The sequence below is a fragment of the Flavobacterium sp. DW-iso2 genome (assembly GCF_058725285.1).
Genome location: NZ_JBZXDY010000011.1, coordinates 1 through 103,985 on the forward strand (window position 1 = coordinate 1; position 103,985 = coordinate 103,985).

General features: G+C 34.5%; 84 protein-coding genes and 1 other RNA gene. 58 read left to right on the plus strand and 27 right to left on the minus strand.

Features of this window, described 5'->3' with window-relative positions:
* From AC4PRO_RS09370 to AC4PRO_RS09380, 3 genes are all read left to right on the plus strand, one after another.
* On the plus strand, positions 1-5,487 hold a 5,487-nt coding region (locus AC4PRO_RS09370), incomplete at its 5' end, for a PKD-like domain-containing protein (RefSeq protein ID WP_492117170.1).
* Between the two features lie 13 nt (positions 5,488-5,500).
* A complete protein-coding gene (locus AC4PRO_RS09375; RefSeq protein WP_492117171.1) occupies positions 5,501-6,577 on the plus strand; it encodes a PorP/SprF family type IX secretion system membrane protein in 1,077 nt (358 codons plus the stop codon).
* A gap of 1,622 nt (positions 6,578-8,199) precedes the next feature.
* Positions 8,200-8,619, plus strand: coding sequence for a DUF6943 family protein (locus tag AC4PRO_RS09380; protein ID WP_492117172.1), 420 nt, complete (start codon positions 8,200-8,202; stop codon positions 8,617-8,619).
* A gap of 113 nt (positions 8,620-8,732) precedes the next feature.
* On the opposite strand, the gene AC4PRO_RS09385 is transcribed toward AC4PRO_RS09380, so the two are convergent.
* The 4 genes from AC4PRO_RS09385 to AC4PRO_RS09400 are packed head-to-tail and all read right to left on the minus strand — an operon-like array spanning position 8,733 to position 10,357.
* Positions 8,733-8,906, minus strand: a complete 174-nt coding sequence (locus tag AC4PRO_RS09385) for a hypothetical protein (protein WP_016991037.1) — start codon at positions 8,904-8,906, stop codon at positions 8,733-8,735.
* Positions 8,896-9,156 carry a hypothetical protein gene (locus AC4PRO_RS09390; protein WP_492117173.1) on the minus strand — a complete coding sequence of 87 codons (261 nt, stop codon included), beginning with the start codon at positions 9,154-9,156 and terminating at the stop codon, positions 8,896-8,898. The genes AC4PRO_RS09385 and AC4PRO_RS09390 overlap by 11 nt, the downstream gene beginning before the upstream one ends.
* A 3-nt stretch (positions 9,157-9,159) precedes the next feature.
* Complete coding sequence (locus AC4PRO_RS09395; RefSeq protein ID WP_492117174.1) at positions 9,160-9,600, minus strand: DUF5675 family protein; 441 nt, start codon at positions 9,598-9,600, stop codon at positions 9,160-9,162.
* 1 nt (position 9,601) lies between these two features.
* The gene (locus AC4PRO_RS09400; RefSeq protein ID WP_492117175.1) at positions 9,602-10,357 is read right to left on the minus strand and encodes a hypothetical protein; all 756 of its coding nucleotides are present in this window, start codon (positions 10,355-10,357) and stop codon (positions 9,602-9,604) included.
* 304 nt (positions 10,358-10,661) lie between these two features.
* Between AC4PRO_RS09400 and AC4PRO_RS09405 the strand changes: the two genes are divergently transcribed.
* From AC4PRO_RS09405 to AC4PRO_RS09425, 5 genes are all read left to right on the plus strand, one after another.
* Entirely contained in the window at positions 10,662-10,886 is a 225-nt protein-coding gene (locus AC4PRO_RS09405; RefSeq protein ID WP_016991033.1) for a helix-turn-helix domain-containing protein, read from the plus strand.
* A complete protein-coding gene (locus AC4PRO_RS09410) occupies positions 10,886-11,218 on the plus strand; it encodes a HipA N-terminal domain-containing protein (protein ID WP_016991032.1) in 333 nt (110 codons plus the stop codon). Before AC4PRO_RS09405 ends, AC4PRO_RS09410 begins: the two co-directional genes overlap by 1 nt.
* Positions 11,211-12,167 (plus strand): HipA domain-containing protein, encoded by a 957-nt coding sequence (locus AC4PRO_RS09415; protein ID WP_492117176.1) that lies wholly within the window; start codon positions 11,211-11,213, stop codon positions 12,165-12,167. The genes AC4PRO_RS09410 and AC4PRO_RS09415 overlap by 8 nt, the downstream gene beginning before the upstream one ends.
* Positions 12,168-12,549: 382 nt before the next feature.
* Positions 12,550-12,813, plus strand: a complete 264-nt coding sequence (locus tag AC4PRO_RS09420; RefSeq protein ID WP_091090135.1) for a helix-turn-helix domain-containing protein — start codon at positions 12,550-12,552, stop codon at positions 12,811-12,813.
* A 2-nt stretch (positions 12,814-12,815) separates the two neighbouring features.
* Positions 12,816-14,081 carry a type II toxin-antitoxin system HipA family toxin gene (locus AC4PRO_RS09425; RefSeq protein WP_492117177.1) on the plus strand — a complete coding sequence of 422 codons (1,266 nt, stop codon included), beginning with the start codon at positions 12,816-12,818 and terminating at the stop codon, positions 14,079-14,081.
* Between the two features lie 553 nt (positions 14,082-14,634).
* Here the strand turns inward: AC4PRO_RS09425 and AC4PRO_RS09430 are convergent.
* The 4 genes from AC4PRO_RS09430 to AC4PRO_RS09445 are packed head-to-tail and all read right to left on the minus strand — an operon-like array spanning position 14,635 to position 19,635.
* The gene (locus tag AC4PRO_RS09430; protein ID WP_074724142.1) at positions 14,635-15,066 is read right to left on the minus strand and encodes an acyl-CoA thioesterase; all 432 of its coding nucleotides are present in this window, start codon (positions 15,064-15,066) and stop codon (positions 14,635-14,637) included.
* Positions 15,063-16,238, minus strand: a complete 1,176-nt coding sequence (locus AC4PRO_RS09435) for an acyl-CoA dehydrogenase family protein (RefSeq protein WP_492117178.1) — start codon at positions 16,236-16,238, stop codon at positions 15,063-15,065. The genes AC4PRO_RS09430 and AC4PRO_RS09435 overlap by 4 nt, the downstream gene beginning before the upstream one ends.
* A 28-nt stretch (positions 16,239-16,266) precedes the next feature.
* Positions 16,267-18,414: a 3-hydroxyacyl-CoA dehydrogenase NAD-binding domain-containing protein gene (locus AC4PRO_RS09440; RefSeq protein WP_492117179.1), complete on the minus strand. Its 2,148-nt coding sequence runs from the start codon at positions 18,412-18,414 to the stop codon at positions 16,267-16,269.
* Between the two features lie 21 nt (positions 18,415-18,435).
* On the minus strand, positions 18,436-19,635 hold the full coding sequence (locus AC4PRO_RS09445; protein WP_139174254.1) for an acetyl-CoA C-acetyltransferase: 1,200 nt from the start codon (positions 19,633-19,635) through the stop codon (positions 18,436-18,438).
* A gap of 154 nt (positions 19,636-19,789) precedes the next feature.
* Between AC4PRO_RS09445 and AC4PRO_RS09450 the strand changes: the two genes are divergently transcribed.
* The 5 genes from AC4PRO_RS09450 to AC4PRO_RS09470 all read left to right on the plus strand — a co-directional run bounded on the left by AC4PRO_RS09450 (position 19,790) and on the right by AC4PRO_RS09470 (position 24,281).
* Complete coding sequence (locus AC4PRO_RS09450) at positions 19,790-20,446, plus strand: transglutaminase-like domain-containing protein (protein WP_492117180.1); 657 nt, start codon at positions 19,790-19,792, stop codon at positions 20,444-20,446.
* Complete coding sequence (locus tag AC4PRO_RS09455) at positions 20,447-21,016, plus strand: TetR/AcrR family transcriptional regulator (protein ID WP_074724137.1); 570 nt, start codon at positions 20,447-20,449, stop codon at positions 21,014-21,016. It begins immediately after the preceding gene.
* Between the two features lie 419 nt (positions 21,017-21,435).
* Complete coding sequence (locus AC4PRO_RS09460; RefSeq protein ID WP_492117181.1) at positions 21,436-22,155, plus strand: DUF4339 domain-containing protein; 720 nt, start codon at positions 21,436-21,438, stop codon at positions 22,153-22,155.
* A 547-nt stretch (positions 22,156-22,702) separates the two neighbouring features.
* Positions 22,703-23,041, plus strand: coding sequence for a P-II family nitrogen regulator (locus AC4PRO_RS09465; RefSeq protein ID WP_074724135.1), 339 nt, complete (start codon positions 22,703-22,705; stop codon positions 23,039-23,041).
* A 37-nt stretch (positions 23,042-23,078) separates the two neighbouring features.
* Positions 23,079-24,281 (plus strand): ammonium transporter, encoded by a 1,203-nt coding sequence (locus AC4PRO_RS09470; RefSeq protein WP_074724134.1) that lies wholly within the window; start codon positions 23,079-23,081, stop codon positions 24,279-24,281.
* Positions 24,282-24,479: 198 nt separating this feature from the next.
* On the opposite strand, the gene AC4PRO_RS09475 is transcribed toward AC4PRO_RS09470, so the two are convergent.
* Positions 24,480-25,034: a DNA polymerase ligase N-terminal domain-containing protein gene (locus AC4PRO_RS09475; RefSeq protein WP_492117182.1), complete on the minus strand. Its 555-nt coding sequence runs from the start codon at positions 25,032-25,034 to the stop codon at positions 24,480-24,482.
* A gap of 253 nt (positions 25,035-25,287) precedes the next feature.
* Between AC4PRO_RS09475 and AC4PRO_RS09480 the strand changes: the two genes are divergently transcribed.
* Positions 25,288-26,391, plus strand: coding sequence for a DUF3667 domain-containing protein (locus tag AC4PRO_RS09480; protein ID WP_492117183.1), 1,104 nt, complete (start codon positions 25,288-25,290; stop codon positions 26,389-26,391).
* Between the two features lie 89 nt (positions 26,392-26,480).
* Here the strand turns inward: AC4PRO_RS09480 and AC4PRO_RS09485 are convergent, their stop codons facing one another.
* Positions 26,481-26,837, minus strand: coding sequence for a hypothetical protein (locus AC4PRO_RS09485; protein WP_492117184.1), 357 nt, complete (start codon positions 26,835-26,837; stop codon positions 26,481-26,483).
* Positions 26,838-27,140: 303 nt separating this feature from the next.
* Here AC4PRO_RS09485 and AC4PRO_RS09490 point away from each other — a divergent pair, with 303 nt between their 5' ends.
* From AC4PRO_RS09490 to AC4PRO_RS09515, 6 genes are all read left to right on the plus strand, one after another.
* On the plus strand, positions 27,141-27,401 hold the full coding sequence (locus AC4PRO_RS09490; protein WP_492117185.1) for a heavy-metal-associated domain-containing protein: 261 nt from the start codon (positions 27,141-27,143) through the stop codon (positions 27,399-27,401).
* 143 nt (positions 27,402-27,544) lie between these two features.
* The gene (locus tag AC4PRO_RS09495) at positions 27,545-27,877 is read left to right on the plus strand and encodes an ArsR/SmtB family transcription factor (RefSeq protein WP_492117186.1); all 333 of its coding nucleotides are present in this window, start codon (positions 27,545-27,547) and stop codon (positions 27,875-27,877) included.
* An 18-nt stretch (positions 27,878-27,895) separates the two neighbouring features.
* A complete protein-coding gene (locus AC4PRO_RS09500) occupies positions 27,896-28,366 on the plus strand; it encodes a DUF6428 family protein (RefSeq protein ID WP_492117187.1) in 471 nt (156 codons plus the stop codon).
* An 18-nt stretch (positions 28,367-28,384) separates the two neighbouring features.
* Positions 28,385-29,017, plus strand: a complete 633-nt coding sequence (locus AC4PRO_RS09505) for an arsenate-mycothiol transferase ArsC (RefSeq protein ID WP_492117188.1) — start codon at positions 28,385-28,387, stop codon at positions 29,015-29,017.
* 1 nt (position 29,018) lies between these two features.
* Positions 29,019-30,089, plus strand: a complete 1,071-nt coding sequence (gene arsB / locus AC4PRO_RS09510; RefSeq protein WP_074724126.1) for an ACR3 family arsenite efflux transporter — start codon at positions 29,019-29,021, stop codon at positions 30,087-30,089.
* Between the two features lie 251 nt (positions 30,090-30,340).
* A complete protein-coding gene (locus tag AC4PRO_RS09515; protein WP_492117189.1) occupies positions 30,341-30,775 on the plus strand; it encodes a cytochrome c oxidase assembly factor Coa1 family protein in 435 nt (144 codons plus the stop codon).
* Between the two features lie 22 nt (positions 30,776-30,797).
* Here AC4PRO_RS09515 and AC4PRO_RS09520 read toward each other — a convergent pair whose 3' ends face one another.
* Entirely contained in the window at positions 30,798-31,172 is a 375-nt protein-coding gene (locus AC4PRO_RS09520) for a hypothetical protein (RefSeq protein ID WP_492117190.1), read from the minus strand.
* Positions 31,173-31,397: 225 nt separating this feature from the next.
* On the opposite strand from AC4PRO_RS09520, the gene AC4PRO_RS09525 reads away from it, so the two are divergent.
* A complete protein-coding gene (locus AC4PRO_RS09525; RefSeq protein ID WP_492117191.1) occupies positions 31,398-32,447 on the plus strand; it encodes a glycosyltransferase family 9 protein in 1,050 nt (349 codons plus the stop codon).
* 81 nt (positions 32,448-32,528) lie between these two features.
* On the opposite strand, the gene AC4PRO_RS09530 is transcribed toward AC4PRO_RS09525, so the two are convergent.
* Entirely contained in the window at positions 32,529-33,275 is a 747-nt protein-coding gene (locus AC4PRO_RS09530; RefSeq protein WP_492117192.1) for an NUDIX hydrolase, read from the minus strand.
* Between the two features lie 159 nt (positions 33,276-33,434).
* Between AC4PRO_RS09530 and AC4PRO_RS09535 the strand changes: the two genes are divergently transcribed.
* The 11 genes from AC4PRO_RS09535 to AC4PRO_RS09585 all read left to right on the plus strand — a co-directional run bounded on the left by AC4PRO_RS09535 (position 33,435) and on the right by AC4PRO_RS09585 (position 49,462).
* Positions 33,435-35,903 (plus strand): glycoside hydrolase family 3 C-terminal domain-containing protein, encoded by a 2,469-nt coding sequence (locus AC4PRO_RS09535; protein WP_492117193.1) that lies wholly within the window; start codon positions 33,435-33,437, stop codon positions 35,901-35,903.
* Between the two features lie 107 nt (positions 35,904-36,010).
* Complete coding sequence (gene panB, locus AC4PRO_RS09540) at positions 36,011-36,829, plus strand: 3-methyl-2-oxobutanoate hydroxymethyltransferase (protein ID WP_074724121.1); 819 nt, start codon at positions 36,011-36,013, stop codon at positions 36,827-36,829.
* 65 nt (positions 36,830-36,894) lie between these two features.
* Positions 36,895-37,656 carry a glycosyltransferase gene (locus AC4PRO_RS09545; RefSeq protein WP_492117194.1) on the plus strand — a complete coding sequence of 254 codons (762 nt, stop codon included), beginning with the start codon at positions 36,895-36,897 and terminating at the stop codon, positions 37,654-37,656.
* A gap of 12 nt (positions 37,657-37,668) precedes the next feature.
* The gene (locus AC4PRO_RS09550; RefSeq protein WP_492117195.1) at positions 37,669-39,090 is read left to right on the plus strand and encodes an ArnT family glycosyltransferase; all 1,422 of its coding nucleotides are present in this window, start codon (positions 37,669-37,671) and stop codon (positions 39,088-39,090) included.
* Positions 39,091-39,107: 17 nt separating this feature from the next.
* Entirely contained in the window at positions 39,108-39,797 is a 690-nt protein-coding gene (locus tag AC4PRO_RS09555; protein WP_492117196.1) for an RluA family pseudouridine synthase, read from the plus strand.
* A gap of 73 nt (positions 39,798-39,870) precedes the next feature.
* The gene (locus tag AC4PRO_RS09560; protein ID WP_492117197.1) at positions 39,871-41,199 is read left to right on the plus strand and encodes an aldehyde dehydrogenase; all 1,329 of its coding nucleotides are present in this window, start codon (positions 39,871-39,873) and stop codon (positions 41,197-41,199) included.
* Positions 41,190-41,927 carry a nitroreductase family protein gene (locus tag AC4PRO_RS09565; protein ID WP_074724116.1) on the plus strand — a complete coding sequence of 246 codons (738 nt, stop codon included), beginning with the start codon at positions 41,190-41,192 and terminating at the stop codon, positions 41,925-41,927. The genes AC4PRO_RS09560 and AC4PRO_RS09565 overlap by 10 nt, the downstream gene beginning before the upstream one ends.
* A 42-nt stretch (positions 41,928-41,969) precedes the next feature.
* A complete protein-coding gene (locus AC4PRO_RS09570) occupies positions 41,970-42,752 on the plus strand; it encodes a hypothetical protein (protein WP_492117198.1) in 783 nt (260 codons plus the stop codon).
* Between the two features lie 132 nt (positions 42,753-42,884).
* On the plus strand, positions 42,885-46,940 hold the full coding sequence (locus AC4PRO_RS09575; RefSeq protein WP_492117199.1) for a PAS domain S-box protein: 4,056 nt from the start codon (positions 42,885-42,887) through the stop codon (positions 46,938-46,940).
* A gap of 86 nt (positions 46,941-47,026) precedes the next feature.
* Complete coding sequence (ypfJ, locus tag AC4PRO_RS09580; RefSeq protein WP_074724113.1) at positions 47,027-47,887, plus strand: KPN_02809 family neutral zinc metallopeptidase; 861 nt, start codon at positions 47,027-47,029, stop codon at positions 47,885-47,887.
* A gap of 288 nt (positions 47,888-48,175) precedes the next feature.
* Positions 48,176-49,462, plus strand: a complete 1,287-nt coding sequence (locus AC4PRO_RS09585) for a DEAD/DEAH box helicase (RefSeq protein ID WP_492117200.1) — start codon at positions 48,176-48,178, stop codon at positions 49,460-49,462.
* Between the two features lie 668 nt (positions 49,463-50,130).
* On the opposite strand, the gene AC4PRO_RS09590 is transcribed toward AC4PRO_RS09585, so the two are convergent.
* Positions 50,131-51,666: a YifB family Mg chelatase-like AAA ATPase gene (locus tag AC4PRO_RS09590; RefSeq protein WP_492117201.1), complete on the minus strand. Its 1,536-nt coding sequence runs from the start codon at positions 51,664-51,666 to the stop codon at positions 50,131-50,133.
* A 551-nt stretch (positions 51,667-52,217) separates the two neighbouring features.
* Here AC4PRO_RS09590 and AC4PRO_RS09595 point away from each other — a divergent pair.
* From AC4PRO_RS09595 to AC4PRO_RS09630, 8 genes are all read left to right on the plus strand, one after another.
* Entirely contained in the window at positions 52,218-53,690 is a 1,473-nt protein-coding gene (locus AC4PRO_RS09595; protein ID WP_074724110.1) for a sodium:solute symporter family protein, read from the plus strand.
* Positions 53,671-54,105, plus strand: a complete 435-nt coding sequence (locus tag AC4PRO_RS09600; RefSeq protein WP_492117202.1) for a GNAT family N-acetyltransferase — start codon at positions 53,671-53,673, stop codon at positions 54,103-54,105. The genes AC4PRO_RS09595 and AC4PRO_RS09600 overlap by 20 nt, the downstream gene beginning before the upstream one ends.
* Before the next feature lie 6 nt (positions 54,106-54,111).
* The gene (locus AC4PRO_RS09605) at positions 54,112-55,266 is read left to right on the plus strand and encodes an amidohydrolase (RefSeq protein WP_492117203.1); all 1,155 of its coding nucleotides are present in this window, start codon (positions 54,112-54,114) and stop codon (positions 55,264-55,266) included.
* A complete protein-coding gene (alr, locus tag AC4PRO_RS09610; protein WP_074724107.1) occupies positions 55,256-56,407 on the plus strand; it encodes an alanine racemase in 1,152 nt (383 codons plus the stop codon). Before AC4PRO_RS09605 ends, alr begins: the two co-directional genes overlap by 11 nt.
* Positions 56,407-57,480, plus strand: a complete 1,074-nt coding sequence (locus AC4PRO_RS09615) for an alanine/ornithine racemase family PLP-dependent enzyme (protein WP_074724106.1) — start codon at positions 56,407-56,409, stop codon at positions 57,478-57,480. The genes alr and AC4PRO_RS09615 overlap by 1 nt, the downstream gene beginning before the upstream one ends.
* A 152-nt stretch (positions 57,481-57,632) precedes the next feature.
* Positions 57,633-60,626: an amidohydrolase family protein gene (locus tag AC4PRO_RS09620; RefSeq protein ID WP_492117204.1), complete on the plus strand. Its 2,994-nt coding sequence runs from the start codon at positions 57,633-57,635 to the stop codon at positions 60,624-60,626.
* Positions 60,627-60,670: 44 nt separating this feature from the next.
* Positions 60,671-61,975, plus strand: coding sequence for an amidohydrolase family protein (locus AC4PRO_RS09625; RefSeq protein WP_074724104.1), 1,305 nt, complete (start codon positions 60,671-60,673; stop codon positions 61,973-61,975).
* Between the two features lie 278 nt (positions 61,976-62,253).
* The gene (locus tag AC4PRO_RS09630; RefSeq protein ID WP_492117205.1) at positions 62,254-63,567 is read left to right on the plus strand and encodes an ammonium transporter; all 1,314 of its coding nucleotides are present in this window, start codon (positions 62,254-62,256) and stop codon (positions 63,565-63,567) included.
* A 188-nt stretch (positions 63,568-63,755) separates the two neighbouring features.
* On the opposite strand, the gene AC4PRO_RS09635 is transcribed toward AC4PRO_RS09630, so the two are convergent.
* Genes AC4PRO_RS09635 through AC4PRO_RS09645 form a run of 3 tightly spaced genes read right to left on the minus strand, consistent with a single transcriptional unit; the run spans position 63,756 to position 68,433 of the window.
* On the minus strand, positions 63,756-65,789 hold the full coding sequence (locus AC4PRO_RS09635) for a protein-disulfide reductase DsbD family protein (RefSeq protein WP_492117206.1): 2,034 nt from the start codon (positions 65,787-65,789) through the stop codon (positions 63,756-63,758).
* Positions 65,786-67,099 (minus strand): tRNA lysidine(34) synthetase TilS, encoded by a 1,314-nt coding sequence (tilS, locus tag AC4PRO_RS09640; RefSeq protein WP_492117207.1) that lies wholly within the window; start codon positions 67,097-67,099, stop codon positions 65,786-65,788. Before tilS ends, AC4PRO_RS09635 begins: the two co-directional genes overlap by 4 nt.
* Positions 67,100-67,146: 47 nt before the next feature.
* Positions 67,147-68,433 carry an anthranilate synthase component I family protein gene (locus AC4PRO_RS09645; protein ID WP_492117208.1) on the minus strand — a complete coding sequence of 429 codons (1,287 nt, stop codon included), beginning with the start codon at positions 68,431-68,433 and terminating at the stop codon, positions 67,147-67,149.
* A 242-nt stretch (positions 68,434-68,675) separates the two neighbouring features.
* On the opposite strand from AC4PRO_RS09645, the gene AC4PRO_RS09650 reads away from it, so the two are divergent.
* Positions 68,676-69,053: a DoxX family membrane protein gene (locus AC4PRO_RS09650; RefSeq protein ID WP_074724099.1), complete on the plus strand. Its 378-nt coding sequence runs from the start codon at positions 68,676-68,678 to the stop codon at positions 69,051-69,053.
* Between the two features lie 69 nt (positions 69,054-69,122).
* Here AC4PRO_RS09650 and AC4PRO_RS09655 read toward each other — a convergent pair whose 3' ends face one another.
* The 3 genes from AC4PRO_RS09655 to AC4PRO_RS09665 form a co-directional block, all read right to left on the minus strand.
* A complete protein-coding gene (locus AC4PRO_RS09655; RefSeq protein WP_492117209.1) occupies positions 69,123-69,662 on the minus strand; it encodes a lipocalin family protein in 540 nt (179 codons plus the stop codon).
* Positions 69,663-69,805: 143 nt separating this feature from the next.
* The gene (gene lpdA, locus AC4PRO_RS09660) at positions 69,806-71,209 is read right to left on the minus strand and encodes a dihydrolipoyl dehydrogenase (RefSeq protein WP_492117210.1); all 1,404 of its coding nucleotides are present in this window, start codon (positions 71,207-71,209) and stop codon (positions 69,806-69,808) included.
* 155 nt (positions 71,210-71,364) lie between these two features.
* Positions 71,365-71,823, minus strand: a complete 459-nt coding sequence (locus tag AC4PRO_RS09665; RefSeq protein ID WP_074724096.1) for an Lrp/AsnC family transcriptional regulator — start codon at positions 71,821-71,823, stop codon at positions 71,365-71,367.
* A gap of 157 nt (positions 71,824-71,980) precedes the next feature.
* Here AC4PRO_RS09665 and AC4PRO_RS09670 point away from each other — a divergent pair, with 157 nt between their 5' ends.
* Positions 71,981-72,613 (plus strand): MarC family protein, encoded by a 633-nt coding sequence (locus AC4PRO_RS09670; RefSeq protein ID WP_074724095.1) that lies wholly within the window; start codon positions 71,981-71,983, stop codon positions 72,611-72,613.
* Between the two features lie 16 nt (positions 72,614-72,629).
* Complete coding sequence (locus tag AC4PRO_RS09675) at positions 72,630-73,832, plus strand: aminotransferase class I/II-fold pyridoxal phosphate-dependent enzyme (protein ID WP_492117230.1); 1,203 nt, start codon at positions 72,630-72,632, stop codon at positions 73,830-73,832.
* 267 nt (positions 73,833-74,099) lie between these two features.
* On the opposite strand, the gene capA is transcribed toward AC4PRO_RS09675, so the two are convergent.
* Together capA and AC4PRO_RS09685 are read right to left on the minus strand one after the other, a co-directional pair.
* Positions 74,100-75,140, minus strand: a complete 1,041-nt coding sequence (gene capA, locus AC4PRO_RS09680; RefSeq protein WP_492117211.1) for a cysteate synthase — start codon at positions 75,138-75,140, stop codon at positions 74,100-74,102.
* Positions 75,141-75,210: 70 nt separating this feature from the next.
* A complete protein-coding gene (locus AC4PRO_RS09685; protein WP_492117212.1) occupies positions 75,211-77,271 on the minus strand; it encodes a S9 family peptidase in 2,061 nt (686 codons plus the stop codon).
* A gap of 141 nt (positions 77,272-77,412) precedes the next feature.
* Here AC4PRO_RS09685 and AC4PRO_RS09690 point away from each other — a divergent pair, with 141 nt between their 5' ends.
* On the plus strand, positions 77,413-77,733 hold the full coding sequence (locus tag AC4PRO_RS09690) for a YbaB/EbfC family nucleoid-associated protein (protein WP_492117213.1): 321 nt from the start codon (positions 77,413-77,415) through the stop codon (positions 77,731-77,733).
* 72 nt (positions 77,734-77,805) lie between these two features.
* Here the strand turns inward: AC4PRO_RS09690 and AC4PRO_RS09695 are convergent, their stop codons facing one another.
* Positions 77,806-78,825 carry a threonine aldolase family protein gene (locus tag AC4PRO_RS09695; RefSeq protein ID WP_074724091.1) on the minus strand — a complete coding sequence of 340 codons (1,020 nt, stop codon included), beginning with the start codon at positions 78,823-78,825 and terminating at the stop codon, positions 77,806-77,808.
* Positions 78,826-78,914: 89 nt separating this feature from the next.
* On the opposite strand from AC4PRO_RS09695, the gene prfB reads away from it, so the two are divergent.
* A protein-coding gene (gene prfB / locus AC4PRO_RS09700) for a peptide chain release factor 2 (RefSeq protein ID WP_492117214.1) occupies positions 78,915-80,016 on the plus strand; the annotation gives its coding sequence in 2 pieces (ribosomal slippage) (positions 78,915-78,977 and positions 78,979-80,016; 1,101 coding nt in all).
* A gap of 96 nt (positions 80,017-80,112) precedes the next feature.
* A complete protein-coding gene (locus AC4PRO_RS09705; protein ID WP_492117215.1) occupies positions 80,113-80,811 on the plus strand; it encodes an energy transducer TonB in 699 nt (232 codons plus the stop codon).
* A gap of 73 nt (positions 80,812-80,884) precedes the next feature.
* Here the strand turns inward: AC4PRO_RS09705 and AC4PRO_RS09710 are convergent, their stop codons facing one another.
* The gene (locus AC4PRO_RS09710) at positions 80,885-81,796 is read right to left on the minus strand and encodes a phospholipase A (RefSeq protein WP_492117216.1); all 912 of its coding nucleotides are present in this window, start codon (positions 81,794-81,796) and stop codon (positions 80,885-80,887) included.
* Between the two features lie 185 nt (positions 81,797-81,981).
* Here AC4PRO_RS09710 and lpxD point away from each other — a divergent pair, with 185 nt between their 5' ends.
* The 6 genes from lpxD (at position 81,982) to AC4PRO_RS09740 (ending at position 89,597) form a co-directional block, all read left to right on the plus strand.
* Positions 81,982-82,980 carry a UDP-3-O-(3-hydroxymyristoyl)glucosamine N-acyltransferase gene (gene lpxD / locus AC4PRO_RS09715; RefSeq protein ID WP_492117217.1) on the plus strand — a complete coding sequence of 333 codons (999 nt, stop codon included), beginning with the start codon at positions 81,982-81,984 and terminating at the stop codon, positions 82,978-82,980.
* Positions 82,981-83,133: 153 nt separating this feature from the next.
* Positions 83,134-84,762 carry an acyl-CoA carboxylase subunit beta gene (locus AC4PRO_RS09720; protein ID WP_492117218.1) on the plus strand — a complete coding sequence of 543 codons (1,629 nt, stop codon included), beginning with the start codon at positions 83,134-83,136 and terminating at the stop codon, positions 84,760-84,762.
* Positions 84,763-85,116: 354 nt separating this feature from the next.
* Positions 85,117-86,388 (plus strand): hypothetical protein, encoded by a 1,272-nt coding sequence (locus tag AC4PRO_RS09725; RefSeq protein ID WP_492117219.1) that lies wholly within the window; start codon positions 85,117-85,119, stop codon positions 86,386-86,388.
* Positions 86,389-86,546: 158 nt separating this feature from the next.
* On the plus strand, positions 86,547-87,059 hold the full coding sequence (locus AC4PRO_RS09730; protein ID WP_492117220.1) for a GNAT family N-acetyltransferase: 513 nt from the start codon (positions 86,547-86,549) through the stop codon (positions 87,057-87,059).
* 57 nt (positions 87,060-87,116) lie between these two features.
* Positions 87,117-88,685 (plus strand): S41 family peptidase, encoded by a 1,569-nt coding sequence (locus AC4PRO_RS09735; RefSeq protein WP_492117221.1) that lies wholly within the window; start codon positions 87,117-87,119, stop codon positions 88,683-88,685.
* Between the two features lie 285 nt (positions 88,686-88,970).
* The gene (locus AC4PRO_RS09740) at positions 88,971-89,597 is read left to right on the plus strand and encodes a hypothetical protein (protein WP_492117222.1); all 627 of its coding nucleotides are present in this window, start codon (positions 88,971-88,973) and stop codon (positions 89,595-89,597) included.
* Between the two features lie 90 nt (positions 89,598-89,687).
* Here AC4PRO_RS09740 and AC4PRO_RS09745 read toward each other — a convergent pair whose 3' ends face one another.
* Positions 89,688-90,734 carry an AMP-binding protein gene (locus AC4PRO_RS09745; RefSeq protein ID WP_492117223.1) on the minus strand — a complete coding sequence of 349 codons (1,047 nt, stop codon included), beginning with the start codon at positions 90,732-90,734 and terminating at the stop codon, positions 89,688-89,690.
* Between the two features lie 10 nt (positions 90,735-90,744).
* Positions 90,745-91,686, minus strand: a complete 942-nt coding sequence (locus AC4PRO_RS09750; protein WP_492117224.1) for a CPBP family intramembrane glutamic endopeptidase — start codon at positions 91,684-91,686, stop codon at positions 90,745-90,747.
* A 111-nt stretch (positions 91,687-91,797) separates the two neighbouring features.
* On the opposite strand from AC4PRO_RS09750, the gene arsC reads away from it, so the two are divergent.
* From arsC to fumC, 3 genes are all read left to right on the plus strand, one after another.
* Complete coding sequence (arsC, locus tag AC4PRO_RS09755; RefSeq protein WP_492117225.1) at positions 91,798-92,139, plus strand: arsenate reductase (glutaredoxin); 342 nt, start codon at positions 91,798-91,800, stop codon at positions 92,137-92,139.
* A gap of 94 nt (positions 92,140-92,233) precedes the next feature.
* Positions 92,234-94,705, plus strand: coding sequence for a TonB-dependent receptor (locus AC4PRO_RS09760; protein ID WP_492117226.1), 2,472 nt, complete (start codon positions 92,234-92,236; stop codon positions 94,703-94,705).
* Positions 94,706-95,275: 570 nt separating this feature from the next.
* Positions 95,276-96,673 (plus strand): class II fumarate hydratase, encoded by a 1,398-nt coding sequence (gene fumC / locus AC4PRO_RS09765; protein ID WP_074724078.1) that lies wholly within the window; start codon positions 95,276-95,278, stop codon positions 96,671-96,673.
* An 80-nt stretch (positions 96,674-96,753) separates the two neighbouring features.
* Here fumC and AC4PRO_RS09770 read toward each other — a convergent pair whose 3' ends face one another.
* Both AC4PRO_RS09770 and AC4PRO_RS09775 read right to left on the minus strand, forming a co-directional pair.
* A complete protein-coding gene (locus tag AC4PRO_RS09770) occupies positions 96,754-97,815 on the minus strand; it encodes a tetratricopeptide repeat protein (protein WP_492117227.1) in 1,062 nt (353 codons plus the stop codon).
* 483 nt (positions 97,816-98,298) lie between these two features.
* Positions 98,299-99,501: an NAD(P)-dependent oxidoreductase gene (locus tag AC4PRO_RS09775; protein WP_492117228.1), complete on the minus strand. Its 1,203-nt coding sequence runs from the start codon at positions 99,499-99,501 to the stop codon at positions 98,299-98,301.
* 248 nt (positions 99,502-99,749) lie between these two features.
* Here AC4PRO_RS09775 and AC4PRO_RS09780 point away from each other — a divergent pair, with 248 nt between their 5' ends.
* The 3 genes from AC4PRO_RS09780 to AC4PRO_RS09790 all read left to right on the plus strand — a co-directional run bounded on the left by AC4PRO_RS09780 (position 99,750) and on the right by AC4PRO_RS09790 (position 103,522).
* Complete coding sequence (locus tag AC4PRO_RS09780) at positions 99,750-100,946, plus strand: serine hydrolase domain-containing protein (RefSeq protein ID WP_074724075.1); 1,197 nt, start codon at positions 99,750-99,752, stop codon at positions 100,944-100,946.
* A 94-nt stretch (positions 100,947-101,040) separates the two neighbouring features.
* Positions 101,041-101,436, plus strand: a transfer-messenger RNA (tmRNA) gene (gene ssrA, locus AC4PRO_RS09785).
* Positions 101,437-102,019: 583 nt separating this feature from the next.
* Complete coding sequence (locus AC4PRO_RS09790) at positions 102,020-103,522, plus strand: Fic family protein (protein WP_492117229.1); 1,503 nt, start codon at positions 102,020-102,022, stop codon at positions 103,520-103,522.
* The last annotated feature ends 463 nt before the right edge of the window (positions 103,523-103,985 follow it).

Here is a 103,985-nt window from a genome sequence, read left to right on the forward strand (position 1 = left end):
ACAACGCCTTGGGTTTCTTCAGATACAACCGTTGCAACTATAGATTCTAATGGTTTGGTTACTACCCTAACAGTTGGCTCAACAATAATTACTTATACCAATTCTAATGGTTGTCAAAAAACAGCAACGGTAACTATCGATGAATTACCAACAGTTTCAAATCAAACAGGCACTATTTGCAGTGATTCCCCTTTTGGAATTGCATTAAATTCAAGCACTAGTGTTCCGGCAGCAACCTATAATATAACAGCCATTAATCTAAATGGATTAACAACATCGGCAGGGAATCCAGTAATAGGAACAGGATTTTTAGCTAATGAAATTGCTAATGATGCATGGACAAATACTACACCAACAGCAGTAGATGTGGTTTACACCGTAGTTCCTGTAAGTGCAGCAGGGTGTTTAGGCAATCTATTTACGGTAACAATTACTATAAACCCAGAACCCGTTGTGGTTAATCAGACAGCTACTAGTTGTAGTGATATTGCAAATAATATGCTATTAGGAAATGATATTGACACTCCATCAGTGTCGACCTACAATATCATTACTATTAATTCCAATGGATTAACAGCTTCAGCGGGTGGCCCGCTTATCGGCACAGGTTTTAGCGCCAATGAAATATCTAATGATTCTTGGACAAATACAACACCAGCCGCAGTAAATGTGGTATATACCGTTGTTCCTGTAAGTGCATCTGGCTGTACAGGTAATCCGTTTACAGTAACCATAACAGTAGAATCTACTCTTGGAGTTGGTCCACAAACGGTAACTACTTGTAGCGATGTTGCCCATGGATTCATTTTAGGTACTGCAGTCAATACTACTTATACCATTACTAATATTAATACCAATGGGCTGACTGCTGTTGGTGGCAATCCTGTTACGGGAACTGCTCTTGGAGCGAGTGAGATCGCAGATGACGTTTGGAACAATATCACTACTTCTCCTGTTAATGTTATTTATACCATTGAGCCTGTTAGTGCCAATGGATGTTCCGGTCAACCATTTACAGTAACCGTTACTGTTAACCCGGAACCGGTTGTAGCTAATCAAACAAGCACTATTTGTAGTGATTCCCCTTTTGGAATTTCATTAAATTCCAGTACTAGCATTCCGGCAACAACCTATAATATAACGGCTATCAATTCGAATGGATTAACTGCATCAGCAGGAAATCCGGCAATAGGAATAGGATTATTATCCAATGTTATAACAGACGATGCATGGACTAATACAACACCAGCCGCAGTTGATGTCGTTTACACGGTGGTACCAAAAAGCGCATCGGGTTGTTTAGGTAATCCATTTACGGTAACAATTACTATAAACCCAGAACCCGTTGTGGCTAATCAGTTGGGTACTATTTGCAGTGATCTAGCTATTGGAATAACTTTAGAAAATGATATTGACACTCCATCAGTGTCGACCTACAATATCACTACTATTAATTCCAATGGATTAACAGCTTCAGCGGGTGGTCCGCTTATCGGCACAGGTTTTAGCGCCAATGAAATATCTAATGATTCTTGGACAAATACAACACCAGCCGCAGTAAATGTGGTATATACCGTTGTTCCTGTAAGTGCAGCTGGCTGTACAGGTAATCCGTTTACAGTAACCATAACAGTAGAATCTACTCTTGGAGTTGGTCCACAAACGGTAACTACTTGTAGCGATGTTGCCCATGGATTCATTTTAGGTACTGCAGTCAATACTACTTATACCATTACTAATATTAATACCAATGGGCTGACTGCTGTAGGTGGCAATCCTGTTACAGGAACTGCTCTTGGAGCGAGTGAGATCGCAGATGACGTTTGGAACAATATCACTACTTCTCCTGTTAATGTTATTTATACCATTGAGCCTGTTAGTGCCAATGGCTGTTCCGGTCAACCATTTACAGTAACCGTTACTGTTAACCCGGAACCGGTTGTAGCTAATCAAACAAGCACTATTTGTAGTGATTCCCCTTTTGGAATTTCATTAAATTCCAGTACTAGCATTCCGGCAACAACCTATAATATAACGGCTATCAATTCAAATGGATTAACTGCATCAGCAGGAAATCCGGCAATAGGAACAGGATTTTTAGCTAATGAAATTGTTAATGACGCATGGACAAATACTACACCAACAGCTATAGATGTAATTTACACCGTAGTTCCTGCAAGTGCAACAGGGTGTTTAGGTAATCCATTTACGGTAACCATCACTGTAAACCCTGAACCCGTTGTGGTTAATCAGATAGCTACTATTTGCAGTGATATTGCTAATAATATGCTATTAGGGAATGATATTGACACTCCATCAGTGTCAACTTATAATATCACTGCTATCAATTCGAATGGATTAAATCAATTTGGAGGAAATCCAATAACAGGTGCAGGATTTTCAAATAATGAAATAGCAGATGATGCATGGACTAACACAACACTATCGGCTGTCAATGTAGTATATACCGTTGTTCCTGTAAGTGCATCTGGCTGTACAGGTAATCCGTTTACAGTAACCATAACAGTAGAATCTACTCTTGGAGTTGGTCCACAAATGGTAACTACTTGTAGCGATGTTGCCCATGGATTCAATTTAGGTACTGCAGTCAATACTACTTATACCATTACTAATATTAACACCAATGGGCTGAATGCTGTAGGTGGCAATCCTGTTACAGGAACTGCTCTTGGAGCGAGTGAGATCGCAGATGACGTTTGGAACAATATCACTACTTCTCCTGTTAATGTTATTTATACCATTGAGCCTGTTAGTGCCAATGGATGTTCCGGTCAACCATTTACAGTAACCGTTACTATTAACCCGGAACCGGTTGTAGCTAATCAAACAAGCACTATTTGTAGTGATTCCCCTTTTGGAATTTCATTAAATTCCAGTACTAGCATTCCGGCAACAACCTATAATATAACGGCTATCAATTCGAATGGATTAACTGCATCAGCAGGAAATCCGGCAATAGGAACAGGATTATTATCTAATGTTATAACAGACGATGCATGGACTAATACAACACCAACCGCAGTTGATGTCGTTTACACGGTGGTACCAAAAAGCGCATCGGGTTGTTTAGGTAATCCATTTACGGTAACAATTACTATAAACCCAGAACCCGTTGTGGCTAATCAGTTGGGCACTATTTGCAGTGATCTAGCTATTGGAATTACTTTAGGAAATGATATTGACACTCCATCAGTGTCGACCTACAATATCATAACTATCAATTCTAATGGATTAACAGCGTCAGCGGGTAGTCCGCTTATCGGTACAGGTTTTAGCGCCAATGAAATATCTAATGATTCTTGGACAAATACAACACCAGCAGCAGTAAATGTGGTATATACCGTTGTTCCTGTAAGTGCAGCTGGTTGTGAAGGCAATCCTTTTATGGCGACTGTTACGATTGAATCTGAATTAGCAATTGCCAGCCAGTCGACCACAGTGTGCAGTGATGCAGTTAATGGCATTATACTGGGTACAGAGCCAACAGCAACTTATACTGTTACCTCTATTGTTTCAAATGGATTAACCGCTTCAGCAGGGAATCCACAATTAGGAACTGGCTTTTTAGCAAATGAAATTGGAAATGATATGTGGACAAACTTAGGAACTGTAGCTGTGGATATAGTGTATAGTATTATTCCCCAAAGTAGTTCAGGCTGTTTGGGAAATCCATTTACGATTACGTTGACGATAAATCCAGAGCCAATCGTTGCCAACCAAATAATTACGCTTTGTAGTGATGAACAATCAAATGTTATCTTAGGTGATGATGTTGATGGGCCTTCAGCTGCGACTTATACAATTACGAATATTAATTCAAATGGTTTATTTTCATTTTTAGGAAATCCACAATTGGGTAATGGATTTTTAGCAAATGAAATTGCAAATGATGGGTGGAAGAATACTACCTTATTGACAGTTCCTGTGATTTATAAAATAACTCCTGTTTCTGCTGACGGTTGTCAGGGAAATCCATTTACTGTTTCAATTAATGTAAATCCACATATAAATATTGCTGTTGTAACTACTCCAATAATCTGTTACGGCTATAACGATGCATCAATTACTGTAACCGTGACTGGAGGTACTTCTCCTTACGCAATTGTATGGAGTAATCTGGGAAGCGGCACGTTTCAGGATAATCTATCCGCTGGTGATTATCTTATTACAGTTACTGATGCCTTAAATTGCGTAAAAACACTGAATGTAAATATTCCTGAGGCGCCTATTTTCACAATCAATCCGGTAGTTAAAAATATTTCTTGTTTTGGTACCCACGATGGTAGCATCAATCTAAATATTATTGGAGGGATTGCTCCTGTGAAATTAGTTTGGGATGATAGTGCGGTAGCTGGAAATGTCAGGAATAATTTGGGACCAGGCTCTTACACGGTAACAATTGTTGACAGTAAGCCTTGTACAATTAAAAAGACTTTTATTATATTGGAACCTCAACCTCTAATTTTATCGGCCAATGTTACCAATGCCTTTGATTGTGATAATGCAAACAGTGGCGCAATAAATCTTCTCGTTGCTGGAGGCACACCACCTTTCACTTATGCTTGGTCAAACGGATCTACAACAGAAGATTTAGTGAATATTCCTGCAGGGAATTATTTGGTTACCGTAATTGATAGCAGGGGCTGTTCAAAACAGGCACAATACAGTATCAACAGACCGCCGCCTATAGTAATTGGAGTAGCTACTAAAACAGAATTTGACTGTGAAACGAAGTTCGTAAAACAAACATTTGTAGCACAAGTTTCGGGTGGGGTTCCACCCTACCAATTGGCCTGGTCCAGCGGAACGGTAAGCGGTTCGAATAATGAAATGATGAATACCAGTCAAAACGGAACAGCAATATTATACGTGACGGATGCTTTGGATTGTAAAGCAAATTACTCGTTCAATGTTAAATTGCAGTCCGTTGGAACACCTTCATTTAATACAACCTCATATTCTTTTGTAACATATGGCACTTATTCTATAATCGATCCAATACAGTTTACAAATACCGCTACTGGTGATTTCATAAGTATGGTTTGGGATTTTGGCGATGGTAGCTTTTCAACCGAGCTGAACCCAGTGCATACATTCCTAAATCCAAAAGAGTACGTGCTGACACAAACTGTTACGTATCCTTTTGGATGTGTCTATGTGCAAAAAATCACTCTTAATGTTGAAAAAGGATATTTATTTGTCGTTCCCACTGCCTTCACACCTAACAATGATACTATGAATGATACATTCAGACCCGTGACTAAGGCATTAAAAAATGTTCGATTGGATATTTATGATACTTGGGGTTCACTAATCTATTCAGAAACCGGAGACACTTTAAAGGGATGGGATGGTAAAATAAAAGGACAGAATGCGGAAAACGGTAATTATTATTGTAAAGTGAGCGCAGAAACCTTTTATGGAACTATTGTCAATGAAAATCACCCTTTTGTATTAATAAAATAAGCACCCAAAGAGAATGAAACTAAAATTTATTATATATGTACTGTTAACTTCCATATCGATTGTAGAAGTTAAAGCGCAAGACCCTGTTTTCACGCAGTATTATTTTGTTCCTGAAACGCAGAACGGTGCTTTTACAGGAACCGTAAATACTTTAAACACAGGAATTCTACACAGAACGCAATGGCCTGATGGAGCCAGAAGACTGGATACTGATTATGCATTTATCAACGGCTCAATCGGAAACTTATCAGAAGATTCACGTCCAAGCGATTCCAATCTTCAAAATATTGGAATGGGGATGACGGTCTTAAATCAGCATGAGGTTTTTACAGATTATAATTATACGCAAATCAATGGTGTATTTTCTCTAAATCTTGACCTTGATAATTTTTATTCGGGTTCAAGAATGATTTTAGGATTAGAAGGAGGTTATGGAACTAAAAATTTTAATTTCAAAAGTCTTTTGTTTGAAGATCAAATCAATACTAACGATGGCAGCATTGGCGGTGGCAGTTTAGATCCAAGTCTCTTAAATCTCAAGAGCAAAATAGATTTCTTTGATATTTCTTCGGGATTTTTGCTTTATAACGATGATTTTTGGCTCGGAGCTTCAGTGAAACATCTTAACACTCCTAATATTGCATTTGACTCCCAAGGTAAACTGCCATTAGATATGAATTTCACGTTTCAAAGTGGATATTCATTTAATCTGGACAGCAATCCTGGTTTTTCGTTCTTACCGGATAATTCCAAATTAGTGCTCACATCAAACTTCATGAAACAAGGGCAATATAACCGATTAGACTTTGGTAGTATAGTCCATTTTAATCCATTTATTATAGGAGTCATTGCTGCAACAAATCCAATGATGAAAAGTACCGACAGCCATCTTCTGACTTCAGTAAATCTGATTGGTTCCATTAAAATATACAACTTTACTTTTGGTTATTCGTATGACGTAAGTACTTCGAAAATAGAAAATACCCAGGGAGTTCATGAATTTTCGTTGACTTGGCAGATAGGCAGGGAATGTCATAGTTGTAATAATTATTTAGCAAAAAGACCTTGGGGCAGGAATTATGATGATTAAAATTTCAAAAGAAATTTTCTTAATCTTCAACATAAAAGAAAAAAATAATAAAAACGAATGTTTTTTTACTACCAATTATGGAGACATACTCAATCTAACAGATTATATTTCGCAAAAGCTTTAGATTTTAAACCTTTTATTTTTGCATTTCTACAGCCACTAATCGAGAAGAAAAAAGCGATAAAAGCTACTTTTTAACCTCTGGAAATCCCTTTAGATCGTTTAATTTATATGGCTTGAACTACCCAGAAATTAAGATTGATTTCAGACAAATGGCTACTCAAAGGAAATGTATAAATACCTGTTTTTTAGCGACAAAACATTAGTCAAATCTATTTTCTGTTTTATTAAGTATTTTAAAATTTCTTAAATACCTTTTAAGTTGTTTTCTACAATGCAATGATTAGTTACATTGGCTGATTCATCTTTTAAAATAACTACATCTAATTTTGATTTTGAAATGTCAATACCTACGTAAAATAAATAGTTTTTTACAACTTTTAATTTAGGATAAACAAAAATGTTGAACTTCTTTACAGCCTTTATTAGACCTTGATGTCTATCATTCTATTTAAAGCAATCAAGCGGTCTCCCTACGGTCGTTCCCTTTGTTCCGCTCGGCAGTTTCAGTCGGTCAACCATATAGTTGAATAACATCTTTTAAGGTACTATAAGTATACTTTTTCCATAAGAAACAGTATTAGTTTCCCTCCATTCCACAGACACTACACCGCACAAAAAAATATAGCAGCTTAAAAATAAGCAGCTATTTTTTTTGCGCCGTTCCGTTCCTCATCTCCACACGGTCACTTCCTGCGTTCGTCGGGGCTATTACAGCCACAATACAGCTTCATTCCGTTCCGCTTCGTAAACTACGCTGCTCTGCAATCAGCAGTATTATGTCTGTCGCCCCTTATTTTTTCAGCGGTGGCGCTCTTCGCACAGCCATCGGGCTTGGCTCCGTTCGGTGAAAAACCTCACTTTGCCCTAAATCAAGGTTTCCCTCCAAAAAAGTCGGGAGTGTTTTATTTTTTCCCCGCCGTTTCACGCTCCTATCCGCTACGTTTCGCTCCCTTTATGTAGCACAAATACGTTAGTATTTAGCCCTCAACTTTTGTCATCCTGAGCGAAGTCGAAGGACGCTTAACTCTCGCGTCTAGGGTGGCTATTCGATTGCCGCAACCCCGCCACTGCGCTCCTCATCCGCATAAAAAAGTTCCTTCTCGTCTAAAAAGACGAGACCACTTTTTTATGCTCCTTGCGGTGCTTGGGGGTGTTTAATTGCCGCTTCTAGAAGAACGACTCCAAAAGAAGAACAGTAACGAGAATGTTTTGTGATACAAGAAAATAAAAAAAAGAAAGTAAAGGTAAGCTCCGGTTTCAAAAAGTAAAGTTCAAGCCCTCCGGGTTTTTGAAAATATCTCCACCCTTACATTTCCACTTCATAATTTGATAAACCGATGAGGTTTCGATTTCCACAGAAGAGTTGGGTAGTATTTTTTCAAAAAAAGTGGACTCCTTTTGAAACCTCCTCTTCTTAGACGACTTTCTTTTTTTTCTTTTTCTTTTAAAAATAGTAGGGTGCCGAGCGCAGCGAGGCACACAATCTAAAACCAGAAATCATGCCAAACTTCATCATCAAAACCCATCAGAAAGAAACCATTTACAAGGGAAACCAAATCTTTATTCTCAACAAAGGAATGAACAGTGGAAAGCCCCAGAAAGAGCCTTTTACCAATAGTTATGTCATCATTTTTTCATCCGACGAAGACGCCGAAATGATTTACTGGCTAGCATACAGCCTATGGCAAATGAAATTTTGGCATCAGCACCTTATTGGGTCCGTTATTCCATTTATCAGAATTAAAAACTTCAAAACCGAATTTGACCAAAAAGTAAATCAATTACTTTACGACTTCGAGCAGCATCAGAAAGATATTGATGCAATCAAAGCGCTAGAACTACAAAAAGAACATCTGGAGAAAAATCTAAAACTGATTAATGAACTAAAAAAATGTATTTTGTCTAGGTACTGTCGGTAAACAAAAAAAAAGCCTAATCTTGCGATTTAGGCTTTCTTATAAAATTCAGTAAAGGTTACCACACAAAAACTGAATTTATTCTGAACTTGTTTCAGAATCTAATGAAACTGAATTTATTTTTTATTTTTGGTCAACCGCTTTAAAAGAAGTGAAACCAGAAAACTAACTATCGCTCCAACAACGGCTAAGATAATAGTTTTTAGAATATCTTCAGAAAGGATATTGGGTGCAATACTCAACAAAGTTCCTAAAATGGTGCCTGATTTTAAAGTAAGATTAGTCTCCATCGCTTCTAGATTTTGGAATTATTTCTTGTTCTGCCTTCAACAGGGCTGCTTCATCAACTGTAACCTGACTGATAGCAGAAATAACCCCTCCAGCAACAGCGATATATCCTGCAATACTTACCACAGCAACAGGCAAAACAACCGGCGCCGCAATCACACTTCCGCTTATGGCCAACAAAGCCAATCCAATGGCTCTCAAAATCCTAAAAAATTTAGGAGTGGGCGCTTTCGCGCGTTCAACTACATTCATAATTTATCTACTTTTTTTCAGCCTTGTCGTCCTGAGCGGAGTCGAAGGATTAGATTGAACACTTATTTTCACTACTTCATTACGATCTAAAGCGGCGTAAACCAAAGATTTCAGCTTTTCCAACGCTTTTCGCGAGGAACAGCCCTTTCCTACTCCACTATGTTGCGTTACAGGAGCAATACAGCCCAACAATTCTTTTTTGGCGTCATTGGCGGGATGGATTAATATTAAATCTCTTTCCGGAACATTTCTCAAATGCAAATGCCATTTAAATTTTGGGCTAAACCGCTTCTGCAAAACATATTCTCCTTCCGGAATACAAGAGATACGCCTTTGGTTTCCCAACCAAGGCAATTCGATGGTATAACAAACTAGTGTGCCGTTCCATTCTAGCATCCCTTGCGTTCCTTCAGGAAAATAGATTCTGGTTAATACCAAAACCATCTTACAATCCGCTTACACTAACCAAAGCTAACGGGTTGTAGGATCCATTTTTCAAGGGATACATCTGACCATTTACTTGTTGGTAAAACTCAACACCTAAAGCCAAAAACAACGGTTTTGTGCTGTTTGGCGTGACCGGGTTTACATGACTAATCGCCGCTGTTGCTGTCATATCCCATGGAAGAATAGCAGTTTCAGAATTCGTTGATACGAAAGTCTCTGCCTCAAAATCAATTTCAGCACCAGCTGAAATAATTTTGAAATGTGTCGTTCCTCCTGGAGCTGCAATCATATTAGCGGGAATAAACGAATCCAAATCAACGCTGATATCTCCAGATACTCTGTCGATTATCCCTACATAGGGAGCAAACAAACTAGTTCCCAGTTTCCCTCTGATGTTGAACTCAAAACCAATAAGCAATTCCGCCTCACCATCAATTACATTTCGCAACCCACGCTCGCTAATCGTATCGGCTTGAATAACTTTCACCATCGCTTGTGTCAATCGACTCACCACTCTACCGTCTGCAGAATTTAGAAGTAAGACTCTCAGAGCCGTTCTTAAAGTTTTTCCGGCCTTCCCTGCTCTACCAAACTCGGAACCATTTTCACGCGTTCTTTGAAACGCAGGATCATTTTTGATTCTGCTTGCATCGATGCCTCCTTTTTCACGAGCCAAATGGCCGTCTTGGGTTTTGTAAAAAGTAATATCTCCAATAGTACCTTTCAACTTAATTATACCTTTCTGTCTTGCCATAATTCCTAAAATTTAAGTTTATAATTTGTTTTAAAATCGTTTCAATTTTCAACCGGTTGCAACACTTTTCAATTGATTTGAATACAAATTTTAGCTAATTAAATCACATTAAAAAGGCCTCGACGACCAGATGGCAGGATCAGACACAGATGGCATAAATCGACATAAATGACACTTGTGAGTTCGTTACGAGTTATAAATTTCTATATGCAATTACATATAGATTGTGTTTCAGCAAGTAAATTATATGCTTTTACATATAATTTACTATATTTGTTCTAATTCGATGTAAATGCATATAATTATGATAACACTAGCAGACTTTGTAAAAGAAAAAAGAAATGAAGTAAACCTCACCCAAGAAGCATTTGCAGAACGTGCTGGAGTAGCACTTACCGTTATTCGAAAAATAGAACAAGGCAAAGAAAATCTAAATCTCGAGAAGGTAAACCAGGTACTCCGAATGTTCGGGCATACCCTCGCACCGGTTAACGCACGAGAATTATCCAAAAATGAAAAGAAAGAATAATGAGAAAGGCTGCAATATATTATAAAGACGTCTTAGCGGGAATACTCACCGAAACAGATGAAGGAGACTATATCTTTCAGTATGAAGAACAATACATAAAGAAACATCCCAAGCAGTTCATTACGTTTACGATGCCAGTAAGTCCTAAAACATATACCGACAAACGATTATTCCCCTTTTTTGAAGGACTAATTCCTGAAGGCTGGCTCCTGGATATCGCATCCAAAAACTGGAAAATCAATCCCAATGACCGCATGGGATTACTCTTGGCCTGCTGCCAAAATTGTATCGGAGCCGTCAGTGTTCAACCAATACCAAATGAAAATGAGTAAGAAATGCGTATATTGTTATCAGATAGTAGAGGATACAATTGGAGGTGATTTTCACGAGCAATGTAGCTTAGCGTTTTTTGGAACAAAACACCAACCTGCATTTGAACATACCCTACAACAAATGACCGCCTTAGCGCTAAATGTCGTGGAGCGAAGCGTGGCAGTACCTGGGGTACAACCCAAATTATCACTATCAATAGTAAATGACACGATTCAGGACGGGAATAAAGGACGTCTTACCGTGGTAGGTGCTTTGGGCGGTAATTATATTTTCAAACCGCCATCCGAACAATTCCCTGAAATGCCCGCAAATGAACATGTAACGATGCGCATTGCAGAAGCTTTTGGAATTAACACTGTAAAATCAAGCTTGATCCGACTACAATCTGGCGAGCTTTCCTATATTACCAAACGCATTGATAGGACAGCTACTGGAGAAAAAATCCACATGCTCGACATGTTCCAAATCACGGAAGCTTTTGACAAATACAAAAGCTCGATGGAAAAAATAGGCAAAGCCATCAACGAATTCTCAGACAACACCTTACTGGACAAACTATACTTTTTGGAATTAGGAGTTTTCAGCTACCTGACCGGAAACAACGACATGCACCTGAAGAACTTCTCGATGATCAATACAGGGGATAGTTGGACATTGGCTCCAGCCTATGATCTGTTGAACGTGGCCATAGTAAACCCGGAAGACACCGAAGAACTAGCCTTAACTCTCGATGGAAAAAAGAAAAAACTAAAATGGGAGCATTTCCAAACACTAGGAACAAATCTTGGTCTCAACGAAAAACAGCTAAAAGGAATAGTAAAACGATTCCAAAAAAACAAACCAATTGCCATGCAGTGGATCGACAATTCATTCCTGTCTGAAGCATTCAAAGAAAAATACAAACTACTATTAGAGGAAAGATACAGCAGTTTATTTCAGCCTAAGTAAACAAGCACTTTTTTGTTTAATTTTACTTAGAAGTTTGGATAATAGAATTTTAAAGTAAGCCAAAGCCCAATCAAAGCTATAGATAGAGTATGAAAGCAGCAACCACGAGATTGTGTATCTACCCTAAAGACATACAACGTATTACCGGCAAGAGTTATCGCCAAAGCATTAGACTGTTGCAAAACATCAGAAAGGAGCTTAACAAGCTCCCTACGGAGTTTGTATCCGTGCAAGAGTTCTGCCAATACACTAGCCTGAAACAAGAGCAGGTAGAATTACATATTATAGGTTAAACTCCCCACAACCCTTTAAAAATATTTTACCATTATAATAGTTATATATAATATATTTAACTAATTTTGATTAATATAATGGTTATTTTATGCTAGATCCAATCACAATAAAATCGGTTAAACTCAAAATCGGAGCGTTTTGTAAAAACAAAAGGAAGGAATACGGTTTATCCCGAGATGAACTTGCCAAAGAGCTTGATATCTCCCGCACCACGATTCAGAATATTGAGAATGGCAAAAATGCCACATTAGATAATCTACTGAAAGTAGCCAATCATTTTAATGTCCTGGAAACCATTTTTCTTGCTATCGATACCCTAGATCAAACCGATAATAACATCTCATTGTACTAATTATGGCAGCAGATAAAAGCATATCAATCATCGCTTTCGATACCGAGATAGGAAAATTAGGATACGATTTCAACCAACGTAAATGCTATTTCCAATACAGTCCTGAATTTTTAGATTCGGGCAAGTATTCCAATATGTTTCCTTTCCTGTTTAAGAGAATAAAACCAGTACAGGTATTCACCCAATTTGAAGGAGAAACGTTTAAAGGTCTTCCTCCTATGATTGCCGATTCCCTGCCGGATATGTTTGGGAACATCATTTTCCAGGAATGGTTCAACGCTAAGGAAAAAGGATTTAAAATTACACCTTTAGAACAATTAACTTATGTCGCCGACCGTGGTATGGGTGCGCTGGAATACCGTCCCGTCAAAGACCTACCTATGACCTCCAAAATTGATATTGAAGAAATGGTGAAGGTTCTTGAACGTGTCTTACATCTAAAAGACGAAACCACTTCAAACAACCTAAGTGATTTATCGCTTTTAAACATATTTAAAATTGGTACTTCCGCAGGAGGTGTCAGACCTAAAATAGTAGTTTCAGAAAACAAGGAAACCGGTGCCATCGTCGCGGGAGACCGAATATTCTCTGAAGAGTTTAACCATTACATTGTGAAACTGCATTTGGAAGAACCACAGGGTTATAATAAAGAAAAGGTAGAATACGGCTATTATTTAATGGCTCTGGAGGCTGGTATTGACATGATGCCTTCAAAATTAATCGATGACACCCATTTTGCCACCTCACGATACGACAGACAAAAAGGACAAAAGCAACACGTACTTACCGCATCGGGTCTTACAGGCTGGGATTTTAAAAAACCTGATAATTCATCCTATGAAAATCTGTTTAAACTTTCCATCAGTTTAGATGTTCCACACAAAGACATCCACCAACTCTTTAGAAGAATGATATTTAATGTAGTCTTCAAAAACGTAGACGACCATTTAAAGAACCACAGCTTCATCTACGATAAAGAAAAAAATAGCTGGAATCTTTCCCCAGCGTATGATATAACGTATGCCTTAAACCCATTGCTTACTTTTACAAGTATTTCAAGAGCATTATCGATTAATGGCAAACGACAGGATATAAACTGGAATGATGTCCTATCTATTGCAGAGGAATTTGCTGTTAAAAACCCTAAAGGAATTATTGATGAGGTTCATAACACAGCAGTATTCTGGAAAAAAACGGCCACTGAATTAAATATCCCAGAAAATATAATCAATACAATTGAAAACGATTTTTATTTTATAAAGAACTAATCGTTGATAAACGGAATCTATTTCTAAAAAATTGGATGCAAAAATCAGAACAAAACTTTAATACCTAGGTCAATTTTTGTTACTGTACAAGCTTAAAAATTGAACAGCTTAAACATATAATTATTTGGTAAAATAGTACTTATCCATACCATATTTTGAACCAATCAATGGTGCAAATTCCAATAAAATTGATTAAATTTGAGTCATCAATACGAGTACTAAATTGAGTGAAATTTAAAGGTGCACAATTCGGTGCACTCATTTTGAAAAACAAACGCTAAGTCAATAAAATTAGGACTTGACAGAGGTTGACAAGTCCCTCTTTCTCCGCTAAAAGCACCTCAAAAGGGTGCTTTTTACATTTCAATACTTTCCAACTTTCGATAAATTGGAAAACAAGTTCAAAAGTTGTTTGTTACAAACTATCGACCATTTTCAATAATTACTCAAACCATTCGCGCACAATAATATTAGGCTAAAATCCAAAATTTTTATTCCTTCTAACGGCAGAATTTCTTGAATATGGAGCGGTTTACTGTTTCAGTTTAAAAAATTAAATGCTTTCTAAATTATTTATTTGAAGTACTAATTCTTTTGGAACTAGAATTTTACTTTGGGTTTTGAAATCAAATAAAATGACCTCATGTGTTTTTATCGCCATCAATTTCTGGCTTTTTTCACTGTAATAGAAAGATTTCAGGATGATTCTGTCATCCCTGATTTCTTCCGTTTTTGTACCAATATGGATGGTGTCGGGATAGGTTACCGGAGCAATATATTTAACCGACTGGAATCCTAAAATAATACCTGTTTTCATTTTATCCCCTTCAGATGAGAAGAATCCAAGCGCTCTAAAATAATCAATCCTAGCTGTTTCTCCCCATCGAACATAGACCACATTATTAACATGTTGCAATGCATCCATTTCTCCCCACTGCACTTCAATAGTCGAAATAACAGGATACTGTTTTAAAATATCTTTCATTTTTTCAATAGGTCTTTAAACAATCCGCGGGCGATCACTATTTTCATAATTTCATTGGTTCCTGCATAAATACGGGCAACACGATTGTCAGCATACATGCGAGCAATGGGGTAATCCCACATATATCCATAGCCTCCAAATAATTGTAAACATTCATCCACTACATTGCCGCACATATCCGTTGCCGAATATTTAATCATCGAAGCGGTTTCAGTCGTTAATTTATGATCCACCAATAATTCAATGCAGCGATCTAAAAAGGCCTGATGTATTTGCATTTGCGTGGTACATTCAGCTAGTTTAAATTGGGAATTTTGAAAACCGGCTATCTGAGTTTTAAAAGCCTCTCTTTCTGTCGTATAGGCAATTGTGCTTTCAATAGCTCCTTCGGCTGTTGCTACTGCAAAAATCCCTACTGTCAATCTTTCACGAGCCAATTCTTCCATCATAATTTTGAAACCCATTCTCTCCTCTCCCAGTCTATTTTCTTTTGGTACTTTTACATTATCAAAAAATAACTCACAGGTGTCTTGAGATTTCATTCCTATTTTCTTAAAAGGGATTCCTTTACTGAAACCCTCCATAGATGATTCCATTATAAGCAAAGTCACTCCTTCCTGATCTGTATTGACATTTGTTTTTACTGCTACAATGGCCATATCACACATAAAACCATTGGTGATAAACGTTTTTTGTCCATTTACTACATAATGGTCTCCTTTATCTTCGGCGGTGGTTCGAAGTGCTTTCAAATCACTCCCGCAATTCGGCTCAGTCATACCTATGGCGGTAATCATTTCGCCTTTGGCCATTTGTGGCAAATACTTCTGCTTTTGATCCTCAGTTCCATATTTCAACAAATAAGGCGCTACAATGTCAGAGTGCAATGAAAAACCTGGACCGCTAATTCCTTTTTTTGCAAATTCTTCGATGAATAAAGCGTTAAATGAAAAATCAAGTCCTCCGCCTCCGTAAATTTCTGGCATATCGATACACAATAACCCCAGTTCCCCGGCTCGTTTCCATATTTCGCGGCCTACCATGCCTTCTTTTTCCCAGTCATCCAGCTTATCCATTATTTCATTCGAAATAAATTCCTGAATCATTCCTTGCATCATTTTATGTTCTTCGGACGCGTATATCTTTCGTTCAATTAATATATTCTTTAACATATCTTTTAGTTTTTTAGTTAGTCTATTTTTAGTTCTCGTAGAAAACCCGGCCGGTTCCTGCGCTTTTAATTCGTTCTTGTAAACTTTCGGGTATCTTAAATCGCTCCCCATATTTCGTTTCTAATTTGGCACTATACAAGGCAAATTCCTTTGCTCCGACATAATCAATGTACGACATCACTCCTCCAGTGTGTAGTGGAAATCCTAATCCTAAAATCGAACCTACATCAGCATCTTTGGGTTCTTGAAGTACTCCGGAGTCTAAACATTTGTAAGCATCGATAACCATAGCGAATAACAATCTTCTGCCCACTTCTTCTTCATCATAACTGGCTTGAGGAGGATAGATTTTTGACCATTCTTTCCAAATTAATTTCTTTTCATTTATTGGATAATCATAAAAGCCTTTCCCCTCTTTTTTACCCGTTCGCCCATGCATTTCAGTAATCGTGACCAAAGTCTGCCGTAAATTAATCTCATGAGGCGTTAAATTGGGGTCTTCACTCATTATTGCCAGCATTAAGTTCAAATTAATCTCATCTGAAATCACCAAAGGACCTACTGGCATACCTATCTTTTTAGCCACATTTTCAATTACAGCAGGCGGTACCCCTTCGGTAAGCATTGTAACTCCTTCATTTATAAATTTACCAAAAACTCTTGAAGTAAAGAAACCCCAACCGTCATTTACGATAATGGGGACTTTCCCAATGGCAGTTACATAATCTATGGCTGCTGCCAAAGTTCCTTCGCTTGTTTCTTTACCAACAATTACTTCTACTAATTGCATCTTTTCTACAGGCGAAAAGAAGTGCAATCCAATAAACTTATCCGGTCTGACAGAGGCTTTCGCGAGTTGGCTTATAGGTATTGTTGAAGTATTCGAAGCATAAATTACTGCCGTATCAATCACTTTTTCGGTTTCAATAGTAATCGTATTTTTTAATTTTTCATTTTCGAAAACGGCTTCAATAATCAAATCACAAGACGCTAAATCAGCATCTGAATCTGAAGCTTTTATTTTTTGTAATAGCGCTTCTATTTTGGCTTCAGTTGTATATCCGTTTTCTAATTTTTTTTGCTCCTGTATCTTTATGTAGTCTTTTCCATTTTCTGCTTTTGCTATGCTCACGTCTTTCAGTAAAACATCAATTCCGGCCTTTGCATTTACATAAGCAATTCCCGCACCCATCATTCCGGCACCTATCACGCCTACTTTTTTGAAAGAAACTCGATCATAGCCTTTGGGTTTTGATTTTCCTCTGGCGGCATCGTTTATAAAAATAAAGGAGGCCCTAATAATGTTTTTTGTTTCTTTACTAAATAAGGTATCGACAAAATAACGTGCTTCAATCTCTAATGCTTTATCAATGTGACAGGCTGCGCCATAATAAATCGCACTGAGTACATTTTTGATATGCGGTAAATTCCCATGGGTTGTTTTATAAGCCATCGCATTCGAAACACTGAAAAATTCAGTAACTCCAGACGTTTGCCCAACACCCAATGGAGTTCCGGGGACTTTAAATCTTTTGTTGTCCCAAGGTTGCTCGCTTGTTCCTTTAGTTATAATCCAGTTTTTAGCCAGCATTACGATATCATCTTCAGGACTGCATATTAAATCGACAAGTCCTTCTTTCCCCGCTTGTGCTGCAGTTAGTTTTTTAGATTTCGTAATGTATTCGATGGTTTTCTGCGACCCCAACATTCTCAAAAAGCGTTGCGTACCTCCTGCCCCAGGAAATAAACCCACAGAACATTCGACTAATCCTATATAACTTTTTGGATGACTACTCATAATCCGGTGATGACAGGCTAGTGCAATTTCGCATCCACCGCCAAGAGCAAGTCCGTTTATGGCAGCCACAACCGGTTTGCCACAAGTCTCCATTTTCCGTAAATAGATATTGGTTTGCATGAGCATATCAAAACATTCTTCTTTTGATTTGTCATAATTTAAAAACCATTTTAAGTCACCGCCGGCTATAAAATCTTTTTTGGCGGAAGCAATAACAATTCCTTTTACGGCATCATCCGTTATGGCTTGGTTTATAGTTAAAAAGAACTCGGCCATGGTAACTTCATTCATTATGTTTACCGGAGAATCCGCCACATCCCAAGTAACAATTGCAATACCATCATTATCAACACTGTATTTTATATGTTTATTATTCATAATCTAAAGGATAATTGGTTTTTAAATACGTTCAATAATGGTTGCTATTCCCATTCCCCCACCAACACATAAAGTTGCCAAAGCGGTACTTTTATTTTGACGTTCTAATTCGTCTAGGGCAGTTCCAAGAATCATACAGCCTGTTGCGCCTAAAGGATGCCCCATAGCTATCGCTCCGCCGTTGACATTTACAATCGAATGATCGATATTAAAATGATCCATCAAACGCATTGGAACCACTGCAAACGCTTCATTAACCTCAAAAATATCAATGTTACTCGCATTCATTTTGGCATTTCGCAATGCTTTTTTAGTTGCTGGAATAGGACCTTCAAGCATAATCAATGGCTCACTTCCCAATACGGCCCCCATTCTGATTATTGCTCTTGGTTTTAATCCGAGTTTCTCCCCTATTTCTTTCGAACCAATTAACATTAATGAAGCTCCATCAACAAGGCCAGAGGAATTACCAGCATGATGGATGTGATTTATTTTTTCGATTTCTAAGTATCTATCTATGGCGGTTTGATCAAACAATTGCTCGCCCATTTTTTCAAATGCTGGCGATAATTTAGATAGTATTTCTAAAGTGGTATTTGCTCGAATGTATTCATCCTTTGCCAAATGAACCAAGCCATTTATATCAGTCACTGGAATTATGGATCTATCAAAAAAGCCATTTTGTTGTGCAAACGCTGCTCGTTTTTGAGAATTTACAGCAAAGTGATCTACGTCGTTTCGGGAATATCCATATTTCGTTGCTATTAAATCGGCCGATATTCCTTGAGGAACAAAGTGTCCAAAAGCAGCATCGGGCTCCATTAGCCAAGCAGAACCGTCAAGCCCCATAGGCACTCTTGACATGGATTCTACTCCACCGGCAATAATCAACTCAGACCATCCTGATTTAATCATAGCTGCTGCTTGATTAATAGCCTCCAGTCCGGAAGCACAATAGCGGTTTAGAGAAACGGCAGAGAGGTGATCCCCATAATTAGAACACTGCGCAGCGACCTTAGCAACATTCCCTCCTTGTTCCCCAACCTGAGTCACACAGCCAACTATCAAATCTTCTACTAAACTAGTGTCTAAATCGTTTCTTTCTTTTAAGGCGGTCAACAAAGTAGTTAATAATTGAACCGGACTAACTGGGGCTAAAGAACCGTTGCCTTTTCCAATTCCCCTGGGTGTTCGAACTGAATCGTAGATATATGCTTCCATTTTCATTAATTAAGTTACCAATCGGTAACATGTATTGAAAAAATGTTACCATATGGTAACAAATATAGTTTTATTTATTTAAATTTGAAATTTATTTTAAAAAATTAAAGTCATAATATTGCAGAAAACCATCAGCTTACATAATTTATTAACTATGGAACAATACACTCAAGAAACCTATCATTTCGATTTATCCAACGATAAAATACAAACTGTTCATGCCTTTCTCAATAAAGACGGGGCAAGCACAGCTAAAGAATTTTCCATCAAAGCCTATGAATACGTTCGCGATAACTGGCCGTATTACCCCTACCGCTTTAGTTTAATAAATGAAGACTGGCGCGCATCAGAGTTAACAACGCATAAAAGTGGCCATTGTATTGATAAAGTAATTATTTTGATTGCAATTTTACGAGCACAGAAAATTCCGGCTAGACTGGGATTGGCAAAAGTAAAAAATCACATAGCGGTAGATCAGATTGTTGAAAAATTTGGCTCAGATGTACTCGTGCCACATGGTTATATCGAAATCTACATAGATAATAAATGGATCAAAGCCACACCCGCTTTCAACAAAGAACTCTGTCAGCTCCTCAATGTAAAGGTTTTAGAGTTTGATGGAGAAAATGATTCTATATTTCAAGAATTTGACCAAACCGGTAAAAAGGCTTTTATGGAATACCTTGAAGATTACGGAACTTTTAATGAAGTACCTTTACCTTATATGTTTCAATTATTACAACAACATTATCCCCGAATAATTGAATCAGGAATAACTTTAGGCGGTGTATTACAACTATCCAAATTATAAATGAAAAAAGACAGAGCAGCTACCGAAGAAAAGATCTACAAAGCCTTTTTGGATATATTAAAAGAAAAAGGCCCCCAAGGAGTTGGGATAAATGCCATTGCCAAGGAAGCAGGAGTTTCTAAATCATTAATCTACCGTTATTTTGGCGGTATGAAAGGTCTACTGTTACGTTTTGCTCAAAAAGGAGACTTCTTTAAATCCCTTTCAGTCATTGATGAAAAAAAGGATAATTTAGAAAACTTAAAAGACTTCATTAAAGAAGGAACCAAAGAACTGCGCAAAAACACTTTAACCCAAGAAATTTTGCGCTGGCAGTTGATCGAAAATAATGAGAACACGAAAAGTCTTTTTAAGTACTTCAATGCCCAAGTAGGCAAAACATTTACTACGAATACAAAAGACGAATCCCTTAATGCCGCTTTTCAGTTAATGTTAGGTGGCTATGTTTACTTTACCTTATTATCTAAATTTAATAAAACATTTATAGCAACCGATTTGACATCAGAAACTACTTGGGAAAATTTTGATGAGGCTATTGCCAAAACAATAGAACTGTTCAGTAAAACCTAACTGGAATCTAAAATCACCCACTCTTACTACAACCAAAAGCTGTTTCGACTAAAGTCCTATCAATACACTCTCTTTCTGAAAAGCACAATTATAAAGCTTTACAAAGCTACCAAATCAATCAAATGATGACTGAAAAGCTTAAATATGCAGCGCAAATTCAGTCACACAACCGAAACTTAAATAGAAATAATGTCATTTTAACAACACACAAATAGGAATTTCAAAAATAGTTACATAATTACTATGTAGTATTACAAAAGGCATGTTGTTTGCTTTATAACAAAATGGGGTTCTGCTTTTGACTCAGAACTATATTTTTTTTCACTAATGTGTTTAAAATAAAGAATATAGTAAGAACAAAAATGAAGAATTATCGCAGAATCAAATTAAAATTAATAGCATCAATTAAAATAACGCCTATGAATACCTATTACTTACATGACGGGACAATACTTAGCGGTCCTTTTGATTTTGCCGAATTAAAAGCAAAAAAAATAACGAAAACCACTTCCGTATGGTGCGAAGGAATGGAAGATTGGAAACAAGCAGGAGAAGTGGAGGAATTAAAAAAATCATTATTTTCCATACCCCCACCAATTAAGTCTTTCGTTGTCCCTCCAACACCTTCAAAAAACGAATATGAAAATGAAATTAAGAAGTTTGCACGTGTAAATAAAAAACCCTTACTTCTGGTTGCTGGAATGTTACTTTTAACTATTGGAACCTTAATTTTTAATATTATACTAAAGAGGAGAACTTTAAAACTAGAGGAGAGAAACAATCAAACTGAATACAACAACCATCAGTATAAAATACAGGAAAAAGAAATTGAAGATCAGAAGAACTTTATTACTGAACAAGAGAAAATAGAATCGGAAAGGATTGGAAAAGAAAGAAAACTGGCCATCAATAATCGACTTTCATCCATTAAAAATTTACTTACCGTCACACATTCCAATTTAAACAATTCCAAAAACGAATTAAATGATGCCCGAAAATTTCATTTTTTAAGAACAAATGGCGAACGGGAGGATGAAATTAACTCTATAGCAAATAACATTGTTTTTTGGCGGAATGAAATTGAAAAACTTGAAAAGGAAATGAGTATGCGATATCTGGAACTTGAAAAAATTCACTAATCTGCTTCTCAACATTTAGCAACTTCCTACACTGCTATTTTTAAATCACAATCAAGGAACAGCTTTTAGTCCAATCAGGATTAAAAGCTGTTTTTTTATGCCTTATAATGCGACACGATCTTAGCAATAATAAAAGGGGTTACGATAATTTATTTTTACATAAAAAATTAAAAACACATCCTTTCAATCTTATTTAGATTAAAAAAAATAAAAAAAACTTCTTTATTTATACTAAAAAAATAATACTACCCTAAACAAATAGGGGGTGTCGTTAAAAATATTAATTATGAATATTTCGATATTTTAGCATTATAATACCGAATAACTAAAATTTGGAAGTCATTTTTTGTAATTGATAATTCTTTCCAAATTAGATCAAAAACATTAATTATTCTTTCTTCTCTTAAAGAAAAGTTAATAAATTCGTCAAAATCAGCGGCTGAAAATCGCATCAAAACCGAATTTATTTAACCTATTTCAAAATTTAAATGAAGAGTAAAATAATAACCAAAACCAATTAATCAATACTAACTAAATTTTTTATCTAATGAAAAAAATCGAAGCTGTTATTCGAAAATCAAAATTTGATGAAGTTAAAGAAGCTTTACACAAAATCGAAGTCAATTTTTTCACCTATTGGGACGTTACCGGAGTTGGTAATGAACAACAAGGACATGTTTACAGGGGAATAACCTATAGCACCACAGACATCCAACGAAGATATATTTCCGTGGTCGTTTCCGATCCTTTTTTAGAAAAGACGGTTGACACTATTTTAGAAGCGGCCTCTACAGGAATGGTAGGAGACGGAAAAATATTTGTTTCTGACATTCAAGAAACATACAGAATCAGAACTAAAGAAAAAGGAACGGATGCCATCAACTAACCAACTTTCTATAAACTAACTAATAACAAAATAAATTATGGATACGAATGCTGTATTAGACTTAATGTGGGTGTTAATCTGCGGAATTTTAGTGTTTTTTATGCAAGCAGGTTTTACGCTTGTAGAAACTGGATTTACCAGATCGAAGAACACAGGGAACATAATAATGAAAAATTTAATGGACTTCTGTATTGGAAGTGTCGCATTCTGGGCAATAGGATACTCGTTAATGTATGGAGCTTCAATAGGTTCTGTTATAGGAACTCCAAGTTGGTTTTTTGATAGCGCTGCCGATATGCACAGTTTGTTCTTTCAAACTGTATTTGCTGCAACAGCTGCAACAATTGTTTCTGGTGCTATTGCCGAAAGAACAAAATTCACTACTTATTTGATCTTCTCGTTATTAATGACTTTACTTATTTATCCAATTTCTGGTAGCTGGGTTTGGAATGCAGGAGGATGGCTTGCAAAAATGGGATTTACTGATTTTGCTGGTTCCAGTGTAGTACACTCTGTTGGTGGTTGGGCATCATTAGTGGCTGCTGCTTTGGTAGGACCTAGAATTGGAAAATATAATACGGATGGAACATCAAATGCAATACCTGGACACAGTTTAATGTTAGGTGCATTAGGGGTGTTTATTTTATGGTTTGGATGGTTTGGATTTAATCCGGGTTCTCAATTAGCAATTTCTGGGGACAATGCTTTCAAAGTAGCGGCTATTTTTATCACAACAAATCTTGCTGGAGCTTCTGGAGCATTGGCTGCTATGTTCTTGACTTGGGCCGTTTATAAAAAACCAGATATTTCTATGACATTAAATGGCGTATTAGCTGGCCTTGTAGGTGTTACTGCGGGTTGTGCTGCTGTAAGTCCAATGGGAGCATTCTTTATCGGACTAATTTGCGGTGTAGCAGTCGTGTTTTCAATCGAATTTATAGACAAAAAACTAAAAATTGACGATCCTGTTGGAGCTATTTCTGTACACGGAGTTTGTGGTGCCTTAGGTACTTTACTAGTAGGTGTTTTTGCTACTGATGGTGGTTTACTTTACGGCGGAGGATTTGAAAAGCTAGGAGTTCAAGCTATTGGAGTATTTTCAATTGCAGCATGGGCAATGGGCGCTTCGTTTGTAGTACTTTTTATCCTAAAGAAAACTATGGGATTAAGAGTTACTAAAGAAGAAGAAATTGATGGTTTAGATATTCATGAACATGGAACCAATGTTTATAATGATTAACACTTAAAAAAGTTAAACTAAAACGGATCAAATATAATTAAAGCGAGATATCGTAGCTTATAAATAAAGTCTCAAACAAAAAATAGTTTTGTTTGAGGCTTTATGCTTTAAGAATCCACATTAATCACTACTTTAGAATAATCCTCGATTCTTTTTAAAATCTCTACAGGCTAAATAAATACATCGCTTCCTCCATTTTTATAAATCTTCTAAAGTAATATGCGAAACTACCGACTTGTCTTGCAGCAAAACATCATCATAACTTCCGTCGTCGTCATTTTTTTTTATCAGAAGCCAAGCGTTTTCCTGTTTTCCGTTTAGTCTCACTAATGTAAATTCCCCCTTCAGTTTATGCCCTTTTAGAATAATTCCCAGCTTCCCTTTTTCTAAATCCGATTTAATATCGCCTTCCTCTTTAGTATCTGCAAGCGTATACGTTCCATTATCCCATACAATCACTTTACCAGCTCCGTAATTTCCCTCGGGAATAATACCCTCAAAATCCTTATAATCGTATGGATGATCTTCCACCATAATCGCCAATCTTTTATCAGCTGGTTTCATCGAAGGCCCCTTGGGTATAGCCCAACTTTTCAGTACGCCATCCATTTCCAAACGAAAATCATAATGCAGATGAGATGCAGCATGTTTTTGCACCACAAAAACCAACTTGTTTTTCGGCTTTACAACATCTCCTTTTGGCTCTGTTGTGGAATTAAAATTGCGTTTTTCGCTGTATTTTTTTAAAGACATACCACATGAATTTTAGATTGAAACCTTGCTAAAAGTTGCTCTTTTTAATTTATTTATGGATTAAAATCCATGATTATACATGGTATCCTATTCAAAAAAAATACCGCCAGAGAAGCATTTTTATAATTAATACGCCATAAACCCGCTAGATTATTTTTAAAACTGCAGTATGTTAAATCTTATGAAAATAATAAAAATACGGACTTAAAGTTTAATAAGTTTACAATCTAAAATTGATTCCTACTAAATGCCCATGTCAAAAGAAAAAATACGTCTAGATAAAACCTGTCTCAATTGTAACCATATTGTAGCCGAACGGTATTGTCCAAATTGTGGACAGGAAAACACGTTGAGCCGCCTCTCTTTTCACCATATCTTTATTCATTTCTCTAAAGATTTAACTCATTACGACAATGCTTTTTGGAAGTCAATATTTTACTTATTTTTTAAACCTGCCGCTTTAACTAAAGCATACATGGCAGGAAAGCGTTTGTCTTATTTGAATCCTATCAGACTTTATATTTTCATCAGTTTTGTGACTTTTTTAATGATCTCTTTATTTCCTAATAATCCGGAAAAAGGAATGAAGACCCCTTCAGCAAAACACGAACAAGTAATCATTCCTACCATAGATTCTTTACATATTGAAGAGAAAAGCGTAGATGGTTTAACAAAAGTCGGTCTGTTATCGCAGCAGAATAATGACACAATAAAAAAAATACTAGAACAAACAGATAAAATTGACAAAGTAAAAGATACCCAAACAACTGATTCGACTCCCAATAAAGAAGTTGCTGATTTTGGATATAAATCCATCACCGAATTAGACTCTATTCAAAAATACGGCGGTAAAAAAACACAAGTAACCGATACAGAATATTGGTTACTTAAAAAATGGCTAACCGTAAAAGAAGAAAACACAAACGAACAAATTGTCGACAAGTTCACTGAATCATTTGCACATAATTTATCAAAGTTATTATTCATGTACATGCCGGTCTTCGCCTTCGTTTTATGGCTTTTTCATGATAAGAAAAAATGGTACTATTATGATAGCGGCATCTTTACTTTGCATTATTTTTCCTTTTTACTACTACTGGTTCTAACCCTGTTCTTTATCGATAAAATCTTTCCGTTATTTGGAAATAATCCTGTTACGGAGTGGGTTCATTTTAGTTTAAAAACCCTGGGGATATTTTGGATGATTTATTATTTCTTTCCGGCACACCGTCGTTTTTACGGAGAAAAAATTATGGTCTCCTTATTCAAAAGTAGTGTTATCTTTATCATTAACTTAGTTGTAATCACCTTATTATTAGTGCTTTTCGCATTGTACACGTATAATAATATTCACTAAAAAATCATTATTAATCCGTTTGAAACTTTGCTTACTGGCTTGATAATAAGTCCCTATTAATACAAAAGCTATTTTATCGAAGGCGTTAGTTACCCATTATCTTCTTCCAAATCATTGTGGTTATCACCGCCAATACTATAATGATTATTTTCTTCATCCTCACTCCCTATTTCCTCTTGTGCATCGTCTAACTCTGATCCAGGAATATCTAAATCACCACCTGACATATCTTCCTCAAAATTTTTTTCATTTAGTTCCCTTTTGTTATTTATTTCAACTGGAATTTTCTTTTTAGTGATATCAGCAGGATTAATATTGCCCTCCTTGTGTCCCTTAATGTAGATATCTTCACTTGGCGGATAATTTATAGCATCAAGAACTTTTTCTTGATCTATCTCTTCCGTTTTTAAAGCTTTTGGACTCGGTTTATTATCTTTCTTTTCCATTTTTACTAAGGTTTTAACTTATTGATATTTAATAAACTAAGTTAATCATTTTTTTACAAAAACAGGAGTTCTATTTTTGTTTAAATACAGCTGAACAATCAATCCATTTCTATAACAGTGTACTTACCAAGTTTTTAATACTTTCTACTTATTCGAAATTTTTAATTTACACAATAGCTGACATGAAAACTAAAATAGCATCATTTATTTTACATTTTATACCTAATAAATGACTAATTTTAAACTGACAAAAAAGATCGCTTTCCATATTTTTTTTTATACTAATTTTAAAACAATACAAATATGAGCTTACTATCAGAAAATATTATTCCAGGAAATCACGGTAAAATCTTTGGAACAAACGCGATGGAAGAAAACGATTTAACAGCAATTAAAAATAGCCTGTTAGAATTAGACGGAATTATTGATGTTATCCTGAACACTGAAATTTTCCCACGAGAATTTACGGTACATACTGACCAAATCGTTTCCTTATCAGATATTGAAAACAAGGTAAAAACAGTTGGATTCCACGCTATTCCTAAAGGCACATTTAAATTATAGTAAATACGGAGATTTACAAAGACCTAACTTTTTCATTAAAAGACAGTACTTCCTGAGTACTTTTGATTTTTTTATGAAATAGCTATTTTAATATTTGTTTTTCAATTCTATATATCGTAATATTGCAATATAAATATATAGCAATGGGAATTACTAAAACAGAACATTTTTCAGAAGAGCAAAATGAGTTGGCAATCTTAGCGAAAGCAATTGGCCATCCAGCACGTATCGCCATAATTCAGCATCTAATAAAAGTAAACAGCTGTATTTGCGGAGACATCGTAAACGAATTACCTCTGGCACAACCTACCGTTTCTCAACACTTAAAGGAATTAAAAAATGCCGGACTCATCAAAGGAAGTTTTGAAGGAAACGCTATTTGTTATTGTCTAGACGAAAAAGGCTTCCATAAAATTCGTGGCTTTTTCAACCAAGTAAATACCTATTTAGAAAACAAAAAAAATCAATGTTGTTAATTTTTAAAATATAAAACCATGAAGTTATCAGAAATTAAAAAACAGTTAAGCACATTAGAAAATGTAACTTTCCAATTGCCAAATGGCACTTATGTTCCAGAACATTTTCACGTTACTGAAGTAGGTTTAATTACCAAAAATTTCATTGACTGCGGAGGAAAAGTGAGAAACGAAACCGTGGTAAACTTCCAGTTGTGGGATGCCAATGACTTTGAACACCGCCTAAAACCAAAGAAACTCTTGGATATTATTACACTATCTGAAAAAGTTTTAGGAATTGAAGACAACGAAATAGAGGTCGAATACCAAGCAGAAACTATTGGTAAATACGACTTAGGATTCAACGGAAAGGATTTTACACTATTAAACAAACAAACCGCTTGCCTAGCAGAGGATGCATGTGGAATTCCGCAAGAAAAGCAAAACATAAAATTATCTGAAATTCCAAGTCAAACGAACAGCTGTACTCCAGGCGGAGGTTGTTGTTAACTAAAAACCTTTTTAAAAATGATTCAATCAAATACTGCCGTATTCACAGCGATAGAAAATGAAATTAGCTCCTTTCAATTCGGAACTATTTCTTTGGAGCGAAAAGCAATACTGCTACCACTTATTGATTTTATTCAAGAGAAAGTTAGCAAGAATCAAGAAGTCCGACTCAACTTTATTTGTACCCACAATTCAAGAAGGAGTCATTTATCGCAAGTTTGGGCACAAACAGCAGCAGCACATTTTAATGTGAAAAATGTATTTTGCTATTCCGGCGGAACAGAAGCTACCGCATTATTCCCAATGGTTGCGAAAACATTAGAACAAGCAGGATTCCAAATGCAACCCCTTTCTGAAGGTACGAATCCGGCTTACAGCATTAAATATAGTGAGAATGAACATCCTATTATTGGGTTTTCTAAAACCTATGACGACAGTTTTAATCCGCAATCTGCCTTTGCCGCGATATTGACTTGCTCAAGTGCTGATAACGGCTGCCCTTTTATTGCCGGTGCTGAAAAACGCATTCCTATCACTTTTGAAGACCCAAAAGCATTTGATAATACACCCCAAAAAGAAGCAAAATACAAAGAAAGAAGCGTCCAAATTGCTACGGAGCTTTTCTATGTATTCTCACAAATAAAAAAATAATATGTCTGCAACTAATTGCACTCCTGCATTGAACCGAAAAAAATTGGGGTTTCTCGATAGTTATTTAACCCTTTGGATATTCCTTGCCATGGCAATAGGCGTTGCCATTGGGAACTTCTTCCCCTCTAGCGGAGACTTTATCAATTCCTTTTCCAGTGGAACCACTAATATTCCGCTGGCAATTGGACTTATCCTAATGATGTATCCGCCATTGGCAAAAGTAAAATACGAACAAATGGGCGAAGTCTTTAAAAATACTAAAGTACTAGGTGCTTCCCTATTCCTGAATTGGGTTTTAGGCCCAATCTTAATGTTTGCCTTGGCGCTCATTTTCCTCAATGGTTATCCTGAATACATGATCGGCGTGATCCTTATTGGACTCGCACGTTGTATTGCTATGGTTGTCGTCTGGAATGACCTTGCAGATGGAGATAGAGAATATGCAGCCGGATTAATCGCCTTAAACAGTATTTTCCAGGTATTGCTTTATAGTGTCTATGCGTATATTTTCATCACCGTACTTCCTCCCTATTTTGGCTACACCGGTTTTGAAGTCAACATCAGTATTGGACAAATTGCCGAGAGTGTTGGTATTTATTTAGGAATTCCTTTTGCATTGGGAATCATCAGTCGATATGCTTTAATTCATTTAAAAGGCGAAGACTGGTTCCAGAATAAATACGTCCCTTTTATCTCCCCAATTACCCTGATCGCCTTATTATTCACGATTGTAATCATGTTTAGCCTAAAAGGAGAATTGATTGTTCAGATACCGATGGATGTCGTTCGAATCGCCATTCCTCTTGTTATCTACTTCACTTTGATGTTTGTATTGAGCTTCATGGTCGGGAAATACTTTGGCGCCGACTATTCTAAAAGTACTGCTATTGCGTTTACGGCTACGGGAAACAATTTCGAATTGGCCATTGCAGTCGCTATTGGTGTGTTTGGCATCAACAGCGGACAAGCTTTTGCTGGTGTTATAGGCCCGTTAGTCGAAGTTCCGGCATTGATCGCCTTGGTGAATGTCGCTTTTTGGTTTCGAAAAAAATACTATCCCATTACGGCATAAAAATCAAATTATCATAAAATATAACAACCATCCTTTTATTTCAAAATAAGAGGGTGGTTTATTTTTTAGGAGCTATTTCCTGCTATCCACTGTATCTTTATACCTGCCAAAAACGGCAGCTATAAAGGATGCCGCTTCTATCAGGGCTAGGGCATTTCGTTGTAAAATGAAGGTCTAAATCTTAAATGCAATAAAACAGCTATATTAGCCTATAAGAACCGGTTTACTCCAATAAAACAAATTTACAAATAATGGACAACGAATTAATTGCTACAACAAGTTGGTGGAAAACTAATTGGAAATGGTTTGTACCCACTTGTATCGTGCTATTTACAATTGTCGCAACTTTGCTAGCGACAACTAGCTTTGATGGCACCGCTATTAATTTTGCGCAAGCTTATTCCGAGGATTCTCTATATACTAAAGCAATTGAAAAAGTAAATGCAAACCACAGAGCAAAAACAATCCTTGGAGAAATAGAGCCCATTGGCAAATTAGCCATTCTAGAAGGAGATGCAAAGTACACAAATGATAATAAGTCTGTCGAAATAACGGTTAGAATAGAAGGCAACAAAACAAATGGCAAAATGGATATTTCGGCTTACAAAAACGGAACAGAATGGGAATACAAAAAAATAACGATTCGAATAAAACAACCCAAAGAAGAAATTGCAATTATTGATTAATGTTATCGAATTAAAAAAGCAATTACAGTTTAGTTGATTTACCCACCGTCAAATAAATGTGATTGTTGGGATATAGGAATTCCATCTTAGTATTTTGTTTGTTAATTTTCATATCAACAGTACCTTTCTCATTTTCCAAGGAATAAAGTATGTAATTAGGATCGGGAGCATACACCACAGACTTCATAATTTTATATTTCAATTTCATATTAGTAAAAAAGAATACTACATCATTCTTTTTTCTGTCGAGGAACACAAACGAATATTCATTTCCTGAAATATCGCATTCTCCAATCTTAAAAGGAGCTTCGTCAACACAATAACGCTGCACATTAAACACTTGTTCTTGAGAATACATAGCACCCGACAACAATAATAGAGCGATAAAATACTTCATGGTTTTTGATTTTCTTAAATTGTACTAGAGCAATACAATCCGTTGCATTAATACAAAACACATGCCATTTAAAAAACAACTGATAAAATAGCACTCATCTTTTTTGCTTAAAGCATCACTTTCCTTCTTTAGGATATAAAAAAAAATCGTTCCTTTGAAAACTATTTTACAATAGCTAAGGAAATAAGAATTAGAGCTTATATCAAAATAAATTTTACATCAATCATGGATTTAAAAACAGACATTAACGCATTAAGACGAAAACTAATGCGTCGACTTACCAAGAACGTCGGGGCTTCACAATTTGATCAAAATATCGATTTGACAAAAGTGGAGTTTAAAAAAATTCTAATTTGTAGACCCAATCCTAGATTAGGAAATCAATTGTTAATCACTCCACTAGTGCAGGATGTCATTGCAACTTTCCCAGACTGTGAAATAGATTTATTTGTCAATGGTGGTTTAGCGCCTATTATTTTTCAAAATTACACCAACATAAATCGAATAATTCGTCTCCCAAGAAAACCTTTTAAGGAGATTACAAAATACGTTAAAGGATGGCTTTCCTTAAAAAAATACAGTTATGACATTGTGATAAATGTAGTAGAGAACTCTTCGTCTGGAAGATTATCTGCGCAATTTGTAAATTCAAAATATAAGTTTTTTGGAGATGATGTTGATGATATTCAATTGAAGTACAACGATTATGAGCATATTGCTAAATACCCCGTGTACAACTTTAGACATTACTTAACTAAACTTGGATTTAAAGAAAACAATAGCCCTGTTCCTAATTTAGACTTAAAGCTAAGTCCTTCAGAACTTGCGGAAGCAAAGAAGACACTACATACTATTGTACAAAACGACAAGAAAACCATTTGCATCTTTACTTTTGCTACAGCGGACAAATGCTATCCAGAATCCTGGTGGGCACCTTTCTACGACCGATTAAAAGCGGAGTATTCAGACTACAATATCATCGAAGTATTACCCGTAGAAAACGTTTCGCAAATAGGTTTCAAAGCACCAACATTTTACAGTAAAGATGTTCGCAAAATAGGCGCGCTTATGGCAAATACAGAAGTTTTTATAGGAGGCGATAGCGGAATTATGCATTTGGCCAGCGCTTCGAAAGTGCCTACTGTCGGTCTTTTTTCTCGTGATAATATAAAGATGTATCAACCTTATGGAAACGATAGTATAGCCATAAATACCAATACTGATTCTATTGATGATTACATTAAAGTATTGGACAAAATTCTAAAGAAAAATTAATTTTACAAATTCAATTGCATCGAATACAGTTTACATCAAGCATAAAAAAAGAAGCAAAGTTGCTTCTTTTTTTATTACTTATTACCAACCGTTGTCCAGTCCCTCTTTCAAGGCTACTTCATATTTTTCTAGATCAAACTGATACAAATCTGGAGCCTTATGCGCACCGCCTTTTCTACTCTCGTCTAATTTAAAGAGAATATCATACCGCAACATTTTTCGATAAAAATTACCTCTATTTAATTTTTTACCTAAAATGATTTCATACAATTTTTGAAGTTCAGGCATAGTGAATTTTTCCGGTAGTAGATTATAGCCTATCGGTTTATCATTTAACTGCTTTCGCAACGTTCGTAATGCGCTGTCAAAAATGGCTCGATGATCCATCATAAATTCTGGTAGTTCTTCAATGGATTTCCATTCGCAGGCATCAGAAAAATTGTCTATAATTAAATTTACTTTAGAATAATCAACTAATGCATAAAATCCAATAGAAACAAATCGCTGCTTATTCCATACCGTATCAGCATACTCCTCAAAAAATCCTTCTGAACGATCTAAATCGCCAAAAGCTTTAAATTGATTTAGGTAAATATTTTCTGCACCTGTACGTTTTTTAAGAATTCTACTAGCGGCCTCGCTTAAATTTTCGAGCTTGTTAACATAGCCTCCCGGCAATCCCCAAAGGTTTTTGTCTTTCATTTTCAAAACCAAAACTTTCAGTGTTGCATCATGAAAACCAAATACAACGCAGTCAATAGAGATACTTGGCAAATAAATTTCCCATGACTCCTGCGATTTTTCTTCTATAATTTTTTTTAACTCCATTGCTGATAATTCGTTGCAAAAATACCATTTTGAATCCAATACTTACTAATAAAATAGGAAATCACAATTATATTGATTCTTTTTTTGCAAATATTAAAAAAAAATATTAATATTGCTTCATAATGAAGCAATGAAAATTAAAAAACTAAAAATTGACTTATGAAAAATTATCGAATCAAGAGATTAGCTGCAACCATGCTTCTTTCTGCTGTGGTGTTTTTATCAATTTCCTGGACTAAAAGCCAACAAATCTTAAAGCCCAATAACGACCCAACTATTACAATAAATGGATTCACTTTTACAGACTATAATAAAAACGGCAAACTAGATAAATATGAAGATTACCGCCTTCCTATTCAAGATCGCATTCAAGATTTAATCACTAAAATGACTGATGAAGAAAAAGCAAGTATGCTAATAGGAACAGGAATGCCAGGTTTTGATCAACTTACTTTTACCCCTATTACTGGTGCTTTTCAAGGGAAAGTTCCTGGCGCTGCAGGGGGAACTTATGAAATAAAAAGATTAGGAATTCCTGCTATTGTTGTCTCTGATGGACCTGCAGGAGTTCGCATTAAACCCGTACGAGAAAATGACACGAATACTTATTACGCTACAGCATTTCCAGTGGGAACCGCTTTAGCTTCCACTTGGAATGAAGCACTTATTTATACTGTTGGAACCTCTATGGGAAATGAAGTTAAAGAGTATGGAATTGATGTATTGTTAGGACCAGGAATGAACATTCACAGAAACCCACTTTGTGGCAGAAATTTTGAATATTATTCAGAAGACCCACTTTTATCTGGAAAAATAGCTGCCGCAATGGTAAATGGAGTGCAATCTAATGGTGTTGGAACTTCAATCAAACATTTTGCAGCTAACAATCAAGAACGAAACCGCATGGGAGTAAATGCGCATATTAGTGAAAGAGCGATGCGAGAAATCTATTTAAGAGGTTTTGAAATTACTGTTAAAGAAGCGCAACCGTGGACAGTAATGTCTTCTTATAATTTAATTAATGGTACTTATACATCAGCTAGAAAGGATTTATTAACGACAATTCTTCGCAAAGAATGGGGTTTTAAAGGTTTAGTTATGTCGGACTGGTTTGGTGGATACGATAGTTTCAAGGCTTCATTTAAAAAAGATGCTGTTAGCGATGTTATAAAACAAATCTCGGCGGGGAATGATTTATTAATGCCAGGCCTTCACAATCAACAACAAGCTGTTTTGAAAAATATTAAAAACGGTACTCTATCGAAAGAAGTACTTGACATTGGATTAAGACGAGCATTGGAATTAGTATTGAGATCACCAGCTATGAATAATTACAAGTATTCTAATAAACCAAACTTAAAAGAAAATGCAGAAGTCACAAGACAAGCTGCCGCGGAGGGAACTATCCTACTTAAAAATGACAATAATATTTTGCCGTTTACTTCAAAATCATCTCCTTTAGCCGTTTTTGGAAATACATCTTATGATTTTATTTCGGGTGGAACTGGAAGTGGTGATGTAAATGAGGCTTACTCTATTTCACTAATTGACGGAATGACTAATTCAGGATTTTCAATTGATAAAGAACTAGAAGCGCTATATAAACCATTTGTAGCTGAACAAAAAGTAAAAGAAATGGCACGTCGAGAGAAAGAAGGTGGATTATTGGCAACGCCAAAAAGAATTGAAGAATTTGAATTAACTAAAGAAATTATTGCTAACAAGGCTAATTCATCTGAACTTGCTGTACTTACAATTGGAAGAAATGCAGGAGAGGCAGACGATAGAAATGCTGCTAATGATTTTAATTTAGCACATGACGAGATTAATTTGATTGACAACGTTTCTGCAGCATTTCATGCGCAAGGAAAAAAAGTAGTTGTAATTTTAAACATAGGAGGTGTAATTGAGACCGCTAGCTGGAAAGACAAAGTAGATGCTATTCTTCTACCTTGGCAACCGGGTCAAGAAGGCGGAAATTCAGTAGCTGATGTTTTTACAGGAAAAGTAACACCCTCAGGAAAACTAACCATGACTTTCCCTATTAAATATGAAGACACTCCTTCATTTAAAAACTGGATCGGAATACCTGCCGAAAACCCAACTAGTGTTACCTATGAAGATGGAATTTATGTTGGTTACCGCTACTATAACACATTTAATGTAAAACCATCTTATGAATTTGGTTACGGATTATCTTATACTGCATTTGAATATTCAGATCTTACTCTAGGTTCGAAAACATTCAAAGACAAAATGAGCGTTGCAGTTACCATAAAAAACATAGGGAAAACTGCAGGAAAAGAAGTAGTTGAGTTGTATCTTTCTGCTCCATCAAAATCAATAGATAAACCAAAAGAAGAATTAAAGGCTTTTGGAAAAACCAATTTATTACAGCCTGGTGAAAGTCAAACCATCACTTTAGAAATAAGCGTTAAAGATCTAGCTTCATTTGTTCCAATAAAAAATGCTTGGGTTGCTGACTCTGGTGACTATAAAGTAAGTGTTGGTGCTTCTTCTATAGACATTAAAAAAACAGCTGTATTTTCATTGACCGATGAAAAAGTAGTAGAAAAAACAAATCCGGCATTTGCTCCTGATTTAAAATTTACTGATTTGAAACACTAATTCTCTAAAAGGGTACTTTATAAAAATGGATTCGATGAAAGTCGAATCCATTTTTTTGCTTCAGAATCATTTGTTTTACTACTTTTACAACTCATAAAAACATAACTATGTCTGTCGCTAAAAAAGATTACAAAAGAATTACCACTAAATCATTGATTGAAATGAAAGCAAATGGAGAAAAAATCTCTATGCTGACCGCTTATGATTACACCATGGCTAAAATTGTGGATACAGCCGGTATTGATGTTATTCTTGTGGGTGATTCTGCTTCAAATGTGATGGCTGGACATGAAACAACTTTACCAATTACTTTAGACCAAATGATATACCATGCCTCTTCAGTTGTTAGAGCAATTGAAAGAGCCTTAGTTGTGGTAGATTTACCTTTTGGAAGTTACCAATCAGATCCTAAGGAAGCTTTGCGTTCATCAATTAGAATTATGAAAGAAAGCGGAGGACATGCAGTAAAACTAGAAGGTGGAAAAGAAATTAAAGAATCAATTAAAAAAATATTAAATGCAGGTATTCCAGTAATGGGACATTTGGGTTTAACACCTCAATCCATCTATAAATTTGGAACCTATACCGTTCGTGCCAAGGAAGAAGAAGAAGCAGAAAAATTAGTTGAAGATGCTCAATTGTTAGAAAGACTAGGTTGTTTTGCTTTGGTTTTAGAAAAAATTCCAGCTCATTTAGCTGAAAAAGTGGCCAAAAGCATTTCGATTCCAGTAATAGGAATTGGTGCTGGAGGTGGCGTTGACGGACAAGTACTTGTTATTCATGATATGTTAGGGATGAACAATGAATTTAGTCCCCGTTTCCTGAGAAGATACATGAATCTATATGATGATATGACAATCGCCATTGGTCAATATGTTGCTGATGTAAAATCGAGTGACTTCCCAAATGACAAGGAGCAGTATTAACCATTTATTAAAGTTACTTTAAGAAGTAAGGTTATATATTTGTCTTAAAATAAATACGACCTATTATGCGTGAAATACCTTGTACTTGTATAGTTATTCCCTGTTATAATGAAGAAAAAGGCCTACCGTTAAACGAATATTTAACATTTCTTGACACGACTCCCGAAGCGATTATTTGTTTTGTAAATGACGGTTCAACTGATAAAACGCTGCAGGTGCTTACTCTCGTGCAGCAAAAGTGTTCTGAGAAGGTTCATATTGTTTCGTTGCTGAAAAATTCAGGAAAAGCAGAAGCGGTCAGAATAGGTATCAATTATTGCAACCAAAACTTCCACCACCAATTCATCGGGTATCTGGATGCCGATTTAGCAACATCACTTGAAGAATTCATGGACCTTACTGCCTACTTGAAAGAGGATGTCGTGTTTTGTTTTGGTTCTCGCATTAGAAAAATCGGATCTGAAATAGTTCGTGAAAATAGTCGCTTTTTATTAGGCAGAGTCATAGCTACTTTTATTTCACAAGTATTGGGTTTAAAAGTGTATGATACTCAATGTGGTAGCAAGGTTTTTACCAAAGTGGTTTCGGAACTTTTATTCAAAGAAGAGTTCCTTTCAAAATGGCTTTTTGATGTTGAATTATTCTTTAGAATGATGGTTCTTTTCGGAAAAGAAAAAGCAATCCGAAAAATGCATGAGGCTCCTTTAAATTCTTGGGTTGAAAAAGGAAATTCTAAAGTAAAACCAACTTATTTTTTTAAACTTTGGACTGATTTGTACCAAATAAATAAGAAATATAAAAATTTATTACAAAATTCATCTATCTAAAACTTGAAGACTATGATTGCAGATAAATTTAAAAACAACTCCTATATTCTTTATATTTCTGTAATTATTATTATCCTGTTCCGGTTGTTATTGACCTACTCTATTCCTTTACTAGATAAAACGGAAGCACGATATGCTGAAATAGCAAGAATCATGTGGGACACTAACGAATGGATTGTACCGCAAATAGATTATGGAGTTCCTTTTATGGCAAAACCACCGCTATCCACTTGGCTCTCGGCTGTGAGTTATATCATTTTCGGCATCAATGAATTTGCTTCGAGACTGCCTTCTTTGTTATTGAATGTCTTAATTCTGGTCATCACAGGGAAAATTGCCAAAAAAACAGGAATGTCTTTTTATCTTCCAGGCTTTATTTTATTAACCATGCCTGAATTTCTGATTCACACTGGTGTTGTTTCTACTGATACCGCTTTTTCATTTTGCACCACAATGGTAATGATTGCATTTTGGAAAACCATGAATTCTCCACATAAAACCTATTGGAATTACCTTTTCTTTGTTTTTCTTGGGTTAGGTTTATTGGCAAAAGGCCCGCTGGTATTGATGCTAACTCTCCCTCCCATTTTTTTATGGTGCGTACTCGATCCTAAAAGATTTAAAGAATTATTTTCAGAATTTTCAATAATTATTGGAACCCTTATTGTTGCCGTGATTGCCGTTCCTTGGTATTATTTAGCAGAACAAAAAGCCCCTGGTTTTCTTGACTATTTTATCATTGGAGAGCATTACAAACGGTTTGTGGAATCTGGATGGAAAGGAGATTTATATGGCAGACCCAAATCCCAGCCCTTAGGCATGATTTGGTTGTTCATGATCGCCTTTGGTTTCCCTTGGGTACAAATTGTTTTTTATAAACTTTGGAAAAACAGAAAAACAATTTTAAAAAACAGTTGGGTCGCCTTCTTGGTTTTATGGTTATTTTGGACTCCAATATTTTTTACCCTTTCGAGAAATATACTGCACACCTATATGCTTCCCATCACAGTACCAATTATGTTTCTAATGATTTACTATTGGGAGGACTTTAAAAGTAAAAAACAAATTTTTCGTGTTGCTTTAGCATTTCCTTTGATTGTATTTATCGCTTATTTTGCCGTTTTTGCCACCGGAAAATTAAACAACTATATGAACACCGATAAATATATGTTAGAAAATTTAAAAGTGAACAGTGAAAACAAACAAATTCCGTTGTTCTATTGGAAAGAGAAAAGTTATTCAGGGCAGTTTTATTCTAACGGGAAAGCCCAACTAATAAAAAATGAAACTCAGTTTGACTCGATATTCAAAATTCACAAGAAGATATTCTTGGTCACATTGAAAAAAAAGGAACATGAAATTCCGAAAAAAGTTACCGATCAAATGGTTTTAACGGAAAGCAATTATAAAACTTCTATTTTTGTATCCAAATAAAGGAACAGCATTACCTAATGAAAGAAATATCAAACAAGAATAACTTACAAGTCCTTCATGAAGACAACCATATTATTGTGGTGAATAAGCGTGTTGGAGATATAGTCCAAGGAGACAAAACAGGAGACAAACCATTATCTGAAGTCGTAAAGGAATATGTCAAAGAAAAATACAACAAACCAGGAGAAGTTTTCCTTGGTGTAGTGCACCGTTTAGACAGACCCACGACTGGAATTGTAGTTTTTGCTAGAACCAGTAAAGCATTAACGCGATTAAATGAGTTATTCAAAAACAGGGAAACGCAAAAAACATATTGGGCAATTGTAAAAAACAAACCTGCTAAACCAGAAGACAGCTTAGTTCATTTCATTAAAAGAAACGAAAAAAATAATACCTCAAAGGCACACATAAAAGAAGTTCCTGACAGTAAATTAGCGAGCTTAGATTATACCGTTTTTAAGGAGTTGAACAATTACTTTGCGTTGGAAATCAATCTGCATACGGGAAGACACCATCAAATCAGAGCACAACTATCTGCGATAGGCTCTCCTATTAAAGGAGATTTAAAATATGGTTTTGACCGAAGCAATCCTGACGGCGGCATCCATTTGCACGCACGAAAATTAGTTTTTGTTCATCCGGTATCTAAAGAAGTAGTATCCATAATTGCCCCAGTACCGAATGAAGTAATCTGGAATGCACTATAATTTTAGTTGAATAAAAAATCATTTTTAAAATTTAAGAATTAACTTGCATAGAAATTATTTATCCAAATTTATAATGAGCTACAAAACTAATATAGAATATAGAAAAGAGACTTTAATAAAACTTCTTGACAATATTATAATTCATGAAGATGAGATCATTAAAGCTTTATATGATGATTTCAAAAAGCCTGCTTTTGAAGCGGTCCTAACTGAGACAAGTTATGTCATTTCTGAATTAAAAGATACAATTAAGAACTTGAGTACATGGGCGAAGCCAAAAAGGGTTTTCCCATCACTACTTAATTTTCCCTCAACAGATTATATTTACAAAGATCCTTATGGAAAAGTGTTAATCATTGCTCCATGGAATTACCCCTTTCAATTGGCTCTTTGTCCTCTAGTTTCGGCAGTTGCTGCCGGAAATCAAGTCGTACTAAAACCATCGGAATTAACGCTTAATACTTCTGCTATTATTGCAAAAATAATAGCAAAAACGTTCCATGTGAATCACGTGGAAGTCATTCAGGGTGGTGTGGATGTCTCTAAAAATTTACTATCGCAACGCTGGGATTATATTTTTTTTACTGGAAGCGTTCCTGTTGGAAAAATAGTAGCGAAGGCAGCAGCAGAACACCTGACTCCGATAACATTAGAACTTGGCGGAAAAAATCCGTGTATTATTGATGAAACTGCTAATTTAAAATTGGCGGCAAAAAGAATTGTTTGGGGAAAATTCATAAATGCGGGACAAACCTGTATTGCTCCAGATTATATCTTGATTCAAAAAAATATGAAACTTAAGTTCATTGACTATTTGAAAGAGGAGATAACTACAGCTTACGGAAATAAACCTGAAGAATCCCCTGATTTTGCCAGAATTGTCAATGTTAAAAATTGGACTCGATTAACTGAGATGATTGACAACGACAAAGTCATTTTTGGTGGTCAATCTGATGAATCTGACTGTTATATAGCGCCAACGCTTATTGATGAATCTGATCTTGACAGTCTTATCATGAAGGACGAAATATTTGGGCCTTTATTACCTATCCTTGAATATTCTAGTGATGCTGATATACACGCCGTGATTTCAAAATATGAAAAGCCATTGTCTTTGTATGTTTTTACGGAGAATAAAACATTTGCAAAACAAATTATTCAAAACTACTCTTTTGGAGGAGGTTGTATAAATGATACTGTAGTTCATTTTTCAAATAAACGATTGCCTTTTGGAGGTGTAGGACATAGTGGCATTGGTGCCTATCACGGGTCTTTGAGTTTTGATGTTTTTTCGCATAAAAAAGGAATAGTAAAAAAAGCAAATTGGTTGGATTTACCGATGCGCTACGCTCCGTATAACGACAAATTAACAACAATCAAGAAACTATTGAAATGGATTTAATTAAAGAGAAATCAGTAAGCGAAGCCATACAATACAGACGTTCTGTACGGGTCTTTAAAAACGAAGCCCTTGATAATGAAAAAGTAAAAGAATGTATTCGATTAGCTACACTAGCTCCTACAAGTAGTAATATGCAACTCTGGGAATTCTACCAAATTACCACACCCGAAGTTTTAGAAAAGCTCACACAGGCAAGCTTTAATCAAAATGCGGCAAAAACTGCCCGTCAAATGGTTGTCGTGGTGGCTAGAAAAGATCTCTGGAGAAAAAGAGTACAGTCAAATGTTTCTTTTTTAAAATCACAGTATGGTGAAAAACCACCGGCAGACTATTCGAAAAGAGAAAAATTTGCCCTGAACTATTATCAAAAAATTGTTCCCACGCTCTACTTTGATTTCATTGGAATTTTGGGTGCTCTAAAGTTTCTTGTTTTTCAAATCATCGGAATATTCAAGCCTATTTACAGACAAGCCCGAAGAAGCGATATGCGAATAGTAGCCCAAAAAAGTGCTGCACTAGCCGCGCAAAACTTTATGATTAGTATGGCTGCCATAAATTATGACACTTGCCCAATGGAAGGTTTTGATTCTCTACGAGTAAAAAAAATATTAAATTTACCATCTGCAGCTGAAATAAATATGATTATCGGCTGCGGAATAAGGGAGGAATCTGGCGTTTATGGAGAACGATTCAGAGTTCCCTTTGAAGAAGTCTATTTTAAATTATAATCCCACTTTACTATTTTAAACCAATACAAAACCAAATAAAAAATGAAGTTGAAACAAGACCGAATAGAAGAAGTACTACGAAATGGATATCAGTTAGATTTTGCTGATGTTTTCAACAAAGCATTTGAAAATTATAAAAAAATAGCCCTCTACGCAGGACTTATGATATTTGTGTTTATGGTTATCTTGATGATAATTATAGCAAGTATGGGTATAAGCTTTTTAGGACTAGCAGCGCTATCACAGGAATCCATGAAAGAGCTAACGCTAAATATGGAAAAACTTAGCGGAACCAATCTTATTATCTATATGGCAGTCTCGATTTTGTTTTCTTCTTTACTTAGTCCGTTGCAAGCCGGATTAATAAAAATGGCTTATTGTGCCGAAAGAGATGAGGAATTTCATGTTTCAACCGTTTTTAGTTACTATTCAACAAAGTATTTTATACAAATTTTTATTGCAACATTTTTAATCTTGGTGTTAGGTAATGGAATATCTATCGGATTAAATTATAGCGGAATTATTCTCATTGGACCTATGGTCTCTCTTGCCCTATCTTTTTTCACGATACTGACAATTCCACTTATCATTTTTAGTGATAGCAACGCTATAGATGCAATAAAATATAGTTTTTCAATTGTTTCAAAACAGCCCCTAATCCTACTTGCCCTAATCGTTGTAGCAGTTATTGGATCAATGGTTGGATTTATTGGGTGTTGCGTTGGAGTATTTTTCACATTGCCTTTTATTTATTCGATGTATTACGCGATATATAGTGAAATTATCGGGTTTGACCATGAGGGAGAATTGTCAATAAACACATAGTCCCTATTTTATCTAAAATAATATAAAACGTGAGTTAATTTTAATATGATTAAATCACGTTTTATATTATAAATATTCATTAAATTACTGACTTATTACTGTTAATATTGTCAATTCAAATAAATATTTTCTATGGTACATTACTATAGTCTTTTTAATCCAATAGTTTCATACCTTGGTTCCTTTGGTTGGCTTTCGCCACCAAAAGCTATACTGTCTTCAATAGGCTTAAGTGTTATGAGTATTTCAATTAAGACCCCTTTACTATGGGGGACTTTATTGGTTTTATTTGCTTTGTTTTTTTTTACTCTTTACAAAACAAAAAATAGTTTAAAGAGTATATTAATCGCAAAAAATAACGACGAATATATACATAATAAGGAATACCAGCTTTATCTTCTCTTCTTTGCAATTACAACGATTATTGTTGAAATCAATTATGAAATTTTTAGTGTACGACCAATAAGCTTACTCCTTATGAATGTTAGTACAGGTGTTTTTTGTTTAATTATTTACGTAATTAGTACAATCTCGACTCTGATTTTTAAGAATATACAAAAGATTTTCATTATATTTTACATAATCTACTTTGGTATAATATGTAGAAATTTACTTTTCACACCAACCGATATCATACCAGTTATTGCTTTTACTGTCGTTTTTTATTTTGCTCACACCGTTTTTAGACCTATAAAATTATATTGGTTTTTTGCAGCGACTGCTTTTTCATACATTATGATTGCTACTTATTTTGAAATGTTACCTCTCAAAACAACGATAGCACTATTTAATTTTTCTTTAATTATTTTTACAATAAATTTCATTCAGCATATCATAGCTCTAAATATTAAAGACAAATTTCGTTTTTCTGATCAAATAATAAATAATGGAAACTCTCTTATTCTTGTATCTAATAGAAAAGGCGAAATTTTATTTTGTAGTAAGACAATCGTTCCTATTTTAGGGTATTCAGTAGATGAAGTTATGGGCATGTTATTTTGGAATGTCACAGAAGATCCTGAATTTACTGGTGAAAAATTTCATGATACTGAATCTGTTGAAAGAGTTTTCGTTAGGAAACTGAAATGCAAAAATGGAGAATACAAGCATATAGAATGGCATGATAAAAGATATACTAAGGATTTAGTTATTGGCATTGGTCATGACGTAACACAGCAAATAAAAACACAAAAAAGATATGAAAACATAGTTGAATCTGCTTATGATATAATTTATGAACTAGACCGTTATGGCGCTTACATCTTTATAAATAAAAACTCTGAAATAGTCACTGGATTCACTCTTAAAGAGTTGTATAGGTCAAAATTTGAGCATTTAATCAAAGATGGTTTCCAACAAAGAGTACTTGATTTCTATGCTAATTCGACAGAGGAAATGATAAACTTCCCTAGTTTTGAATTTCCTATTATTAATAAAAATGGAGCCGAAATATGGATTTCTCAAAAAGTAACAATCAATAGAGATGAAAACAGAAAAATTACTGGTTATTCAGTTATTGCAAGAGATATTACCTTCTTAAAAAACATTGAAAAGGAAAAAAGTGAACGACAAATAAAAAATTTAAAATACAGTGCCGCTTTAAAAGTATTTACCTCAAAGAGTTATTCTAACAATGAAAGTTTAGAATCTAAACTAAAATCAATTTTAGAAATTACCACTATTACAATTAGCGTTAATCGAGCTAGTTATTGGAATTATTTTGAAAATAAATTGCTTTGTATGCAACTATATGATTTAAAAACTAATGAATTTTCTAACGACCAAGAACTTGTAAAAAAATCATCCCCAAAATACTTTTCAACAGTTGAAAATAAAATGCAAATTGTCGCTTCTGATGTCTATACAAATGATATCACTAGGGAATTATGTGTTGACTACATTCCTAAAAACAACATCGTTTCACTTCTAGATACCCCTGTTTTTATTAATGGTGAATTAAAAGGGATTCTTTGCATTGAAGCGGTAGATGAGCCTAAGCAATGGGATAACGAGGATATAAATTTCTCAAGATCCGTTTCTGATATCATAGCGATAGCATTTGAGTCCAAAATGAGGTTGGATATTGAAAACAAATTAACATATAAGAGTGAATTACTGGCTGCAATGACTAAATGCAACGAAAAGTTTTTAAACAGTAACGATATAGATGCTATTTTTTCTGATGTTTTGCTTATTATGGGGAACGCCACGAAATCACATCGTGCCTATTACTATGAAAATGATTTCAATACAAATTTAATAAGCCAAAAATACAGATGGGCATATAATAATAGCTCTTTGACCGAGAATAATCCTGAGCTTCAGAATATACCCCATGAATTTTTTGAAGAATTGATTCTACCGATATTAGATAATAAAATTTTTGAAGCTACGGTATCAAAAATTAATAATGAGTCGTTAAAAAACAAGTTGCTACAAGTAGATGTTATTTCCTTAATCCTTTTTCCAATTTTTATAAAAAATAAATTTCATGGATTTTTAGGGTTTGATGACACCTCCGAAGAAAAAAAATGGTCTGAAGACGAAATCAATATTCTTCAATCATTAGCAAGTAATATTGCTTCCTCCATAGAGCGTATCGCAGGACAAAAGGCGATGTATGAAAGTGAGCAGAAATTCCGTCTATTAGCTAATAATATTCCGGGGACTGTCTACCTTTCTGAGAACGATACAAAATATACTAAAATATATCTCAATGATGAAATTAAGAAACTAACAGGTTATGATAAAAGCGAATTCTTAGAAAAAAGAATTCATTATAGCGACCTGATTCACCCAGAAGATTTTGATCGAGTGAATACTGAATCTAAAAATAGATTATCTAAATCTCAACCTTTTCATTTCACATACCGAATCACAAATAAAAAAGGGGAAATCGTTTGGGTAGAAGAGTTTGGGGATGCCGTAATCAATAATGGTAAAATTACCTATATTGAAGGTATAATGCTAGACATAACAACACGAAAACTGGCCGAAGATGCCATAAAAAGCCTTGAGTATGCTGAAGCAGCTAATAAAGCCAAATCAGAGTTTCTCGCTAATATGAGCCATGAAATCAGAACTCCTTTAAATGGGATAATTGGTTTTACCGACCTATTGATGAAAACTAAACTTGAGGAAGTCCAGCAAAAACATATGATTACCGTTAATCAGTCAGCCCATTCCTTGTTGGGAATTGTAAATGACATCCTTGATTTTTCAAAAATTGAAGCAGGAAAACTTGACTTGCATATCGAAAAACATCAAATTAAAGATACTTTAAACCAAATTATTGATCTAATCCAGTATGAATCAAATCAAAAGAAACTTCACTTAGAACTCCAAGTAGCTCCAGAAATACCAGCCTATTTCTGGGTCGATAACATACGATTAAAACAAATCCTAATTAACCTTTTAGCTAATGCTGTAAAATTCACAGAAAATGGGTTTGTAAAATTAGACATTTCAATAATCGAATTTAATAAATCTACGAGTAAAATCCGTTTTGCGGTACTAGATTCCGGAATTGGAATTTTAAAGAAAAATCAACAGAAAATTTTCAAAGCATTTTCACAAGAAGATAGCTCCACAACTAAAAAATTTGGTGGCACCGGCTTAGGTCTTACAATTTCAAACAAATTGTTAGGACTCATGGATAGCCAGTTGCAACTCATTAGTGAAATTGGAGTTGGTAGTACTTTCTATTTTGATTTAGATTTACAAATAAGTAATGAATCAGAAATCGAAATTACTCCTTTAAATAAAAAGGATGCAATTGTTGGCCATTTTGATTTTCTTTCTAATGATTTTTTTACAGCAATAAAAATAATGCTAGTTGAGGACAATAAAATTAATATGTTATTGCTAAAAACAATTATTAAAAATGTCCTTCCAAAAGCCATTATTCATGAAATTTCGAATGGACAGCTTGCTTTAAATGAATATGAAAACATAATGCCAGATATTATCTTTATGGACATACAGATGCCAATAATGAATGGCTATGAAGCGACAAAAGCAATAAGAAAATTAAATACTGGCGCCTCAGTTCCAATAATCGCAATAACAGCTGGAACTGGAGTAGAAGTAAACGAAAAATGTATAGAAGCAGGTATGAACGATTATATATCAAAACCAATCATAAAGAGCGTAATCGAAGAAGCTATAATTAAGTGGACAACTTCATAGAAGTATAAAAAGTTTATTTTTAATTAAAAAATTACATATCTTCGATACTCTTTTATTAAAAAAAAAGCATCAAAAATTGAAATCATATGAAATGGCAAGGCAGACGAAAAAGTGATAATTTAGAAGACCGAAGAGGGATGTCCTCTGGTGGTAAAACGGTTGTAGGAGGAGGTATCATAGGGATTATAATACTTTTGATAAATGTTTTTGGCGGTGAAAATGCCCAAATGCTTACTCCTGTTTTAGAACAAATGAATCAAGGTCAAAATACTCCTACTGAGCAAAGAGATCTAACCGCAAAAGAATTAGAAGAGCAAGATTTTATAAATGCAATTTTAGTTGACAATGAAGATGTGTGGAAGAAAATATTTACAGAAAATAATCTCAATTATAAAAAGCCAAATTTAGTTTTATTTACTGATGCCGTTGAAACTGAATGCGGTAATGCAACCTCAGATTCTGGCCCTTTCTATTGTCCGGCTGACCAAAAGGTCTACATGGATTTAACCTTTTTCGAAGAATTGAAAACTCGTTTTGGAGCTCAGGGCGGAGATTTTGCCACTGCTTATGTAATTGCACATGAAATAGGGCATCATGTACAAACTTTATTGGGTACTTCTGATAAAATGAGACGGCTGCAACAAGGAAAATCGAAGGCAGAAGCTAATAAATTATCAGTAGCACTAGAACTTCAAGCTGACTTTTATGCAGGCGTTTGGACACACTACAACCAGAAAATGAATGATATACTCGAAGCGGGAGATCTTGACGAAGCACTAAGCGCTGCACATGCCGTAGGTGATGATGCTATTCAATCTAAAATGCAAGGACACATCGTACCAGAATCTTTTACACACGGAACTTCAGAACAACGCAAGTATTGGTTTATGAAAGGCTATAAAACCGGTGATATCAAACAAGGAAATACATTTGACGAAATAAGATAAAAAATAAAGATACTACACTAATTAAAATCGGGATTTCTTCCCGATTTTTTTGTTTACTCTCTATCGTAAACAACCCTTTTTCACCACTACACTATTATACTAATGTCTGAAAATTAAAGGATTATAAACATTTGATTATTGGTATTATTTTAGCCGAATTAAAAACAAAGTAACATTTTTATTGAAACAAAGTCAATCATTAAAAAAACAACGGAAAAATAAGCAGTATCTTCGCGCCAAATTAAAGAAGTACGCTAAATAATATAGTTTGCTTCATAAACAGAATTTATGTCATTCAACTCATTAGGCTTATCTGATGCTTTATTAAAAGCCATCAGCAAAAAAGGGTACACAAACCCTTCTCCAATACAACAAAAAGCAATTCCACCTATACTAGAAGGTAAAGATGTATTAGCATCTGCACAAACAGGAACAGGAAAAACAGCCGGTTTCACGCTACCAATATTACAGACATTATCGCAAGGAAAACACTTAAGCCACAGACCTATTCGTGCCTTAATATTAACCCCAACACGAGAACTAGCGGCTCAAATACTTGCCAATATAAAAGAATACAGTGAATTTTTAGATTTACGCTCTGCCGTTATTTTTGGCGGTGTAAATCAAAAACCACAAGTGGCTCAACTTAAACAAGGTGTCGATATTTTAGTTGCTACTCCAGGTCGATTAATCGATTTACAAAATCAAGGTTTATTAACACTTTCAAAAGTCGAAATCTTAGTTCTAGATGAAGCAGATCGTATGTTAGACATGGGTTTTTTACGAGATATTGAGCGCATACTGAAAGTATTACCTGCAAAAAGGCAAAACTTAATGTTTTCTGCAACCTTTTCAAAAGACATTAAGAAATTGGCAATGGGTATTTTGCACAAACCAGTTCAGGTAGAAGCAACACCAGAAAACACAACTGTCGACGCTATTACTCAAAAAGTGTATCCTGTTGCAAAAGAGAAAAAAACAGAATTAATTATCAAATTGATTACGGAAGGAAACTGGAAACAGATTTTGGTATTTACTCGAACCAAACAAGGCGCCAATAAACTTACTGAAAGTATGATTAGCGCTGGTATTCAAGCAGCAGCAATTCACGGAAATAAAGGACAAGGAGCACGAACTAAAGCCTTAGCAGGTTTTAAAAATGGAAGTCTAACCGCTTTGGTAGCTACAGATATTGCAGCTCGTGGTCTGGATATCCCATTATTACCACATGTTGTCAATTTTGAATTGCCTAATATTCCCGAAGATTATGTGCACCGCATTGGTCGTACAGGAAGAGCCGGAGCAAATGGAGAAGCGATTTCTCTATTTAGCCCTGACGAAACTACTTTTTTACGCGATATAGAAAAATTGATTGGTATAAAAATACCAACAGAGAATATTGCAGGTTTTGAGCCAGATCCTAAAGCATCTACTCAACCTATTAAACAAGGTCAAGGTAGACAACAACGCAATTCAACTCCAAGGCAACCAAAAATAGACAATCCAAACCGTAGCAGTAACAATAGCTTTGGCCCGAGACGTCCTAACACAAATAACGACAGACGTTCTAACTAAGAAATTAAGATTTCTTTTTTTAAAGAGCAGAATGATTTCGTTTTTTTAGACGTCATCTCCCGCTATACAATACAATCCTTGTGAGGGCTAAACACTAGCCCACACAAGGATTTTCATTTCTATCGGGGCTATTATTCACGGTTATTTTTCTGAAGACTATTATACAGCTCGTCTTCTAGTAATTACAATTATTTTATAGTTCACTATCGTTTCGTTAAAAATCACAAGCACTATACTATTTGTCACGTTGGAAGCGTCTCGGCAAAGTTGCTTACGTATCTTGAAACGCTTTCAGAGAGCCAAAGTAAGTGGTGTCGTTTGTGAAAGAATAGAACGCTATCGATATTGGATCATACTAAATTCATAATTGGTATTAGAAATGAAAAGTGGTTATTTCATTTTATGATTTTTACTACTATTTGTTTTTAAATTTCATCTATTCTATCATTTTAGTCTTTTTTCAATTGCGTCGGACTTTAGCCAGATGTTTGAAATTTTAGTCATAGATAAAGGCTTTAGCCAAAAATTAGATTTTGGCTAAAGCGCGATTCTATTCCTTTATACTTTGTCAAAAATGCTACAATTACTTTGATAATTCATATGGTTATCTACTATTGCAACTTGGATTATAAAGCATTACTTTCTAAAGTAAAATCCTATTACTAATGCTACCCCAACCAACCATCACGATCTAAACTTCTATATTGAATCGCTTCGGCAATATGAGAGGATATTACTGTAGCAGCTGCATCAAGATCAGCTATGGTTCTCGCGACTTTCAAAATCCTGTCGTATGCGCGGGCAGAAAGATTAAAACGTTCCATTGCAGTCTTTAACAATTGTTTAGAAACGTCATCAAGCGCACAGTATTCCCTTATATGCTTGGTGTTCATTTGCGCATTATAATGGATATTTTCCATTTGTTCAAATCGTGCCGACTGGATTTCACGTGCCGCAGTGACTCTTTTTCTGATATCAACACTGCTTTCCGCTTTTCCATCATCAGATAATTTTTCGAAAGGAACAGGTGTAACTTCGATGTGAATGTCTATCCGATCCAATAACGGCCCCGAAATTTTACTTAAATACCGTTGCATCTCATGTGGAGAGGACGTTTGTGGAGAGTCTGGGTCATTAAAAAAACCACTCGGACTCGGGTTCATACTAGCTACCAGCATGAAAGAGGAAGGATAGGTAACCGTAAACTTCGCTCTTGATATCGTCACTTCCCTATCTTCTAATGGCTGACGCATTACTTCTAATACATCCCGTTTGAATTCTGGCAATTCATCCAGAAACAAAACACCATTGTGTGCCATCGAAATTTCACCCGGTTGCGGGTAACTTCCTCCTCCTACTAATGCCACATTAGAAATCGTATGGTGCGGACTCCTGAACGGTCTTTGATTCATTAGCCCCACTTCTTTCAATTTTCCAGCAACACTATGAATCTTAGTCGTTTCTAATGCTTCTCGCAAAGTCATCGGCGGTAAAATACTAGGTAATCTTTTGGCAAGCATGGTTTTTCCAGCACCTGGAGGGCCAATAAGAATAATATTGTGTCCACCCGCAGCGGCAATCTCCATGCATCTTTTTATAGACTCCTGTCCTTTTACATCTGAAAAATCAAATTCTGGAAAATCTAAATCTTTATAAAACTCGGCTCTGGTATCGATGGTAGTTGGTTCTAAATTTCCTTTTCCTTCTAAGAAATCGATAACTTCCTGAACATTTTCGACACCGTATACATCTAATCCGGTAACGATTGCCGCTTCTTTCACATTTTGCTTTGGAAGAAAAAACCCTTTAAAGCCCTCCTCCTTGGCTTTTATGGCGATAGGTAACGCACCTCGAATAGGTTGCAAACTGCCATCGAGCGACAACTCGCCCATAATGATATATTTGTCAACATCAATTGCTTGAATTTGTTGGGACGCAACAAGGATTCCGATCGTTAAAGTTAAATCATAAGCAGAACCTTCTTTCCGCAAATCTGCCGGAGCCATATTGATGGTAATCTTTTTACCAGGCATGGAATATCCATTATTTTTTAATGCAGCAGCTATTCTATAGCTACTTTCTTTAATCGCATTATCTGGTAATCCTACTAAATGATACCCAATTCCTTTATCAATATTCACTTCAACGGTAATTGTTGTAGCCTCGACTCCAAACACAGCACTTCCAAAAACTTTTACTAACATAAAGGATAATTTTATTAAAAATAATCAATTTTAACATACCAAACCCCACAATCTTTAGAATTACTAAAAACAATTAGCAACCCAGCGTTTACGCTTGTTTAAAAATAATTTACAACTAAAAGTGACACTATCAGTCCAAAAAACACCTTTCACTCACTGTTTCTTTTGGATGAAAGTAGAGGGATAAACAATACATTCCGTTAAAAAAAGCCTTTAGAGCTAATGAATTGTTGTTCAGTACTTTTACTAGCCTTTTTAAAATCCATAATCGCTCCTCTGTTTATTGCTAAAACGCCAATTGTTAAAAGGCGAAAAGGAGTCTTATTACTCTATTAATAGCTTTTTGGATATATTTCCTTATATTTGCCGCTAATTACTTGCTTTTTCGGGGTTAAAAACGAATTATTATCAATAATTCTTACAACCAAATCTACGATTTCATAATCCTGAAATCAACTTGAAAAAACACACCTTTTTTGCAGTTCGCTGCATCTTTTGCCTTTTGGAAAAATTCCATTTACAGGCTACTAAATAATCTGAAATAACAAGAAATGCACATAATAGATTATATAATCTTTGTCGTTTACATGCTGGCTATGTTAGGTGTTGGTCTCTACTTTTTTAATAAAAATAAAACTGCCGAGGACTTTTATGTTAGTGGAAGAAACATGAGCAGCTGGCATATTGGTTTATCGGTAGTCGCTACTGATGTTGGGGGTGGTTTCTCAATTGGTTTGGGAGGACTTGGTTTTACGATGGGAATATCAGGATCTTGGATGTTATTTACAGGGCTACTAGGCGCCTGGTTAAGTGCTGTGTTCCTAATTCCAAAAGTTAGCCAGTTGGGACACAAATATAAATTTTTCACTTTTCCGCAAATCTTTGGTCATTTTTACAATGGAAAAGTCGCTCTTTTGGCCGGAATTATTTCTGCAATCGGGTACATCGGATTCACTAGTTCACAGGTTTTGGCTGGAGCCAAATTAGCTTCGGCAACAATTGACGGTCTGAATATTCAAACTGCCTTAATTGTTATGGGAGTTATTGCGGTGGCTTATACTTCGATTGGAGGATTAAAAGCAGTGATTTACACCGATACGATTCAATGGTTAATCCTAATAGGTGGATTAGTTTTTATAGGAATACCAGTGGCATATAATGCAGTAGGTGGATACGATGCCATTAAAGAAACATTAGATCCTAAATATTTATCGCTGACAAATGTAACCTGGTACCAACTATTAAATTGGTCGGTCACGATTATTCCTATTTGGTTTGTTGGTATGACGCTATACCAAAGAATTTATGCTAGTAAAGGAGAAAAAGAAGCGAAGAAAGCTTGGATAATTGCCGGAGTTTTTGAATGGCCAATAATGGCGTTTATGGGAGTTATTCTTGGAATGTTAGCCAAGGTAGCGGCAACAAAAGGTATGTTTGACGGAATTACAGACGCTGCGTCAATGGACAGCGAAATGGGATTGCCTATTTTACTGGCTACCATTTTACCGATTGGTTTAATGGGATTAATGCTTTCCTCCTATTTTTCGGCCATACTTTCCACCGCTGACAGTTGCTTAATGGCTGCTTCCGGAAATATCGTTACTGATATCATTGCTAAATTTTCTAAAAAAGAGTTAACGCATAAAAAAGAACTCCAACTTTCGCAAATCGTAACGCTACTAGTTGGAATATTCGCAATCTTATTGGCTTCCCAAATGCAAAACGTACTAGAACTGATGCTCTACTCCTACGCCTTTATGGTTTCTGGGTTATTCATCCCCGTCCTTGGCGCTTTGTTTTGGAAAAAAAGCCACCCAATTGCCGCTTTTTGGAGTATGCTTTTTGGAGGAGCAACCACAATTTTACTCATAATTACCGAAAATAAGTTACCTTTAGGAATAAAACTACCCGAACATTTAGACGCAAATATTTACGGAATAAGTATTTCGTTATTATTGTTCGTTACCATATCAATTTATCATCATAACAAAAAAGAAAAACAAAATGGAATTCAAAATAATTAATAGTACTTCAGGCGAAGACAAAACATATACAAATCAAATTATTGCTCAGTTTCTTTTTACTCATTTAGAAGAGTACGGAGATAAAGTGGAAGACATTCTAAAATGTATCGCTTACGTTATGAACCCTGATAAAGGAGGGAATATAGTCGTAGGTTTAGACGACAATAAAATTGTAGGCGTTGTTATTCTAAACAATACAGGGATGAAAGATTTTATACCTGAGAATATCTTAGTGTATATTGCGGTTGATAATAGCCAACGCGGTAAAGGATTTGGAAAAAAATTAATGCAAAAAGCAATATCTATTGCTGAAGGAAACATAGCACTTCACGTAGAGCCAAACAATCCAGCTAAAGGATTATATGAAAAATTAGGTTTTACTAATAAATACCTAGAAATGCGTCTTATCAAATAGTCCAAAATGGAGAATTTAAACCAACGGGTAGGACCACTTGTTCTACTACGAAAGGAACTGCATAAATACCCGGAAGTTTCTGGAAAAGAAGTAGAAACTGCAAAAAGAATCACTTCTTTTCTAGAAAATTATCCAGCTGATGAAGTCATAACTAATATTGGAAAAACTGGAGTCATTGCCATTTATAAAGGTACAAAACCAGGAAAAACAGTATTGTTTAGATGTGAACTAGATGCCTTACCCATTGAAGAAATCAATATGTTCGAACATCGTTCGCTGAGCAATGGTGTTTCTCATAAATGTGGGCACGACGGTCACATGGCAATTTTATGCGGTTTAGCAACCCAATTATCCCAACACAAGCCCGAAACAGGTACAGTAATTCTTTTATTCCAACCTGCTGAAGAAGATGGTAGCGGAGCACAAAAAATATTTTCAGATGCGAAATTTGAAAGATTTCGACCTGATTACGTTTTTGCCTTGCACAATTTACCTGGATATCCAAAAAATCAGATTGTAGTTAAAAACGATACTTTTACTTGCGCAGTGAATAGTATTATCATAAAATTGGATGGGATTACCGCACATGCCGGAGAACCTGAAAAAGGAATCAATCCTGCCTTAGCGATAGCTTCGATTATTACCCAATTTAATACTTTTATTCAGGCTGATATTTCAAAAGAAAATTATTGCCTGATCACTCCTATTTATACTAAAATGGGTAAAAAGGCTTATGGTGTTTCTGCGGGAGCTGGAGAAGTTCATTTTACCGTGAGAAGCGACAGTAATGCTCAGATGAGAACGATCGAAACCACTCTAGAAAATATTGCACAAGCTGTAGCAGATGAATATCGATTAAAATGCAACATACAATGGACACAAGGTTTTCAAGCCAATGAGAATGATGAAACGGCGGTTCACTTCATCAAGAAAGCTGCAAAAGAAAATCAATTTGAACTATTGGAAAAACCTACCCCTTTTACTTGGGGAGAAGATTTCGGTTTGTTTACCCAGCACTATCCAGGCGCAATGTTTGGATTAGGATCAGGAATAGACACGCCTGCTTTACACAATCCTGATTACGATTTTCCAGACGACATTATTACAACAGGTGTATCTATTTTCCACCACATAAGCAAACAGATTACAAATGCACACTAATTCAACAATAGAACTCAGCAATTCCGCTTACCAAAAAAATCTCGCTTTTCTCCGAACCACTTTTGGAAAAAAAGTACAAATTTCATGCGTCGTAAAAGGAAATGCCTATGGACATGGAGTCACAGAAATTGTTTCAATGGCCTACAATAATGGCATAACTCACTTCTCTGTTTTTGATGTCCAGGAAGCGAGAGCCGTTAAAGCCGAATTAGAAGATAAAGCTACTGTTATGGTCATGGGACTCGTTCAAGATGAAGACATGGAATGGGTCGTCGATAATAATGTAGAATTTTTTGTTTTTGACAAAGCCCGTTTGACTAAGGCAGCTAAAACAGCTAAAAAGCTCCATAAAAAAGCAATCGTGCACATTGAGGTTGAGACTGGAATGAACCGTACTGGCTTTGAAAAAAACGAACTGAATTCAGTAATTACTTTTCTAAAAAAAGAAAAAGAACATATCTCCTTTAAAGGACTTTGTACACATTATGCAGGTGCCGAAAGTATTGCAAACTATTATAGAGTCGATAAGCAAATTAAACGATTCGAAGAAATTTATCAATATCTTTGTAAGAACGATCTAAAACCAGAAATCAAACATTCAGCCTGTTCAGCAGCATCTATAATGTTTCCTGAAACTAGAATGGATATGGTTCGAATAGGAATCATTCAATATGGATTGTGGCCAAGCCCTGAAGTATTTGTCAATTTTTTGAGTACAAAAAAGAGTAAAATCGACCCTCTTCAAAGAGTTATTACTTGGAAAAGTAAAATAATGAGCGTGAAAAAAGTGAAAATTGGAGAGTTCATAGGATATGGAACCAGTTTCCTTGCAGAAAGAAAAATGACAGTTGCAATAATTCCAATTGGTTATTCCCATGGTTATAGTCGTTCTCTAAGCAACCAGGGCCGAGTTCTTATCAATGGCCACCGTTGCATAGTAGTTGGATCTGTAAACATGAATATGATGACCGTCGATGTGACAAACCTAGAGTCAGTAAAGAAAGACGATGAAGTTGTATTGATTGGCTCTCAAGGTGATCTTTCAGTATCAGTAGCTTCTTTCAGTGATTATAGTAATCAACTTAATTATGAATTATTAACCCGAATTTCTAAAACGATTCCACGCAAAATTATAAAATAATGGCCTTTATAAAACTATACAGAAAAAAATTAGAAGAGAATTATAGTTTCTTGAATAACATTTTTGAATCGAGAAATATAGAATGGGGTGTTGTTACCAAGCTTCTTTGCGGAAATACAATATACTTAAAAGAAATTATCGCATTAGGTGTACGAGAAATGCATGATTCCCGCATCAGTAACTTAAAAAAAATAAAGGCATTAGATCCTACTATCCAAACTGTTTATATCAAGCCTCCAGCAAAACGAAGCATTGATCGTATTGTAAGCTATGCCGATGTAAGTTTTAATACTGAAATAGACACTATAAAAATGCTTTCCCAAGCAGCAAAAAAGCAAAACAAAACCCACAAAGTCATTATAATGATTGAGATGGGCGATTTGCGCGAAGGAGTTATGGGTGAAGAATTAGTTGAATTTTACGGCAGTATTTTAAGTTTGGCTAATATTGAAATTTTAGGTATTGGTACCAACCTAAATTGCCTGAGCGGGATTATGCCTACTCAAGATAAATTAATTCAGTTGAGTCTATACAAACAATTGATTGAAGCTAAATTCAACATTAAAATACCCTGGGTTTCCGGTGGAACTTCTGTAGCTATCCCTTTAATACTGAAAAATGCACGTCCTATGGCAGTGAATCATTTCAGAGTTGGAGAAGCATTATTTTTTGGCAAAGACCTGTTTACTGGCGAAACCATTAAAGGAATGCATAATGATGTATTCAAATTGTACTCGGAAATTATCGAAATTACCGAAAAACCAGATACTCCAACAGGTGAATTAGGCGAAAGCGGGGTTGGGAATACCTATGTAATGGATGATAATGCCGATTTAGGTGTTACTTCTTTACGTGCGATTCTGGATATTGGACTCTTGGATATGCAACCGCAATATATTGAAGCAGAAGACCTTGATATCACTATCGTCGATGCTAGTTCTGATATGTTAGTAATTGACATTTCAAACTCTAAAAAGAAATATAAAATAGGGGATTTAGTCTCTTTTAAAATTCAATATATGGGAGCACTTTATCTTTTAAATTCAGATTATATTGAAAAAACCATTGGATAAAATTTTTAATCCATAATGATACTCTAAAAGGGAAACTGATAAAATCATTTTCCCTTTTTTTATATAAAAATAAACAACTGTTAATTCTTACAATTATCAAGGTTTAATTCTCATGAATTAATTATATTTAGCAAAAAATTAGCCATAACCAAATGAGACAAATTACTACCCTTCTATTTTTATTAATTTTTATACCAAAAATTAATGCCCAAGAATATTTTCCAAATAATGAAAGTGTTCAAAATAAAAACAATAATTACACTGCTTTTACTAATGCAACCATTTTTGTAACTCCAACACAAATAATCGAAAAAGGAACTTTGCTTATTCAAAACGGAAAAGTTATTGCAGCAGGAAATTCAGTTGTAATACCAAAAAATGCAGTGACAGTAAACTTAGAAGGAAAATCAATTTATCCCTCTTTTATTGATATGTATACTAGCTTTGGAATGGACAAACCTAAAAAAACAGAAGGTTCGCGCCAAAGTCAGTCTTATGACACAAAACGAGAAGGTTATTATTGGAATGAGCACATTCGTTCAGAAGTCAATGCTTCTGATAATTTTAATTACGATAAACCAAAAGCAGAAGAGCTATTGAAAGCCGGATTTGGAGTAGTAGGAACTCATGTTCAAGACGGAATTGCACAAGGAACTGGGGCTTTGATTGCTTTAAACAACAATGAAAAAAACAATAGATTTTTAACCGCTAAAATTTCTAATCATTTTGGTTTCGCTAGAAGTATTACCTCAAATCAAGCCTATCCGAGTTCATTAATGGGAATGATAGCATTATTACGACAAGTAAATTATGACTTAAAGTGGTATAAAAACGGAAATTCTGAAACTAAGGATTTGTCATTAAACGCCTTGTCAGAAAATGAAAAGCTAATTCAAATCTTTGCTACCGAAGACAAACTAAATAGTATGCGAGCGTCAAAAATCGCGAAGGAATTTAGCTTGACTTATGTAATGAAGGGAATAGGAAATGAATTCGAAAGAATTGAAGAAATTAAAAATACTAAAGCTCAGTTTATTATTCCCATAAATTTTCCTGAAGCTTATGATGTTTCTGATCCTAATCAGGCCAATCAAATGGAATTGAAAGACTTGCGTTTTTGGAATCAAGCACCTACCAATCTTAAAGTTTTAACAGACAATGGTGTCGTTTTTGCACTGACTACGGATAAGTTGAAGAAAATAGAAGATTTTAGAACAAACCTACTTAAAGCTATAAAATATGGTTTCGATAAAACAAAAGCATTAGAAGCATTAACGACGATACCTGCTTCGATATTAGGGAAAAGTAATGAAATTGGAAGTTTAAAAAATGGAAATTATGCCAACTTTATTATTACTTCTGGTGAAATATTTAATGACCAAACCAAAATCTATGAAAACTGGGTTCAAGGATCCAAATATATTGTCAGTGATATCAATGTTAAAGATATTAGAGGAGAATATGACTTGACTATTGCCGATAAAAAATACAAATGGAAAATTACCGGCGAAATCGAGACTCCTAAATCTGAAGTCAATACTGCGGATTCTAAAAAATTAAGCTCTAAACTTTCGATTTCAAACAATTGGATTTCAAACGTAATAAAGTCATCAGATTCTACACAAACAACATTCACCCGATTAATAGGATATATTGAGGACGTGCAAACCCTTTCTGGGAAAGCTATTTTATTTAATGGAAATGAAGTAAAATGGTCAGCGAATAAAATTGCTCCGTTTGTTAAACCTGTAGATTCACTAAAGTTGCAGAAAAACAATGTTATTATGACGACGACATTCCCAAATGTAGCTTACGGTAATACAAATAAATTAACGACTGAAACGTTACTATTTAAAAATGCAACGTTATGGACAAATGAGAAAGAGGGTATTATTGAAGAAACGGACGTCTTAGTTAAGAATGGAAAAATCGCAGCTATTGGTAAAAATCTTTCTGATGCAACTGCAACAATCATCGATGCAAAAGGAAAACACTTAACAAGTGGAATTATTGATGAACATTCTCATATCGCAATTTCTAGTGGAGTAAATGAAGGTGGACACAACTCAAGTGCCGAAGTATCCATACAAGATGTAGTAAATTCTGAAGATATAAATATTTATAGAGAACTTGCGGGTGGAGTTACTACTTCGCAATTATTACATGGTTCTGCAAATCCCATCGGTGGACAATCAGCCATTGTAAAATGGAAATGGGGACAAGATGCAGATGAAATGCTGTATAAAAACCAACCTAAATTCATCAAATTTGCCTTGGGTGAAAATGTGAAACAATCCAATTGGGGAAATATAGATCCAACTCGTTTTCCTCAGACAAGAATGGGTGTTGAACAAGTTTTTACCGATTATTTTCAACGTGCCAAGGAATATGACTTAGTATGGAAAAATTTTAATTCGAAAAAAGGAAAAGGAGATGCTCCCAGAGTAGATTTAGATTTACAAGCAGTAGCTGAAATACTGAATAAAGAACGCTTTATTAGTTGCCATTCTTATGTTCAATCAGAAATATTAATGTTAATGAACGTTGCCGATAAATTTAATTTTAGAGTCAATACCTTCACTCATATTCTTGAAGGGTATAAGGTAGCTGAAAAAATGAAGGAACATGGAGTTGGCGCTTCCACATTTGCAGACTGGTGGGCTTATAAATTTGAGGTAAATGATGCCATTCCTTACAATGGGCCAATAATGCATAATGCAGGATTAGTAGTAGCTTATAATTCTGATGATGCTGAAATGTCTCGAAGATTAAATCAAGAAGCGGCAAAAGCAGTTAAATATGGTAATCTTTCTGAAGAAGAGGCTTGGAAATTTGTTACTTTAAATCCAGCTAAATTATTACACATTGACGACAAAGTAGGAAGCATAAAAGTAGGTAAAGATGCAGACATTGTACTGTGGAACAATAATCCCTTATCTATATATGCTAAAGCAGAGAAAACAGTAATTGAAGGAGTAGTATATTATGATGTTCAAAAAGATGAGTCGCAAAGAGTAGCAATTGCCAAAGAACGAAACGAGTTAATTGGTCAATTATTACAAGAGAAAAATAAAGGCGCAACTACTCAAGAACCAAAAAGAAAAGAGAAAAAAGAATACCATTGTGATAGTGTAGAACTTGAATAAATTGAACTTTAACCATCACAATTACTTAAATAAATTATAGACAAATGAATAAAAACATATATATAGTAGTATTGCTATTAAGTTTATCAATAGCATCAAATGCACAACAAACACCTGCGCCTAAACAATCAAAATCAATATTGATTCTCAATGCCAAGGCGCATATCGGTAATGGACAAGTTATTGAAAATAGCGCTTTAGGTTTTAAAGATGGCAAAATCACCCTGATTGCAGATGCTACAGCAATTAGAATCGATAAAAGTGCTTATGATATAACTATTGATGCCAATGGCAAAGAAGTCTATCCTGGATTCATAGCACCTAATTCTACATTAGGATTAGTTGAGATTGATGCCGTTAAATCATCAGATGATGAAAGTGAAATTGGACAGATAAATCCAAATGTGAGAAGTATTATAGCCTACAATGCAGAATCAAAAGTTATTGAAACCGTTAGACCTAATGGTATTTTAATTGCTCAGATTACACCTCGTGGCGGCAGAATATCAGGAACTTCCTCTATTGTTCAACTAGATGCTTGGAATTGGAAAGATGCAATCATGAAAGAAAATGATGGAATTCATCTTAATTTTCCATCCAGCTATAAGAGAAGCGGGTCGTGGTTTGAACCTGGCACCATTGAGGAAAATAAAGATTACATAACTCAAATTAACGAAATAAATACTTTTCTGGCTAATGCAAAAGCCTATCAAGTAGAAAATGTGAAAGAACGAAATTTAATTTTTGAAGCAACGAAAGGATTATTTGATGGTTCTCAAACTTTATTTATAAATGCTAATGAAGAAAAGCAAATCATTGATGCTGTTCAATTAGCGAAAAGCAATGGCATTAAAAAAATGGTTATCGTTGGTGGTTACGAAGCATACAAAACTGCTGAATTATTACAGAAAAACAATATAGCTGTCCTTCTAAAAAGAGTTCATGATATGCCAGAACATGAGGATGACGATATTGATTTACCTTATAAAGCTGCAAAATTATTAACAGATAAAGGTGTTTTAGTAGGGTTAGAAAATAGCGGTTCGATGGAAAGAATGAACACAAGAAACCTACCTTTTTTAGCTGGAACTTGCGCCGCATATGGACTAGACAAGGAACAAGCATTGCAATTAATCACTTCTAATACAGCCAAAATTTTAGGAATAGATGACCAATGTGGAACACTTGAAATAGGAAAAGATGCCACATTATTCCTGTCTTCAGGTGATGCCTTAGACATGCGAACTAATAAAATATCACATGCTTTTATTCAAGGTAGAATGATAAGTCTTGAAACGCATCAATCTGAGTTGAATAAAAGGTATAAGGAAAAATACAATCAAAAATAGTTATTGTACACAAAACTTGTTTTATACTTTTAAAAGCAGATAATTTACGACATCGTAAATTATCTGCTTTTTTTTTGCTTTAGATCAAAAAAATAAAATTCAGTATATAAAATTTCTACCCAAATTAGAGAATCCTTATTATTAAAGCCATATTCAAGTATACCTTTAAAAAAACAGGGGTCAAAACATAAAAACCATAAAAATAAATAGATTTGATACCATTTTAATAGGGATATTAAATGATTTTATACTTTTGTTGAAATTTAATTCTAAACAACATGAGAAAAATCGTTTTAAGCATACTATTACTTTCCCTTTTAGTAGTGACCCTATTTTCAACTTCCATACTTTCTGCACATCCTATTCCGGCAGAAGCAGTAGCATTCGATACTGGAGATACCGCATGGATGATAGTTGCTACAGCACTTGTTTTAATCATGACCCCTGGTTTAGGCTTCTTTTACGGTGGAATGGTAGGTAAAAAAAATGTAATCAGTACCATGTTACAAAGTTTTATGGCTATGATAGTTGTTACAGTACTTTGGGTAGTAATTGGATTCGGCTTGTCTTTTGGACCTTCAATTGGAGGTATTATCGGTAATCCTTTGCCTAACTTGTTCTTTCAAGGTGTTGGTACCAATACTGCTTGGTCTTTAGCACCAACAGTTCCCTTTCTATTATTCGCTTTATTTCAAGCAAAATTTGCAATAATTACACCTGCTTTAATTACTGGAGCTTTTGCGGAACGAATTCGCTTCTGGGCTTACTTACTATTTATGGTTCTATTCATAATCTTGGTATATGCTCCATTATGTCATATGACCTGGCATCCAGAAGGATTATTCTTTAAAATGGGAGTGTTGGATTTTGCTGGTGGAACTGTAGTACATATGAGTGCTGGATGGGCAGCATTAGCTGGCGCCATGTTTTTAGGAAAAAGAAAAGCTCAAAAATCAAACCCTGCACGTATTACGTATGTATTGCTAGGAACTGGTTTATTATGGTTTGGTTGGTTTGGTTTCAATGCAGGTTCTGCATTAGGAGCAAACGGTTTGGCTGTACAAGCTCTTGGTACGACTACTGTAGCTGCGGCTGCGGCTGGAATGGCTTGGGTATTCTTAGATAAAATTCTTGGTCACAAACTTTCAGCAATGGGCGCTTGTATTGGTACCGTTGTAGGATTAGTAGCGATCACACCTGCAGCTGGATTCGTAAGTATACCACACGCTATATTCATTGGTATATTCAGTAGTATTGTTAGTAACCTTGTCGTTAGTAAATTTCCAAAAGGAAAAATCGATGATGCCTTAGATGTATTTGCTTGCCACGGCGTTGGTGGTATGACAGGTATGCTATTAACAGGAGTTTTTGCTTCTAAAACGGTAAATTCAGCGGTTACAGATCAAGGTCTAATATTTGGCGAAACAACCTTATTTATTCACCAATTAACTGCTTTAATTATTGTTTCCGTATTTGCTTTTTCAGCATCGTATTTCTTATTTTTTATTGTCAATAAAATTACACCACTAAGAGTATCTGAAGATAAAGAAGAGTTAGGTTTAGACCTCTCTCAACACGGAGAGTTTTTATAATAGTATTTTTAAAAAACTTGTAGTTAGGCTAGCCTAACGCAAAAAAATCCCAATCTGAAATTCAGATTGGGATTTTCTATTTTACACAAACTTAGTATTTAATATAGTTAAAAAAAAACGGTATGATTTTCATATTTTATCGGCAGAATACTAGATAGCTTTATACCACTTAATAAATATAAATGGTATTATTTTTTGAAGTTAGAAATTCCTAATTTTAACCAGCTACCATATTCTTCTATACTCACATAACTAATAGTTGGATTTTCTTTATTTAAACTATTGCCCTCTAAATCCGTTAAAACATACAAAGGCTGTGTATTAGTTTTATATTTTGATATCATAAAATCAGTCCACTTATCCCCTACTGTTTCAATTTCAGAACCTGTCGTTTTCGATATAAACTGTTCGCTTTTAGGTAGATCTCTCTTGTCATCAACATACAAAGATATAAGTACCACTTCATTGTTTAGAATCGGTAATATCATAGCATCAGACCAGACATTATTTTCCATTTTTCTACAATTTACACAAGCATACCCTGTAAAATCAAGCATAATAGGTTTATTTACTGTTTTGGCATAAGCCAATCCTTTTTCATAATCATCAAAAACTATTATTCCATGAGGCCCACTTTTAGCACCATCTGGCAAAATGACATTCGCAACATTACTTGCCGAACCACCTAATCCATTAGGACTTTCACTGTATTCTAATGTAGGAGGAAAAGCACTAATAATTTTTAAAGGTGCTCCCCAAAGTCCGGGAATTAAATAAATAGTAAAAGTTAAAGTTACTAATCCCAACATTAATCGTCCTACTGAAATATGCGTCAAAGGACTATCATGTGGTAACGTAATTTTTCCGAATAAGTAAAAGGCAAGTGTTCCAAAAATAGCAATCCAAATAGCTAGGAATACTTCTCTTTCCAACAAATGCAATTGCAATACCAAATCAGCATTCGATAAGAATTTAAAGGCTAAAGCCAATTCCAGAAATCCTAAAACGACTTTTACCGTATTCAACCATCCACCAGATTTGGGTAATGAATGTAACCATCCAGGAAACATGGCGAAAAGCATAAATGGTAAGGCTAATGCCAATGAAAAACCGAACATTCCAATGATTGGAGCGATTCCTCCTTTAGAAGCGGCTTCCACTAATAGTGTACCTACTATAGGGCCGGTACAAGAGAACGATACAATTGCAAGCGCCAATGCCATAAATAAAATTCCAATAATCCCGCCTCTATCTGCTTGACTGTCCACTTTATTTGCCCAAGAATTAGGTAACATAATTTCAAATGCTCCCAAAAATGAAGCGGCAAAAACAACTAATAAAACAAAGAAAATAATATTAAACCACACATTTGTTGACAATGCATTCAAAGCATCAGCACCAAAAATCCAGGTTACTAAAAATCCAAGAATTACATAAATAACAATAATTGAAATTCCGTAAATGATTGCATTTCTTATCCCTTTCGCTTTTGTCTTACTTTGCTTGGTAAAAAAACTTACCGTCATTGGTATCATCGGAAAAACACATGGTGTCAGTAAAGCAGCAAATCCTGATAAAAATGCTATAAAAAAGATAGACCATAATCCTCTTTGTGAATTTGATTTAGGTTCTACCACCACTTCTTTATCAGGCGAAGCAACGACCCTATTACTTGCACCAAGACTCGGCGCTAATGAATCTGTTTTTATTGTATCCGTTTCAATAGGAGCTACTACCACAGCGGCTTCTTTGGGTGCAGTAATTACTGCTACACTCGCAGGTATTGCAAAAGTAAATTTCTTCTCTAAATTGATACAAACTTCTTTACAAACCTGATAATTCAACTCGGCTTCTATTGCTACAACCTTTGGGTTCGTAACATGAATTACCTGTTGAATTTGAGCTTTTCTTTGAAAATAAGTTTCATTTACTTCAAAAATATCATTGTAAGCCGTTTTGGTTTTGCTTTCTTTCGCTTTACCTACAAGATTAAAGTTACCTTTTTGATTTTTAAAAACAACTTCTAAAGCTAATGGGCCACCATCAGGTGTAAACTGGGAATACATGTGCCACTCTTTTTCGATTACCCCATCAAAAGTCAACAAATACGTATTATCTGATTTTTTTTCAATTTTTGTTGTCCATTTTACTGGATCTAGAATTTGAGCATTTACATTGGCAAAAGCCAAAAAAGTAATAAGGATACCTACTATTTTCTTCATTCTTCTAATTGTATTTTTAATCTATTTTGTGTTTTATTATCTATTCTAAAACGTTCATCTTGTCTAAGTCCGATCAACCAAACAATTTTATTTTCTGACCATAATATCCAGACATTTTCCTTTTCTATTAAGGATAATTTTTCATCTTTAAAAAGTTTGCTCACTTTTTTAGACTTGCCTTCCATACCAAAAGGCTGAAAACTATCTCCTTCATTCCATTTGCGTAAAACTAAGGGAAAACTTAATTTATCAGCATCGACAAATATAACTGTATTTGTAAGAATTGAAATGGCATCTACTTTACAAAAGGAAAGATTTAAGGGAATCTTAACGTCTTCTTGGTCTTTATCAATAAAATATTCTTCCTTTTTAGTATCAAAATCAATTGGACTCAGAATTAATGAATTTCTATCTTTCACTAATCGAAACTCAGCCGAAAAAACCTGCTTCCCTGATTGACTATCTACTAAATTATACACATCGTCCCAAGCTGTAAAGCCAAATTCATGCAACCATTGGTATAAATAAGACCTATAATTGGGTAATTTCAATAACTGATTTAAATCAAAATAAAATTCGTTTTCCTCTTGCCTTACCACTTGTTGATACACCATGATTGATGCGTCTTCAATCATGGCTTGTGATTCCTGCAAATAAGATTGTGTTTTCTGGAATGAACTAATAAAGTGCGGATTAAGCTCTTTTAACAAGGGAACTAAATCATGTCGAATTTTATTTCTCAAATACTTATCAGAGGCATTGCTACTGTCTTCTCGCCATTGTATATTGTTCTCTTTGGCATAATTTGCAATTTCTGCCCTTGAAAAATGCAATAATGGTCGTATTATCTTGTCATTTTGTTCTGGAATTCCAACCAATCCTTCTAGGCCAGTTCCTCTACTAAGATTAATTAAAAAAGTTTCGATATTGTCATCTGCATGATGAGCCGTGAGAATGTAATCGTAATTTTCTGTATCTAAAAGTTCATAAAACCAATTATAGCGCAAATCACGAGCGGCAACTTGTGTCGAAAGTTTGTAATCTTTGGCGAAAGCCTCCGTATCAAATTGGGTTAAAAAAAGTGGGATATTATTAGTGGCTGCAAAATCCTGAACAAAATTTTGGTCTCCAAAACTCTCTAAACCACGCAATTGAAAATTACAATGAGCCAAAGCAATTGGGTTGTCTAATTCATTAAATAAATGAGCCATTACAATACTGTCCAAGCCTCCACTGGTAGCCAGAAGAAGTTTTTTATTATTTAAAAAAGGGAGTTTTTGAGCAATATGATTTTTGAGTCTATCTAACATAGTTCAAAAATAAAGATTAAAATTCAATATCGAATTATGAATAGCAATTATTGCAAGACTTCGTGCATTGCTTTTGCTTTAAGCAAACATTCTTCATATTCATTTTCTGGAATTGATAGTGAAGTTATCGCACTTCCTACTGAATAAGATACATATTGCTTTTCTTGATTGTATAAAATACTTCGGATAACAACATTAAAATCAAAGTCACCATCGGGTGTAAAATACCCTACTGCCCCACTGTACAAGGCTCTTTTCGTTTCTTCCAATTCTTCAATAATGTTCATAGCTGAAATTTTTGGAGCGCCAGTCATACTTCCCATAGGGAAAGACTTCTTTATAGCATCAACAGCGCCATATTGATAATCTAATCTAGATGTAACCGTGGAAATCATTTGATGCACTTGCATAAAAGAATAAATAGCGCATAATTCTGTAACCTGTACAGATCCTTTTTGAGCGGTATGAGATAAATCATTCCGCACTAAATCCGTTATCATAATATTTTCAGATCGTTCTTTCGGATCTGATGCTAGTTTATTCTTCGATTCTTCGTCTTTAATTGGATCCAAAAATCGTTTCGAGGTTCCTTTTATAGGTTGCGAAACAAGCAATTGCCCTTCTTTTTTCAAATAACGCTCCGGTGATGCTGAAAGCAAAAAATGTTTGTTGTTTTTAAAAAATACTGCAAATGGAGGCTGAGAAATTTCGTTGAGCTTAAGGAATTTATCTAGTGGATTTATAGTCGCATTTTCAGCATAAAATTCCATACAAAAATTAGCTTCGTACAAATCACCTTGATGAATATGGGTTAGCATTTTTGAAACTTTCTCAAGATACTTCTCTTTTGGTATTCTTTGTTTTATCGCAACTGATGGTGCCTGCAGTTCTGCGTGAGTCGTTTGTAGGTTTATCTCGTTGAAATCAGCCTCTAACTCATCATCACACATGTTTAGATATTGAATTTCGACCTCATTCCCTCTTAATAAAAATATTTTTTTTGGTTGAAAGAAAAATAAATCCGGAAAATGCAAACCATCAAAGTTATTTGATTCCAGATTCTCTACGTCATTTTTTAAATCATAAGACAAATAACCAAAAAGCCAATCTTTTGTTGTTTGTTGGTACTGTTTTAAATCCTCAAAAGCATTATGAAAATCTGTTTTTATAGACGTAAAAGCATCTACTGCCACAGCACAGTCAAAACTTGAATGCTGATCCGGATAATCATTACTATCCATAAAAATGACTTCACGAAACTGTTGTGACCAAATTAGAAGTTGCTTTTTAAACAATTTTGGATTTGAAATGGGCTTATGAATTGATGTTCTCAAAAAAATTTAGCTTTAAACTTCAAAATTACAATAATAAATTTCCTTTAATATGTCATTATCGGAAAAATCAGTTGTTTTTTTTCGTAAATTTACAGTAACACGTTAGTATTAAAACACTTATTAAAATAACAATTATTTTTTTCTAACGGAGACGGTAATCAATGGGGAATATACTATTAAAAATAAATGAGCTTTACCGCATCAGTACATTTTAAATTTTTAACCAATAAAACCTAAATATTATGAAAATTGCTACCATTATTATTCGAACTATACTTGGACTTTTATTTCTCTATACCTCTGTCAGCTATTTTTTACACTTAAGCCCCGAGCCTGTATCAACAGGAGATTTCAAGGCATTCCAACTTGGTTTAATGGCCTCAACTTATTTATTTCCTTTGGCAAAAAGTGTAGAGTTCTTATGTGGTTTATCATTTTTAACGGGCAAATTCACCACATTAGCTAATCTAGTTATTTTCCCTGTAACCCTCAATATATTATTAATTAATTACTTCTTGACACCAGACAACCTTCCGCTCGCCGTTTTTGTGTTTGTGGGTAACATATTCTTGATTTTTGCTCATTGGGAAAATTATAAAGGACTATTCAAAATGGATTAATTTTTAGTCTAAAAAATAAAAACCGACTCTAGATAAGAGTCGGTTTTGTTATTTAATGAATTCGTACTTTTATTTAGTATGTTGCACCCATATTAAATCAGCTGTTTTATAACCAATATCTTCTGCTATTTTCAAGTAGTCTGAGCGAACTTCTAACGGAATTGACCTTTCACGAGACAATATCCATAAATATTTAAGACTCCCTCCTGCAACCAAAGCATATTTATACTCTTTGTCAATCGCAATAACATTATAACCCCCATAAAAAGGACCAAAGAATGACACTTTTAACATGGCTACATTCTCGTCTCTCACAAACTTCGCTTTTCCGATGCTTTGCTTCCATTTGTCATTTTGCACATCATATCCTTTATTATCCACTTTTATCGTTCCATTGTCTTTTAATGAATACTCAGCAGTAGTATTGTTCAGTCCTTTCTCAAATTTAAAATCCAATCTAGCGATTTCATACCATTTTCCTAAATATTTTTCTTTCTCGAAATTTTGAACAGCCTTTGCTTTCTCTGGAATCGTTTTACGTGAGCAGGAATTAAGAAAAACCCCTACTCCAACAAGTGCTAAAGCACCTACTACATGTCTCACTTTCATACTAATTTATTTTTTAATAAAGATATTATGTAAACACCGTTATATCTTTATATAATTTAAATTGAAACTTATAAAATTTAATCATAAAACAAAAAACCCGTCAAACATAACTTGACGGGTTCATTAGTATAAAATCGTACATACTATACGTGTAATGCTCTATTATCTGTAGCCGCTAATGCCGCTTCTTTGATCGCTTCCGCAAAAGTAGGATGCGCATGTGACATTCTTGATATATCTTCAGCTGACGCTTTAAATTCCATTGCAACAACCGCTTCGGCAATTAAATCAGCGCAACGAGCTCCAATCATATGAACTCCCAGAACCTCATCTGTTTTTGCATCAGCAAGAATTTTTACAAAACCGTCTAAATCTCCACTTGCTCTTGCACGACCTAATGCTTTGAAAGGAAAACTTCCAGATTTAAATTCCACACCAGAAGCTTTTAACTGCTCTTCTGTTTGCCCCACTGCAGCCACTTCTGGCCAAGTGTATACAACACCTGGAATCAAATTATAATTGATATGCGGTTTTTGTCCAGCCAAGATTTCAGCAACCATAGCTCCTTCTTCCTCTGCTTTATGAGCTAACATCGCTCCACGAACAACATCTCCTATTGCATAAATATTAGGAATATTAGTCTGTAAATGATCGTTTACTTCCACCATTCCTCTGTCTGAAATTTTAACTCCAGCTTTATCTGCGTTTAAACCGTCTGTGTAAGGACGACGACCAACAGAAACAAGAGAATAGTCCCCCTGTAAAGTGATTGTCTCTCCTTTGGCATTTTCTGCCTGTACAGTCACTGCATCACCGTTTCTTTCTACTGACTTCACTTTATGTGAAACGTAGAATTTCATTCCTTGTTTCTTTAAAACTTTAGTCAATTCTTTAGACAATGAAGCATCCATTCCTGGAATGATTCGGTCCATGAATTCCACTACAGAAACTTGCGCTCCTAAACGTAAATACACCTGACCTAATTCAATACCAATAACTCCACCGCCAATGATGACAAGATGTTTTGGTACTTCTTTTAATTTTAATGCTTCAGTCGAAGTAATAATTCTTTCTTTATCAATTTTGATAAATGGCAAATTAGAAGGTTTAGAACCTGTCGCAATAATAATATTTTTAGCCTCTACTGTTTCGCTAGTTCCGTCCGCTTTTGCAATCGCAACGTGAGTAGCATCTACAAAAGAACCTAATCCTTCTAGAACAGTAATTTTATTTTTGTCCATTAAATATTTTACTCCGCCTGAAGTCTGGTCAACAACTGCTTGTTTGCGTGCAATCATTTTTTCCAGATTAACTTTTACTTCACCAGAAACTTCAATTCCGTGATCAGCAAAATGTGCTAATTCAGCATAATGGTGTGAGGAAGATAACAATGCTTTTGAAGGGATACATCCTACATTAAGGCAAGTTCCTCCAAGAACTGAATATTTTTCGATAATTGCTGTTTTGAAACCAAGTTGTGCACAACGAATTGCTGATACATATCCGCCTGGGCCAGAACCAATAATGACTACGTCAAATGAATTCATAGTATATTTGTTTTTGTTGTTTTTTTATAAAATGTTGCACAAAATTAAGGAATTAAGTTTTGTTTGAAGTTTAATATTAAATATATTTTGTTAAGATTTTACACAGCGACGCATTTAATATCCTGTAAACAATGTCAAATCCACACTAAAATTTCCTAAACTTCAACCACCGTTGTATTTTTAACTTCACTAATCATAAAGGTGCTTTGCGTACTGCCAATATGCTGAAGTATAGTTAATTTTGTTACTAAAAATTCCCTATAGGCTTTCATGTCTTTCACCACAATCTTAAGAATGTAGTCATAGTCACCACTTACATGATAGCATTCTAAAACTTCTATTAATTGTGCCACCTCACTTTCGAATCTGGTTACAAATTCTTTGGTGTGCTGGATTAGTTTTAAATGACAAAAAACCACAAATCCTTTTTCAATCTTTTCCTTATTGAGCAATACCACGTATTTATCAATAATACCTTCTCTCTCTAATTTTTTAATACGTTCGTAAACTGCAGTAACGGACAGATTCAATTTCAAAGACAATTCTTTTGTGGTTTTTTTACTGTCTGTTTGTAATAATAAGAGTAGTTTTTTGTCTATTAAGTCTAAAGTCATTTTGTAGTTTTTTTGGCGAAAGCATAAAATATTCGATAAAAATAGAAATAAAATCTACATAAACTGATTATGACGATATAAAAAACTGATTTTACACTCCATTATTGACAATAAAAACCATATAAACGTCCTTTACATTATAAATAGTACTGTTGCAATGGATGATTTAATAACTTTTGGCCTTTTATGCCTCACCTCTTTTTTTACTCTAATCAATCCATTAGGTACGATGCCCATTTTTTTGACCATGACGACTGATTTGTCGGAACAGGAACGAAGATTTACTGCTAAAAAAGCATCCTTAGTTTCCTTCATCATTATCATTTGCTTTGCCCTTTCGGGACAATTACTATTCAAGTTTTTTGGGATCTCCGTAAACAGTTTTAAAATAGTAGGAGGAGTCATTTTTTTCATGATGGGAATGGATATGCTACAGGCTAGATTAAGCACTGTAAAAATCAAAAAAAATGAAGTCAAAAACTATGTAAATGACATTTCGATAACACCTCTCGCAATTCCTATGATTTGCGGCCCAGGCGCTATAACAAACGCCATTGTTTTAATGGAAGATGCTAGCTCAATGTCTAAAATAGTGATCCTACTAGTTTCTATTGCGGTCGTAGTCTTAACCACGTACATCATTCTATTGAGCTCTTCTAAAATTATAAAACTAATAGGTCAAACAGGTATAAATGTAATGATGAGACTTATGGGACTTATCGTTATGGTAATAGCAGTCGAATTCTTTTTTAGTGGCTTAAAGCCAATTATTCACGATCTAATGAAATAACTAACTTAAAAAAAATATTATGAAATTCAACCCCGCAGACAACATTCAAGACTTACAGTATTTTGGCGAATTTGGTGGCGTAAACCCCTCTATTTCTGATTCCTCTACCTATACTTTCCTTTCGGCAAAAACTATGTTTGATACCTTTGAAGGTAACATGGAAGGCTGTTATTTGTATTCCCGTCATTCCTCTCCAAGCAATTTGTATTTAGACAAAGCACTGGCTGCAATGGAAGGTACTGAAACGGCAAATGTATCCGCTTCTGGAATGGGAGCCATCACACCTACTTTATTGCAATTATGCGGAGCTGGAGACCACATCGTCTCAAGCAGAACGATTTATGGAGGAACGTATGCTTTTCTAAAAAACTTCACTCCAAGATTTGGTATCAAAACGACATTTGTTGACATCACAAAACTAGATGCAGTTGAAGCTGCGATCACTCCGGAAACGAAAGTATTGTATTGTGAAACAGTAAGCAATCCTTTATTGGAAGTGGCTGATATAGCCGGTTTATCAAAAATTGCAAAAAAGCATAATTTGACATTAGTTGTAGACAACACCTTCTCTCCATTATCTGTTTCTCCAGTTAAATTTGGTGCTGATATCGTAATTCATAGTTTGACAAAATACATCAACGGAAGCAGCGACACTGTGGGTGGAGTAACTTGTGCTTCACAAGATTTTATCAATCAATTAAAAGACGTAAATAGTGGAGCAAGTATGTTACTAGGGCCAACAATGGATAGCATGCGCTCTGCTAGTGTTATGAAAAACCTACGTACACTTCACCTGAGAATCAAGCAACACAGTCATAACGCTGCGTATCTTGCAGAACATTTTGAAAAAGATGGAGTAAAAACGGTATATCCTGGATTAAAAAGTCATCCAAGCCACGATTTATTCGCATCGATGATCAATGCTGAATACGGTTTTGGTGGAATGATGACAATAGATGTTGGTTCTTTGGCTAAAGCCAATGCCTTAATGGAACTAATGCAATCACGCAACTTAGGATACTTAGCGGTGAGTTTAGGATTTTATAAAACTTTGTTTAGTGCTCCTGGAACCTCCACTTCGAGCGAAATTCCTTTGGAGGAACAAGTAGAAATGGGATTGACTGATGGTTTAATCCGTTTTTCAATTGGTCTAGATAATGACATTAAGAGAACATACGAAATGATGAAAGACTGTATGAAAGAATTGGATATTCTATAATCCAAGACTGTTATAAAATAATTTTTTGATTTTTTACCAAAACCCGCTTAAAAGCCATTTTAAGCGGGTTTTATCTGTTTCATAAAAACACATCCGCCCTTTTCAATTTTGCCGACCAATATGCTTTTGTATTATGGCAATGCGGACATCCAGATTTTCAGCCGAAGAGACAAAAGCAAACATTTTGAAAGCGACTATACTTCTATTTCTAAACAAAAAACTCCAGATTTCTCTGGAGTTTTTTGTTATCTACGTATTATAAATATCTTATTTTATAAGTTCTATTTTTTGAACTTCTTCTTGATGTACACTATCAAAAAATCCTTGTTCGTGCATCCAATCATCACTATAAACTTTACTCATATAACGAGAACCGTGATCAGGAAATATAGCAATTACATTGCTGTTTTCGTCAAATTCACCTTCGTCGGCATATTGTCTTATCGCCTGCAAAACAGCTCCAGAAGTATAGCCTACAAATAAGCCTTCTTTTCTAGTTATTTCTCTTGCGCAATGTGCACTCTCCTCATCGGTAACTTTCATAAACTTATCGATGGTATCAAAATCAGTAGCAGAAGGAATCAAATTTTTCCCTAAACCTTCAATTCTGTATGGGTAAATTTCATCGTTGTCAAATTCTTTTGTTTCATGGTATTTCTTCAATACTGAACCAAAAGCATCAACTGCAAGCACTTTAATATTAGGGTTTTGTTCTTTTAAGAATTTTGCTGTTCCTGAAATCGTTCCTCCAGTACCACTGCAAGCTACGAGATGAGTAATTTTACCATTCGTTTGCTTCCAAATCTCTGGTCCCGTAGAGTTATAATGTGCATCAATATTCAACTGATTAAAATATTGATTAATATAGATTGACCCCTTTGTTTCTTCATGCAATCTTTTAGCCACGTTGTAATAAGAACGTTCATCATCTGCTGAGACATGTGCTGGGCAAACATAGACTTTAGCGCCTAAACTGCGAAGCATATCAATTTTATCTTTGGACGATTTTGAACTTACAGCTAGTATACAATTGTATCCTTTTATGATACTCACCATGGCGATACTAAATCCGGTGTTCCCAGATGTCGTTTCGATTATGGTATCTCCTGGAGATAGTATCCCTTTTCTTTCTGCCTCTTCAATTATGTATAAAGCAATTCTATCCTTGGATGAATGTCCTGGATTAAAAGCTTCTACCTTTGCATAGAAATTACCTTCTAACTTTTCTGTGACTTTATTTAGCCTAATAAGAGGTGTATCACCTATTAATTCTAAAACACTATTGTAAGCTTGTATTTCTTCTTTCATAAAAAAATAGTTAGTCGAAGTGAATTTTATTACACCTCGAAACATTGCAAATTTAACAAAAATTTCCGAATTACTTTTTAATTTTCTCTAAATCTAACAAAAAACTGAATTCCTTTGCTAATTCCTTAATGGCTTCAAACCTTCCAGATGCGCCTCCGTGACCTGCATCCATGTTAGTATCTAAAAACAAAAGATTGCTATCTGTTTTCAAAGTTCTCAGCTTCGCTACCCATTTAGCAGGCTCCCAATATTGTACTTGTGAATCATGCAGACCGGTCGATATATACATATTAGGATAGGCTTGGGGTTTTACATTATCATAAGGAGAGTAGGATTTCATATACTTATAATATCTTTTAACGTTTGGATTCCCCCATTCGTCATACTCCCCGGTTGTTAACGGGATAGTTTCATCCAGCATCGTCGTTGCAACGTCTACAAAAGGGACTTGAGCAATTACTCCATGGTATAGTTTTGGCGCCATATTTAAAATAACTCCCATCAATAAGCCCCCTGCAGAACCACCCTCCGCATATAAATGTTTTGTAGAAGTGTATTTTTGCTCAATTAAAAATTTAGAACAATCTATAAAATCTTTGAAAGTATTTTTCTTTTTTAATAATTTTCCGCCTTCGTACCACTGTCTTCCTAAATCTTCTCCACCGCGAATATGTGCGATAGCGTAAACAAAACCTCTGTCTAACAACGACAATCTTGTTGATGAGAAATAAGCATCCATAGAATGTCCGTAAGAACCGTATGCATAAAGCAACAATGGATTTTTTCCATCCTTTTTCAAACCTTTTCTATATACCATAGAAATAGGTATCAGGGTTCCGTCTTTTGCAGTTGCCCAAACACGTTCTTCAATATAATTGTCCTTATCAAAGTTACCACCAAGCACTTCTTGTTCTTTCTTGACTTCTTTTTCTTTGGTGTTCATATTGAAATCAATAATCGAAGCAGGTGTTGCCATCGATTGATAGGCATATCGCAAGATATCTGTATCAAAATCAACGTTTGCAGAAGTATGAGCGGTATAGGTTTCACTTTCAAAAGGCAAATAATATTCCTCTTTTCCACTCCAGGGAATTATTCTAATTTCACTCAAACCATTACTACGTTCTGAAACCACCAAAAAATCTCTAAAAATGTCAATATCTTCCAGTAAAACATCTTCCCTATGAGCAAGAACATCTTCCCAATTCTCCATTGAAGTCTTAGATTCAAGCGTTTTCATTAGTTTGAAATTAGTCGCCTTGTCCTTGTTTGTAAGAATATAAAAATGATCTCCAAAATGAGAAATACTATACTCTAAACCTCTTTTTCTTTTCTGAAAGACTTTAAATTTCCCATCTGGATTGTCGGCTAATAAAGTCATAAATTCTGTAGTCAGCGTGCTCGAAGAGCTGATCAAAATATATTTTTTTGATTTTTCTTTACCCACAGCAACATCAAAAGTATCATCTTTTTCAAAATAAACTACTTCATCTTCTACTGTATCGGTTCCTAATTTATGTTTTAGAACAGTATCGGAACGCAAGGTATTGGCATCCTGAGTAGTATAGAAGATAGTTTGATTATCATTTGCCCAAGTAGAATTTCCGGTAGTATTCTCAATTTTATCGCTTAAAATTTCGTCTGTTATCAGGTTTTTTACTTGCAAAGTATAAATCCTTCTTCCTACTAAATCTACAGCATAGGTAGCCAGTTGATTATCATTACTAATACTCAATCCGCTTAGATTGAAATATTTTTTTCCCTTTGCCAATTCATTACAATCAAGCATGATTTCTTCTTTTGCCGAAAGGCTTTCCTTTTTTCGAGAATAAATAGGATAATCTTTCCCTACTTCAAAACGAGTAATATAATAATAGCCATTGTATAAATAAGGAACTGATTCATCGTCTTCCTTGATTCTGGCTTTCATTTCTTCAAATAAATCTTTTTGGAATTCCTGCGTATGAGCAGTCATTTTTTGATAATATTCGTTTTCTTTATTCAGATAGTCAATCACTTCAGGATTTTCTCGATCCTTTAACCAATAATAATTATCAATCCTGACGTCTTCGAATTTTTCTAATAGTGTTGGTATAATTCTAGCAACTGGTGGCTGTATATTTTCTATCATTTTTTGAGTTTTCATATTTTAAAGAATAAACAAAAATAAACAAAGCGACTCTAAAACGCGTCTGTTTTTCGTCTTATTTAATATTGCATATTTCTTCAAAATTCGTAATTTCGTATTTCAATAATTTTTAAATTATCAAAAATGGATTTAATGGGAATGATGGGTAAACTTAAAGAAACCCAACAAAAAATGGAAGAAACAAAAAAACGCATGGATACTGTTCTTGTTGATGAGCAAAGTACAGACGGTTTGTTAAAAATTACGATTACTGCTAATAGAAAAATAAAATCAATTACAATTGCCGATGACTTATTGCAAGACAAAGAACAATTAGAAGATTATATGATTTTAGTAATGAACAAAGCAATCGAGAAAGCGACTAAGGTTAATGAAGCTGAACTTGATGCTGTTGCAAAAATGGATATGCCAATGATTCCTGGAATGGATAATTTGTTCAAATAATCTAAATAAGTTATAAAATATGAATTATGAGTTTTTATACAAACTCATAATTCATACTTCATAATTTATAATTTATAACTTTGCCAAGGTTTCTAATACATAGGTATGCATCACTTCTCTATAATCAAGATGGGTTACCATTCTCAATTTTCCGTGTCCCATAGAACTGATGGATATGTTTTTTTGTTTTAATTTTTCAATTAAAACGTGGTCGCTTAAATTTGGCACCAACGTAAATATTAAAATATTTGTTTCTACAGGCTCGACTTTAGCCACCCAATCCAATTTATTCAATACTACGGCTAATTCTTTGGCGCGTCTATGATCTTCAGCAAGGCGGCTGATATTGTTGTCTAAAGCATATAATCCGGCTGCTGCCAAATAACCTACCTGACGCATTCCTCCTCCTAATATTTTTCGAATACGCAATGCACGATGAATTGTCGCTTTATCACCTAATAAAACAGACCCTATTGGCGCACCCAGTCCTTTGGATAAACATACCGAAATCGTATCAAACAATTGACCAAAAGCTTTTGGGTCTTGTTTTTTAGCAATTAAGGCATTCCAAATTCGGGCTCCATCAAGATGGAATTTTAAATTATTGGCTACACATACTTCTTTTATTTTTTTCAATTCATCTAATTCATAACAAGCGCCGCCTCCTTTGTTAGTCGTATTTTCAACACAAACTAAACTCGTTAACGGATTGTGATAAAACTCAGGGTCATTGATTGCTCCTGCCACTTGTTCTGCAGTAATCATTCCGCGATCACCATCTAGCAAAGAAAAAGAGACTCCGCTATTAAAAGAAGCACCTCCACCTTCATAAAGGTAAACATGTGCATATTTGTCGGCAATAATTTGCTCTCCTGGTTGTGTATGTAGTTTGATTGCCGTTTGATTGGCCATCGTTCCTGAAGGGAAAAACAGTCCTGCTTCCATGCCAAAAATTTGCGCAATGGTATCCTCTAGTTCAATCACTGTGGGATCTTGCTTGTAAACATCATCACCTACTTCAGCATTGAACATGTACTGCAACATTTCATGTGTAGGCTTAGTAATTGTATCGCTAATTAAATTTATTTCCATACATTGATTTTATATTTGTTTAAAAACACAAGTCTCGTCTTGCCAATTCTTAAAATTTGTTATTTTTGTCGCACAAAATTACATAATTTATGACAACTACCGAACAAATTAAAGGTATTGTAGAGCGCCTTGGTGCGTTGAGGAGGTATCTTTGACGTTGATGCCAAACTAATTGAAATTTCTAACGAAGAAGAAAAGACTTTTGCTCCCGATTTCTGGAATAACGCAAAAGAAGCCGAACTAATTGTAAGAAATCTTCGAAATAAGAAAAAATGGATTGAAGATTACGATAAAGCAGTCGAAATGGCTGACGAATTGCAATTAGCCTATGAATTCTACAGGGAGGGAGAACTAACAGCAGAAGAACTAGACGAGCAATATAACGGTATTGCAAGTCATATTGAAGCCATCGAATTCAAAAACATGCTTTCAGATGAAGGAGATTCTTTAAGCGCTGTAGTACAGATAACTGCAGGTGCTGGAGGTACCGAAAGTTGTGATTGGGCCGAAATGCTCATGCGCATGTACATGATGTGGGGCGAAAAATATGGATATAAAATAAAAGAACTGAATTTTCAAAAAGGAGAAGCAGCCGGTATCAAAACGGTTACGCTCGAGTTTGAAGGGGATTATTCTTTTGGATACTTAAAAGGAGAGAATGGAGTACATCGCTTAGTGCGTATCTCCCCGTTTGACAGTAATGCTAAACGGCATACTTCCTTTGCATCCGTATATGTATATCCGCTTGTAGATGACAGTATCGAAATTGATATTAATCCTGCCGATATTGAAATCACGACTTCCAGATCTAGTGGTGCCGGTGGACAAAACGTGAATAAGGTAGAAACTAAAGTACAGCTATTTCACAAACCCACAGGAATTCAAATTCAGTGTTCAGAAACCCGTTCGCAACAAGACAACAGACAACGTGCTATGCAAATGCTCCGTTCTCAGTTGTACGAAATTGAATTAAAGAAACAATTGGCGCAGCGCGCTGACATTGAAGCTGGAAAAATGAAAATTGAATGGGGTTCTCAGATTCGCAATTATGTGATGCAACCCTACAAATTAGTAAAAGACGTGCGTACGGGTTATGAAACCAGCAACGTCGACGGTGTGATGAACGGTGAAATTGACGAATTCTTGAAAGCCTACCTGATGATGATGGGACAAAGAGACGACGAAGAATAAAATTATCAAATCAATCAATTATAATCCTACAGAGAAATTTATCTTTTTCTGTAGGATTTTTTTGTTACTTTTGATTTTGAAAAATTAATCCGATTTATGAAAAATACACTAGTCTTCTTTGTTTTACTATTTTCAATAACATTTTACTCTCAAAAAAAAGTATATTACACTGAACATTTTAAAGAATTACGCTCAGCCGAAGGAGCAACTTATTTCAGTACTTATGAGGACACTAAAGAAGGAACTTCGAGAACCACTTATTTTATTGATGGAACAAAACGAAATCACGATCAATTTTCAAATTTCAAAAAACGCATTTTAAATGGTACTTCCGAAAGTTATTATAAATCTGGAAATAAAGAGCTAACTTCTTTTTTTGTAAAAGGAAAACAACAAGGTGAACTAACCCGATATTATGAAAACGGCCAAATCAAGCGTACCGAAAATTATAAAAATGGCGAATTTATTGACGGAAAATGTTTTGATGAAACCGGAAGTGAAATTGCTTTTTTTCCCTATTTTATAAAACCCCAATTTCCAGGAGGAATAAATGAGTTTTATAAATACATTGGAAAAAACTTCAAGTCTCCTAATAATGCTAAAGGAAGAATAAAAGTTGATTTTGTGGTTGAAATAGATGGTACTTTAAAAGATTTTAAAATAATCGAAGGACTTAATTATGACATGAATGTTGAAGCTTTAAGGGTTTTATTTAATAGCCCATTATGGATTCCTGGTAAAGTCGACGGTAAAGATGCCCGTGTTAAATATGGCATTCCAATTACTATTAATTAAAATTCCCACGCAAATAATTTTCATTGTTTAACTCCTTTAATTTTAGTCCTAAAATTAAAGGAGTTATTTTTTTTTACAACCATTCAATTAAAGAAACACCGACACCAACAGTCGTTTGCAGATTGTTATAATCGATCAAGGTTTCACCGTAGCCGTGGGAAATTAGTAAATATCCTTTTAAATTATTTCTAACGGGATAAGACCATGAAAAGGAGGCATTTCCTCTAGCTTTTGCATTAAAATTTAGATTATGACTGCCAATAAAAGAAAGAATTTTTCCGTTTTTGGTATAAATTACATTCACGTCTCCCCTACCTACATATTCTGAAATATCAGGATTATCATCAATTGCAGCTGGCATTCGAAACCAAGGTCTCACATAGACAGTCCAATTGTTACGTTCAAACCCTGCATGTAGTATAATTCTATTCCAGCTTCGAGAAAAAGGATCACTTTTTCCATTTGATTCATGATTAAATGCGACTCCCACCATTCTTGTTTTAAAACCAAATAAATTAAACTTCACTGGGAAATTTAAAATAAGTTCGGGTTCATAGTTTACTTCTCTAAAGGGGCGCGAAAGCGTATTATTATAGATTTGCCAATGTGACTTTTGAGTATAGGCGACCCATAAGTCTCCATACCCCCAGAAAATACTTTGTAGCACTTTAGTCTTAAAACTCAATTGAAATTTAGTCTCAATACTATTATATTCAACACCTGCAGGTGCTATATAATCTGGATCTATATTTCCTGATTCAGGCCGTTCATTCGCGTTATTCGTCCAGCGCACGGGTAATACAAACATAGGCTTATAAGGAGTAATCAAAAAGGTTCCTCTCACTGAAGTAGTATCCAGTTCCCATCTCTCAGTTAAATTTCGAAGTTGCGTTTTACTGTTAAATAAAGCCTGAACCTGAGCATTTACAATAACACCAGAAAAAATAAGCAGAAAAAAAGAGCATTTAACTTGAAAATATTTCATATTCTAGAATCAAAATTTAACCCGCAAAAGTAATAGTTTAACATCTGATAAAGTTATACTTTTATTATAAAAAGTTATATAAAAACTACTTTTAATCGTGTTAAAGTATCGGTAAACATTTGGAACTTTAAGACTAAATCACTTTATTTGAGAATTGTACCATAACCCAATCTATTAGTAACATTATGAAATCCTACACCATCCAAGAAATAAATGAAGTCCTTAAAGGAGTCATATCTGGCAGTACCTCACAAATAATTACAGCACCTGAGCAACTAGAGGTTGCGACTGATTCTGAAATTTCATTTATTGGAAACAAAAAATACGAAAAACTTTGGTCATCATCAAAAGCTTGTGTTGCTGTTGTAAATGAGGATATTTCGATAGAGCCAGGAGAAAATAGAGCCTTCATTAAAGTGAAAAATGCTGATTTAGCAATGTCTCAAGTTTTGGAACTTTTTGCTCATCCAATGCCCGTGTTTCATGTTGACATTCACCCAACGGCAGTAGTTGACAAATCAGCGACCATCGGAATTGGGACAAAAATAGGCGCCGGATGTTATGTTGGGCCCAATGTGAAAATTGGAGAAAATGCAATCCTTTATCCTAATGTCACCATTCTGGATGAATGCACTATAGGCAAGAATACGGTATTGTGGTCAGGAACTGTGGTAAGAGAGCGTTGTCACATAGGTACTGATTGTATTATACATCCTAATGCCACTATTGGAGCAGATGGATTTGGATTTCGCCCTTGTCCTCAAAGAGGCTTGGTAAAAATTCCTCAGATAGGAAATGTAATAATAGGAAATAGCGTTGAAATTGGCGCCAACTCTTGTGTGGATCGAGGGAAATTTAGTTCTACGGTTTTAGGAGATGGTTGTAAAATTGACAATTTAGTTCAAATTGGTCACAACAGTAAACTGGGACGTTTTTGTATAATGGCAGGACATAGCGGATTAGCGGGTTCTGTAACTTTAGGCGATGGAGTAATTATTGGCGGAAGCGCCTCCATAAAAGACCATGCAACATTAGGAAGTGGCGCAATCGTAGGAGCCGGATCTGGTGTTACCTGTGATGTCCCTGCCGGTAAAACAGTGCTAGGTTATCCTGCAGTTGAAGCGCGTGATGCCTTAAAACAATGGGCTATTCTAAAACGATTAGTCAATGATTCAAAAAAATAAATAAGTAAATTTTATCATATTCGTAAAAAAACAGGAGTTCGCTCCTGTTTTTTTGGTTTTAAATCGAAATTATTCGCAAAGGAACCAAAATAATAAATTTTATTTCGTTCGATTTTGTATTTTAGCACAAACTATTTATAACACTATTACAACATGGATTTAAACTTCAATAAAAACGAAGATCACAATAAACTTTTATTGTCTCAATTAAGACAAAATTTTTCCAAAGTAAAATTAGGAGGAGGCGAAAAAAGAATTCAAAAACTACATGCTGAAGGAAAAATGACAGCGCGGGAACGCATTGATTATTTACTTGATCCTAAAGCCAAGTGCATTGAAATTGGAGCTTTTGTTGGTGAAGGAATGTATAAAGAACACGGGGGCTGTCCATCTGGAGGTGTTGTTGTTAAAATAGGATATATCGGCGGAAAACAATGTGTTGTTGTGGCCAATGATGCGACAGTAAAAGCGGGTGCTTGGTTCCCTATTACAGCCAAGAAAAATCTTCGTGCACAAGAAATCGCAATGGAAAACCGCTTGCCTATCATTTATTTAGTGGATAGCGCTGGTGTTTATTTACCGCTGCAGGACGAAATTTTTCCAGATAAAGAACATTTTGGACGTATTTTTAGAAATAACGCCCAAATGAGCAGCATGGGAATTACTCAAATTTCGGCTATAATGGGAAGCTGTGTTGCCGGAGGTGCTTATTTACCTATAATGAGTGATGAAGCCATCATTGTTGAAGGAACAGGCAGTATCTTCCTTGCAGGTAGTTATCTAGTAAAAGCAGCCATTGGAGAAAGTATCGACAATGAAACTTTAGGAGGTGCCACGACGCACTGTGAAATTTCAGGAGTAACAGATTATAAAGCCAAAGACGACAAAGACGCCTTAGACAAAATAAAAAATATCGTTGATAAAATTGGTGATTACGACAAAGCAGGGTTCAGCCGAGTAAAGCCAGCGAAACCAACCTTGGACGAAAAAGAACTATACGGTGTTTTACCAAAAGCCAGAAATGAACAATACGACATGATGGAGATCATCAACCGTCTTGTAGACAATTCAGAATTTGAAGCATATAAAGAGGGCTACGGTCAAACAATTATAACTGGTTATGCCAGAATTGACGGATGGGCAGTAGGAATTGTGGCTAACCAACGAAAAGTGGTCAAAACCAAAAATGGCGAAATGCAGTTTGGTGGTGTTATCTACTCGGATAGTGCTGACAAAGCCACCCGTTTTATCGCTAATTGCAACCAGAAAAAAATCCCCTTAGTTTTTGTTCAAGATGTTACCGGTTTTATGGTGGGATCCAAATCGGAACAAGGTGGAATCATAAAGGACGGTGCCAAAATGGTTAATGCCGTAAGCAACTCTGTAGTGCCAAAATTCACCGTTATCGTTGGGAATTCCTACGGTGCTGGAAATTATGCCATGTGTGGAAAAGCATACGACCCAAGATTGATCTTCGCTTGGCCAAGTGCAGAACTTGCCGTTATGGGCGGAACACAAGCGGCAAAAGTATTGGCGCAAATCGAAGCATCTTCCTTGAAGAAAAGCGGAGAAATTGTCGATGAAGAGAAAGAGAAAGCTCTTTTTGACAAGATAAAAGCCAGATACGACGAGCAGGTTTCTCCTTATTATGCCGCTTCTAGATTGTGGACAGATGCGATTATCGACCCTCTAGACACGCGAACATGGATATCTATGGGTATCGAAGCAGCAAATCACTCCCCTATCGAGAAACAATTTAACTTGGGTGTAATTCAAGTTTAACTTACTATAATTTATTTTTAGGAGCAGAACTACTTCGGTTTCATAACTAGTTCCCTCCCGCTATTCGCTGTATTCCCCGATTTAAAAAAACAAAGCTTATTGCCTTAGTTTCTTTAAATCGGGGGATGCCGCTTCTATCGGGGCTAATCGAGTACGGACTATTTTCAGAACACATTCATTTAAAAAAACAATAGGAATCCTATCCTTATCGTGTAGCTTTTTTCTATATATTTGAAAAAGGAATAACAATGAAACAGAGTTTCGGGTATGCATCTATTTTAGATTAGCTATGCTAGGGTTTGTATCGTAGATAGAGATATGTTAGCCGTAATTTTAACCAAAAATCGTATATAATTGAAAAACAAGATTTTGAAGGGAATAAAATACTTATTTATCACTTTCCTTCTATGTTTGCTCTATGGCTTCTCTGTAAAAAGATATGACAATTATTTAGGTAAGGAATATGTTCAATACTGGGACGATAATAAAAGTTTGTTTGAGTCAGTTAAGCAAAATAAAACTTTAACCTTTAGAAATTTAGATGAGTATGTAAAGACAAATGATTTGTTCCTTTATGGCGAATTTCACGGAATAAAAGAAACAATAAAAATTGATTTTGAACTCATCAAGTATTTAAATAAGAATGCTGGAATGAAAATTCATTTGGCAGAGATTGATTTTAGCCAAGCCTATTTTTTAAATGAATATCTATTAACTGGAGACGAAAAACGTATTGATTACGTTTTAAACAGTTGGATAATCAATCATGGACACAATAATCTCGATTACAAAAACAAATGGATCCAAATTCGCAAGCTAAATAGTATAAATTCTGAAGATTCGCAAATTAGAGTTTATGGAATTGATAAGGTTCAAAATATAAATGTTACCCAGAATCACTTAAAAATACTATTGTCCAAACTAAATCTTTCATCTGATATACCACAAGACGAGAATTTATTTTTAGAATGGACAGAATATGAATTGCCAAAAGTGATTGCTTCAATAAATCTAAATACCACAACCATAGATTATGTAAGGGATATTGAACATATAAGGAAAAACCTAGTCGATTATTACAAAACAACGACAAGAGAAGATGTAATGTTTTTAAATTTCATTGATTTATATAAAAGATATAATTTTCAAGGACAAAAAATTTATAGTTCTTTTGGTGAAGCACACGTTTTACAAAAAGAAATGAATAAAAAGAAGAATTTCGGGACACTTGTGACAAATCAAAATTCACCAGTCAAATCCAAAACATATACTATTATATCTAGGTATTTAGATAGTTATATGGATGCTCCATCAAAATATTTACCTTTCTTTTTGAAAAGTAACGAGGAACACACAAAAACAACCGTTTCTTGCGACAATACTTTTTTGCTTTATCACTTCGGAATTTCCGATTTAAAAAAGATAACAAATGAAAATACTAATACCTTTTTTGATGTTAATAAAATAAAATCTCCCTATCAAAATTCATTAAGATTGATGGAAAGCACAGGACTATTAAGTCTATTTTCGGGAATGAAAATTACAGATAAAAACACTTCAGCAACTGACTATGCTCAAGCAGTAATTTTAATACGAAATTCTAATTGGGCTGAACCTTTAAAATAAAAAACTCCTTTTGGGCGATACATACTAAAACCTGAGAAGAAAATTAAAGTTTGATAAAAATAGCATCTATAAATTCTTAACATTAGTGCAAGCGTCCCGCTTTTGCCCACAAACATAATATAAGCAAAAAAACCTCCAATAAAAATATCATCTTACTAATGACCTACCACTTTAGAAAAGCCACAACATCCGAAATTCCACATATTTGGATCATTTTACAACAAGCGATCGCACGTAGAAAGGCAGATGGCAGCGACCAATGGCAAGACGGTTATCCAAATCCGGACGTAATACAAAATGACATAGACAAAAATGCAGGATTTGTTTTGACAGAAGATGATACTATTATCGGCTATACTGCAGTATTGATCAACGACGAACCCGCCTATGAAAATATAAAAGGAAACTGGCTTACAAACGGTGATTTTGTTGTCTTTCATCGCGTAGCAATTTCAGAGAATCATTTAGGGAAAGGCTTAGCCAAAAAACTAATGAACTTCATAGAAGAATTTGCGATAAACAACAATATCTACAGCGTCAAAGCAGATACAAATTTTGATAACTTTGCCATGATGGCTATTTTTGAAAAATCGGGTTACAGCTATTGTGGAGAAGTGCATTTTAGAGGAAGCGCCAGAAAAGCATACGAAAAAGTAATCGTTAAAAACTAAATAGCTCCTCGTTTACATCCTAGAACAATAAAAAGTTAAAACCCTTTTTCAAAAACCATGAAAAAAATATTTCTATACGTTTTTATTCTCCTATACTTTACCCAGTGTAGTTCTGTAAAAAAACACAATGCACATTTAACGGCTCTAATACCCATAGATGAGTTAAAAGCGGATGTGGATTTTACGTATAAAAAACTACAAAAATTACACCCACAACTGTATTGGTACATTAGTAAAGAAGAGTTAGATTATAAATTCGACAGTCTGAAATCAACGATTAGAGAACCCATTACTCCGCTGGAATTTTATAAAAAATTAAGCCCAATAGTAGCTGCAGTTAGACAAGGTCATAGCTACCTCTATCCTGCTTCAATGCAAATGACGAAAAAGGAAACGAAAGCACTTATTAAAAAAGGAACAGGCCCATTTTCACAATTTGACTTTGATTTTTTTGACAATAAATTGTATGTCGTAAACAATAAGTCCTACGACAAAAGCATAAAAGCAGGATCTGAAGTGATCGCTGTGAATGGCATAAAACCACTAGCTTTAATTGAGGAGTACAACAACTACTATAGTTCAGATGGTTACAATACCACATTAAAAACCCGTACTTCCGGCAAACGTTTTTCTTCTTATTTTACTGTCGAAAATGGTATAAAGGACAGCTTAACCTATACTTTAAAATTCAACGACAGCATCCAATTAATTACTATCACGCGTTACAAAGACGATTCGATTAAGAAAAAAGAACTAAAAACCCAAAAAGGGATTACTGAGCTTGATAGAGCAAAATTGCGAACATTCAGAAGGAAGAAAAGAGTAAATGGCTACAATGCTGATTCGAAAAACTACAACAGAAACCTAGATTTCATGGAAAAAGACAGCAGTATTGCCATCATGAAGATTAGAAGTTTTAACAAAGGGGATTTTAGGCCTTTTTATAAAGAAAGCTTTCGCAAAATTGAGAACTATAAATCCAATACTCTAATTCTTGATTTAAGAGATAATGGCGGCGGAAGATTAAATGAAATTGTTGATTTATACTCTTACCTAGCCGACTCTACTTTTGTATTTTTGGAAAAGTCTGAAGTAGTCTCAAAATCAAGTTTAATGGAAGGTGCCTATTTTAATGGAGGTTCTTTTGGCCTAAAAATCCTAAAAACGATATACGCACCGCTGCTGTACTCCTATTTACTATTGACAGTGCATAAAGACGACACAGGTAAAAGCTGGTACGCGACCCACACAAGACCGCATAAAGTGCATACGAATCCTTTTAAAGGAAAAATTTATGTGCTGATAAACGGAGGGAGCTTCTCGGCATCCAGTCTTATTTCTTCCAACTTGAAAAGCTCTAAAAGGGTGACTTTTGTGGGAGAAGAAACCGGCGGAGCCTTTAACGGAACTGTAGCGGGATTTATGCCTGTCATAAAATTACCAAATTCTAAATTAAATATCAGAATCGGATTAATGGTAATGACTCCACATCATAAAACCGAAATAAAAGGACATGGCATTTTTCCTGACAAGGAAATCAGTACTTCCCTTGAAGACCGACTGAAAGAAAACGATCCACAACTCAACTGGATTTTAAATAACCTAAAAACTAATAAAAAAAATTAGAAGTCGGTGCTAACTAAGACCGTACTATTATTAGGCCAAATCACTTCTTTTCTGGTTGAATGTCTAATAAATAGCTTCCTCAAACACTATCACAAAAATTTCTGTTTATTTTTAAATTAAACACTTGTTTATCAACAACTATTATATAATTTTTTTATCTTTATGTACCTGACTCTACCATCTAAAGCAAAAATTTTATCTATTGCTTTAAGTTATTCTATCTTTTATTTTATGCAATACTAAAATCATAACTGATTAATATATTGATCCTAAAATATAAATAAGATGAAAAAGTCAAAGGGCATATCTATAATTACAATGCTATTATTTACACATTTAATTATGGCACAACAGATAGAGAAACAAGCGATAATTCCTGATTATTCTAAAACACTACTATTAGAGGGTGGCTTAAATCTGTCAGTACCAGTTCATATTCAAATGTATCGGACACATAGAGTTGGAATTGGTATTAACGTACGAGTTTCAAAGAAAATTTCTCCAAAAACAGAACTGGGTATCAGGGGGGAATACGATTACCGGTTTGTAAGGGATATTGGCCCTGATACTACTGGTACAGCGAGAGGAAGAGCTTTGCACAAAAACTTCAGTTTATTTACTCTTAAACCAAATGTGCAATTTAAACTTAGAAAAAATTGGTTCTTAGGCATTGAAACCGGCGTGGGATTTGCCATTTCAGATGAAAATAATAGCATTGGTCTTGGTTTTATAGATGAATATAATGGGGAAGCGCAGTTTGGCTCTTGCTCCGGAATATATCTTGGAAAATATTTTATTGCTGGGGCAAACCAGAGAAAATTAGGAATATCACTAAATCTGACTAACTTCGTAGCGAAAGGCCATGCCGAAAACACACTCGGTTTAAAATTTAATTACTGTTTTATGAAATAAATTAAATGAATAAAATAAGTGATACCTTTCTGTTTTTTTATAAAAGTATCATAGCTAGTTTCCTCGATGCTTTTTCAATCAAAAAGAAATTTAAATACTTTCTAACATTTCTTTTCTTTTTATTTTTCCGTTTTCTGTCTCAATGAATTTATCAATATAAAAAACTTCTTTTGGCTTTTCATACTTGTCTAATAAACTATAAATGTGCTCAGCTAAAGCTTGCTTCTCCCCTTCGATAACCAAAACTAATTTTTCTCCTAAAACAGCATCTGCTATTCCGCCTACAAAAAATCTGGAATGAATTCCATGTGCTAATTTTTCTTCGATTTGCTCTGGAATCAATTTAATTCCTCCGCTATTGACTACATTATCGATTCTACCCAAAAAAACAAATTGGTGATCATTTATTAATTCCACTAAATCATTAGTGACAATAAGTTCAGTAGAAATTTTTGGCGCGTCAATCACTAGGCAATTTTTATCATTTTGCGAAATTTGAATATTCGGCAAAATAGAAAATGCCTTCTCCCCTATTTTCTTAGCAGCAATATGTGTAATTGTCTCAGTCATACCATACGTCTCATACACTTCTGTTTTTCCTTTTAAAAGTCTTTTTTCAAGTGACTTACTCATTTTTGCACCACCTACAATCAGTTTTTTAACATCTTTCAACCCTTCCACTGAATTTTCAGCTTGCAAAGGAACCATGGCTACAAAATCATATTTGGTTCCATTCTTTGTTAATGGATGTGAACTTGGCGCGACAAAATCGATATCTAATCCCAGAATAAAACTGCGAACCAGCATCATTTTTCCGGCAATATATTTGGTGGGTAAACAATATAATGCTTTGTCTCCAGGTCTTAACTCAAAAAAATCGCCCGTAGCCAGGGCAGAGTTCACCATCGTTTGTTTGTTTGTTCTAATAATTTTAGGAACACCTGTAGTTCCAGAAGTCTGTAAATCGATATAGGATTTATCATCAAACCAGTCTAATAAAAAATCACCTATCGACTTCTCAAATTCATCCCCTTCTTTTATCAAACAGTAGGATACTCTGCATAAATCTTCTTTATTAAGGTGAAAACCATTCAATTTAAATTGATTGTGTACGTTTTTATAAGTTACTTGTTTCATTACTAAGCTGTTATTTTATTATATTTTTATTTTCTTGCATTTTTATTTTTCCCGTCAATTTTTCTTTCCAATCCGTCCAATTGTATTTGCTACTAAAGATATATAAAAGTATTGGGTAAATTACAATTACCGGCAAGATTACGTCTAGTCCAGCTTGCGGTTCTGAGATATCTTTAAATATAGAGTGTGTTTGAAAAGCAGACCAATCTGAAGTTACTAATAAGGCGCTAACCAAATTATTCGCAGCATGAAAACCTAAGGCTAATTCCATTCCATCATCCATCAAGGTCAATACTCCCAGAAACAATCCCGTTCCTATGTAATATACAAAAATGATATTCCCCATTTTTGAAACTTCTGGGTTAGAAAGATGCATGGCGCCAAAAATAACTGATGTCATCACTAACGGAAACCATTTATTCTTCGCCAGATTTGCAAACCCCTGCATCAAATAACCTCTAAAAACGTATTCTTCGGTGCTAGTCTGAATTGGAATTAAAACCATACCGATAACGACTAAGATCGCAAAGGGTACGGGTTTAAAATTTAGTAAAAAATCATCTGGATTCATTTGATAAAAAATCAAAGTAGAAACAATCGTAAAAACCGACCATAACGAAAAAGAGAAAAACACCCTGTTCCAGTCTATTTTTTGCCTCGCCGTAGTCACGGAAAGCATCGTTTGATTGTGCAAATAACGCACTACAAAATAGATCCCCCCCATGGTAAAAACAAACGAAATCAGAATGAGAAACAAAGTCAAATTTGGATCAAAAAAGTGCATCAACTTTTCAGTACTCGAAGGATAAGGGACTCCTTTTGCAACCGTTTCATAAATTATCCCCAATAGCAAAGGAACCTGGCCAACAAATGAGGTCGTAATTATTATTCCTGAACCAATTAAATATTTCCAAAATTTGTTTTCTGAATGTACTCCTTGTTCTATAAACATTTATTATTTATTTAATTATGTATACCAAATTAGACTATCAAAGTCTATTTTTGTTCCTTCGAAAAATACTTTATTTATTTTAATTTTCATTACTAAAGAAAAAACAATAAAATGATACAAATATACCATAATCCACGTTGCGGAAAATCAAGAAACTGCGTTGCTTTCATAGAAGAGGCTGGAAAAGAATATGAAATCATAGAATATTTAAAAAATCCTCCTACAAAAGACGAACTGTTAGCATTACTAAAAAAGCTAAACATTAAACCGTTAGAGTTAATACGCCAAAAAGAAAAAATTTGGGTAGATAATTTTAAAAATCTAAAAATGACCGATGAAGAAATCATAAAGGCTATGGTCGAAAACCCCATTCTTATCGAACGCCCTATTGTAATCAAAAGAGATAAAGCAATAATTGGCAGAGAGTTAGATAAAATTACGGATTTCCTTTAGTCACCAGCAGTTTGTTTTAACAGTTTTTTGTGATTTGTACATTAAACCATATCTAAAATTTGTAGTCAAATTTGCATAACTTAAAATAGCAATAATGCAGCACTCTTTAAAACACTTTTTAACGCTCACTTTATTTTTTTCCTTTTTTATGAGTTTTTCTCAGCAAGGAGGCCCAATGGGAGAAAAAATTAAGATAACAGGAACTGTTATTGAAAAAATAAGCAAACAACCGCTAGAATACGCAACAGTAACCTTTACCAGTTCTAAAAATGCTAAAGTTGTAGCTGGAGGAATAACAAATCCAAAAGGAGAATTCAATATAGATGTGAATCCAGGAATTTACACCGTTAAAATTGAGTTTATTTCTTTCAAATCAATAGAATTAAAAGATAAAGCACTTAAAGCAACTACTGATTTTGGAACCATTTCATTAAGTGAAGATGCGGCACAACTAAATGAAGTAGTTATTCGTGCAGAGAAATCTACTGTCGAGATTAAACTCGATAAAAAAGTATATAATGTAGGTCAAGACATGTTAGTTAAAGGAGGAACAGTAAGTGATGTTTTAGAAAACGTTCCTTCTGTTTCTGTTGATGTTGAAGGAAACGTAAGTTTAAGAGGAAGTGATAATGTTCGTATTTTTATCGACGGTCGCCCTTCAAATGCTTTAAACATAGCCGAAGCTTTACGTCAAATTCCTGCCGATGCTATTGACAAGGTAGAAGTAATAACTAATCCATCTGCTCGTTACGATGCTGAAGGTGGTGCTGGAATTTTAAATATCATCCTTAAAAAAGGAAAAAATCAAGGGTTTAATGGTTCGTTCATCGCTTCAACAGGACTTCCTGAAACCTATGGTTTAAGCGTAAACTTAAATTACAAAACTGAAAATTTGAATTACTTTACTTCAACTGGTTATAGTTACAGAACTAATGAAGGTGGAGGATTAACTAATGCTCAATATTTCAATTCTGACGGTTCTACCAATAAATACATCGATGAAACTAGAAATACGAAAAGAACTAGAGACGGAATTAACACAAAATCTGGAGTAGAATGGACAATAAACCCAACTACTTTTTGGACCAACGCGATTAGTTACAGAGAAAATGGCGGAAAGAATGAAGATCTAGTAAATTACAATGCTTTTGACAGCAATAGAGATTTCGCTTCAATTAGCTACCGTTTAAATAACGGAAATAACAATGGCGAAGACTTTGAATACTCCTCTAACTTAATTAAGAACTTCAATGACAAAGGACATAAACTAACGGTTGATGGGTCGTTTTCTAAAAGTAATGATAAAGATGATTCAACGATCAATGGAGTAAATGTCACTTTTCCTGAAAAGTCAACTTTTGGTACTACAAACAATCATGAAGTTCAAAAACAATATCAATTTCAAGCAGATTATGTTTTACCTGTTGGGGAAGGAAGTCAGTTTGAAGCAGGTTATAAAGGAAACTTCAATAATCTAAATAAAGCATATGATATTTTCTCTGATGATAATGGAAATAATGTTGATAATTTCTTATCAAATACATTAGAATACAAAGAAAAAATCAACGCTCTTTATACGCAGTATGGTTTCAAAGTAAATAAATTTTCTTATTTATTTGGTTTACGTTGGGAAGACACAAACATCGATGTGAACTTATTAGGTTCAGCAGAGTACAATAATAAGAAATACAATAAGTTTTTCCCAAGTGCTTTTGTAAATTATGAAATTTCAGACCAAAGCAGCCTCTCTTTAAGTTACAGTAAACGTTTATCTAGACCAAGGGGTCGCTTTTTAGACCCTACCCCTAACGTATCAAGTAATATTAATATCTTTAGAGGTAATCCTGATTTAGATCCTTCTTTGACAGATAAATTTGATATTGGATACATCAAACGTTGGGATAAAGTAACGTTTAACACCTCTATGTATTTTGAAAATACAACTGATGTATTCTCATTTGTACGTTATGAAAGTGGTGAATTTGTAGATGGTACACCAGTAATTTTGAGTACACCTATCAACATTGGAAAAGAACAAAAATTTGGATTTGAGTTTACTTTAAATTATTCTCCAATAAAAAAATGGAAAATAAACAGTAGTTTCAACTTGTATAACACGAATACAACGGGCGATTTTGTATACACAAATTCACAAAACGAAGTAATTGTTCAAAATCTATATAACGAAGCTTTTTCATGGTTTTCCCGTGTAAACTCTCGTTTAACACTACCTGGAAAAGTTGAATGGCAAGCTAGCGCAATGTACTTTGGACCTAGCAACACTGCACAAGGTAGAAGTTTAGGACAATATATGATCAACACGGCATTTAGCAAAGATATCCTGAAAGACAAAGCAACAATCGCTTTTAACGTAAGTGATATATTCAATTCGAGAAAAATGAGATCCGAAACTAATTTACCAAGTGTAAGTTCGTACAGTGAATTTCAATGGAGAAAAAGACAGTTCAATTTGTCATTCACCTACCGAATCAACAAAAAGAAAACGGATAGAGATAAAAATGCGCCAAAAAATAATGAGGAAGAAGGTGGTGGATTTCCTGGATAACAAATGATTTAATAGGGTTAATTAATTCAATAAGTACGGGTTCGTTTTAATATGGACCCGTATTTTTTTTCAAAAAAAGGCATAAAAAAAAGGACTCGTACAAACGGGTCCTTTTTTATGTGTCAATCAAACTAAACTGATTGTTCTTTCTTTGCTTTTCTTTTTTCTTTATATGCTTCCCAAGTTGCTCCACCTACCCAATAGGATACGAAACTAACTAAAAAAAACATTAACCAAAATCCCATTGTTAGGATGGTTAAAAAAAGTAAAAAACCTAAGTACTGTGAAAATTCAAACATGTTTTCCGGAATTTTTGAATGTAAGTACAAATGTATGTTTATTATTTTTTCTTAGCAATAAAAATCCGATTCAATTTTCATAAAAAAGTATTTATCCGTATTTTTGACCTCAATTTAAGGAGATAATCCCGTCTCGTCCTAAAAACGAGATTACAATCTTATATGCCAAACAATGACATATAAGGATTTTCACTGCTATCAGGGCTAGAACATCAGGTACAGTTCAACAAATTAATAATTAAACTAACAACACATACAAATCAACAACAAAATGAAATTCAGAATAGAAAAAGACACCATGGGTGAAGTGCAGGTTCCAGCTGATAAATACTGGGGAGCGCAAACAGAACGTTCTAGAAACAACTTTAAAATAGGTCCATCGGCTTCTATGCCAAAAGAAATCATAGAAGGTTTTGCATATCTAAAAAAAGCAGCTGCTTATGCTAACTGCGACTTAGGTGTTTTGCCTATTGAAAAACGAGATGCTATTGCTACTGTTTGCGACGAAATTCTAGCTGGAAAATTAGACGATCAGTTTCCATTAGTAATCTGGCAAACGGGTTCTGGTACACAAAGCAACATGAACGTAAACGAAGTGGTCGCAAACCGCGCACAAGTTCATAAAGGATTTGAAATTGGCGAAGGCGAACAATTCATTAAAGCTAATGATGACGTCAACAAATCACAATCTTCAAACGATACTTTCCCAACAGGAATGCACATTGCCGCTTACAAAGCAGTTGTAGAAGTTACGATTCCAGGTGTTGAAAAATTAAGAGACACATTACACGCGAAAGCAACCGAATTCAAAAACGTTGTAAAAATAGGTCGTACACACCTTATGGATGCTACGCCACTTACCGTGGGTCAAGAACTTTCTGGTTATGTTGCACAATTGAACTATGGTTTAAAAGCGGTAAAAAATACCTTAGCTCACTTATCAGAAGTAGCGCTAGGAGGAACGGCAGTAGGTACAGGATTAAATACTCCGGCTGGTTATGATGTAACTGTGGCAAAATACATTGCTGAATTTACAGGCCATCCTTTTGTAACTGCCGAAAATAAATTTGAAGCACTTGCCGCTCATGATGCAATTGTAGAATCGCATGGCGCGTTAAAACAATTGGCTGTTTCATTAAATAAAATTGCAAATGACATCCGTATGTTGGCCTCAGGACCACGTTCAGGAATTGGTGAGTTAATCATTCCAGAAAATGAACCAGGTTCATCTATCATGCCAGGAAAAGTAAATCCAACACAGTGCGAAGCTTTGACTATGGTTTGTGCTCAAGTAATAGGTAACGATGTGGCAATTACTGTTGGAGGAATGCAAGGACACTATGAATTGAATGTTTTCAAACCAGTAATGGCAGCAAACTTTTTACAATCGGCACGTTTAATCGGTGATGCTTGTATGTCTTTTGACGAACATTGTGCTCAAGGTATTGAACCAAACTACAAACGTATTAAAGAACTGGTTGACAACTCATTGATGTTGGTTACTGCTTTAAACACTAAAATTGGATATTACAAATCGGCAGAAATTGCTCAAACTGCTCACAAAAACGGAACAACGTTAAAAGAGGAAGCCGTTCGTTTAGGATATGTGACTCCAGAAGATTTTGATGCTTGGGTAAAACCAGAAGATATGGTTGGGAGCTTGAAATAGCCCCATTTACTTTAAAAAGATAAAGCCTTGCAATTCACATTGCAGGGCTTTATCTTTATATTATCTATCTTAAATAGAAATTAAATTCTTGCTTTCAAAGCAGTATATTCTGCTGTTAAATCCATTGATCTATACAATTTAAGTAGCAAATCTGAAACATTTTCATTCTTAGGTTCAATAGCATTTGCTTTTTCTAAATATGAAATAGCTTCTTTTACAACATCATCCATTTTTGTCTTTAATTTATCATAGGTCTGCATATCACTTTGAGATGTTCCTAAAACACTCATTTTATCACTTAACGCCTTCTTTTTATTAAGATTTAGATAAGCTAAATCCACATAAGGTTCTGTAAATTTAGGATTAAACACAATCATCTGTTTATAAAGATTTTCAGCTGCATTTAAGTCACCTTTTTCACTGCAAATAATGGCCATATTACGGAATATTTCGGTCTTTTTTGATGTAGCTCTAGCATTTCTTGGTCTTTCATACCCACCTGCTTTAACGCTAGCATCTCTATCCATAGCTGATAAAAAAAGCTCTTCTACGTTTGTTTTTTTATTAACAGCATAATATTCCATTCCTTTACCCGTGTAATTTAGAGTTTGTAATTCCTTATAATTCTTCAATGCCGAATCATAATCTTTTACCATCATAAAGTATGACGTTGAAAGATAAAGGTTTATCGTATCGTTTTTATCTATCTGATACAGACTATACATTTTCTTTGCTCCATCTGCATATTTATCTGCTTTGATATCTTTTGAAGCACTATTCTGTAAGTCGTCTTTGATTTGCTTAATAGCTTCTTTTGCTTTGACAATATATTTATATTTACCAGAAAGACTTTCCTCTCTAATTAATTCATTGTAAGCTCGCACAGCAGCTGTCAAGTTTGCTGCAGTTTCAATCTTTTTATCTGCAAAACTTCTAAAAACTTCCGCCTTTAAATTATAAAACTCAGATTTATCATCATAATCTGCATTGATAATTAAATATTCACTTTTCTCTAAAATAGCTAAAGCTCCATTTGAATTACCGTTTTTAAATTCACTTTGAGCTTCCTTAATTTGATTTTTTTGAGCTGATCCCGCAAATGAAATAAATAGGAATAGTAGTAATATAAAGTTCGTTCTCATCAGTTTGTTTGGGGTTTATGGTTAGTTTTTATTAGATAAATTAATAGCAATACCTCATTTTAACATTTAATTAAGTATTAGAGACGGCAAATTAGATTAATATTTTGATTTTTAAAAATTATTCAATATTAAATTTTAAATAAAAATCTAATTTTAGCTTTAAAATCATAAGGAATAAGATGAAAAAAAAACAAAAAAATAGGCTTTTTATTAAAAAAATTGATACAATATCTCAAAAATGGTTGCAAATATTATAGTATCTCAAAAAATAACTAAATATAAAAATGTGAGTTTTTTTGACTTAAAACATGAACCAAAAATAACTTGACATAAAGAAGCTAAAAACACCACTCATATAAAAGAAACAGCTATAAAATTGATTTTACAGCTGTTTCTTTTTGTCTGTTGCTAACTAAAATTTGGTAATTCATTATTTACAGAATTAGTACATATTCTATTCTTGTTTTAGTAAGAGTTTACAAATTACTTTCCATCTACATATTCTTGCAAATACATAAATCTTGGGGTCAATTTTCCTTTTTCAGTCATTTTGGCTTTAGCCAAAACCCCGTCTTTATCATCGTTAAAAAATGCAGGAATTACATAATCCATAAACATTGTTCCAAAACCTTCACTGGCATCTTTTGGCAGTTCACATGGTAAATTATCTACAGCCATTACAACAATCGCAGCCGGATGAAACACATCTACTTCTTTATGTTCAGATGGTAAATAACCATAGAACGGATCAGCAATTGTGGATGATCTTAGCGTACAGGCAACAGGACCATCAATGTCGCAAGAAACATCACCAACTATTTTTATAGTGCAATCTCTTGATTGCAGCATTTCTCTATTAAGAATCTCAGGCGCATCATTTCCATGAAAATGTCCAGTAATAACAATATCAGAAACTTTTGTGAATCGCTCAAAATCACTAACGTATTCCTTTGGATTTTGATAGAAATCCTTGCAATCTAAAACTTTTCCGTCAATCCTTTTATTATAATCCAATACATCAATCTGTGTATAGACTGGCTGCGCATACTTTTTAGTTAAGTAGTTTCCAATAGAAACTTCCTTGATTTTCATGGCATCCAGAATTTCCTTGATTCCACCACCCACTTTTCCTGTTCCAGTAATTACGAATTTTAACGGAGGCAAAACAAGTCTTTTCAAATTATTGATTAATTCCTCTTTTCCGGATAATGTTTCTGCTTTGGCTAATTTAAACAATCCAAACTTCAGCCCGAAGCCACGAATCGTATTATAGGCTCCAACAATCCCAGCATATCTTCCAAAACCTATTAACCTGCGATTATTTTCGTTGACTATCGTTTCATGATCATATAAATCAATGTTTTTTTCAAGAATAGCCCGCAGCAATTCTCGGTTGTACGGCTGCTTTTTTATCGTATGTGAAAAAAAGAAATAAGACTTATCAGCGATTAAAGATTCAATCGGAACTTCCTTAACACCAAATAGAACATCACAATCACTAATATCATCTGCAACTTCTATTCCTAATTCTTTATATTGTTCATCAGAAAAAATTCTAATATCAGAAGATTCTACTTTCACTGATGCATCTGGATAAAGTTCTTTCAATTGTACTATTGCCTCAGGTGAAAAAACAACTCTTCTATCTGGTGGACTCTTTCTTTCTTTTAAAATTCCGAATTTCATATTTTTGCGCCGATTTTATTTAGATTTAATATAACTTTCCGAGCCGTATTTGTTACAAATATAACAATTTAAAGTAAATTTACTTTTATTTTATAAAAAAAAATATTTCGTAAAACCATTAAAAGCTGAGACACAAAATAATAGAAAAAACAACTCAAAAACTTTAATAAAATACTGTTAAGGTTTGGATAAAAAAATTAACAAACGCGATTGATTCTATATATTTGCTATTCTAGTACCACAAAAAAATGATTTTTATAAAAAAGGCAAATATACTACAAATACTCCTGCTATTATTGGTTTTGAGTTCTTGTAAACAAAAGAAGATACTCGAAATAGATACTGACCTAAAGACACCGATTGCAACACCGATTGTAATACAACAAGGTCCAAAACTGACGCCCGCATATATCGAATCAAAAAAGAATTCCATAATTTATTTTTACAATAAAAACTGGCCAAATAAAAGTGCCAATGGAGGTTTTCTTGTGGCAAAAAACGGTCAGATTATCTATGAAAAATATGAAGGTTTGGCTAACTATAAAGAGAAGTCAGCAATGACAAGTACAACGCCCCTTCATATTGCATCAGTAAGTAAAGTAATCACAGCAACTGCCATATTGAAATTAGTAAGTGTGAAAAAATTATATTTAGAACAAAAGGTAACTACCATTTTAAAAGAGTTTCCTTATCCTGATGTTACCATAAGAACTTTACTAACTCATAGAAGCGGAATGCGTAATTATGCCTATTTCACAGAAAAAAAAGGAATTTGGGATAGGCATAAAATCTTAAGTAATCAAGACATACTGACGATTATGGCTACAAAGGATATTGATCTAGAATTTAGAACTAATTCTAGGTTTAGTTATTGCAATACAAATTATGCCATGTTGGCATTGATTATTGAAAAAGTGACTGGATTAGAATATAAAGATGCGATGAAGGAAATCGTTTTCAAACCATTAGGAATGACAAATACTTATGTCTTTGATTATGAGAAAGACAAGTTAACCGCAGTACCATCTTACAAAAGGAATTTCGCTAAGGTGAATTTAGATTATTTGGATGCAATCTATGGAGATAAGAATATCTATTCGACACCTCGAGATTTATTAAAATTTGATAATGGTAGAAATTCTGCTGCTTATTTAGATCAAAAACTATTACAGGAAGCCTATGTAGGCTACAGTAATGAGCACAGAGGTACAAAAAACTATGGCTTGGGAATACGAATGATTAATTGGCCAACAGGAAAAAACTTCTATTTTCATAATGGCTGGTGGCATGGTAACACTGCATCTTATGTTACATTACCGGAAGAAAAGGTGACAATTATTGCTTTATCGAATAAGTACGACAAGAGAATCTATAAAGTACGAAAATTAGCCGCTTTGTTTGGGGACTATCCGTTTCATCTAGAAGACAACGAAAAAGAGGAATGATATTTGATGATTAATAATGTGAATGCACATGGCAAATTTCAGTTAAATTGCATACATTTGCAAACTCAAATTATTTTATGAGTTAGAATAAAAAGGGGTCGACTGGTTTTGACAGCAAGTCGAATTGAAAAGTAAGCACGTGGAGAACTGGGACAATTCTCGTTAATAAAAGGTTCCAAAACACATACACGGCGAAGGAAACTACGCTCTTGCTGCATAATCTGAATTATAGTAAGATTAGCCTCGTCCTATTAGATAGGAAAGCAGGATTTACCTCGAAAGCTTTGGTTTATAGCGGTCGATAAAGGTGAATCGTAAATTTAAACCTAGATTTCCATAAGCTTCGGGTGGACTTCGAAATAAAGAAGATAAGTCTTGTGCGACTGTTTCTGGTCAAACACAAGGTCGAAAATTCAATCAGGAAATAAACGTGTAGAAAGCCTTTTAGTTGCTTGTTTGGACGGGAGTTCGATTCTCCCCGACTCCACAGAAAGACAAATAACGCCATTGGAAGACAATGGCGTTATTTTTATATTTAGACTATTTTAAATTTTCAAAAAAAGTCAAAATAGGTATAAGTTGTTCGATTGTAATCCCATTCATTCCACAAAATGCCAAATGACGCTATTGGAAGACAATGAGCGTCATTTTTTTTTTAAAATCGTACGTAAATTTTGTATCGATTTATTAACTATTAAAATGAAAAACTCCGTTTCATCTATAAAAAAAAATTTGCAAATAGTTACCAAAGGAGTAATATTCTCTATTTAAGCTTAGAAAGAAGCTAATATCTCTAGAAAAAGGCTTACAGTCATCTGTTGATTATATATGTTTCTCATCTATTTCTAGTTGCACAAGCTTCTCCAATTTATTTATATCCAAGATTTAAATAAACTAAAATTACTCTTCAATTAATTATTAAAATTAATTTTACCTTTACCAAAACAATTTTACCTCACTAGCAAATAATAAAATAGTTTAGCGTTAAAATAAATAAAATTTACCCTTTTTTTAATAATAAAAACTAAATTTACCTTTTTAAAATTAAATTTACCCCAAAAAACAGAAAGTAAATGAAAAAGGTAGGATTTACATGGCTTAAAGAAAAACTACATATTCAAGGGTTTCAATTGACTCATGAATCATATATTGGAACAACGGATAAGACCGAATTAAGTTCAACAAATTCGCTTGTACGAACATTCAAATCGAAATATGATGTAAAAATTGACCACCCTATGACTCATTTAGAATTCGCTCTCAAATATGATGATTTTAACCTCGCATTCATCAAGGAAATTTTTACCTCTGTTGGACACCAAACTATAGTTGACTATATCAAAGAAAATCCCAATAGAAAATATTCAAGAATAATTGGTTACTTGTATGAGTTTACTGGAGGTAAATCTATTGAAGTTAACGTTACTGCAACTAATTACGAGAATATATTGAACTCATCTCGATATATTACTGGAGATATTACAAAAATAACTAAATGGAAAGTAAACGATAATCTTATTGGACAAAACAAATTCTGCCCTATAATACGAAGAACCACTGAACTTAGTGAGTTACTCAATTGGAATATTGAAGAAGCTATTCAAAATCTAAAAACCGAATACTCTCCAGAAATTTTTAAACGAGCAAGCTATTACCTTTATAAAAAAGAATCCAAATCTTCCAGTGACATAGAGAAAGAAGAACCATCGCAAGATAGAATGGAAAAGTTCATAGCATTACTGGAAGAAGCAGGACAAAAATCCTTTGAAGAATCATTATCAGAAAGGGAATTGGTACGATTACAAAATGTCATAGTTGACCCAAGATATGCAGATGATAGTTTTAGGGACTTTCAAAACTATATTGGTCAAACAATGAGAGACTATACACAGAAAATACATTATGTTTGTCCACCACCACAATATGTAAAATCTCTGATGCAAGGGATAATAAACTTAAATAAAAAAAACAGTTCGACCAAAACGATTATAAAAGCTGCAATGGTGTCATTTGGGTATGTATATATCCATCCATTTGAAGATGGTAACGGAAGAATTCACCGTTTTCTTATTCATGATATTCTGGTACGTGACGGTATTGTACCTAACGGAACGATACTTCCTGTTTCTGCTCAAATACTTGCCCATATGGATGAATACGACACTACTTTAGAGTTACTTTCAAAATTGATTGAACGCAAGGTAAAATATGATCTTAATTATGATGGAAAAATGTTTGTTAATAATGCATCAGAAATAGAAGCTATATACCGATTTCCAGATTTAACCAATCATACTGTGTTTTTGGCAAGATCAATACAAGCTACAGTTACTAACGATATTCCAGAAGAACTGCACTTTCTTCAATGCTACGATGAACTTAGAAGCGATATACAAAACATAGTAGATATGCCCGATAATAAAGTAGATCGCATGATATTGTTTCTTCATCAGAACAAAGGAAAGCTGGCTAGTCGTAAACGTGATTTTTACAAGGAACTAAGTGATGATGAAATCGTGAAAATGGAACACGCTTATAATCAAGTGTTCCAAAATAAAAAATATTCAAATGAATGAAATATTTAATCAAGTAACAATAGTGTAAATAATTAGTAATCGACAACTCTGAAAGTTAGTTCGGAACAAAATTAATTATAGGTGTTTTTATATTATAGAGATTGGACATGCAAACTTAGCAAACACAAGAAGTTTAAAATTAACCTGAAATTTAGATTATTTTAGATGCTTTAAACAAAAAACTAACATAAAACAACCCATCGGAATTTCAAGTCATATATTTTGATAAAAGTATAAAATATATGAATTTAAAGAAAATTGAAACTAGAGATCTATATTTTTTGACTAAAATAATCAAAGTATCAATTCAATAATTTAACTTATTATAAATTATTGAAAAATATTAGATTCAAAACAAATCACTTAAAATAAATATTATATTTGATTTCATTAATGTCCGATAAAAAATAAAATCGTAATATTTTATTTTTTATCTATTTGATTTTCATTGTTTTAATTTTCA

What these genes read in the sequence shown, in the direction of transcription:
- AC4PRO_RS09375 (WP_492117171.1), top strand. Translation starts at nt 5,501, where the DNA reads ATGAAACTAAAATTTATTATATATGTACTGTTAACTTCCATATCGATT.
- AC4PRO_RS09380 (WP_492117172.1), top strand. Translation starts at nt 8,200, where the DNA reads ATGCCAAACTTCATCATCAAAACCCATCAGAAAGAAACCATTTACAAG.
- AC4PRO_RS09385 (WP_016991037.1), bottom strand. Translation starts at nt 8,906, where the DNA reads ATGGAGACTAATCTTACTTTAAAATCAGGCACCATTTTAGGAACTTTG.
- AC4PRO_RS09390 (WP_492117173.1), bottom strand. Translation starts at nt 9,156, where the DNA reads ATGAATGTAGTTGAACGCGCGAAAGCGCCCACTCCTAAATTTTTTAGG.
- AC4PRO_RS09395 (WP_492117174.1), bottom strand. Translation starts at nt 9,600, where the DNA reads ATGGTTTTGGTATTAACCAGAATCTATTTTCCTGAAGGAACGCAAGGG.
- AC4PRO_RS09400 (WP_492117175.1), bottom strand. Translation starts at nt 10,357, where the DNA reads ATGGCAAGACAGAAAGGTATAATTAAGTTGAAAGGTACTATTGGAGAT.
- AC4PRO_RS09405 (WP_016991033.1), top strand. Translation starts at nt 10,662, where the DNA reads ATGATAACACTAGCAGACTTTGTAAAAGAAAAAAGAAATGAAGTAAAC.
- AC4PRO_RS09410 (WP_016991032.1), top strand. Translation starts at nt 10,886, where the DNA reads ATGAGAAAGGCTGCAATATATTATAAAGACGTCTTAGCGGGAATACTC.
- AC4PRO_RS09415 (WP_492117176.1), top strand. Translation starts at nt 11,211, where the DNA reads ATGAGTAAGAAATGCGTATATTGTTATCAGATAGTAGAGGATACAATT.
- AC4PRO_RS09420 (WP_091090135.1), top strand. Translation starts at nt 12,550, where the DNA reads ATGCTAGATCCAATCACAATAAAATCGGTTAAACTCAAAATCGGAGCG.
- AC4PRO_RS09425 (WP_492117177.1), top strand. Translation starts at nt 12,816, where the DNA reads ATGGCAGCAGATAAAAGCATATCAATCATCGCTTTCGATACCGAGATA.
- AC4PRO_RS09430 (WP_074724142.1), bottom strand. Translation starts at nt 15,066, where the DNA reads ATGAAAGATATTTTAAAACAGTATCCTGTTATTTCGACTATTGAAGTG.
- AC4PRO_RS09435 (WP_492117178.1), bottom strand. Translation starts at nt 16,238, where the DNA reads ATGTTAAAGAATATATTAATTGAACGAAAGATATACGCGTCCGAAGAA.
- AC4PRO_RS09440 (WP_492117179.1), bottom strand. Translation starts at nt 18,414, where the DNA reads ATGAATAATAAACATATAAAATACAGTGTTGATAATGATGGTATTGCA.
- AC4PRO_RS09445 (WP_139174254.1), bottom strand. Translation starts at nt 19,635, where the DNA reads ATGGAAGCATATATCTACGATTCAGTTCGAACACCCAGGGGAATTGGA.
- AC4PRO_RS09450 (WP_492117180.1), top strand. Translation starts at nt 19,790, where the DNA reads ATGGAACAATACACTCAAGAAACCTATCATTTCGATTTATCCAACGAT.
- AC4PRO_RS09455 (WP_074724137.1), top strand. Translation starts at nt 20,447, where the DNA reads ATGAAAAAAGACAGAGCAGCTACCGAAGAAAAGATCTACAAAGCCTTT.
- AC4PRO_RS09460 (WP_492117181.1), top strand. Translation starts at nt 21,436, where the DNA reads ATGAATACCTATTACTTACATGACGGGACAATACTTAGCGGTCCTTTT.
- AC4PRO_RS09465 (WP_074724135.1), top strand. Translation starts at nt 22,703, where the DNA reads ATGAAAAAAATCGAAGCTGTTATTCGAAAATCAAAATTTGATGAAGTT.
- AC4PRO_RS09470 (WP_074724134.1), top strand. Translation starts at nt 23,079, where the DNA reads ATGGATACGAATGCTGTATTAGACTTAATGTGGGTGTTAATCTGCGGA.
- AC4PRO_RS09475 (WP_492117182.1), bottom strand. Translation starts at nt 25,034, where the DNA reads ATGTCTTTAAAAAAATACAGCGAAAAACGCAATTTTAATTCCACAACA.
- AC4PRO_RS09480 (WP_492117183.1), top strand. Translation starts at nt 25,288, where the DNA reads ATGTCAAAAGAAAAAATACGTCTAGATAAAACCTGTCTCAATTGTAAC.
- AC4PRO_RS09485 (WP_492117184.1), bottom strand. Translation starts at nt 26,837, where the DNA reads ATGGAAAAGAAAGATAATAAACCGAGTCCAAAAGCTTTAAAAACGGAA.
- AC4PRO_RS09490 (WP_492117185.1), top strand. Translation starts at nt 27,141, where the DNA reads ATGAGCTTACTATCAGAAAATATTATTCCAGGAAATCACGGTAAAATC.
- AC4PRO_RS09495 (WP_492117186.1), top strand. Translation starts at nt 27,545, where the DNA reads ATGGGAATTACTAAAACAGAACATTTTTCAGAAGAGCAAAATGAGTTG.
- AC4PRO_RS09500 (WP_492117187.1), top strand. Translation starts at nt 27,896, where the DNA reads ATGAAGTTATCAGAAATTAAAAAACAGTTAAGCACATTAGAAAATGTA.
- AC4PRO_RS09505 (WP_492117188.1), top strand. Translation starts at nt 28,385, where the DNA reads ATGATTCAATCAAATACTGCCGTATTCACAGCGATAGAAAATGAAATT.
- arsB (WP_074724126.1), top strand. Translation starts at nt 29,019, where the DNA reads ATGTCTGCAACTAATTGCACTCCTGCATTGAACCGAAAAAAATTGGGG.
- AC4PRO_RS09515 (WP_492117189.1), top strand. Translation starts at nt 30,341, where the DNA reads ATGGACAACGAATTAATTGCTACAACAAGTTGGTGGAAAACTAATTGG.
- AC4PRO_RS09520 (WP_492117190.1), bottom strand. Translation starts at nt 31,172, where the DNA reads ATGAAGTATTTTATCGCTCTATTATTGTTGTCGGGTGCTATGTATTCT.
- AC4PRO_RS09525 (WP_492117191.1), top strand. Translation starts at nt 31,398, where the DNA reads ATGGATTTAAAAACAGACATTAACGCATTAAGACGAAAACTAATGCGT.
- AC4PRO_RS09530 (WP_492117192.1), bottom strand. Translation starts at nt 33,275, where the DNA reads ATGGAGTTAAAAAAAATTATAGAAGAAAAATCGCAGGAGTCATGGGAA.
- AC4PRO_RS09535 (WP_492117193.1), top strand. Translation starts at nt 33,435, where the DNA reads ATGAAAAATTATCGAATCAAGAGATTAGCTGCAACCATGCTTCTTTCT.
- panB (WP_074724121.1), top strand. Translation starts at nt 36,011, where the DNA reads ATGTCTGTCGCTAAAAAAGATTACAAAAGAATTACCACTAAATCATTG.
- AC4PRO_RS09545 (WP_492117194.1), top strand. Translation starts at nt 36,895, where the DNA reads ATGCGTGAAATACCTTGTACTTGTATAGTTATTCCCTGTTATAATGAA.
- AC4PRO_RS09550 (WP_492117195.1), top strand. Translation starts at nt 37,669, where the DNA reads ATGATTGCAGATAAATTTAAAAACAACTCCTATATTCTTTATATTTCT.
- AC4PRO_RS09555 (WP_492117196.1), top strand. Translation starts at nt 39,108, where the DNA reads ATGAAAGAAATATCAAACAAGAATAACTTACAAGTCCTTCATGAAGAC.
- AC4PRO_RS09560 (WP_492117197.1), top strand. Translation starts at nt 39,871, where the DNA reads ATGAGCTACAAAACTAATATAGAATATAGAAAAGAGACTTTAATAAAA.
- AC4PRO_RS09565 (WP_074724116.1), top strand. Translation starts at nt 41,190, where the DNA reads ATGGATTTAATTAAAGAGAAATCAGTAAGCGAAGCCATACAATACAGA.
- AC4PRO_RS09570 (WP_492117198.1), top strand. Translation starts at nt 41,970, where the DNA reads ATGAAGTTGAAACAAGACCGAATAGAAGAAGTACTACGAAATGGATAT.
- AC4PRO_RS09575 (WP_492117199.1), top strand. Translation starts at nt 42,885, where the DNA reads ATGGTACATTACTATAGTCTTTTTAATCCAATAGTTTCATACCTTGGT.
- ypfJ (WP_074724113.1), top strand. Translation starts at nt 47,027, where the DNA reads ATGAAATGGCAAGGCAGACGAAAAAGTGATAATTTAGAAGACCGAAGA.
- AC4PRO_RS09585 (WP_492117200.1), top strand. Translation starts at nt 48,176, where the DNA reads ATGTCATTCAACTCATTAGGCTTATCTGATGCTTTATTAAAAGCCATC.
- AC4PRO_RS09590 (WP_492117201.1), bottom strand. Translation starts at nt 51,666, where the DNA reads ATGTTAGTAAAAGTTTTTGGAAGTGCTGTGTTTGGAGTCGAGGCTACA.
- AC4PRO_RS09595 (WP_074724110.1), top strand. Translation starts at nt 52,218, where the DNA reads ATGCACATAATAGATTATATAATCTTTGTCGTTTACATGCTGGCTATG.
- AC4PRO_RS09600 (WP_492117202.1), top strand. Translation starts at nt 53,671, where the DNA reads ATGGAATTCAAAATAATTAATAGTACTTCAGGCGAAGACAAAACATAT.
- AC4PRO_RS09605 (WP_492117203.1), top strand. Translation starts at nt 54,112, where the DNA reads ATGGAGAATTTAAACCAACGGGTAGGACCACTTGTTCTACTACGAAAG.
- alr (WP_074724107.1), top strand. Translation starts at nt 55,256, where the DNA reads ATGCACACTAATTCAACAATAGAACTCAGCAATTCCGCTTACCAAAAA.
- AC4PRO_RS09615 (WP_074724106.1), top strand. Translation starts at nt 56,407, where the DNA reads ATGGCCTTTATAAAACTATACAGAAAAAAATTAGAAGAGAATTATAGT.
- AC4PRO_RS09620 (WP_492117204.1), top strand. Translation starts at nt 57,633, where the DNA reads ATGAGACAAATTACTACCCTTCTATTTTTATTAATTTTTATACCAAAA.
- AC4PRO_RS09625 (WP_074724104.1), top strand. Translation starts at nt 60,671, where the DNA reads ATGAATAAAAACATATATATAGTAGTATTGCTATTAAGTTTATCAATA.
- AC4PRO_RS09630 (WP_492117205.1), top strand. Translation starts at nt 62,254, where the DNA reads ATGAGAAAAATCGTTTTAAGCATACTATTACTTTCCCTTTTAGTAGTG.
- AC4PRO_RS09635 (WP_492117206.1), bottom strand. Translation starts at nt 65,789, where the DNA reads ATGAAGAAAATAGTAGGTATCCTTATTACTTTTTTGGCTTTTGCCAAT.
- tilS (WP_492117207.1), bottom strand. Translation starts at nt 67,099, where the DNA reads ATGTTAGATAGACTCAAAAATCATATTGCTCAAAAACTCCCTTTTTTA.
- AC4PRO_RS09650 (WP_074724099.1), top strand. Translation starts at nt 68,676, where the DNA reads ATGAAAATTGCTACCATTATTATTCGAACTATACTTGGACTTTTATTT.
- AC4PRO_RS09655 (WP_492117209.1), bottom strand. Translation starts at nt 69,662, where the DNA reads ATGAAAGTGAGACATGTAGTAGGTGCTTTAGCACTTGTTGGAGTAGGG.
- lpdA (WP_492117210.1), bottom strand. Translation starts at nt 71,209, where the DNA reads ATGAATTCATTTGACGTAGTCATTATTGGTTCTGGCCCAGGCGGATAT.
- AC4PRO_RS09665 (WP_074724096.1), bottom strand. Translation starts at nt 71,823, where the DNA reads ATGACTTTAGACTTAATAGACAAAAAACTACTCTTATTATTACAAACA.
- AC4PRO_RS09670 (WP_074724095.1), top strand. Translation starts at nt 71,981, where the DNA reads ATGGATGATTTAATAACTTTTGGCCTTTTATGCCTCACCTCTTTTTTT.
- capA (WP_492117211.1), bottom strand. Translation starts at nt 75,140, where the DNA reads ATGAAAGAAGAAATACAAGCTTACAATAGTGTTTTAGAATTAATAGGT.
- AC4PRO_RS09685 (WP_492117212.1), bottom strand. Translation starts at nt 77,271, where the DNA reads ATGATAGAAAATATACAGCCACCAGTTGCTAGAATTATACCAACACTA.
- AC4PRO_RS09690 (WP_492117213.1), top strand. Translation starts at nt 77,413, where the DNA reads ATGGATTTAATGGGAATGATGGGTAAACTTAAAGAAACCCAACAAAAA.
- AC4PRO_RS09695 (WP_074724091.1), bottom strand. Translation starts at nt 78,825, where the DNA reads ATGGAAATAAATTTAATTAGCGATACAATTACTAAGCCTACACATGAA.
- AC4PRO_RS09705 (WP_492117215.1), top strand. Translation starts at nt 80,113, where the DNA reads ATGAAAAATACACTAGTCTTCTTTGTTTTACTATTTTCAATAACATTT.
- AC4PRO_RS09710 (WP_492117216.1), bottom strand. Translation starts at nt 81,796, where the DNA reads ATGAAATATTTTCAAGTTAAATGCTCTTTTTTTCTGCTTATTTTTTCT.
- lpxD (WP_492117217.1), top strand. Translation starts at nt 81,982, where the DNA reads ATGAAATCCTACACCATCCAAGAAATAAATGAAGTCCTTAAAGGAGTC.
- AC4PRO_RS09720 (WP_492117218.1), top strand. Translation starts at nt 83,134, where the DNA reads ATGGATTTAAACTTCAATAAAAACGAAGATCACAATAAACTTTTATTG.
- AC4PRO_RS09730 (WP_492117220.1), top strand. Translation starts at nt 86,547, where the DNA reads ATGACCTACCACTTTAGAAAAGCCACAACATCCGAAATTCCACATATT.
- AC4PRO_RS09735 (WP_492117221.1), top strand. Translation starts at nt 87,117, where the DNA reads ATGAAAAAAATATTTCTATACGTTTTTATTCTCCTATACTTTACCCAG.
- AC4PRO_RS09740 (WP_492117222.1), top strand. Translation starts at nt 88,971, where the DNA reads ATGAAAAAGTCAAAGGGCATATCTATAATTACAATGCTATTATTTACA.
- AC4PRO_RS09745 (WP_492117223.1), bottom strand. Translation starts at nt 90,734, where the DNA reads ATGAAACAAGTAACTTATAAAAACGTACACAATCAATTTAAATTGAAT.
- AC4PRO_RS09750 (WP_492117224.1), bottom strand. Translation starts at nt 91,686, where the DNA reads ATGTTTATAGAACAAGGAGTACATTCAGAAAACAAATTTTGGAAATAT.
- arsC (WP_492117225.1), top strand. Translation starts at nt 91,798, where the DNA reads ATGATACAAATATACCATAATCCACGTTGCGGAAAATCAAGAAACTGC.
- AC4PRO_RS09760 (WP_492117226.1), top strand. Translation starts at nt 92,234, where the DNA reads ATGCAGCACTCTTTAAAACACTTTTTAACGCTCACTTTATTTTTTTCC.
- fumC (WP_074724078.1), top strand. Translation starts at nt 95,276, where the DNA reads ATGAAATTCAGAATAGAAAAAGACACCATGGGTGAAGTGCAGGTTCCA.
- AC4PRO_RS09770 (WP_492117227.1), bottom strand. Translation starts at nt 97,815, where the DNA reads ATGAGAACGAACTTTATATTACTACTATTCCTATTTATTTCATTTGCG.
- AC4PRO_RS09775 (WP_492117228.1), bottom strand. Translation starts at nt 99,501, where the DNA reads ATGAAATTCGGAATTTTAAAAGAAAGAAAGAGTCCACCAGATAGAAGA.
- AC4PRO_RS09780 (WP_074724075.1), top strand. Translation starts at nt 99,750, where the DNA reads ATGATTTTTATAAAAAAGGCAAATATACTACAAATACTCCTGCTATTA.
- AC4PRO_RS09790 (WP_492117229.1), top strand. Translation starts at nt 102,020, where the DNA reads ATGAAAAAGGTAGGATTTACATGGCTTAAAGAAAAACTACATATTCAA.